General features: G+C 70.9%; 104 protein-coding genes and 7 pseudogenes (1 of these 111 only partly in view). 62 read left to right on the forward strand and 49 right to left on the reverse strand.

Going from position 1 to position 113,085, the window contains the following annotated elements:
- Together IG99_RS24750 and IG99_RS24755 are read left to right on the forward strand one after the other, a co-directional pair.
- Positions 1–483: pseudogene (locus tag IG99_RS24750) on the forward strand (transposase); the annotation flags it as partial.
- A 39-nt stretch (positions 484–522) separates the two neighbouring features.
- The gene (locus IG99_RS24755) at positions 523–738 is read left to right on the forward strand and encodes a Rid family hydrolase (RefSeq protein ID WP_234311943.1); all 216 of its coding nucleotides are present in this window, start codon (positions 523–525) and stop codon (positions 736–738) included.
- A 36-nt stretch (positions 739–774) separates the two neighbouring features.
- Here IG99_RS24755 and IG99_RS24760 read toward each other — a convergent pair.
- A pseudogene (locus IG99_RS24760) lies at positions 775–1,170 on the reverse strand (transposase family protein); the annotation flags it as partial.
- Positions 1,167–1,316, reverse strand: a pseudogene (locus tag IG99_RS24765) (IS481 family transposase); the annotation flags it as partial. The pseudogenes IG99_RS24765 and IG99_RS24760, both read right to left, overlap by 4 nt.
- Positions 1,317–1,418: 102 nt before the next feature.
- Here IG99_RS24765 and IG99_RS24770 point away from each other — a divergent pair.
- From IG99_RS24770 to IG99_RS52025, 3 genes are all read left to right on the forward strand, one after another.
- Entirely contained in the window at positions 1,419–2,429 is a 1,011-nt protein-coding gene (locus IG99_RS24770) for an aminoglycoside phosphotransferase family protein (protein ID WP_078947885.1), read from the forward strand.
- A gap of 77 nt (positions 2,430–2,506) precedes the next feature.
- Positions 2,507–3,019: a DinB family protein gene (locus tag IG99_RS24775; RefSeq protein WP_037677304.1), complete on the forward strand. Its 513-nt coding sequence runs from the start codon at positions 2,507–2,509 to the stop codon at positions 3,017–3,019.
- Positions 3,020–3,322: 303 nt separating this feature from the next.
- A complete protein-coding gene (locus tag IG99_RS52025) occupies positions 3,323–3,547 on the forward strand; it encodes a hypothetical protein (RefSeq protein ID WP_394298046.1) in 225 nt (74 codons plus the stop codon).
- Between the two features lie 16 nt (positions 3,548–3,563).
- Here the strand turns inward: IG99_RS52025 and IG99_RS24785 are convergent, their stop codons facing one another.
- Positions 3,564–3,785 (reverse strand): hypothetical protein, encoded by a 222-nt coding sequence (locus tag IG99_RS24785; protein ID WP_037677306.1) that lies wholly within the window; start codon positions 3,783–3,785, stop codon positions 3,564–3,566.
- Between the two features lie 156 nt (positions 3,786–3,941).
- Between IG99_RS24785 and IG99_RS24790 the strand changes: the two are divergent.
- Positions 3,942–4,279 (forward strand): annotated as a pseudogene (locus tag IG99_RS24790) (transposase); the annotation flags it as partial.
- Between the two features lie 200 nt (positions 4,280–4,479).
- Here the strand turns inward: IG99_RS24790 and IG99_RS24795 are convergent.
- Positions 4,480–5,658 carry a Cmx/CmrA family chloramphenicol efflux MFS transporter gene (locus tag IG99_RS24795; RefSeq protein ID WP_037677308.1) on the reverse strand — a complete coding sequence of 393 codons (1,179 nt, stop codon included), beginning with the start codon at positions 5,656–5,658 and terminating at the stop codon, positions 4,480–4,482.
- 275 nt (positions 5,659–5,933) lie between these two features.
- Entirely contained in the window at positions 5,934–6,554 is a 621-nt protein-coding gene (locus tag IG99_RS24800; RefSeq protein ID WP_037677309.1) for a TetR/AcrR family transcriptional regulator, read from the reverse strand.
- Positions 6,555–6,590: 36 nt separating this feature from the next.
- Here IG99_RS24800 and IG99_RS24805 point away from each other — a divergent pair, with 36 nt between their 5' ends.
- Complete coding sequence (locus tag IG99_RS24805) at positions 6,591–7,385, forward strand: alpha/beta fold hydrolase (RefSeq protein ID WP_037677311.1); 795 nt, start codon at positions 6,591–6,593, stop codon at positions 7,383–7,385.
- 1 nt (position 7,386) lies between these two features.
- A pseudogene (locus tag IG99_RS50465) lies at positions 7,387–7,502 on the forward strand (helix-turn-helix domain-containing protein); the annotation flags it as partial.
- Positions 7,503–7,595: 93 nt separating this feature from the next.
- On the opposite strand, the gene IG99_RS24810 reads toward IG99_RS50465, so the two are convergent.
- From IG99_RS24810 to IG99_RS50470, 3 genes and pseudogenes are all read right to left on the reverse strand, one after another.
- Entirely contained in the window at positions 7,596–8,411 is an 816-nt protein-coding gene (locus IG99_RS24810; RefSeq protein ID WP_324606139.1) for an Lrp/AsnC family transcriptional regulator, read from the reverse strand.
- Positions 8,392–8,652 carry an AsnC family protein gene (locus IG99_RS51695; protein WP_324606140.1) on the reverse strand — a complete coding sequence of 87 codons (261 nt, stop codon included), beginning with the start codon at positions 8,650–8,652 and terminating at the stop codon, positions 8,392–8,394. The genes IG99_RS24810 and IG99_RS51695 overlap by 20 nt, the downstream gene beginning before the upstream one ends.
- A gap of 143 nt (positions 8,653–8,795) precedes the next feature.
- A pseudogene (locus tag IG99_RS50470) lies at positions 8,796–9,051 on the reverse strand (carboxypeptidase regulatory-like domain-containing protein); the annotation flags it as partial.
- Positions 9,052–9,349: 298 nt separating this feature from the next.
- Here IG99_RS50470 and IG99_RS50475 point away from each other — a divergent pair.
- From IG99_RS50475 to IG99_RS24830, 5 genes and pseudogenes are all read left to right on the forward strand, one after another.
- Positions 9,350–9,478 carry a WCX domain-containing protein gene (locus IG99_RS50475; RefSeq protein WP_234311944.1) on the forward strand — a complete coding sequence of 43 codons (129 nt, stop codon included), beginning with the start codon at positions 9,350–9,352 and terminating at the stop codon, positions 9,476–9,478.
- Positions 9,479–9,807: 329 nt separating this feature from the next.
- Positions 9,808–10,224, forward strand: a complete 417-nt coding sequence (locus IG99_RS24820) for a pyridoxamine 5'-phosphate oxidase family protein (RefSeq protein ID WP_037677313.1) — start codon at positions 9,808–9,810, stop codon at positions 10,222–10,224.
- Positions 10,225–10,374: 150 nt separating this feature from the next.
- Positions 10,375–10,491 (forward strand): annotated as a pseudogene (locus IG99_RS50480) (DUF5995 family protein); the annotation flags it as partial.
- A 40-nt stretch (positions 10,492–10,531) separates the two neighbouring features.
- Positions 10,532–11,581, forward strand: coding sequence for an NADP-dependent oxidoreductase (locus IG99_RS24825; protein WP_078947886.1), 1,050 nt, complete (start codon positions 10,532–10,534; stop codon positions 11,579–11,581).
- 29 nt (positions 11,582–11,610) lie between these two features.
- On the forward strand, positions 11,611–12,003 hold the full coding sequence (locus IG99_RS24830; RefSeq protein WP_037677315.1) for a MerR family transcriptional regulator: 393 nt from the start codon (positions 11,611–11,613) through the stop codon (positions 12,001–12,003).
- A 76-nt stretch (positions 12,004–12,079) separates the two neighbouring features.
- Here IG99_RS24830 and IG99_RS24835 read toward each other — a convergent pair whose 3' ends face one another.
- The 3 genes from IG99_RS24835 to IG99_RS24845 all read right to left on the reverse strand — a co-directional run bounded on the left by IG99_RS24835 (position 12,080) and on the right by IG99_RS24845 (position 14,449).
- Positions 12,080–13,006: an alpha/beta hydrolase fold domain-containing protein gene (locus IG99_RS24835; protein WP_037677318.1), complete on the reverse strand. Its 927-nt coding sequence runs from the start codon at positions 13,004–13,006 to the stop codon at positions 12,080–12,082.
- Positions 12,955–13,335: a hypothetical protein gene (locus tag IG99_RS50485; RefSeq protein WP_037677320.1), complete on the reverse strand. Its 381-nt coding sequence runs from the start codon at positions 13,333–13,335 to the stop codon at positions 12,955–12,957. The genes IG99_RS24835 and IG99_RS50485 overlap by 52 nt, the downstream gene beginning before the upstream one ends.
- Before the next feature lie 214 nt (positions 13,336–13,549).
- Positions 13,550–14,449, reverse strand: coding sequence for a LysR family transcriptional regulator (locus IG99_RS24845; RefSeq protein WP_037677322.1), 900 nt, complete (start codon positions 14,447–14,449; stop codon positions 13,550–13,552).
- A 157-nt stretch (positions 14,450–14,606) separates the two neighbouring features.
- Between IG99_RS24845 and IG99_RS24850 the strand changes: the two genes are divergently transcribed.
- Both IG99_RS24850 and dctA read left to right on the forward strand, forming a co-directional pair.
- The gene (locus IG99_RS24850; protein ID WP_037677325.1) at positions 14,607–15,725 is read left to right on the forward strand and encodes a PrpF domain-containing protein; all 1,119 of its coding nucleotides are present in this window, start codon (positions 14,607–14,609) and stop codon (positions 15,723–15,725) included.
- Positions 15,722–17,236: a C4-dicarboxylate transporter DctA gene (gene dctA / locus IG99_RS24855; RefSeq protein WP_078947887.1), complete on the forward strand. Its 1,515-nt coding sequence runs from the start codon at positions 15,722–15,724 to the stop codon at positions 17,234–17,236. Before IG99_RS24850 ends, dctA begins: the two co-directional genes overlap by 4 nt.
- Positions 17,237–17,313: 77 nt before the next feature.
- Here dctA and IG99_RS24860 read toward each other — a convergent pair whose 3' ends face one another.
- Positions 17,314–17,658: an ArsR/SmtB family transcription factor gene (locus IG99_RS24860; RefSeq protein WP_037677326.1), complete on the reverse strand. Its 345-nt coding sequence runs from the start codon at positions 17,656–17,658 to the stop codon at positions 17,314–17,316.
- Positions 17,659–17,806: 148 nt separating this feature from the next.
- Here IG99_RS24860 and IG99_RS24865 point away from each other — a divergent pair, with 148 nt between their 5' ends.
- Positions 17,807–18,784 carry a quinone oxidoreductase family protein gene (locus IG99_RS24865; protein ID WP_037677328.1) on the forward strand — a complete coding sequence of 326 codons (978 nt, stop codon included), beginning with the start codon at positions 17,807–17,809 and terminating at the stop codon, positions 18,782–18,784.
- 119 nt (positions 18,785–18,903) lie between these two features.
- Here IG99_RS24865 and IG99_RS24870 read toward each other — a convergent pair whose 3' ends face one another.
- Complete coding sequence (locus IG99_RS24870) at positions 18,904–19,980, reverse strand: threonine aldolase family protein (RefSeq protein ID WP_037677330.1); 1,077 nt, start codon at positions 19,978–19,980, stop codon at positions 18,904–18,906.
- Positions 19,977–20,666: a TetR/AcrR family transcriptional regulator gene (locus tag IG99_RS24875; RefSeq protein ID WP_051865852.1), complete on the reverse strand. Its 690-nt coding sequence runs from the start codon at positions 20,664–20,666 to the stop codon at positions 19,977–19,979. Before IG99_RS24875 ends, IG99_RS24870 begins: the two co-directional genes overlap by 4 nt.
- A 150-nt stretch (positions 20,667–20,816) precedes the next feature.
- Between IG99_RS24875 and IG99_RS24880 the strand changes: the two genes are divergently transcribed.
- Positions 20,817–21,011 (forward strand): antitoxin, encoded by a 195-nt coding sequence (locus IG99_RS24880; protein ID WP_037677333.1) that lies wholly within the window; start codon positions 20,817–20,819, stop codon positions 21,009–21,011.
- 263 nt (positions 21,012–21,274) lie between these two features.
- Here IG99_RS24880 and IG99_RS24885 read toward each other — a convergent pair whose 3' ends face one another.
- A complete protein-coding gene (locus IG99_RS24885) occupies positions 21,275–22,264 on the reverse strand; it encodes an aldo/keto reductase (RefSeq protein WP_037677334.1) in 990 nt (329 codons plus the stop codon).
- 354 nt (positions 22,265–22,618) lie between these two features.
- On the opposite strand from IG99_RS24885, the gene IG99_RS24890 reads away from it, so the two are divergent.
- The 10 genes from IG99_RS24890 to IG99_RS24935 all read left to right on the forward strand — a co-directional run bounded on the left by IG99_RS24890 (position 22,619) and on the right by IG99_RS24935 (position 34,383).
- The gene (locus IG99_RS24890) at positions 22,619–24,328 is read left to right on the forward strand and encodes a thiamine pyrophosphate-binding protein (protein ID WP_037677336.1); all 1,710 of its coding nucleotides are present in this window, start codon (positions 22,619–22,621) and stop codon (positions 24,326–24,328) included.
- A gap of 2 nt (positions 24,329–24,330) precedes the next feature.
- Positions 24,331–25,554 carry a CaiB/BaiF CoA transferase family protein gene (locus IG99_RS24895; protein WP_051865853.1) on the forward strand — a complete coding sequence of 408 codons (1,224 nt, stop codon included), beginning with the start codon at positions 24,331–24,333 and terminating at the stop codon, positions 25,552–25,554.
- Positions 25,555–26,433 (forward strand): cyclase family protein, encoded by an 879-nt coding sequence (locus IG99_RS24900; RefSeq protein ID WP_037677338.1) that lies wholly within the window; start codon positions 25,555–25,557, stop codon positions 26,431–26,433.
- Between the two features lie 27 nt (positions 26,434–26,460).
- A complete protein-coding gene (locus IG99_RS24905; RefSeq protein ID WP_037677340.1) occupies positions 26,461–27,654 on the forward strand; it encodes a sugar ABC transporter substrate-binding protein in 1,194 nt (397 codons plus the stop codon).
- Positions 27,655–27,660: 6 nt separating this feature from the next.
- Positions 27,661–29,229, forward strand: coding sequence for an ATP-binding cassette domain-containing protein (locus IG99_RS24910; RefSeq protein WP_037677342.1), 1,569 nt, complete (start codon positions 27,661–27,663; stop codon positions 29,227–29,229).
- On the forward strand, positions 29,229–30,245 hold the full coding sequence (locus IG99_RS24915; RefSeq protein ID WP_051865855.1) for an ABC transporter permease: 1,017 nt from the start codon (positions 29,229–29,231) through the stop codon (positions 30,243–30,245). Before IG99_RS24910 ends, IG99_RS24915 begins: the two co-directional genes overlap by 1 nt.
- 100 nt (positions 30,246–30,345) lie before the next feature.
- Positions 30,346–31,119, forward strand: coding sequence for a cyclase family protein (locus IG99_RS24920; RefSeq protein ID WP_051865856.1), 774 nt, complete (start codon positions 30,346–30,348; stop codon positions 31,117–31,119).
- Positions 31,119–32,168: a hotdog family protein gene (locus IG99_RS24925; protein ID WP_199815589.1), complete on the forward strand. Its 1,050-nt coding sequence runs from the start codon at positions 31,119–31,121 to the stop codon at positions 32,166–32,168. Before IG99_RS24920 ends, IG99_RS24925 begins: the two co-directional genes overlap by 1 nt.
- 46 nt (positions 32,169–32,214) lie before the next feature.
- Positions 32,215–32,928: a GntR family transcriptional regulator gene (locus tag IG99_RS24930; RefSeq protein WP_037677343.1), complete on the forward strand. Its 714-nt coding sequence runs from the start codon at positions 32,215–32,217 to the stop codon at positions 32,926–32,928.
- A gap of 6 nt (positions 32,929–32,934) precedes the next feature.
- Positions 32,935–34,383 carry a xylulokinase gene (locus IG99_RS24935; RefSeq protein WP_037677345.1) on the forward strand — a complete coding sequence of 483 codons (1,449 nt, stop codon included), beginning with the start codon at positions 32,935–32,937 and terminating at the stop codon, positions 34,381–34,383.
- A 45-nt stretch (positions 34,384–34,428) separates the two neighbouring features.
- On the opposite strand, the gene IG99_RS24940 is transcribed toward IG99_RS24935, so the two are convergent.
- The 3 genes from IG99_RS24940 to IG99_RS24950 all read right to left on the reverse strand — a co-directional run bounded on the left by IG99_RS24940 (position 34,429) and on the right by IG99_RS24950 (position 39,138).
- The gene (locus tag IG99_RS24940; RefSeq protein ID WP_037677346.1) at positions 34,429–35,391 is read right to left on the reverse strand and encodes an acyl-CoA--6-aminopenicillanic acid acyltransferase; all 963 of its coding nucleotides are present in this window, start codon (positions 35,389–35,391) and stop codon (positions 34,429–34,431) included.
- A 232-nt stretch (positions 35,392–35,623) separates the two neighbouring features.
- Complete coding sequence (locus IG99_RS24945; RefSeq protein WP_078947888.1) at positions 35,624–37,870, reverse strand: RICIN domain-containing protein; 2,247 nt, start codon at positions 37,868–37,870, stop codon at positions 35,624–35,626.
- Positions 37,871–38,451: 581 nt separating this feature from the next.
- Positions 38,452–39,138 (reverse strand): hypothetical protein, encoded by a 687-nt coding sequence (locus tag IG99_RS24950; RefSeq protein ID WP_107056019.1) that lies wholly within the window; start codon positions 39,136–39,138, stop codon positions 38,452–38,454.
- A gap of 247 nt (positions 39,139–39,385) precedes the next feature.
- Here IG99_RS24950 and IG99_RS24955 point away from each other — a divergent pair, with 247 nt between their 5' ends.
- On the forward strand, positions 39,386–40,015 hold the full coding sequence (locus tag IG99_RS24955; RefSeq protein ID WP_037677492.1) for an HAD family hydrolase: 630 nt from the start codon (positions 39,386–39,388) through the stop codon (positions 40,013–40,015).
- A gap of 27 nt (positions 40,016–40,042) precedes the next feature.
- Here IG99_RS24955 and IG99_RS24960 read toward each other — a convergent pair whose 3' ends face one another.
- From IG99_RS24960 to IG99_RS24985, 6 genes are all read right to left on the reverse strand, one after another.
- Positions 40,043–40,744 carry a TetR/AcrR family transcriptional regulator gene (locus tag IG99_RS24960; RefSeq protein WP_037677348.1) on the reverse strand — a complete coding sequence of 234 codons (702 nt, stop codon included), beginning with the start codon at positions 40,742–40,744 and terminating at the stop codon, positions 40,043–40,045.
- Positions 40,745–40,818: 74 nt separating this feature from the next.
- Positions 40,819–42,507: an allophanate hydrolase gene (locus IG99_RS24965; protein WP_037677349.1), complete on the reverse strand. Its 1,689-nt coding sequence runs from the start codon at positions 42,505–42,507 to the stop codon at positions 40,819–40,821.
- A 5-nt stretch (positions 42,508–42,512) separates the two neighbouring features.
- Positions 42,513–46,109: an urea carboxylase gene (uca, locus tag IG99_RS24970; RefSeq protein WP_037677353.1), complete on the reverse strand. Its 3,597-nt coding sequence runs from the start codon at positions 46,107–46,109 to the stop codon at positions 42,513–42,515.
- Positions 46,106–46,930 (reverse strand): urea amidolyase associated protein UAAP2, encoded by an 825-nt coding sequence (locus IG99_RS24975; protein WP_078947890.1) that lies wholly within the window; start codon positions 46,928–46,930, stop codon positions 46,106–46,108. The genes uca and IG99_RS24975 overlap by 4 nt, the downstream gene beginning before the upstream one ends.
- 1 nt (position 46,931) lies before the next feature.
- Positions 46,932–47,873 (reverse strand): urea amidolyase associated protein UAAP1, encoded by a 942-nt coding sequence (locus tag IG99_RS24980; protein ID WP_037677355.1) that lies wholly within the window; start codon positions 47,871–47,873, stop codon positions 46,932–46,934.
- 76 nt (positions 47,874–47,949) lie between these two features.
- Positions 47,950–49,545, reverse strand: a complete 1,596-nt coding sequence (locus IG99_RS24985; protein ID WP_037677356.1) for an amino acid permease — start codon at positions 49,543–49,545, stop codon at positions 47,950–47,952.
- 576 nt (positions 49,546–50,121) lie between these two features.
- Here IG99_RS24985 and IG99_RS24990 point away from each other — a divergent pair.
- From IG99_RS24990 to IG99_RS25000, 3 genes are all read left to right on the forward strand, one after another.
- A complete protein-coding gene (locus IG99_RS24990) occupies positions 50,122–50,727 on the forward strand; it encodes a SigE family RNA polymerase sigma factor (RefSeq protein ID WP_078947891.1) in 606 nt (201 codons plus the stop codon).
- Positions 50,720–51,418 carry a hypothetical protein gene (locus IG99_RS44270; protein WP_051865858.1) on the forward strand — a complete coding sequence of 233 codons (699 nt, stop codon included), beginning with the start codon at positions 50,720–50,722 and terminating at the stop codon, positions 51,416–51,418. The genes IG99_RS24990 and IG99_RS44270 overlap by 8 nt, the downstream gene beginning before the upstream one ends.
- Before the next feature lie 150 nt (positions 51,419–51,568).
- The gene (locus tag IG99_RS25000) at positions 51,569–52,402 is read left to right on the forward strand and encodes a ribonuclease BN (protein ID WP_394298047.1); all 834 of its coding nucleotides are present in this window, start codon (positions 51,569–51,571) and stop codon (positions 52,400–52,402) included.
- A gap of 152 nt (positions 52,403–52,554) precedes the next feature.
- Here the strand turns inward: IG99_RS25000 and IG99_RS45820 are convergent, their stop codons facing one another.
- Genes IG99_RS45820 through IG99_RS25015 form a run of 4 tightly spaced genes read right to left on the reverse strand, consistent with a single transcriptional unit; the run spans position 52,555 to position 54,916 of the window.
- Entirely contained in the window at positions 52,555–52,794 is a 240-nt protein-coding gene (locus tag IG99_RS45820) for a methyltransferase domain-containing protein (protein ID WP_199815590.1), read from the reverse strand.
- Positions 52,795–52,800: 6 nt separating this feature from the next.
- Entirely contained in the window at positions 52,801–53,268 is a 468-nt protein-coding gene (locus IG99_RS25005; RefSeq protein WP_051865859.1) for a DUF1648 domain-containing protein, read from the reverse strand.
- A 44-nt stretch (positions 53,269–53,312) separates the two neighbouring features.
- Positions 53,313–54,401, reverse strand: a complete 1,089-nt coding sequence (locus IG99_RS25010; RefSeq protein ID WP_037677358.1) for a serine hydrolase domain-containing protein — start codon at positions 54,399–54,401, stop codon at positions 53,313–53,315.
- Positions 54,398–54,916, reverse strand: coding sequence for an ArsR/SmtB family transcription factor (locus IG99_RS25015; protein ID WP_037677359.1), 519 nt, complete (start codon positions 54,914–54,916; stop codon positions 54,398–54,400). Before IG99_RS25015 ends, IG99_RS25010 begins: the two co-directional genes overlap by 4 nt.
- A gap of 501 nt (positions 54,917–55,417) precedes the next feature.
- On the opposite strand from IG99_RS25015, the gene IG99_RS25020 reads away from it, so the two are divergent.
- On the forward strand, positions 55,418–56,659 hold the full coding sequence (locus tag IG99_RS25020; RefSeq protein WP_234311946.1) for a globin domain-containing protein: 1,242 nt from the start codon (positions 55,418–55,420) through the stop codon (positions 56,657–56,659).
- Between the two features lie 35 nt (positions 56,660–56,694).
- Positions 56,695–57,312, forward strand: a complete 618-nt coding sequence (locus tag IG99_RS25025) for a pyridoxamine 5'-phosphate oxidase family protein (protein ID WP_037677360.1) — start codon at positions 56,695–56,697, stop codon at positions 57,310–57,312.
- Between the two features lie 99 nt (positions 57,313–57,411).
- Here IG99_RS25025 and tpg read toward each other — a convergent pair whose 3' ends face one another.
- The 3 genes from tpg to IG99_RS25040 all read right to left on the reverse strand — a co-directional run bounded on the left by tpg (position 57,412) and on the right by IG99_RS25040 (position 61,412).
- Complete coding sequence (gene tpg, locus IG99_RS25030) at positions 57,412–57,969, reverse strand: telomere-protecting terminal protein Tpg (RefSeq protein WP_037677362.1); 558 nt, start codon at positions 57,967–57,969, stop codon at positions 57,412–57,414.
- A gap of 6 nt (positions 57,970–57,975) precedes the next feature.
- Positions 57,976–60,279 (reverse strand): telomere-associated protein Tap, encoded by a 2,304-nt coding sequence (tap, locus tag IG99_RS25035; protein WP_037677364.1) that lies wholly within the window; start codon positions 60,277–60,279, stop codon positions 57,976–57,978.
- Between the two features lie 173 nt (positions 60,280–60,452).
- Positions 60,453–61,412 carry a GNAT family N-acetyltransferase gene (locus tag IG99_RS25040; protein WP_037677365.1) on the reverse strand — a complete coding sequence of 320 codons (960 nt, stop codon included), beginning with the start codon at positions 61,410–61,412 and terminating at the stop codon, positions 60,453–60,455.
- A gap of 64 nt (positions 61,413–61,476) precedes the next feature.
- Here IG99_RS25040 and IG99_RS25045 point away from each other — a divergent pair, with 64 nt between their 5' ends.
- Together IG99_RS25045 and IG99_RS25050 are read left to right on the forward strand one after the other, a co-directional pair.
- Entirely contained in the window at positions 61,477–62,103 is a 627-nt protein-coding gene (locus IG99_RS25045; RefSeq protein WP_037677366.1) for a TetR/AcrR family transcriptional regulator, read from the forward strand.
- A gap of 110 nt (positions 62,104–62,213) precedes the next feature.
- Positions 62,214–62,744, forward strand: a complete 531-nt coding sequence (locus IG99_RS25050; protein ID WP_051865861.1) for a hypothetical protein — start codon at positions 62,214–62,216, stop codon at positions 62,742–62,744.
- Here the strand turns inward: IG99_RS25050 and IG99_RS47800 are convergent.
- Positions 62,723–63,895: an FAD-dependent oxidoreductase gene (locus tag IG99_RS47800; RefSeq protein WP_051865864.1), complete on the reverse strand. Its 1,173-nt coding sequence runs from the start codon at positions 63,893–63,895 to the stop codon at positions 62,723–62,725. The genes IG99_RS25050 and IG99_RS47800 overlap by 22 nt on opposite strands.
- Positions 63,892–65,916 (reverse strand): LodA/GoxA family CTQ-dependent oxidase, encoded by a 2,025-nt coding sequence (locus tag IG99_RS47805; RefSeq protein WP_037677368.1) that lies wholly within the window; start codon positions 65,914–65,916, stop codon positions 63,892–63,894. The genes IG99_RS47800 and IG99_RS47805 overlap by 4 nt, the downstream gene beginning before the upstream one ends.
- A gap of 237 nt (positions 65,917–66,153) precedes the next feature.
- Between IG99_RS47805 and IG99_RS25065 the strand changes: the two genes are divergently transcribed.
- The 3 genes from IG99_RS25065 (at position 66,154) to IG99_RS25075 (ending at position 68,141) form a co-directional block, all read left to right on the forward strand.
- Positions 66,154–66,915 carry a carbonic anhydrase gene (locus IG99_RS25065; RefSeq protein ID WP_037677370.1) on the forward strand — a complete coding sequence of 254 codons (762 nt, stop codon included), beginning with the start codon at positions 66,154–66,156 and terminating at the stop codon, positions 66,913–66,915.
- A 129-nt stretch (positions 66,916–67,044) separates the two neighbouring features.
- Positions 67,045–67,575 (forward strand): hypothetical protein, encoded by a 531-nt coding sequence (locus tag IG99_RS25070; protein WP_037677372.1) that lies wholly within the window; start codon positions 67,045–67,047, stop codon positions 67,573–67,575.
- 26 nt (positions 67,576–67,601) lie between these two features.
- Positions 67,602–68,141, forward strand: coding sequence for a CbrC family protein (locus IG99_RS25075; RefSeq protein WP_037677506.1), 540 nt, complete (start codon positions 67,602–67,604; stop codon positions 68,139–68,141).
- 18 nt (positions 68,142–68,159) lie between these two features.
- Here the strand turns inward: IG99_RS25075 and IG99_RS25080 are convergent, their stop codons facing one another.
- Positions 68,160–71,405, reverse strand: coding sequence for an AfsR/SARP family transcriptional regulator (locus IG99_RS25080; RefSeq protein WP_037677375.1), 3,246 nt, complete (start codon positions 71,403–71,405; stop codon positions 68,160–68,162).
- 307 nt (positions 71,406–71,712) lie between these two features.
- Here IG99_RS25080 and IG99_RS25085 point away from each other — a divergent pair, with 307 nt between their 5' ends.
- From IG99_RS25085 to IG99_RS25110, 6 genes are all read left to right on the forward strand, one after another.
- Complete coding sequence (locus IG99_RS25085) at positions 71,713–72,111, forward strand: hypothetical protein (protein ID WP_037677377.1); 399 nt, start codon at positions 71,713–71,715, stop codon at positions 72,109–72,111.
- Between the two features lie 148 nt (positions 72,112–72,259).
- Positions 72,260–72,919: a M15 family metallopeptidase gene (locus tag IG99_RS25090; protein WP_037677507.1), complete on the forward strand. Its 660-nt coding sequence runs from the start codon at positions 72,260–72,262 to the stop codon at positions 72,917–72,919.
- Between the two features lie 125 nt (positions 72,920–73,044).
- A complete protein-coding gene (locus IG99_RS25095) occupies positions 73,045–73,776 on the forward strand; it encodes an RNA polymerase sigma factor (protein WP_234311947.1) in 732 nt (243 codons plus the stop codon).
- A 62-nt stretch (positions 73,777–73,838) separates the two neighbouring features.
- Positions 73,839–74,714, forward strand: a complete 876-nt coding sequence (locus IG99_RS25100) for a C40 family peptidase (RefSeq protein ID WP_051865867.1) — start codon at positions 73,839–73,841, stop codon at positions 74,712–74,714.
- A 67-nt stretch (positions 74,715–74,781) separates the two neighbouring features.
- A complete protein-coding gene (locus IG99_RS44275) occupies positions 74,782–75,555 on the forward strand; it encodes a M23 family metallopeptidase (protein ID WP_063768331.1) in 774 nt (257 codons plus the stop codon).
- Positions 75,549–75,956: a hypothetical protein gene (locus IG99_RS25110; protein ID WP_037677378.1), complete on the forward strand. Its 408-nt coding sequence runs from the start codon at positions 75,549–75,551 to the stop codon at positions 75,954–75,956. Before IG99_RS44275 ends, IG99_RS25110 begins: the two co-directional genes overlap by 7 nt.
- Before the next feature lie 65 nt (positions 75,957–76,021).
- Here the strand turns inward: IG99_RS25110 and IG99_RS25115 are convergent, their stop codons facing one another.
- Positions 76,022–76,405: a hypothetical protein gene (locus IG99_RS25115; RefSeq protein ID WP_037677381.1), complete on the reverse strand. Its 384-nt coding sequence runs from the start codon at positions 76,403–76,405 to the stop codon at positions 76,022–76,024.
- A gap of 218 nt (positions 76,406–76,623) precedes the next feature.
- Here IG99_RS25115 and IG99_RS25120 point away from each other — a divergent pair, with 218 nt between their 5' ends.
- Positions 76,624–77,850: a hypothetical protein gene (locus tag IG99_RS25120; protein WP_234311948.1), complete on the forward strand. Its 1,227-nt coding sequence runs from the start codon at positions 76,624–76,626 to the stop codon at positions 77,848–77,850.
- Between the two features lie 82 nt (positions 77,851–77,932).
- On the opposite strand, the gene IG99_RS25125 is transcribed toward IG99_RS25120, so the two are convergent.
- Positions 77,933–79,423: an RICIN domain-containing protein gene (locus IG99_RS25125; RefSeq protein WP_037677383.1), complete on the reverse strand. Its 1,491-nt coding sequence runs from the start codon at positions 79,421–79,423 to the stop codon at positions 77,933–77,935.
- Positions 79,424–79,877: 454 nt separating this feature from the next.
- Here IG99_RS25125 and IG99_RS25130 point away from each other — a divergent pair, with 454 nt between their 5' ends.
- Positions 79,878–80,318 carry an ATP-binding protein gene (locus tag IG99_RS25130; RefSeq protein ID WP_037677384.1) on the forward strand — a complete coding sequence of 147 codons (441 nt, stop codon included), beginning with the start codon at positions 79,878–79,880 and terminating at the stop codon, positions 80,316–80,318.
- A 38-nt stretch (positions 80,319–80,356) separates the two neighbouring features.
- Here the strand turns inward: IG99_RS25130 and IG99_RS25135 are convergent, their stop codons facing one another.
- Positions 80,357–80,653 carry an ANTAR domain-containing protein gene (locus tag IG99_RS25135; RefSeq protein ID WP_037677387.1) on the reverse strand — a complete coding sequence of 99 codons (297 nt, stop codon included), beginning with the start codon at positions 80,651–80,653 and terminating at the stop codon, positions 80,357–80,359.
- 288 nt (positions 80,654–80,941) lie between these two features.
- On the opposite strand from IG99_RS25135, the gene IG99_RS25140 reads away from it, so the two are divergent.
- Positions 80,942–81,898, forward strand: coding sequence for a helix-turn-helix transcriptional regulator (locus IG99_RS25140; RefSeq protein WP_037677389.1), 957 nt, complete (start codon positions 80,942–80,944; stop codon positions 81,896–81,898).
- Positions 81,899–81,907: 9 nt separating this feature from the next.
- Here IG99_RS25140 and IG99_RS25145 read toward each other — a convergent pair whose 3' ends face one another.
- The 3 genes from IG99_RS25145 to IG99_RS25155 are packed head-to-tail and all read right to left on the reverse strand — an operon-like array spanning position 81,908 to position 84,851.
- The gene (locus IG99_RS25145; RefSeq protein ID WP_037677391.1) at positions 81,908–82,978 is read right to left on the reverse strand and encodes a M14 family metallopeptidase; all 1,071 of its coding nucleotides are present in this window, start codon (positions 82,976–82,978) and stop codon (positions 81,908–81,910) included.
- A gap of 2 nt (positions 82,979–82,980) precedes the next feature.
- On the reverse strand, positions 82,981–83,304 hold the full coding sequence (locus IG99_RS25150; protein ID WP_037677393.1) for a hypothetical protein: 324 nt from the start codon (positions 83,302–83,304) through the stop codon (positions 82,981–82,983).
- Entirely contained in the window at positions 83,304–84,851 is a 1,548-nt protein-coding gene (locus tag IG99_RS25155) for a S8 family serine peptidase (protein ID WP_037677394.1), read from the reverse strand. The genes IG99_RS25150 and IG99_RS25155 overlap by 1 nt, the downstream gene beginning before the upstream one ends.
- A gap of 332 nt (positions 84,852–85,183) precedes the next feature.
- On the opposite strand from IG99_RS25155, the gene IG99_RS25160 reads away from it, so the two are divergent.
- The 4 genes from IG99_RS25160 to IG99_RS25175 all read left to right on the forward strand — a co-directional run bounded on the left by IG99_RS25160 (position 85,184) and on the right by IG99_RS25175 (position 90,892).
- Positions 85,184–86,890, forward strand: a complete 1,707-nt coding sequence (locus IG99_RS25160) for an NAD-dependent malic enzyme (RefSeq protein WP_037677396.1) — start codon at positions 85,184–85,186, stop codon at positions 86,888–86,890.
- Between the two features lie 129 nt (positions 86,891–87,019).
- Positions 87,020–88,063, forward strand: coding sequence for an AEC family transporter (locus IG99_RS25165; RefSeq protein WP_037677398.1), 1,044 nt, complete (start codon positions 87,020–87,022; stop codon positions 88,061–88,063).
- A 155-nt stretch (positions 88,064–88,218) separates the two neighbouring features.
- Entirely contained in the window at positions 88,219–89,937 is a 1,719-nt protein-coding gene (locus IG99_RS25170; protein ID WP_037677401.1) for an FUSC family protein, read from the forward strand.
- A 52-nt stretch (positions 89,938–89,989) separates the two neighbouring features.
- Positions 89,990–90,892 (forward strand): LysR family transcriptional regulator, encoded by a 903-nt coding sequence (locus IG99_RS25175; RefSeq protein ID WP_037677404.1) that lies wholly within the window; start codon positions 89,990–89,992, stop codon positions 90,890–90,892.
- A 57-nt stretch (positions 90,893–90,949) separates the two neighbouring features.
- Here IG99_RS25175 and IG99_RS25180 read toward each other — a convergent pair whose 3' ends face one another.
- Positions 90,950–91,222 carry a DUF6355 family natural product biosynthesis protein gene (locus tag IG99_RS25180; RefSeq protein ID WP_199815594.1) on the reverse strand — a complete coding sequence of 91 codons (273 nt, stop codon included), beginning with the start codon at positions 91,220–91,222 and terminating at the stop codon, positions 90,950–90,952.
- Between the two features lie 240 nt (positions 91,223–91,462).
- Here IG99_RS25180 and IG99_RS25185 point away from each other — a divergent pair, with 240 nt between their 5' ends.
- The 3 genes from IG99_RS25185 to efeB all read left to right on the forward strand — a co-directional run bounded on the left by IG99_RS25185 (position 91,463) and on the right by efeB (position 96,077).
- Positions 91,463–92,428 carry an alpha/beta fold hydrolase gene (locus IG99_RS25185; RefSeq protein WP_037677409.1) on the forward strand — a complete coding sequence of 322 codons (966 nt, stop codon included), beginning with the start codon at positions 91,463–91,465 and terminating at the stop codon, positions 92,426–92,428.
- 253 nt (positions 92,429–92,681) lie between these two features.
- A complete protein-coding gene (gene efeU / locus IG99_RS25190) occupies positions 92,682–94,721 on the forward strand; it encodes an iron uptake transporter permease EfeU (RefSeq protein WP_037677412.1) in 2,040 nt (679 codons plus the stop codon).
- A gap of 66 nt (positions 94,722–94,787) precedes the next feature.
- Positions 94,788–96,077 (forward strand): iron uptake transporter deferrochelatase/peroxidase subunit, encoded by a 1,290-nt coding sequence (efeB, locus tag IG99_RS25195; RefSeq protein ID WP_037677414.1) that lies wholly within the window; start codon positions 94,788–94,790, stop codon positions 96,075–96,077.
- On the opposite strand, the gene IG99_RS48865 is transcribed toward efeB, so the two are convergent.
- Entirely contained in the window at positions 96,008–96,511 is a 504-nt protein-coding gene (locus IG99_RS48865) for a hypothetical protein (protein WP_158973236.1), read from the reverse strand. The genes efeB and IG99_RS48865 overlap by 70 nt on opposite strands.
- Positions 96,512–96,661: 150 nt before the next feature.
- Between IG99_RS48865 and IG99_RS25200 the strand changes: the two genes are divergently transcribed.
- The 3 genes from IG99_RS25200 to IG99_RS25210 all read left to right on the forward strand — a co-directional run bounded on the left by IG99_RS25200 (position 96,662) and on the right by IG99_RS25210 (position 101,570).
- Positions 96,662–97,537 carry a 3-hydroxybutyryl-CoA dehydrogenase gene (locus IG99_RS25200; RefSeq protein WP_037677416.1) on the forward strand — a complete coding sequence of 292 codons (876 nt, stop codon included), beginning with the start codon at positions 96,662–96,664 and terminating at the stop codon, positions 97,535–97,537.
- 173 nt (positions 97,538–97,710) lie between these two features.
- Positions 97,711–100,872, forward strand: coding sequence for a glycoside hydrolase (locus tag IG99_RS25205; protein ID WP_037677512.1), 3,162 nt, complete (start codon positions 97,711–97,713; stop codon positions 100,870–100,872).
- 185 nt (positions 100,873–101,057) lie between these two features.
- Positions 101,058–101,570, forward strand: a complete 513-nt coding sequence (locus IG99_RS25210) for a MarR family winged helix-turn-helix transcriptional regulator (RefSeq protein ID WP_037677513.1) — start codon at positions 101,058–101,060, stop codon at positions 101,568–101,570.
- Here IG99_RS25210 and IG99_RS25215 read toward each other — a convergent pair.
- From IG99_RS25215 to IG99_RS25240, 6 genes are all read right to left on the reverse strand, one after another.
- Entirely contained in the window at positions 101,519–103,297 is a 1,779-nt protein-coding gene (locus tag IG99_RS25215; protein ID WP_051865869.1) for a PP2C family protein-serine/threonine phosphatase, read from the reverse strand. The two genes, IG99_RS25210 and IG99_RS25215, sit on opposite strands and share 52 nt — an antisense overlap.
- On the reverse strand, positions 103,281–104,363 hold the full coding sequence (locus IG99_RS25220) for an ATP-binding SpoIIE family protein phosphatase (RefSeq protein WP_037677419.1): 1,083 nt from the start codon (positions 104,361–104,363) through the stop codon (positions 103,281–103,283). Before IG99_RS25220 ends, IG99_RS25215 begins: the two co-directional genes overlap by 17 nt.
- A complete protein-coding gene (locus IG99_RS25225) occupies positions 104,360–104,806 on the reverse strand; it encodes an anti-sigma regulatory factor (protein WP_037677421.1) in 447 nt (148 codons plus the stop codon). The genes IG99_RS25220 and IG99_RS25225 overlap by 4 nt, the downstream gene beginning before the upstream one ends.
- Positions 104,806–105,222, reverse strand: coding sequence for an STAS domain-containing protein (locus tag IG99_RS25230; protein ID WP_037677423.1), 417 nt, complete (start codon positions 105,220–105,222; stop codon positions 104,806–104,808). The genes IG99_RS25225 and IG99_RS25230 overlap by 1 nt, the downstream gene beginning before the upstream one ends.
- Positions 105,219–106,112: an STAS domain-containing protein gene (locus IG99_RS25235; protein ID WP_037677424.1), complete on the reverse strand. Its 894-nt coding sequence runs from the start codon at positions 106,110–106,112 to the stop codon at positions 105,219–105,221. Before IG99_RS25235 ends, IG99_RS25230 begins: the two co-directional genes overlap by 4 nt.
- A 206-nt stretch (positions 106,113–106,318) precedes the next feature.
- The gene (locus IG99_RS25240) at positions 106,319–107,485 is read right to left on the reverse strand and encodes a PP2C family protein-serine/threonine phosphatase (protein WP_037677426.1); all 1,167 of its coding nucleotides are present in this window, start codon (positions 107,483–107,485) and stop codon (positions 106,319–106,321) included.
- Positions 107,486–107,631: 146 nt separating this feature from the next.
- On the opposite strand from IG99_RS25240, the gene IG99_RS25245 reads away from it, so the two are divergent.
- On the forward strand, positions 107,632–108,117 hold the full coding sequence (locus IG99_RS25245; protein WP_199815592.1) for a MarR family winged helix-turn-helix transcriptional regulator: 486 nt from the start codon (positions 107,632–107,634) through the stop codon (positions 108,115–108,117).
- A gap of 294 nt (positions 108,118–108,411) precedes the next feature.
- Here the strand turns inward: IG99_RS25245 and IG99_RS25250 are convergent, their stop codons facing one another.
- A complete protein-coding gene (locus IG99_RS25250; protein ID WP_037677430.1) occupies positions 108,412–110,436 on the reverse strand; it encodes a M36 family metallopeptidase in 2,025 nt (674 codons plus the stop codon).
- A 368-nt stretch (positions 110,437–110,804) separates the two neighbouring features.
- Here IG99_RS25250 and IG99_RS25255 point away from each other — a divergent pair, with 368 nt between their 5' ends.
- The 4 genes in view from IG99_RS25255 to IG99_RS25270 are tightly spaced (at most 10 nt apart) and all read left to right on the forward strand, a layout consistent with a single transcriptional unit that may run on beyond the window.
- Complete coding sequence (locus IG99_RS25255) at positions 110,805–110,993, forward strand: hypothetical protein (RefSeq protein WP_037677433.1); 189 nt, start codon at positions 110,805–110,807, stop codon at positions 110,991–110,993.
- Positions 110,994–111,003: 10 nt separating this feature from the next.
- Positions 111,004–111,699, forward strand: a complete 696-nt coding sequence (locus IG99_RS25260; protein WP_037677435.1) for a hypothetical protein — start codon at positions 111,004–111,006, stop codon at positions 111,697–111,699.
- On the forward strand, positions 111,696–112,727 hold the full coding sequence (locus IG99_RS25265) for a DUF6895 family protein (RefSeq protein WP_234311949.1): 1,032 nt from the start codon (positions 111,696–111,698) through the stop codon (positions 112,725–112,727). The genes IG99_RS25260 and IG99_RS25265 overlap by 4 nt, the downstream gene beginning before the upstream one ends.
- Positions 112,724–113,085: the start of a DUF6895 family protein gene (locus IG99_RS25270; RefSeq protein ID WP_037677437.1), read on the forward strand. Its footprint extends 562 nt past the window's final position; 362 of the gene's 924 nt are visible here — the first part of the coding sequence; it begins with the start codon at positions 112,724–112,726; its stop codon lies off the right edge, out of view. Before IG99_RS25265 ends, IG99_RS25270 begins: the two co-directional genes overlap by 4 nt.

The following is a 113,085-nucleotide window of genomic DNA, read 5'->3' on the forward strand; positions in this document are numbered from 1 at the left end:
GACATCACCGAGCACGCAACCGGCGAGGGCACGTTGTACCTGTGTGCCGTCAAGGACGTGTAATCGGGCCGCATCGTGGGCTATTCCATCGACGCCCGGGTGAAATCCAGCCTCGCGGTGAGAGCCCTTGAATCCGCGGTGGCCCGTCGCGGCCAGGTCGCCGAATGCATTGTTCATTCCGGTCGAGGGTCGCAGTTCCGCTCACGGACGTTCGTGTCCGTTCTCGCACGTCACGACCTGGTCGGCTCCATGGGCCGGGTCGGTGCGGCCGGCGACAACGCGGCCATGGAGAGCTTCTTCGCGCTGCTGCAGAAGAACGTCCTCGACCGCCGTACCTGGGCCACCCGCCAGGAACTGCGGATCGCGATCGTCACCTGGATCGAGCGCACCTACCACCGACGCCGGCGTCAGAGACGCCTGGCCCGATTGACCCCCGTCGAGTACGAGACCATCATGACCCCGGCCGCAGCCCTGGCTGCATAAACCCCGCTGTCACCCAACCCTGCAGCAGTCCCGGACCTGGTGCTGAGGCAGTTCGGGGCCGAGCGTAGCCAGACAGTGGAGACCACGGTGCTGGTGAGGAACCTGCGGGAGAACTTCGACACGACAGCACGCCTCCACGCCGAGTACTTCGGGGAGCACAGGCCCGCCAGCACGGTCATGGGCATTTCCGACTTGGCACTGCCGGACCAACTCGTGGAGATTGGCGCGCTCGTGCGTCTCGACGTGAAGCCATAGGCAGGAGGCCGGCCTGATTTCCTTCACTGAGCGTTTTCAGGGTTGTCTCTCCAGGGTGAGGACGGCTTTGGTGATGACGGTCATGCGGTCCAGGCTGATGCGGGCTCTGCGGAAGATCTGCCAGGACTTCAGCCGTGCCATGCCACGTCCGACCGGTGCTCTCGGCGCGGCCAGGGCCCGGTTGACGGTGCGCTGGGCGAGGGTGGGTTCACCGCCCGGTGGGCGTTTGAGTCCGGTGGTGACCCAGGGGCCGGCGCCCTGGTAGGCGCTGTCGGCGAGAATCCGGACGCCTTGGCGTTCGCAGCTCCGGATGACGCGGTGGGTGCGGACTGCGGTGGCATCGTGGGTGCGGCCCGGCAGTGCGGGCGAGATCCACAGCACTTCACCGGCGGAACCGGTGACGACCTGGATGTTCACGCCGTGGCGACGATGCCATGGGCGGCGAAGAACGCGCGGGTGCGGCTGAAGAACGCCACGGTGGTGGCGGCCTTCTCGTCGGGGAGGTGCTCGGTATGGGTCGGACGAGAGAACCCGTCAATGGCGGAGTGCAGGTAGACATATCCGTCCTTGGCACCGGCGGTCTTCGCGCGCTGGGCGGTCCTAACGACCTCGTGCACGGTTGGCCGTGGCTCGGCGCCCGGTCAGGTCGGTGCAGGTGCTGGTGCTGGTCTAATACCCGGATGGAGAACATCCCGGATGCAAAAGTCTCACTCTCCGACCCATGGCTTGCGTACTTCGCCGACCGCGGACACACAGGTGTCCGCCGGATCGGTGGCGGTGTCGAGGGCGTCGTTTACGGGCTGGGCCAGGGCCGGGCGGCCAAGGTGTGGAGTGGTCGGCCGCCAGCCGATTTCGATCTGACCCGCCAGGTATACGCGGACATTGCGCGGCACCCGCTGCCGTTCTCCACCCCGCAGATCGTCGACGTGGAGGAGCACGAGGGCGTCCTGGTGACGTACGAGCGTGAGCTGCCCGGAGACCCGATGCGGGTCGGCTCCGCCCGCGCGGACTATGGGCGCGAACTGCCCACCCAGCACAACGACGCGCTCCTTACCGTTCTGCGTGGCCTGGCGTCCGTGCCCGGCACCGACGCCATGCGTCAGTTGACCGTCCAGGGTGACGACCGTCCGCTGTGGCGGGATCACGACTGCTTCCGCGACGCACTCGCGGCCCTGGTCGCCCGGGCGGCAGCCCGGCACGGTGCCGCCCTGGCGGCCTACGTGTCGGACTTCGACGCGGGGGTTGCACGCACCCAGAAGGCACTGCGCTCGCTCCCCGACGCCCCGGTGACAGCGATCCATGGCGACCTCGTCCCGCCCAACATCCATGTCGACGCGGCCGGCCGGCCCGTCGCCGTGCTCGACTTCGGCTTTTACACGACCGCAGGCGACCCGGCCTTCGAGGCCGCCGTCACCGCTGCCATCTGGGACATGTACGGGCCGCACGCCGAGGAGCACACCGCGGAACTCACCCGGCTCTTCGCCCACGAGCTCAGCTATGCGCCAGCGGCCCTCACTGCCTATCAGGCCGCGTACGCCCTTACCACCTACGACCTCTTCGGCCTGGACGACCGCGACGGGCACTTCCGGTGGTGCGCAGAACAGCTCCGCCGCAACGCTGTGTTCAACACTGAAATGGGCGTCCGTCACAACGACTCGTTGATGGCAGCGACAAGCATGGTCGCCTCGTAGCGGACCGCCAGCTTGTCGCTTCGCCCTGTAGTGAGGCCCGCCTGTCGACGGCTTCGGACACTGGCAATAATCAACCGATGAGTGCCATCGATCGCCCTATGCCGCCCCTGAACGCCGACGAGCGCACGACGCTGGAAAGCTGGCTCGACTTTCACCGCACCACACTGGCCATGAAGTGCGAGGGGCTGGACGATGAGCAGGCCGCCGAGGCGTCCGTGCCGCCGTCCGCCTTCACACTGACCGGCCTGGTCCAGCACATGGCGGAGGTGGAGCGGAATTGGTTCCGCCGCGTGTTCGCCGGAGAACAGGCTCCGCCCATCTACGACCCGCAGGCCGACCCGGATGCCCCCGACGGTGGTTTCGATGTGGCTGAGGGCGCCACCCTGAGCGACGCCCTCGCCACCTGGCACACGGAGATCGCCCGCGCCCGTGAGAACTGCGCCGAGCGTGCTCTGACCGATACGGGTCGCTTCATGGAGCAGGACGTCAGCCTTCGCTGGATCTACGTCCACATGATCGAGGAGTACGCCCGCCACAACGGCCACGCCGATTTGGTCCGGGAACGCATCGATGGCACTACCGGCGTGTAGCGCCGGCCCAGGCAGTGTTAACCCTGTCGACGACGGCGCGTAGGCGCTGGTCGTCGGCATGGCGGTTTCGCCACACCTAGCTCCATCTGAGCGCAGACGGGCACTGCCGCCCCTTGTTTCTGATCGTCACACCAGGTCAGCGGGCGGGACTGCACCCAGTTCCAACCGGTTCTGGAGAAGATCCGAGTCCCGAAACCCGGGCCGGGCAGGCCCCGTAGAACGCCCAACAGCGTCGCCGCCGACAACGCCTACAGCAGCCGACCCTGCTGTGAGTACCTGTGGCAACGGGGAAATCGGCACACCATGCCGGAGAAGACAGACAGCCAGGCCGCCCGTCTACGCAAAGGCTCACGCGGCGGACAGCCACCGGGCTTCGACGAAGAGCGGTACAAGAAGCGCAACACCGTTGAACGGGCCATCAATCGGCTGAAGCAGCACCGGGCCGTGGCTACTCGCTACGACAAGCGACGCAATGTCTACCTCGGCACCGCCAGCGTCGCGGCACTGGTGATCTGGCTCCGCTCGTGAGCGTCAGGATCAGTCCTCATTCGTCTTCCGGCAGGTGAAAGTAGACGGTGCCCGACCGCCAAGGGCCGTGCTCGGTCGTCTCTGACTCGATCACCACGTGCTGGATCTCCGCCGGGCCCAACGCCTCGATGGCGTCTGCCTGCCGTCGCAAGAGGGCCGGAACGCTGTCGCAGCCGGGGCCAGCCGGGTTGGCCTGCGAGAAATGGCGCACGGTCCAATGCGCCGGAGTATCAATCACGGACTCATCGTAAGACCTGCCAGCACCTGGTCAGCAGCTAACTTCTGACTGGGTACGTCAGGTCGCGGAGCAGTCGAGACTGTGATCGACCGGACAATTCCTCATAGTGCTTCGTTACGTTGGGTGATTACGGTTGATCGTGGGCAGCTTCCTGGAGTGAGGTTGGGGGAAGTGGAGCGGCTCCGGGGCGAGTTGGCGGGGTTCGTTGCCGATGTGTTCGGGTCGTTGCCGCTCCGGGATCAGCGGCGGTGGGGCGAGTGTTATCTGCGGGCCTGATGCTCGACGGCCGGCGCAAGTCGATCCAGCCGATGGCCGAGCGGCTGCCGGACGGGAACATGCAGGCCCTGAAGCAGTTCGTGAACCAGTCGCCGTGGGACCCGTTACCGGTCAGGCGGCGGATCGCCGAGCGGTTGAGCGAGGCGATCCGCCCTGAGGTGTGGGTGATCGACGACGTGTCGTTCCCCAAGTGCGGCAAGGCGTCGGTCGGGCTGGCCCGTCCGGGTCGGTGAGGAGTGCGGAACGCTGGAGCGGTCCCGCAGCCCAGCCTCGCCGTGGGGGTCGTACCGGGTTCTTCCACTTGGACAGGCAGGCGCGGGAGACGCCAGCCTCGGCGGCCACGTGCGCGATGGGCGGCTGCGCCAGCGCTCGCCGAGCTTTTGGCGTCCCTCGATGTTCAAGGGGGCGTTCGCAAGCGTCACTGGAGCACCTCGGTGCTTTGGCCAGCCGCGATCACAGTGCGGAGGGGGAAGGCGATGAGCAGCGCGACAGCGACCATGAGCCCGCTTGCCCACAGTGGCCCGAGGTTCCCGGCTGCGGTGCTGAGGGTGGTCGCGGCGGCGAGGGGTCCGACGGTGGCGCCGACGTTGAGTGCCGCGGTCGCATACGAGCCGGCCATGGTGGGGGCTCGCGCCGCCTCGTAGAGAACCCGCGTGATCAGCGTACTGCCCAGCGCGAACGACAGCGCGCCTTGAAAGAACACAAGGGCAAGCAGCGCGACCGGCTCGTCGGCCAGCATGGCCAGGGCTGGCCATCCGATGAGCAGCAGCGGACCACCGACCGCGAGGACCAGGGCGGGGCGCTGGTCGGACAGCCGCCCGGCGACGGTGACGCCGACGAAGGAACCGGCACCGAAGAGCACCAGAGCGACAGAGATCCACACCTCGGTCAGCCCGGCGGTGCCGGTCACAACGGGGGCGAGGAAGGTGAAGCTTGCGAAGGTTGCCGAGTTCACCAGCGCACCGAGCAGCATGACCAGCATCAACCGGGGACGTTTGAGCTGGGCGAGTTCCGTTCGCAAGGTTGGCCCGCCAGTCGCCTCTTCCTTCACACGTCCCGCTGGGATCCCCTTCAGGATGCCGAGAGCTGCGGGCAGGCAGAGAGCGGCGACAGCCCAGAACGTGGCCCGCCAGCCGAGCAACGTGCCGAGTACCGACCCACAAGGGACACCGGCGATCGTGGCCACCGTCGTGCCTGACAGCAGCACGGCCAGCGCACGTCCCTTCTTGTCGGGCGAGACCAGCGTGGCGGCAGCCGTCAGAGCGACGGCAAGGAACCCTGCGTTCGCGAGTGCGGCGACGGCCCGGGTAGCGAACAGGACCGGGAAGCTCGTGGTGATGGCACCCACGGCGTGAGCTGCCGCGAAAGCGAGAATGAACCCGAGAAGGCTGGAGCGCCTGGGCCAGTTGCGGGCAAGCGCGGCCACAAGGGGAGCACCGACGATCATGCCGATCGCGAAGGCCGGGGTGAGCATGCCTGCTGTCCCGACCGTGAGGTCGAGATCCGAGGCGATGTCCGGCAAGAGGCCGGCGAGCATGAACTCCGAGGTGCCCATGGCGAAGACCGCCATGGCGAGCAGGTACAGCGGGTAAGGCATCGAGTGGCTCCGAGGTGTGGAGAAGCACGAGAAGGTCATCTCGTCACCGCGGCCAGCCCCAATGGCACACTCGTCGCACCGCAGAACGCGGCGCGAGGCAGGGCTACGAGGTCAGTGATTCAGGGGGCTGACGGCGTGACCGAAAAGCCCCCACCTTGTCTGACTCAGGACTCGACATGGCCCGCACGCTACCCGACCAATACCCATCGAGGCACCTCGGTTTCACCGGCGTGGCCTGTGCCACCAACGTCATGTCCCGCAACAACTGTCGCGGTTCAGGACGTTGTTGACGCGAGTTGTCGGCAGATCAGCTTGTGGGCAAGCCGCGCTGCATCGATCAGGTCCTCGCGAGCCGCGCCGAGGTTGGATCGCGCGGACAGTCCGTGCCAGACCGATTGGACGAACCCGGTCAAGGCGGCTGCGTTGGTCCCGGCGGCCAGTTGCCCGTCCTGGATCGCTCGCTCGATGCGTGCGAGGAGGATCTGATCGTTCGAGCCGTGCAGTTCGGCGAAGTAGGCATGGGTGTCGAGCGTGCTCGTGCTGTCGGTCATCACCGCGCTGCTGATGAGGCATCCGGGATGCGCGTCACTGGGCTGGGTGAACTCGTGGACAGAGTCGGTAAGGATGCGTTCGATGACGGTCCGGATGTCCTTCTCAGACACAGCCTGCCGGTAGATCTCGCGGTACCGCTCCGCATAGGTCCGCACCGTTTCCTCGAACAGTCCGGCCTTGCTGCCGAAGGCGGCGTAGAGGCTGGAGGTGGAGAGCCCGAGGGCCGCGGTCAGGGCGCGGGTCGAGGTGCCGGAGTAGCCCCGTCGCCAGAAGAGGCGGGCGGCTTCAAGGATCGCGCGGTCGCGGTCGAAGGCTCGTGGTCGTCCCCGGGTGCGTTCGGTCACGCTTGCATTATAGAGCGTTTGCTCCATAATTGCTTTATGGAGCAAACGATCCAGAAGAGGTTGTCGGTCGGCGGGGGTAGTTGGATCACGGTCGATGTGTACGGGGAGCCGGATGCTCCGGGCCTCGTCGTCGTCCCGGGCGTGATGAGCGATGCGCACACGTGGCGCCACGTCGCGGGCGCCATCGATGCCTGGCCTTCGGTGGTGGTCGTGAACCGCCGAGGCCGCGCTCCCTCGGGGCCGCTGACTGACACGTACTCGCTGCGAACAGAGGTCGAGGACCTCGGCGCGGTCCTTGACGAGTTCGGCACGAGGGCGCTTTTCGGCTGGAGCTACGGCGGCTTGATCGCGTTGCTGTCCGCCAACAAGCGTCCGATACGGCAGGTGATCGCCTATGAGCCGGTGATGCGACCGTTCGGCCGTCACGCACTGCCGGGCCTGAAGGTCGCAGAGGAGGCTGCGGACTGGGACCGCTGCGTCGAGATGGTCAATCGGCAGATCTCCGGTTTCTCCGCGGCGCATGTCGAGGACCTTCGAGCCGACCCTCACGGTTGGGCAGTCCTGCGCCGCTTGAGCGGACCGGTGCGCGCGGAGCTCGGCGCACTGAACGCGGCGGTGCCTCCAGATGTGATGGCGGGACGGGCAGGTCGAGTCGACCTGATCATCGGTCAGTGCAATCGCGGAGCGGCCCCCTACGGAACGTCGTTCGACGACATCCGGCAGCGCGTTGCTCACGCCGACGTCCATGAACTCGCCGACCAAGGCCACCTGGGCCACATCCAGGCGCCCGCAGAGCTCGGCCAGCTTCTCAACACCCTTGCCACCATCTGATGAGATGGGCATCTCCCGCGCCTGCGGTCGAAGTGGGTCAACCGATACCGCCGTCACGGCGAACTCGGCCTCCACGACCGTTCCTCCGCGCCACGTCACCAGCCCAGCGCAACTCCCCATGACGGAGCGCGCAGATCGCATACCTCCGTCGTACCCCAAGTGGTCAGCTCGACTGGCAACCGCCGGCTCCGAATCCCACGTCAGTCGTAGTCAGCGGGCAGGTTCGTAGGTGAGTTGTTTGACCTCTCGCAGGGTGAGGGTGGTTTCGATGGTGCGGACTCCGTCCAGGGCTCCGATCTTGTCGCTGAGGTAGGCGTACAGGTCGCCGGTGCTGGGGTGGAGGGTGGCGGCGACGATGTTGGCCTGGCCGGTGATGGCCGCGGCGAAGCGCACCTCGGGATGGGTGGCGAGGGTGTGCCCGCCGTCGGCGAGGGCAGACGGGGCGACGGTGAGCCAGAGCATGGCGACGACGTCGTGGCCCAGGCGCTCGTGGTTGAACTGCACGTCCAGGTAGAGGACTCCGGTGGAACGCAGGCGGTCCAGGCGTCGTCTGAACGCCGGTTCCGGCAGGTTCGTGCTCGCCTGCAGTTCGGTGAGCGGGGCGCGTCCGTCACGGCTGAGGACGGCGAGCAGCGCTTCGTCGGCGTCGTCCAGGACGACGGGAGCGGTGGCCGGTTCAATGGCCGGCGGGCTGAGGGTGGTCTGCTCCTCGGGGCTGAGGGCGTTGATCTTGCTGAGCCAGCCGAGCGGTCCCCCGTAGAAGTGGTGCAGGAGGCAGTGGGCGCTGACCGAGGTGACACGAGGGGTGCGCTGGAGGCGGTTGAGGAGGAGTTCGTCCCTGGCCTGCCGGGTGCGGGGCTTCATCGCGCACATCACTTCGGTACCGCCGGAGATCACGCTGACGTAGGCGGTGTCCGGGCGCCGGGCGAGCGCGCCCGCCATCTGTTCGGCGGCGTCGGGCGTGCAGCGCAGGCGCAGGAGCCAGGTGCTGCGGCCCAGTCGGCTTTCATCGGTGATGCCGAGCACCCGCAACTGCACCGTCGTGCGCAGCCGGCGGAAGCGGCGGGCGGTCGGACACGCCCAGGACGTCCGCGATCCGGTTGAACGGGGCCCGACCGTCCAGCTGCAACGCCTGCAGCAGCTTCAGATCGAGTGCGTCGGGCACCTGCGAGTGCACGGTTGTGTCTGCGTTCGAGGCGGATGTCAGTGACATGATCCGACCACGGGGGCCGGACGGTCCCCCGTCGTCGTCGGCTGTCCCGGCCATCGGTGTGGGCCCCGACCCGGAAGGGCCCGGGCCTCACCGGGCGCGCTCCCGTCCCCACGGATGGCGCCCGGTACCGGATCAGGCCACCCATGCCCGGTGGGCCGGGACCCGCTAAGTGTCCGAGCGGTCGGCGGGACCGCGATTCAGTTGCCGGGATGAGCCAGCTCCATGTGGACGTCGCCCGGAGCCCGGCCGTCCACGGTGATCGTGGTGGCCACGGGCGGATACCCGACGGCGATCACGGAGTAGCTTCCGGCGTCCAGATCGGTGAAGGCGTAGGCACCGTCGCGGCCCGGTGGTCGTGGTGCCCACCACGTTGCCGGCCGCGTCCACCAGCGTCACCCGTGCATCGGCCAGGGCTTGGTGGCCGGCGCCCGCTCGCACGACACCCCCCAGCCGACCACGACGGCGACCCCCGCCTCTTCCGCACCGACCGCGCCCTGTCCGTCGCCGTCCTCGACCAGCCCGCCCGGCGCCGCGCCGGACTGGAACTGACCGACGTGTGGCAGACCCTGCGCCGCCGCATCGATGACATCCCCGCCCCCTCGCCATCACCGCCCGCGTCCGCAACGAGATCCTGGCCAGGTTCCTCCGCATCCACGAAGCCGACCTCGCGCCCCCCATCCCGGCCGAGCCGCCCGCCTAACCCGAAGGCGAGCCGGGCTGGACGAAGGTCGAACTACGCTTCCGCTCCCTGGTGGCCGCCGAGGTACTCCTCGCCTTCGGCCCCGACGCCGAAGTCCTCACCCCCCAAGACCTCCGCCAGGCGCTGGCCCGCAGAGCCGCCGCAACCGCCGCTCTCTACACCCCCCGCCAGGACACCTGACAAGACAGCCGAGGCACGCGGACGCCCGCCACCTCTATCTGACCAGCACGGCACGCATTCGATCGCATCGAGGCAGCAGCCGCCTTCACCGACACCCCACCGGACGACCGTTGTACGGGGGGACCGGACTCTGGCGTCCAGCCCAGTGGTTGTGACGTGGCCCAGGGGTTGGTCTGCGCCGGGCCCCTTGAGGAAGCTTGCCCTCTTCTCCGGGGCTCGGGGCGTCTGGGGCTCGGGGCGCATGGGGCTTTGGTCGTAGGTCGCAGGTCGGTGGTGAAGTGATCGGCGGCCAACAGAAGATTGGGGATGTGAAATCTTCTGCTTTTGATGTGGATGGCTTCCTGCGGCAGCCGCTCACCGCTCGTATCGCGACGAGCGGGCCGACGGTGCGTCCTGTCTGGTTCCTTTGGGAAGAGGGAGCCTTCTGGACCTTGACCGGCCCATGGGCCCGGTTGTTCGACCGTGTGAAGGGTGACCCGAACGTCGCCCTCGTGGTGGACGAGTGCGATCTCACGACGGGGTGCGTCCGGCAGGTGATCGCTCGGGGCCAGGCTGAGCTCGTACCCTTTGATGTGCCGAGGGGGCGGCGCAAGCTTGCCCGCTATTTGGGTGGGGACGAGGCCTTGTGGGACGAGCGTTTCGTGCACTACCTGCATGATGATCCGGGCGAACGAGGCACGAGGTGGCTGCGTTTGGTGCCTGCCTCGCTCACCGCGACTGATCTCAGTTACTCCGTGGCGCCGTGATGGTGTGCTGTGGCCAGGCGGTAGGACTCGGTTCCGGTCTCCAGACCGACGACCCGTCCGCACTCGGCGGGCAAACGCGCTTCGACGACAGCGAATGCCCCGTCGCCCGGTCGGTTAACGCGATCGGCGACTGATGGTGCGCGGCCAGTCACCGTCGTCCAGCGCCTGCTGTTCGGCGTGAACGCGCACATCAACCTCGACCTGGCCATCGCCGCCCCCGCGCGAACCAGCCCGGGCGAGGCCATCCACGAGCGTCCGGCCGGGTGAGTTGACCTTCACGTATGGGGCAATGTCTAGCGTCAGCGGCATGACTCAAGTCGCCAGAAGCACCACGCAGCCCGCGTTCCCCCGTCTGCCTCGCACGGGTCTGGAGGTCCGGCTCGCCGCACGTCCCGTCGGGCTGCCCCACCCGGACGACTTCGAGGTCGTCGAGGTCGGCGTGCCCGGCCCCTCGGTGGGCCAGGTGGTGGTCCGGAACCTGTTCATGTCGCTCGATCCCGGCATGCTCACCCTGGTCAGGGGCGACGCGCGACTGCCCATGAGACCCTACGAGGTGGGAGAGGTGATGTACGGGGACGCCGTCGGCGAGGTGGTCGCCTCGTCGGACCCGGCGGTCAGGGAGGGTGAGTTGGTGGTTCATCGGCTCGGCTGGCGGGAGTACGCCGTGGCCGAGACGAGTGCGTTCCGCCGCGTGGACAAGGCGGCGTACCCGAGCCCCTCCATGCACCTCGGCTTCGGCCTGGTGGCCTACGTCGGACTCATGGAAGCGGCGGAACTGCGGCCCGGCGACACCGTCTTCGTCTCGAGCGCGGCCGGGGCCACGGGGAGCATGGCGGGACAGATCGCCCGGCTCAAGGGAGCCGGCCGGGTGATCGGCAGTGCCGGCTCCCCCGACAAGGTCGCCCACCTCACCGGGAAACTCGGGTTCGACGCGGCCTTCGACCATCACGACGGCCCGGTGCTCGACCGGCTGCGCGAAGCGGCACCGGACGGCATCGACATCTACTTCGACAACGTGGGAGGCGAACAACTGCGCGCCGCCATCGAGGTCATGAACGTACATGGCCGTATCGCGGTCTGCGGAGCGCTGGGCCGGCAGAGCACCGGCCGTCCGGACGAGGGCCCGGGGGACCTCCTGAACGTCCTCGGCAAACGCCTGACCATCCGCGGCTTCACCCTGTGGGACCACCTGGACCGCGCTGCGGAATTCGGCGGGCAGTTCCGCGACTGGCTGAGCGACGGCTCCCTCGTCTACGACGAAACGGTGATCGACGGCCTGCGGAGCGCGCCCGGGGCGCTCCTCGATCTCGTCCGTGGCAGGTTCACCGGGAAGACCGTAGTACGGGTCGGGAGTTGACTCCCAAGCATCGAACAGGAGGCAGTCACGTGTTGATCGGCGAGCTCGCCGCACGGACCGGGTCCACCACCCGAGCCCTGCGCTACTACGAGGAGCAGGGCCTGTTGGAGTCCGGGCGGACAGCCTCGGGCTACCGCGTCTACGGTCCGAACGCGGAGACGCGGGTCCGCAACGTCCGCGACCTGCTGGCCTCCGGGTTCACCATCGAGAACGTCAAGTCCTTCGTGCGCTACCTCGACACCGACCTTCCCGAGGTGTTCGCGTACTCGCCCGCGTGCTCCGACGGCTACCTCGTCGGCGCGCAACGGGTGGCCGAACTGGCAGAGAAGATCGCGGCTCTGACACGCCTGCACGACATCCTGGTCCACCGGATGCCGTGGCTGGCGACGCCCGATGACGCCTCACGGAAGGAGGCCGCCTGACGGCTGTCTTCCCCACGGCTCTCGAACCCGACAGCTCCAACGCGGCCCCGCAGGTCATCCGCCGGTCATCCGCCGGTCATCCGCCAAGCATGGCCGAGAAAAAGTCGAGCGAACGGTCGACCTCCTTCAGGGCCGGGCTCCTGTTCAGGTGGCCATGGGGCATGCCCGCGGAGAGGTACGTCCGGACCGGCACCTCGGACTCCTCCAGCTGCCGGGCAAGCAGATCACCGGAGGGCCGCAGATCGTCGTACTCGGAGAGGACGATGCCCGTCGTCGGCAGGCCCTCGAGCTTCGCCGCCCCGGGCATCGCGGCCGGGGGAAGGTCGGTCAGACGGCCCACGTAGTTGCGGACCATGTGCTCGATGCCCGCCGTGGTGAACCGCAGGAGCGCCGGCAGGTCCCGCATCCCGGCCGCCGTATCGTCGTCCAGGGCCGGGGTCGGGAAGTGGACGAAGGGGTAGGCGAGCAGCAGGGTGTCCGGGCGGGGTTCGTCCTGGTCGCGGAGGCGGATCGCCGTGGAGAGGGCGAGGGCGGCGCCCGCGCTGGCGCCCCCGAGTGCCATCGGACCGGACACCGGCCGCCCCTCCCTCACCAACCAGAGCCACGCCGCGTGCGCGTCGTCGACGGGTATCGGGTGGCGGACGCCGTCCACGGCCAGGCGGTAGTCGACGGAGACCACCAACGCCTGTGCTCGGGCGGCGAGTTCGGCGGACACGACATGCGCTTCCGGCATGTCGGTGTCGCCGCCCATGAAGCCACCGCCGTGCAGCCACAGCAGTGCGCGGCGGGGTTCGTCGCGCGGGGTGTAGAGCCGGACGGGGACCGCGCCATGGGGGCCGGGGACGGTGCGGTCCTCGATGGAGACGTCCGGCATGCGCCACTCGCCGGGGTCACGGAAGTACTCGGTCAAGCGTGCCATGGCCTCCGGGTCGTTCTGGGCGTCCTCCCAGCTCAGGCCTTCGAGAAGGTGCAACTTCTCGGCGAGGAAGGGATCGAGTGGCATGGATGCTCCCCAGAGGCGTCAGTAGACGAAAATCCAGCACGTACAAGTATTCCCCGCGCGTCCGAACCGCCTGACGAGGTCAGCATCCGGGTGAACGTCTCGGCGATCGCCGCGATGTTCACCGTGGGATCGTGCGTCCACTGGATCTGCAGGCCGTCCAGCACCGCCGGCAGCGTCCTGGCGAAGTGGTCCTTGTCGCGGTGGACGCAGGCGCCACGGAGCATGACGGTCTCGCCGTTGAGGCGCAGGCCGTGCCGGGGGTCGAGTTGCAGGGCGCGGATACCGAAGGTGACCTGATCCCCGTCCCCGTCCCCGTCCCCCAGGCCCACATGGCAGTCGTAGAGCGTCGGCGCCTCGGGGCTCCACGGGGCCCGGGGACGGCACGTAGAGGCGCTGCCCGGACCGTCGCCGGCTCACCGGGCGGCACCGTCACCCTGGAGACGTCGCTCGCGAAGACGGTCCCGGCGGCGTCCCGTATCTCCGTGACGCGGGGAGCGTACGGGCTTCGATCGAGTCGTTGGCCACCTCCGTCACGAAGCACTACTAGTGATCGCCGGCGCTGTCACGCAGGAAGCCCGCGAACGCATGGGCGGCGGGGGTGAGGACGTGGTCGCTCATGCGGACGAGGAGGATGCGGCGTACCGGTGCGGGAGGTTGCAGCGGCAGGACGCTGACGCCGGCTCGGATGCCCTCCAGGGCCAGGGTGGGTGCGAGGGCGACACCGATTCCTGCGGCGACCATGGCCTGGGCCTCCTGGTAGTCGTGGGCCTCGTAGGCGACCTGCGGCTCGAAGCCGGCCGAGCGGCAGCTGCGGGCGAGGGCTTCGGCCACCGGGTGGTTCTCGGCGCGGGTGATCCAGGGATCGTTCGCGAAGTCGGCGAGGGAGGCCGAGCGGCGGCCGGCCAGGGGGTGGGCCTCGCCGACCAGGAGGGCCGGCGGGTCGTCGGCGAGTGCGGTGACGACGATGTCCTCGCGGTCGATGCGGTTCCAGTCGTAGTCCCACATCAGGGACATCTCGATTTCCCGGTTCTCCAGCATCGCCCACAGCCCCGCGATGCGGGCGCTGCGCACCGTCAGCCGTACGTCGGAATGCGCCTCCCGGAAGGCGATCACGGCCCGAGGAAGGAGAGAGGCACCGACAGTGGGGAACGTGCCGACCCGCAGGGTGCCCGCGCGCAGTCCCGCGAAGTCGGCCAACTCGTTCTCAGCGGCCTTCAGTTCGCGCCCGATCCGCTCTCCGCGCTCGGCCAGCGCGCGCCCCGCGTCGGTGAGTGTGACGCCCCGCGCATGGCGCTCCAACAGGGGCTGACCGGCCTCCGCCTCCAAGCGGCTGACCTGCTGGGACACCGCGGACGGCGTGTAGTTGAGGGCCCGTGCGGTGGCGGTCACGGAGCTCCGGCGGGCGACCTCGGTGAAGAGCAGAATGCGCCGGACGTCGAGCATCGCGCCACCTCCAGCGTCAATCCCAGTGTCAGTTCCAGCGTTAATTTCAGCTTAAGGCCCGTGCATATTTCCGAGATTGTACTTCACGCTCTTCGAGCCCACTGTGGATCGCATCCCCGCACGGAAGTGCCGTCGGGGCTTCCACGAGGAGTCTGTTGTGTTGCGTCTGCAGGGCGAGATGATCCGCGGGGGTACCAGCAAGTGCTGGATCTTCGACCACCACGACGTGGTGGCGACCGGCGTGGATCCCGACACCCTGCTGCTCGCCGCCTACAACGCCGCCGACCCCCGCCAGATCGACGGCGTCGGCGGCGCCTCCTCCACCACCTCGAAGGCCGCGATCGTCCGGACGTCCACCGCGCCCGGCATCGACGTCGAGTACGCCTTCGCACAGGTCGGTATCGGTGACGAGCGCGTGGAATGGACCAGCAATTGCGGCAACTGCGCCACGGCCGTCGCCCTGTACGCCGTCCACCACGGCCTGGTGCCGGTCGCGTCGGAGTCCACCACGGTGCGGATGCTCAACGTCAACACCGGGGCCCGCCTCACCGGCACCATCCCGACCCCGGGGCATACGGCACCTGACGAGGGCAGGGCCGCAGTGCCGGGCACCGCCGCGCTCGGGGTGCCGGTCCTGCTCGGCTTCGAAGACCCGGCGGGCTCGACCACGGGGCTCGCCCTGCCGACGGGCCGCGCCCTGGACACCCTGACGGGGCCCGCCGGTCAGGTCGAGGCGTCCCTGGTCGACGCCGGTGCCCCTGCCGCGCTGTTCGAGGCGAAGGCCTTCGGTCTGCAAGGCACCGAACCCCTGGCCGAGTTCGCCGCGGCCGTACCCGCTCTCACCGTGCTGCGCCGTCAGGCCGCCCTGGCCATGGGCCTGTCCAAGGAGAGCGATCCGGTCGGCCACGCCGTCCCGAAGGTCGGCGTCGTCGCCCGCCCCGCCGCCTACCGCACCACCGACGACATCCCGGTCGGACAGGACGAGTACGACCTGGCCGTCCGCATGGTGTCGATGCACGCCCCGCACCCGGCGATCGGTCTCACCTCCGCCGTCGCGCTGGCCACGGCAGCCGCCATCCCCGGCACCCTCGCCCACCGCGTCGCCCGGCAGACCGCCGACGGCACGCTCCGTCTGGGCACCCCGGCCGGTGTCATCACCGCCCGGGCCGTCCCCGCCGCGGACGACGCGTCCCCCACGGTGCTGCTGCACCGCGCCGCCCGCCGTATCGCCCGAGCCGAACTCCTCGTTCCCGTCCTGGAAGGACGCCCCGCATGAGCCGCAACGTCGCCGCCCCGGGTACCGTCACCGCTCCACCCGGCCGCCTACGCCGACTGCTGTCCCTGCTGTACGTCCAGTGCCTGGTCGGCGTCCTCGCCGGCGCCGCCGTCGGCTGGCTCTGGCCGTCCTTCGGAGCCGACTTGAAGCCCTTGGGCGACGGCTTCATCGCGCTGGTCCGCATGATGATCGCGCCGGTCATCTTCTGTACCGTCGTGCACGGCATCGCCTCCATGGGCAACGCGCGCGCCGTCGGCCGGGTCAGCCTCAAGGCGCTGATCTACTTCGAGGTGCTGACCACCGTCGCCATGGTGATCGGCCTGGTCGTCGTCAACATCGTCAAGCCCGGCAGCGGACTGCACGTCGACCCGTCCACCCTTTCCGCCGAGGGCTTGCCGCCGGAGGCGACCCAGAGCCACGAGAGCGTCACCGCGTTCGTCCTCTCCATGATTCCGGACACCCTGCCGAGCGCGCTGACCGGCCACGAGATCCTGCCGGTGCTTCTCATCTCGGTTCTGTTCGGCTTCGGCCTGAACGCCGCGGGCGAGGCGGGCGCGGGGATCACCGAAGGCGTCGAGAAGCTGTCCAAGGTCCTCTTCACGCTCATCCGTTGGATCATGCGACTGGCCCCCATGGGCGCCTTCGGCTCGATGGCCTTCACCATCGGCAACTACGGTCTGGACACCCTGCGTCACCTGTTCCTGCTGGTCGGCTCCTTCTGGCTCACCGCCCTGTTCTTCGTCCTGGTCGTCCTCGGTACAGTCATGCGCGTCAACGGCCTGCGTCTGCTGCCCTTCCTCCGCTACATCAAGGAAGAGCTGCTGATCGTCCTGGGCACCTCGTCCAGCGAGCCGGTGCTGCCACGCATGATGGCCAAGCTGCAGCACGCGGGCGCCTCCAAGCCCGTTGTCGGCATCACGCTGCCCGCCGGGTACTCCTTCAACCTCGACGGCACCGCGATCTACCTGACCATGGGCTCGGTCTTCCTCGCCCAGGCCCTCGGTATCGACCTCAGCCTCACCCAGCAACTGTCGATGCTCGCCGTCATGCTGCTCACCTCCAAGGGCGCCGCCGGGGTCACCGGCTCCGGCTTCATCGCCCTGGCCGCCACCCTCAGCGCCGTTCCACACGTGCCCGTCGCCGCGCTGGCGCTCATCTTCGGCATCGACCGCTTCATGTCCGAGGCCCGCGCCCTGACCAGCGTGGTCGGCAACGGCGTCGCCACGCTGGCGGTGGCCAAGTGGGAGGGCCAACTCGACGAGGAGCGTGCCAGGGCCGTCCTGCGGGGTGAGATCCCGTACACCTCGGCATTCGCGGCCGACCGCACCTCGGGCCCGCGGACCGGTCCCGCGCACGGCGTGAAGCACGAGGGGGTTGAAGAGGTCGAGGAAGTCGAAGAGACCAAGGGAGTCGTGGAGACCGAGGGAGTCGTGGAGACCGAGGGAGTCGTGGAACCCGGCGTGGAGGCAGTGGCCGAACCGGACCGTGCCCCGGTGCCCACCGCAGGCTGACCCAGCCCGCACCCCGCGGCCGGTTCGGAGCCCGCACCCCGGACCGGCCCCTTCTCGCGATCAGAGCACCCGGCGCGTCAGTCAGTGCCGTCGGCGCGGAGGACCAGGTCGAGCAGACCCGGGAAGCGCGCGTCGAACTCCTCGCGGCGCAGGCGGTTGACCCGCTTGGGTCCCTCGTCGCGCTGCTCGACCAGGCCTGCGCCGCGCAGCACCGAGAAGTGGTGACTCTTGGCGGCTTTCCCGACGCGCACGTCGAAGCTGCCGCAGCTGCGGGTCCAGTCAGGAGAGCCCGCGAGCTCGCGGACGAGCTGGACGCGGACGGGGTCGGCGAGCGCGGACAGCGCGGTGAGGACGGACACGTCCTCGGGATGGGTGTGGACCGGCGCCGCCCGATGACTGCCGCCCTCGACCTGGTTCGACATGTCCTCCCCCTTGTCGTGCGTATCACTGCCGCGATGCCACGAATTCAAAGCGGGCGCTTGCACAGTGTTCGATGAATATCTTACAGTCCCAGTGTTCGCTTTTCATTGAACACTCGTCCGAGCAGCCGTCGAAGGGTGCGTTCCGCCCATGCGTGCAATCGAGTTCCAGGAGTACGGCGCCCCCGAGGTGCTGAAGATCGTGCAGGCCGACACCCCCGAGCCGGGGTCGGGCCAGGTGAGCATCGACGCCGCCTACGTGGGCGTGAACTTCGCCGACCTCAAGGCCCGCGCCGACGGCTACCGCGTGGGGTCGCTGCCGTTCCGCCCGGGCCTGGAGGTCTCCGGACGAGTCCGGGCCGTCGGCGACGGCGTCGAGGGGCTGTATCCGGGGCAGGAGGTCGCGGCACTCGTCAACAGTGGCGCCTACGCGGAGGTCGTGGTCGCCGACATCGCCACCGTCTTCCCCCTCCCCCAGGGCCTGGACCTGCGGACCGCGGCCACGCTCCCCACCGTGGTGCCGACCGCGCACGCCCTTCTCCACGAGGTGGGACGGCTGCGAGCCGGAGAGAGCGTTCTGGTGCACGGCGCCGCTGGCGGCATCGGCACGGTCGCCGGGCAGCTGGCCCGGGCGGCGGGCGCCGGCGCGGTGTACGGCGTGGTCTCGTCCGCGGCCAAGGCCGACCACGCCCTCAAGCACGGCTACGACGAGGTGTTCACCACCGACACCTTCCTCGACGACGTCCGCCGCGCCACCGACGGCAGTGGTGTCGACCTGGTCCTCGACCCGGTCGGTGGCGACACTCTCCGCCGCGGCCTCGACGCCCTCGCCGTCTTCGGACGCCTGGTCTCCTTCGGGAACGCGAGCGGCGAAGAGCCGTGGCAGGTCGGGCAGCCCCAGCTCTACGCGCAGGGCCGTTCGGTCGGGGGCTTCTCCATCCTGACCCTCGCACAGACGGCCCCCAAGGCGCTGCGGGCACTCGCCGAGCGAGCCTTCCGTACGGTCGCCGACGGCACCGTCAGCCTCCCGATCACCGCGGAGTTCCCGCTGGTGGAGGCGGCCGAGGCCCACCGGCTGATGGGCGGGCGCAGGTCGACGGGCAAGTTGCTGCTGAGGGTGGCCGACTGAGGGGCCCCCAGCACCTGCCGGGACCGTCGTAGTCCTCGACGATGCGTGCGCTGAATCCGAGGCGGCGGTGGAAGACGATCGAGCCGGTGTCCGGACGGCCCGCGCGATCGCCATGTCCGTCAGGAGGCCAGGCGGGTGGCGGCCTGGACCAGGTCGTCCACGTCCTGTTCTGTGGTGGCGAAGGACGTCACGAAGCGGACGACGCCGGGCTCCCAGCGGTCGTGGTAGAAGGCGTAGCCCTCGGCCAGCAGGCCTTCGGTGATCTCCTGGGGCAGGCGGCAGAAGAGGATGTTGGCGTCGGCGGCGCCGAGCAGACCCACCCCGGGTATCGCCTTCAGGCCCTCCTGGAGGCGGGCGGCCATGGCGTTGGCGCGGGCCGCGTTGCGCAGCCACAGACCGTCGCTGAGGTAGGCGTCCAACTGGGCCGCCTGGAAGCGCATTTTGGACGTGAGCTGGCCGGCGCGCTTGGCGCGGAAGGCGAGTTCGGCGGTGAGCGAGCGGTCGAAGACGACGATCGCGTCGGCGGTCATCGTGCCGTTCTTGGTGGCTCCGAAGGACAGCAGGTCGACGCTGGCCCGCCAGGTCAGCTCGGCGGGAGTGCAGCCGAGGGAGGCCACGGCTCCGGCGAAACGCGCGCCGTCCATGTGCAGACGCAGGCCCGCCTCGGCGGCGATCGACCCGAGAGTGCGGATCTCGTCGAGCGTGTAGACGGATCCGGTCTCGGTGGCCTGGGTGAAGCTCACCACGGAGGGCTCGACGCTGTGCACGTCCCCGGCCTTGTGGCGTGCGGCGGCCCGCAGCTCCTCCGGGTCGATCTTGGCGTCGTCCCCGCCGAGCGGCACCAGCTTCGCGCCCGCCGTGTAGAACTCGGGGGCGCCGCACTCGTCGTTGTTGATGTGACTGTCGCGGTGGCACAGCACGCTGCCCCAGGGCGGGGTCAGCGCGGCGAGGCTCAGGGCGTTCGCGGCGGTGCCGGTGGAGACCAGCAGGACGTCGACGTCACGCTCGAACATCTCGCTCAGTCGGCGCCTGACCGTCGCCGTGCCGTCGTCCGCTCCGTAGGGCGGGGCCGGGCCGGAGACCGCCCGGGTCACCGCTTCGGTGATCTCCGGCGAGGTACCGGCGGTGTTGTCGCTGCTGAAGACGCGTGATGCGGGGACGGGGATGGGGGCGGGGGCGGGGGCGGGGGTGCTCATGGTCGGCGGTCCTTGTCGGTCTTGGACGGGTTGTTCCGGTCGTTCTTCCCTGCCGGCGCCGCCGCGTGGATGAGCTGGCGCAGCGCGCCGTGGTAGACCTCGTGGTCGGTGACGGCGGGCACGATCGCGGCCAGGTTGCCGCTCAGCACCGGGAACTCCTCCGGGTCTAGTGCGGCCAGCGCGGTCCGTGTGGCCGCCTGGGCGGCCCTGGCGTCGCGGTGGTCGACGAAGCCGGCGCTGCCGAGGGTGAGCAGGTACATCCGCCGGTACGCGGTGATCGCCTCCTCGGGAGTCAGTCCGGCCGTGAGGCTGTGGGCGAGCTGCGGCTCGACCAGGCGGGCCAGCAGGTGAGGGCCGAGCCAGGGACGCGTCCCGCGCAGGGCGAGCAGTCCCGGATGTGCCACCAGCAGCCGGTAGAGCGCGGTGAACCGGGTTTCCGTGGCCGTGGCCCAGTCGGCGTCCGGTTCGGTTTCGGGCAGTTGGGAGGCCAGGTGGTCGACGCACAGGTCCAGTAGTCCGGCCAGGTCCGTGCAGCGGCGCTGGAGCGAAGCGAGGGAGATCTCCAGTCGCGACGCCAGCGCCCGGAACGTCAGAGCTTCGGGGCCGCCCTCGTCGATCAGGAGCAGGGCGGCGTCGGCGATCCGGTCCGGGGTCGCGCGGTCCAGTGAAGGAGAGTGCCGAGGCATGCGAGTCAGCGTACGGTACAACGTATCGCATGTCCAGGTGAGCCCCATTCGGGCACATTCGACAGACGTCGAGCTGCGTGGGGGTGAGGGGCGGGGCAAGGAGGGTACCTGCGGCTGAGTACGACGCACGCGCGATCGCGGGAGGTAGCCATGGGCAAGCTCGGAGATATGGCGAACAAGGTAAAGGAGATGGCGAAGGGCCACCCGGACCAGGCCGACAAGGCTGTTGCGGCCGCCGAGCGGATGGTCGATGAGCGGACGGGCAACAGGTACGACGCCCAGACCGACAAGGGCGCCGACGCCGTGCGCCGCTCCTACGGAAGCGACGGCACGACGGAACGCTGACCCCCACATCGGCATACTGGCCCCCGGTGCAACACGCCGGGGGCCAGTATGCCGAGGGTGGGTTTCTCGATCCGCGGGCGTGTTCGGTAGCGGTCTGTTCTCAAGGCCGTCCACACGACCGACTCAGGGGCAGGCCGTGCCCGAAAGGGGCCAGGCCGACCGTGCCGTTCCACAACACGGCCGGCAGGCACTCCTCAACGCCGATACCCCCGAACTCCCGGTCGTACGGGTTTGCCTCGTGCGGCGCCTGTGCGCACACAGCGCTAGCGATTGACAGCCCGCATCCCCGCCTCGTCATACCGCTCCCCCGCCGCCTCGGGCAGCTCCGCGTCGATGCGGGCCAGGTCGTCCTCGGTCAGCGCGATGTCGACCGCGCCGGCATTCTGTTCCAGGTAGGTGCGGCGCTTGGTGCCCGGGATCGGCACGAGGTCCTCGCCCTGGGCCAGCACCCAGGCGATGGCCAGCTGGGCCGGGGTCACCTCCTTCTCGGCAGCGATCTCCTTCACCTTCGCCGCCAGGCGCAGGTTCGCCTCCAGGTTGGCGTCCTGGAAGCGCGGGTTCTCGCGGCGCCAGTCGTTCGTGTCCAGCTCGTCCGGCGAGGTGAACCGCCCGGCGAGGAAACCGCGGCCGAGCGGCGAGTACGGAACGAAACCGATGCCCAGCTCCCGGCATGCGGGCAGCACCTCGGCCTCGACGTCCCGTGACCACAACGAGTACTCGCTCTGCACTGCGGTGATCGGGTGCACGGCGTGGGCGCGCCGGATCGTCTCCGCGCTCGCCTCGCTCAGCCCGATGTACCGCACCTTGCCCTCGGCGACCAGCTCGCCCAGCGCGCCAACCGTCTCCTCGATGGGCACGTCCGGGTCGACCCGGTGCTGGTAGTACAGGTCGATGTGGTCGGTCCCCAGACGCTTCAGGGAGCCGCCGACCGAACTGCGCACGTGCTCGGCCGAGCCGTCCTGCGGGCCGACCGTCGTGATGTCACCGGGTACGGCGTGGTCCATCCGGTAGTTGAACTTCGTCGCGACCACGTACTCGTCGCGACGCCCCCGGATCGCCTCGCCGACGAGCGACTCGTTGGTGAGCGGCCCGTACATCTGCGCGGTGTCGAGGAAGTTCATTCCCAGGTCGAGGGCTCGCTGGATGGTCGCGATCCCCTCTTCCTGATCGGCGGATCCGTAGAAGGCGGACATGCCCATGCACCCCAGGCCGATGGCCGATACCTGGAGGTCCCGCAGACTGCGCTTCTGCATGCCGAGTCCCTGCCTTTCCCTGCAACTCGTTCGTCGTTCGGACGGCACGAAGCCCCTCATCCACCTGACGACGGATTCCACCGCCCGGCATCCCGTGAGGAACACCGGGCGACACGAGCTTCGTACGCCACGCTGACTGCGACGCTACGACCTTGAGCGCACTCCAGCGCAAGTCGCCCCACACCGGCTCCTTGCACGGCAGCGCGGCGGGCACCGTCAGCCCCCCCGCCGATCCTCGACCGGGCGCCTGAACAAGATTTTTCCAGACATCCATGTTTTGAAGCAGGACAAGAGGAAACATCTAGACATCTAGATTATTTAGGACATAACGGGCACAAAGTGAAGGTGGCGGGCATGTCTCGGTCAGTGACCGGCGGAGAGCTGGTCGTGCGGATGCTGGAGTCCTTGGGCATCCGGAAGATCTTCGGAGTGCCCGGTGGTCAGACGCTCGCCATCACGGACGCGGTGCTCGCCTCTCCGGTGATCGAGTTCATCACCGCGCGCCATGAGAACGCCGCAGCCGTCATGGCGGACGCGTACGGCCGGCTGACCGGGACTCCGGGCGTCTGCCTGGCGACGACCGGGCCGGGGGCCACCAACCTGCTCACCGGGATCGGCGGGGCGATCCGGGACTCCAGCCCGGTGCTCGTTCTGACCTGCAACAACGCGGGTGAGAACATCCACCGGGACGACGCGCAGAACGCCGACCACGTCGAGCTCTTCCGCCCGCTGACCAAATACAGCCGCCTGGTCGCCCATCCCGGCGCGCTGCGCCAGGCCGTGGAAGAGGCGTATCTGAACGCGATGTCCGGCAACCCCGGGCCGGCCCATCTGGACTTCGCCCGCGACACCATCGAGGGGTCCGTGTCCGACGCGGACGCCCGCGTGCCCGCGGCGGAACACCCGATGTGCCGGTGGGTCGTCCAGCGTCCTCGCGCCGACGTCCGCGCGTTGGCCGATGTCGCCGCACGGCTCGAACAGGCCGAGCGGCCGGTGCTGTGGCTGGGCAATGGCTGCAACCGTTCCGGCGCGGGCGAGGCCGCTCTGGCGCTGGCCGAGTCACTGCGCATACCGGTGATCACGACGTTCAACGGCATCGGCACCGTGCCGACCACACATCCCCTCGTCTTCGGAGCCTTGAGCCGGATGGGCACCCGGCTCTCCAGCCGGGTCATGGCGGACGCGGACCTGGTGCTGGCCGTGGGCAACAGCCTCAACGCCGTCTCGACCAGCCGGTGGCGAATGGATCTGCCGCATGTGATCCAGATCGACGTCGATCCGGCCATGCTGGGCCGTTACTACGGCCGTAGGACGACCGGGGTCGTTGCGGACGCCCGGGCCACGCTGGAGGAACTGCGCGGTCTGCTGGCCGAGCGTGCCGACGCGCTCTCGGCGCGCCGCTCCTCCTGGATCACCGAGCTGCAGCGGGCCGAGGAACTGTGGTGGCAGGAACCGGACGGCACGGAAGCGGCCGTCGGAACGGACGGCCCGTCACCCGCCGAGGTCGTACGGCGGCTGCGCACCGCCGCTCCCGACGAGACGCTGCTCATCCCGGACGCGGGGAACCCGGGGGTGTGGTCGTACTTGTGGCAGATCCGGCGGCCGGGCACCTACATCAAGCCGGTGGGCTTCGGGAACATGGGCTTCGCCGTCCCCGCCGCCGTCGCCGCCGCGGTGGCCGACCCCGAGCGCCCCGTGCTGGCCCTGGTGGGGGACGGTTCACTCGGCATGAGTCTGGCCGAGCTCGAGACGCTGGCGCGGGTCGGTGGCCCGGTCGCGGTCGTCGTGCTCGACGACGCCGGCTACGGCAACATCCGCCAGGAACAGATCGTCCACTACGACGGCCGGACCATCGGCGTGGACTTCGGGCCGTCCGACTACGCCCGCGTCGCCCGTGGCATGGGCCTGCCGGCCGAGCGGACCACCAGCCTGGACGAGCTCTCCAAGCGGGTCGGGGAAACCCTCGAAGGGTTCTCGCCCGCTCTCTTCGACGTCCCCATCGACCCGAGCGTGAACGCCTGGACCTATCCCGCCTTCCGCCCCTACGAACCGGAGGAGGGCTGATCATGACCGATGCCGCCGCACCCGCCGCACCCGCCGCCGACACCCTCGGAGCGCTGGACGGCATTCGTGTACTGGACCTGTCGCGGTTCATCGCCGGCCCGCTGTGCTGCCAGATCCTCGGCGACATGGGCGCCGAGGTGATCAAGGTGGAGCGGCCCAGCGGCGAGGACGCCCGCAAGCACGCGCCGTTCCACCGGCGGCACAGCGTCTACACGATGGTCTACAACCGCAACAAGTACGGAGCCACGCTCGACACCCGGCGCCCCGAGGCCCGGGCGCTGCTGGAGGACCTCGTACGACGCAGCGACATCGTGGTCGAGAACTACCGCCCCGGGACGATGGAGGCGATGGGCCTGCCCTACCAGCGGCTGGCGGAGATCCGTCCCGGGATCATCCTGGTCTCGATCTCCGGCTTCGGACAGACCGGCCCCCTCGCGCGGCGCGCCCTCTTCGACGCCGTCGCCCAGGCGACGTCCGGGCTGATGAGCCTCACCGGTCCGCCGGACGGCGAGCCCACCCTGACGGGCACGTACATCGCCGACCACATCGCCGGATTCCACGGCGCCATGGGCGCGATGCTCGCCCTGCTCCACCGGGAGCGCACGGGAGAGGGCCAGCACGTCGACGTGGCCTCCCTGGACGCGCTGTTCGCCTCCCTGGGCACCCGGCCCAGCGCCTACGCCATGCTGGGTCAGCATCCGCGGCGCAACGGTTCACGCGATCTGCTCACCGGCCCGGCCAACGTCTTCCCCTCCGCCGACGGCTACGTCTACATCCACGCCGGGACAGATCCGCTCTTCCCTCGGCTGTGCCGGGCGATCGGGCGCCAGGACCTGGCCGAGGACGAGAGGTTCTCCTCGGTTCCGGGCCGTATGGCGAACATCGAGGAGTTGGAGGACGCCGTCGCCGCCTGGACCAAGAGCCGTCCCTGCGACGAGATCGCGCACGTCCTGGAGGCGGCCGGAATCCCGTTCGGGAAGGTCAGCGAGATCCCCGACGTCGTCGAATCGGAGCAGATCAAGGCGCGGGACATGATGCTCGACGTCGAGCATCCCGTCCTGGGCGCGCTGCGTCTGCCCGGCATCCCCATCAAGATGAACGCCTCTCCCGGTGCGGTGCGCAAGGCACCGCCGCTGGTGGGCGAGGACAACGACCACGTCTACGGGCGGCTGCTGGGCCGTTCCCCGGAGGAGATCGCCCGCCTGAAGTCGCTGGGGGTGATCTGAGTGAACGTACCGGCGCACCGTCCCACCGACCTGCGTCTGGATCCCTCCGCCCTGGCCCTGGCGGGTGCGGGCCGGGTGTTCGACCTGTCCTCGGGGTGGTGGCCCGGGATGCCGCTGGCCCCCGGTCATCCGCCGTTCCAGGTCCTGACCTTCAGGACGCCGGCGGGCGAACGCGCCCAGGGATCTCGGGGAGACCTGGAGTGGCTCGGGGACAACGCCTCCCGGTTCGGCTTCGTCTCCGAGATCCTCTCCTTCTGCGCCCACTCCGGCACGCACATCGACGCCCTGGCGCACATCACGTCGGGCGAGAACGACGAATGGTACGGCGGCTACTCCGCGCACGAGCATCTCGGCGACTACGGCCCCCTCACGCACGACGCGTCGACACTGCCGCCCCTGATGCGCAGGGGAGTCCTCGTGGACGCGCCCGGTGCGCTGGGGCACGAGACGCTCAAACCGCACCAGCCCGTCGGCGCCGATCTGATCTCCCTGGCCCTGGCGCGGCAGGACGTGAACCTCGGTGAGGGCGACGTCGTCCTGCTGCGCACCGGAACCATGAGGCACTGGCCGGACGTCGAGGCGATGAGCGCGGTCCAGGGAGCCGGGCTCGATCTGGAGGGGGCGCGTCTGCTGGCCCAGTACCGGCCGGCCGCCGTCGGCAGCGACACCGCCGCCGTCGAGGTCCATCCCTCCGGCGTCGACGGCGAGCCCCAGCCGGTGCACCGCCTGCTGATCCGCGACCTCGGTGTCCCGCTACTGGAGTGGGTCTACCTGGAGGAACTCGCCGCCGCGGCGGTCCACGAGTTCCTGCTGATCTGCCTTCCTCTCCCCATCACCGGGGCGACCGGCTCGCCCGTGCGGCCCGTCGCCGTCGCCTGATCCGCCCTGTCCGTCGTAGGAGAAAACATGTACACAACACGCGGACGCCGCCTCCACCGCTCCCTCCTCGCTCTTCCCGTCGCCGCGGTTCTCGCCGTGGGTACCGCCTGCGCCGGTGCCGGTTCCGACGCCCACAACGCCTCCCATGGCGGTTCCGACGCGCAGAACGCAGCCGCCGTCCGTGGTCTGCCCGACGACCAGTGGGACGACCTGCATCGCTCGGCGACCACCGAATCACCGCAGAAATACGAGGGCCCGACCACACCGGTCACCGCCCCCGAGAACGTGAAGGTCGCCGCCATCACCTGCCTGAGCATCCTCAGCGGCTGCGTATCGCCCGCCACGGGTGCCGAGCAGGCGGCGAAGGCGCTCGGCTGGCAGGTCAGGGTCTTCGACGGCGGTGGTACGCCGGACAAGCAGAACGCCCAGATGCTCAACGCCCTTTCCTGGGGCGCCGACATCATCCTCAACATCGCCATCGACCCGAACGCTGTGCAGGACGGACTGAGGGCGGCACAGCGGGCGAACGTGCCGGTGGGTGCCGGATCCAACGGTCTCGACTCGCCCAACCCGACCATCAAGCCGACCGGCAACAACCTCGGTTACGCCTTCGACGTGGCCCCCGACTACGCCGCCCTCGGGCAGAAGGCCGCGGACTGGGTGCAGGCCGACTCCAAGGGCAAGGCCAACATCGTCGTCTACTCCGACAAGGAGTTCCCGTCCGTGCTGGCCCTGCAGAAGGGCCTGCTGGCCGGGCTGGACAAGTGCAAGGACTGCACGGTGCAACCGCTGCGGTACTTCACCGGCAACCAGGTGGCCCAGGTGCTGCCGCAGTCGGTCGTCAGCTACCTGCGTTCGAACCCTGACGTGGACTACGTGTTCATCCCGTACGACCCGGCGGCGGCAGCGGTCGTGCCGGCGATCGCCCAGGCCGGCCTGGGCGACAAGGTCCGCCTGATCAGCGTGCTCGGCAGCCAGGAGAACCTGAACTTCGTGCGCAAGGGGCAGGTCCAGGTCGCCGACGCCGCCTACGACAACCTGTACATGGGCTACGCCATGCTCGACCAGACCGCCCGGCTGCTGTCCAAGAAGCCGCTGGCCGACCCGCGCGGCGAGAACCTGCCCTACGTCGTGCTGGACGAGACCAACGTGCCCGAGGCCGGCTCCGACTGGCACGCCTCCTTCGACTACCCCGCCACGTTCGACGGGCTGTGGAAGTGAGGTCCGATGACTGCTGCCCTGTACGGCGTCACCAAGCGGTTCGGGACGTTCGCGGCACTGCGTGAGGTCTCCCTGACCGTCGAGGACGGCGAGATCCACGCCCTGCTGGGGGCCAACGGCAGCGGCAAGTCCACGCTGGTGCGCACCATGACGGGGGTGTACGTACCCGACGACGGGCAGATCCTGATCGACGAACGGGACGTCACCGCCGGATGGAGCCCGGCCGCCGCCGCGGCGGCCGGGGTGCGGGTGGTCCACCAGGAGGCCCCGCTGGTGGACCGGCTGTCGATCGCCGAGAACGTGGCGCTGTTCGCCGGTTATCCGCGCGGGACGCTCGGGCGGATCGCCTGGCGCAGGCTCCGCACCGACACGCAACGGCTGCTCGACGACCTGTCGATCGAACGGCGCAGCCGAGAGCTGGCCGGGCGCCTCACCGGTGCCGAACGGGCGATGCTCACCGTCGAACTCGCCGTACGCACCGCGGGCGAGAACCTGCGGCTGCTGGTCCTGGACGAGGCCACGGCGGCGCTGCCGGAGGCCGAGGCGACGCCGTTCCTCCGGCACGTCCGCGGTATCGCCGACCGCGGCCTGCCGGTCCTGGCCGTCACCCACCGGCTGGCCGAACTCGCGTACGCCGACCGGGTCAGCGTCCTGGACGCCGGCCAACTGGTGATCGAGGGGCCGGTGAGCAAGGTGGAGCGCTCCGAGATCGTACGGGTCATGCGGGGCACCGCCCCCGCGTCCCGTACGGCTGCGGCGACGAGCGGCGGGGCACAGGCGGAATCCGGACGGCACGCGACCGGGATCACCGCGCTGTGGGAGCGCGCGGCCGGCGGCCGCGACGGCGCTCCGCCGACGCAGTCGGCGGCCGGCCCGGTGCTGCGGGTGCGGGACCTGCGCGGGCACGACGTCGAAGGACTCGACCTGGACGTCGCGCCCGGCGAGGTCGTCGGTGTCATCGGTGTGCGCGGCAGCGGCCTCGAGGAGTTGCCGCGCCTGCTCACCGGGGCCGAACAGCGCCGCGGCGGCGCCATCGAAGTCGCCGGACAGCGTCTGCCCGGCGCGCTGCCGCCGCGGGTGGCCATCCACCACGGACTGGTGCTTCTGCCCGCGGACAGGCTCCGCGAGGGCGGCTTCCACACCCTGCCCGTCACCGAGAACGTGATCCTGCCCGAGGCACGCAGGTTCTGGCACCGGCGGGCCCAGATGCGCACGGCGATCCGGCGGGTCATCTCCTACCTCGACGTGCGGCCCACCGACCCGGCCACCGTCTTCGGCCGCCTCTCCGGCGGCAACCAGCAGAAGGTCATTCTGGGCCGGCTCCTGCGCATGCGTCCACGCGTCCTCGTCCTCGCCGACCCCACCTACGGCGTCGACCCGGCCGCTCGCGAGGTGATGTTCGACGCCATCCGCGACGCCGGAGCCAGCGGGGTGGCCGTCCTGCTGACCTCCACCGAACCCGAGCAGATGGCGGGCCTGTGCGACCGGGTCCTGGTGCTGCGCCAGGGGCGCGTCACCGAGGAGATCTCCGCTCGTGCCATGACTGCCGAGAACCTCATGACGAAGGCGATGTGATGAGCGACAAGACCGTGTCCCACCTCGACGCACCGGCGTCGGCCCGCTCCGCGCGGGAACGATTTTCCCCCGGCCGGATGCTCTCCTGGGTGAGCGGTTACGAGACCCTGGTGCTCCTCGCCCTGCTCATCGTTGCCTTCACCCTCGCCTCCGACCGGTTCCTGACAGCCGACAACCTTCAGAACGTGGCGCTCGTACAGGCCGTCACGGCGACCATGACCCTGGCCGTCCTGATGCCCCTGATCATCGGTGAGTTCGACCTGTCCGTCGGATATCTCATCGGTTTCCTGGTGATGCTCGAAGCCGTCGTGGCCCAGCACACCAGTAATCCGGTGCTCGTCATGGCCGCGGGTCCGGTCGTCGGTCTGCTCGTCGGCCTGGCCAACGGGATGCTGACGGTCTACTTCAAGATCAGTTCGTTCATCGCCACTCTCGGTGTCGGCATCCTGCTCAGCGGCGCCACGCAGGGAATCAGCAATGGCAAGGTCATCTTCGAGAACATCCCGTCCTCGCTGACCTCCTTGGCGGCCGACGACTTCCTGGGTCTGTCGCTGGCGGTGTGGCTGACCCTCCTGCTCGCCGTCATCCTCTTCTACGTACTGGAGCACACCCCGCAGGGCCGCTTCTGGTACGCCATCGGCGGCTCCGAGCGCGTGGCCTACCTCGCAGGCGTCCGGACCAACCGCATGCGGATGACCGCGTTCGCCGCCTCCGGGCTGATCGTGGGCATCGCGTCCAACTTCGCCCTCGCTCAAGCGGGATCGGCGAACCCCGGTTACGGTCCCGAACTGCTGCTGCCCGCCTATGCCGCGGCGTTCCTCGGCGTGGCCACCTACCGGCCCGGTTACTACAACGTCCTGGGCGCCCTGGTCGCGATCATCCTGCTGGCCATCGGATTCAACGGACTGAGCCTGCTGGGCGTGCCGTTCTGGGTGCAGCCCATCTTCAACGGAAGCGTGCTGATCATCGCCGTCCTGGTCGCGCGTCAGGAGACCCGCCAGGTGCGGACCGGATGACACGGCCGAGTGCCCGCGCCCTCGTTGGGCGCCCGGGCACCGGCCCACCCACTCAGCGTCCGACGTACGACGAACGACGTACCTCGACAAGGAGGACGGGATGCGGACACCGACGACGGGGCGGACACCGACGACGGGGCGGACCCCGACGACCGCCCGGGCACTGGATGAGCTGCTCGCCGGCGCCCGCCTGGTGGACCTCAGCCGCACCCTGGAAGAGGGCATGCCCACCTACCCCACGCACGCCAAGTACTTCCAGAACCGATGGCTGGCCATGGGTGACGTCGCCCGCATGAACCAACTCGTGCTCGGTGAGCACACCGGCACCCACGTCGACAGCCCCTGCCACTTCCCCGTCCGGGGACCGCACGCCGACATGAGCGTCGACGAGCTCCCGCTCACCGCGCTCACCGGCCGCTGTGCGACCGTCACGGTGGATCCGCCGCCCGCACCCGACGAGATGGTCGGACCCCGGACCCTGCTCGACTGGGAGGAACGCCACGGCTCGCTGCGCTCCGGGGACGTGGTGCTGATGAATTTCCAGTGGGCACACACCCGTTGGGGCCTGCACGAGGCGGGCTTCGCCCATCTGGACGGCTGGCCGGGCATCGCGCGCGAGACGGCGGAGCTGCTGCGGGAGCGGACCGTGCGGGCGGTGGGGACCGACTGCGTCAGCCTCGACAGCGGCGACGGCGGCCGTGGCGAACTGCCGGCGCACTACGTCCTGTTGTCCGCGGGCGTGCTCATCATCGAAAACCTGGCCAACCTCGACCGGCTGCCACCGTTGTGCTTCTTCCTGGCGTTCCCGCTGCGCATCGCGCACGGCACCGGCTCCCCACTGCGCGCGGTGGCCGTCGTGGACGGAGGACAGTGATGACCGTGCACCGGACGGCGGTCCTCGGCCGCAACCTCACCGACCCCTCCCGCGCCGCCCACGAGAAGGATCTCGAAGCGGGCCTGAAGCCGCCGGTGTTCGACAGCATCGTCGTTCCCGAGGAGTTCGGCCCGGTCGATCTGCTGGTGGACGACCTGAAGGTCAAGCGGTTCGCCTTCACCCAGGACGACCACGGCGACTGGTACCTGCGCGCCGGGCCCGACGGCCCGCGCATCGGCCACGCCGGACTGCTCGCCAACGATCTGCTGCAACTGTTCACCCTGAGGTTCGCCGCCAGTCAGGTGGTGGGGCTGCACACGGAGGAGGAGCTCTGGTTCGACCGGCCCGTCCTGGTGGGACAGCGGGTACGGCTGGCCGGCCGCTACGTGGACAAGTACGAGCGCCGGGGGCAGGGCTACGTCGTCATGGAGGCCGACGCCCGGGACGAGGACGGACGCACCCTGGTCCGTCACCGGGGAGTGGAGATCATGCGGACCACGCCGGGAGAGGTGGCCGGGCGGGGCTCGGCGGGCCGTGCTCCCGGCCGCCGTGTCAGCGACGCGTACGACACCTCCCTGCCGCTCGCGGAGAGTCTGGGCGGCGGGGCGGTGCCCGGGATGGGCCTTGCGCCGCTGTCCAAGGAGATCACGTTCGAGCAGATGGCCGTGTTCTCCCGGACCGGCGAGTTCGTCACCAACATCCACAACAACCTCGCCGCCGCGCGCGCCGGAGGCCTTGCGGTACCGATCGTCCAGGGGCAGCAACTCGTCTGTCACCTCGCCGAGTTGCTCACCCGCGCCTTCGGAGCCGAGTGGTTCATCACTGGATGGCTGCGGGTGAAGTTCCTGCGTCCGGTGAGCGCCTTCGACCGCATCGAAGCCGCCGGCGCGGTGCGTGACGTGGAGCGTGCCGGCTCCCGGACGGGCGTCGGTCTGGATGTGTGGGTGCGCCGCGGCGACGAGAGCCTGGCCGCCGTCGGCTGGGCCCATGGCGAGGTGTCAACCGACCGGCCCGTGCATGGCATTCTGCCCTCCAAAGGATTCTCATAGCCGATACATCCGACATATCTGACACACCCGATGAAGGAGGCACTGTATGGCGCGACTGCCCATGTACGAGGTGATCTACCGCGATCTCGACCAGCAGATCTCCCGCGGCACCCTCAGGCCGGGTGACCGGCTGCCGTCCGAGGGAGAGATCGCGGAGCACTACGGCGTGAGCAGGATGACGGTACGTCAGGCGGTGGGCCGGCTCACCGACGAACGGCGACTGCTCCGCCGTCGTGGCGCCGGCACCTTCGTGGCCGACCATCACGCCACCTACCGCAAGGTCCACACCCTCGGGCCCTTCCATGAGGACATCGGTCGCGGGGACACCGCCATCGCCACCCGTGTCCACGTCCAGCAGGTCGCCGAGCCACCCGAGCACGTCAGCGACCGGCTCGGCATCAAACCCCGGCAGAAGGTCATCCGGCTGCTGCGGGTGCGCGACGTGGACGGCCGGCCGGCCGCCATCCAGGATTCCTGGATCCCCTACGGGCTCGCTCCCGCGCTCGCCCAGGAGGAGTTGCTGGGCGGTTCCCTGTACCGGACCCTCGTGGATCACTTCGGCATCAGTCTGACGTGGGCCGAGCAGGAGGTGTCGGCGGCCGCGGCCAGCGCCGAGCAGGCCGCGCTGCTCCAGGTGCAGCCGGGGACCCCGCTGATCACCATCACGCGGCTCACCCACAGCGACGGGACGGGGCCGGTGGAGTTCGCGCGGAGCTGGACCCGTCCCGAATACCCCCTGTTCATCAGGCTTGAGAGGTGACGCACGATGGCGGGCGACGATGTCGTGTGTGCCGTCGACGTCGGCACCTCGGCCATCCGAGCCGCCTTGGTGACTGCGGGCGGACAACGGCTGCTGGAGGCCCGTCGGGAGCGGAGTCCTGACGAAGGCACCGAGACCTTCGACGCCGAGCACCTGTGGGACGGGCTCCGGCAGGTGCTGCGCCGGCTCTCGGTCGACGCACCGCACGCACGCCTGCGCTGTCTCGCCATCGCGGGACATGTGGGCCAGGTCCTGGTCGACGAGCGGAGCCGCCCACTCGGCATGGCCGGCGGATGGGCCGACTCCCGCGGTGTCCGCGAGGTCGCGGACGAGTGGCCCGACCCGGCCACCGCCCTTCGCGTGGCCGGCCGTCCCGCCGTGACGGGCGGTGCGGTGCCCCTGCTGCACTGGATGAGGGAGCGGGAGCCCACCCTGCACGAGCGGACCAGGTGGGTCCTCGCCCCCAAGGACTTCCTGGTGCTGCGTCTCACTGGCGAGGCCGCCACCGACGTGACCAGTGCGGCGTACACGCTCGGCAGTGACGTCACCCGTCGGGCCTGGGACCCCGCGCTGCTCGCCCTCGGGGGAAAGGGCCCGCGACACTTCCCTCCGCAGCACGCCGCGACCGACGTCGTCGGTGCCGTCACCCCGGCCGCCGCCGGCATGACCGGCCTCCCTCCCGGCCTGCCGGTGGCCGCCGGCGGACCCGACGGCACGGTCGGCGCCGCCGCCGTGGTGGGCTGCGCGGCCGGCACCGTCGTGGACGTGGCCGGCACGACCGACGTCCTGACGCGCGTGATCACCTCCCCCGACGAACGTCCCGCGGCGGCGGTGCTCAACCCCTACCTCGTACCGGACCTGTGGACCTGCGGCGGTGCGACCGGGATGACGGGCGGAGCGCTGGCCCACTGGACGCGTCTGCTGAGCCTCGGCGATCCCGCCGACGCTCTGCGAAAGCTGGAGCCGACGCTCCGCGACATCCCGCCGGGCAGCGAAGGACTGTCCATGTCGCCCCTGCTCACGGGCAGCCGCTTCCCCGGCTGGAACCCGGACGAGCGGGGCAAGCTCTGGGGCCTGGACGAACACCACTCCCCCGTCCATGTCCTGCACGCCGTCCAGGAAGCGGCCTCCTACGTGGTACGCCAAGCCGTGGACACCCTCATCGACGACGACGCCCCCGACACCCCCGTCGTACTGACCGGCGGACCGTCACGCTCACCGGCACTGGCCCAACTGCGCGCCGACGTACTGGGCCGGCCCATACACGTCAGCACCGAAGCGGACGCCACCCTGCATGGCGCGGCCCTGCTGGCACTGGTCGCCGAGGGACTGGAGAGCAGCCTCTCGGCAGCCCAGGCGCACATGACACCCCGGGTGCACGTGTACACTCCCCGGACCTCGATCGCGACCCGCTACGACCAGCTCTACGAGCAGTGGCTGCGGGCGAAGGACTGAACGGGTTCGGTGGCTGAACCCGCGGTAGAGCAGTGCATTGCCGGCTCAAGGCCGGACGGAGTTCTCCGTTGCTTGGCCGATGGTCACGGTGCGGGAGCCCGGAGCGAAGTCGTCGAAGGACTGTTCCCAGGACTCGCAAGGCCAGTAGTAGGTCACACGGCCCTCGGCGGGCCGGTAATGGGCGGTGTACACGGTTCCCAGCCCCTCGTCGTATGCGGATTGATACAGCGGCGGCTTCAGCAGCGCCGCCACGTCCGTGCCGGCTGCGCGGATGGCGCTCAATCGCTCCTGGGTCCGGGAGAACTGCTCCTGCTCGTCAGGCACCGGCATGTGCTGATGGTTGGCAGCGCAGGCGTCCGGGGCCTCGGTCAGTGAGATGTCCGGCCCCACGAACACGGTCAGTGCCTGCTCGGGATCGACGAGGGTGACGTTCTGCGGGATCGCGATCGGTATGGACTTCAGCTTGCCGACTGCCTCGTCAACGGTGTCGCACGTCTCCAGCAGGTAGCGCAGGACGATGAGGATGGCGAAGCCCGGGCCGTGGACGAATCGCCCACCGAAGGTGAGTGAGACCGCGAGCCCGGCGTCGTTCATCCCGTCCAGCAAGCCCCACGCGGCATCCTGCATTCCGATCACCGGTCGGAGGAAGTGGGAGGAGACAATGGTGCCCTCGCAGTCATCGGGGCTGAAGTCGTAGTTGCGCAGCAGGGTGCCCCTGCCGCCGATCTGGGTGCAGCCCGAGAAGAACGGTCGCAGGGTCGCGAGGGTGAGGAATGTCTTCCCTCCGGGCCGGTCGAGCTGACCGGCGAGGCGGTCGAGCACTGGCACCAGCTCCGGCATGTGCGCCTCGAACAGCCTCCGAGCGCGGTCCGCGCCCTCCACGGTCCGGCTCTCCTCGGTCATCCACCGCTCCGCGAGCGGCCACAGAGCCTGTGTATGGGTGGCCCATCGCCCGTCACTTCCGTCGCCGACCTCGATGGCGCGGAAGGTCTTCTGTTGTTGGCTCATGGCTGCCGCTCCCTTGCGGATGTCGGGCGAAGGTGATGGCAACTTAGCTAATTTCGCAGGCAATTCACCACATCACGCATGACGCGGCCGTCTCTGCACGCGGTCCGGCGGACGGCTGTGCCGGGTACCGACGAGCAACGCCATACGTCCTGGCCGCTCACCTGGTCCTATGGTGTGGGGACGCCGGTGCCGCCCGGCTCTGCCGAGCCGGGCGGCACGTCACGGGGTCAGGCTAGAAGTGCCACTGCTGGTTGCGGCCGCCGTCGCAGGTCCACAGGTCGACGAGGACGCCGTTGGTCTTGTTGAAGCCGGGGTCGTCGAGGCACAGCCCCGAAGCCTGGTTCACGATCACGTAGTTGCCTCCGTTGACCGGGATGAAGGACCAGTTCTGGTTCGTGACGCCGTTGCAGGCCCACAGGTCGGCCGTCGATCCGTTGGCGGTGCCGGACTGGTAGTCGTCCAGGCAGGTGCCCGAGTTGACGTTCTTGAGCGTGTACTGGCCGTTGCCGACGCTGGTGACGGTGAATTGCTGCAGCGTGCTGCCGGTGCACGACCACAGGTCCACGCTCGCGCCGTTGGCCTTGTTGCCGTTGTAGTCGTCCAGGCACGTGCCGGTGTTGACGTTGGTCAGGCTGCGCGCGTTGCCGGCGATGGCGCCGCCGCCTGCGGCCACGAGCTGCCATTCCTGGGAGCCGTTGGTCGTGGCGGTCTGCAGGGTCAGGTTCGCGCCGGCCGAGGCGCCGGTCAGGTACAGGCTCGTGTTGCCCGTGGACCGGAACTGGACGTTGCCGTTCGCGAGCTGGACCATGGTCCACAGGGCTGTGCCGGTGTTGTCGACCCACTGGCCGATCTGCGCGCCCGCGACCGGGTTGTTGCCCCAGATCTCCGCGGCCCGGCCGCCCGACTCGTTGAGCAGGGTGACGCCGTTCGACTTGGTGGTGATGTGCCAGTACTGGGTCTCGGCGTTGGACGCCGAACCGGCGTTCTCGAGGCGGACGTCGGGGGTGTCGCTGTTGCCGATGTTCGCGTCGGTGGTGTTGTTGTGGGTGCCGATGACCTGGCCGGTCAGCTTGTTGACGATCTGGTAGAGGGGGCCCTGCGAGTGACCGAAGTCGATGTCGGCGTTGATGATCGTCGAGGTGCCCTGGTTCGCCAGGATCACGACGCGGCCGGTGGTGGAGTCGTAGGTGAGGTTGCGGCTGTAGGCGCCGGGGACGGTGGTCTGGTACTGGGTCCAGGTTCCGGTGCTCTTTCCGGTCGAGTTCATCCAGACGCTGCCGCTTCCGGCGGCGTTGTAGAGCAGGCGGCCGTCGGGCAGGCGGATGATGACGGGGCTGCCGCCCTGCGCCGCGGCGCCGGAGCCGGCGGTGACGGGGAGGGTCGAGACTCCGGTCCCGCTGGTGCCGCCCACGGAGTAGAAGTGCAGCGGGTCGGCAGCCAGCTTGTAGCGGACGTTGTCGCCGCCGCCCCAGTACTCGTAGGTCAGCATCCATTTGCCGTCGGAGGTCTGAACGACGTTGGCCATGCCCGGCCGTCCGCCGCCGATCTCCGTCTTGGTGCCGCCCATGTTGACGGTCGTCCCCGTCACGTCCACCACGGGGCTGCTCCAGCCCGAGCTGGACCCGTTCCAGGTCCGGTGGGCGAGGATCTGCCCTTGCGAGTCCGTGGCCGTGCTGTTGGCGGGATCCGTGGTCAGCGCGCCGGTGCCGCTGTCGTACGCCGTGAAGTCGTTCTCGTCGGAGTAGTACGCCACGAGCTGGCCGTTGTAGACCATCAGGTACGGCTCCCAGACCGGGTCGACCTGGCGGTTGGTGTTGGCGTTCGAGATGTTGGTGCCGAGGTTGCCCGCGCTGCCTCCCTGCCAGCCGCCGCCGGTGATGATGTTGACGAAGCTCCACGTGGTGCCCTGGTCGGTGCTGGCGTAGAGCGCGATCGCCATGTCCTTGCGGTCGCCGTCACCGGTGGGCGTCCAGTTGGGGTCGGCCGCCTTGTGCTCGAGGTAGTAGTAGTCGTCGCCGGACACCACCGCGGCCATGACCAGCGTGCCTGCCGACAGCGAGCCGACGGACTGGGGCAGGACGTACAGGTAGGGGTTTGTCCAGGCGCTGGTGTACTTCGCGTACTGCGGGTCGCTCGAAAGGTAGGCGGGGGCCTGGACCTGCGAGACCAGCTGCCAGCTGGTGCCGTCGTCGCTGCTGCGGTAGACCGGCAGCGTTTCACCGGCCGCCGACCCGGACGAAGGGACCGTCGCCTGCTCGAACGAGGCGACCAGCTGTCCGTTCGTCAGCTGCGCTGCCTTCGGGTAGATGGCGCAGTTTCCCCGGCCCTTCAGGCACGCCTGGCCCGAGGGCAGCTGGTAGATGGTCCCAGGAGTGGGGGAATACGCGCCGGCCGGCGGCGCCGCCAGGAGCGACACGATGACGGCACAGACGCCGGCCAGCGCCGCACCGAATTTTCTCAGTCTGCTTCTTGCTTGCATTCTCGTCCTGCTCACGGTTGGGCCGAGGCCTGGCGGACCGCGCGATCGCGGTCTGCGGGGGCACCGGTGCTCGCGTCGTCGCATGGGCGGGTTCGGCCGGGAGGTGGGGCCGCCGTCGTCCGGACGGCCCTTCGCCACCAGACGGTGGCGAAGTCGTTCGACCTCATCTGTGGGTGGGGAGGTCGGAACACGAGGTCCGGTGTTCGTACTGGAGTGGCGGGTGCGGTTCTCGCGGTTCTCGCGGTCTTCGCGTTCTTTCGGGGCTTTGCGTCTCGCGGTTCCGGATCGCGCTGCGATGGGGTATGACCGCGCAGTCATGTCTACGCAGTCAGAGGAAGGCCGTCAAGGGTTTCGACACGGTTCGTCGTGCGGCCCCTTCCCCGGCGTTCAGGGCGTTCGGGCCCGGGGGCACCCGGGTGCCGGCGCGTAACGCATCCTTGAGGACCGATCAGAAGTTGCTGCCCTTCCGGTCTTGAGGAGTCCGGTGCGGCTCCTGCACCGACCGAGGTGCGTCGAACGGGAGTCTCGATCGGGTGTTGGCAGCCGGCCGCGAGCAGGAGAACCGATCGCGGCCGTGGTCCTCAGGGGGTGAACTCCTCGTCCAGACGGTCGATCGTCCCGTCGGCGCCCAAGTGGTACTGGAACACCAGTCCGCTGTTCGGATTGGCTTCCAGCCAGTCGAGGAAGTCCTGGACACCGATGTGCTGGTTCTCGGTGCTCTCCACAATGGGGTTGGTAACGGTGACGTAGGCCGCCTGGTCCATGGGAATGTACGTCTCCTTGCCCACCGTCTCGAAGGGTGCGCCGTCGGAGTCCGCGGGGGCGCAGCCCCAGTTGCCGTGTTTGACGATGAGACTCAGGGAGCCCCCTTCGGGGGTGTAGCGGTAGACCGCCACCTCGTCGGGCGAGATGGGCATCTTGTGGTCGCAGCCGTCGTCACCGTCCGTGCCGCCGGAGGCGGTCGGCTGGACCGGCGCCGGTGCCGACGAGACCGGCTGCGGGGCTGAGGGATACGGCGATCCGCCGCCGCCCGTGTCCGTGGTGGGCTTGCCCGCGGGCTTGGCATCGGCCGTCGGGGAGCCGGTCCCAGCGCCGCTGCCACTCGGCTTTGCCGTCGCGGTCTTCCCGCCGGCTGGGGCTGTCGTCGAAGTTCCGTCTCCGTTGCAGGCAGTGAGCACCACCGCGAGGGCGGCAGCGGAGGCGCTGATCACAGCCGTACGGAGAACGGTGCCGGGTCTGTGCCGGTCGGACTTCATGGAGGTTGCCACGGTGATCCTGTCTGCGAGTGGAAAGGGCGGGTGACTGTCGCAGGCACAAACGATTTCTGGCCAATCTGCGGTTGCCGGGAACACTGGGTCGTTGCCGGGTCGTGACACAGGAAGTGGTCGAGCAGCTGACGCTTCGACCGGTTCATCGGCCTTCAGAGGCCCACGAGCCGTCGTGCAGGCGGGGAGGAATTCCGCGAACAAGCAGTGGCATCCTTGGCCTGTGGTGTCATCCGATCATGTGGGCGCCGTGTTCTTCGATGTCGACGGCACCCTCGTCCCAGGTACGAGTTCGTCGGTCTTTCTGGCGGGCTTCCTTGGCCATCGGGACGAGTTGGCCAAGGCCGAGGACGCCTACGCCTCTGGTGCCCTGGACAATCGGCAGGTCTCCGAGCTGGATGCCGCGGGTTGGGCGGGGGTTCCCGAAGACCAGGTCTGTGGCTGGCTCGACGGGCTTCCCTTGGTCTCGGGCATCACAGAGACCGTGCTCTGGTGCCGGCAGAACGGGTTGGTGCCCGTGCTGGCAACCCTCGCCTGGTCGCCGGTCGGCAGCTACCTGACTGACCGCTTCGGCTTCCACACGTTCAGCGGACCTCGGCTGGAAACCACCGACGGCCACTTCACGGGCCGGGTCGCCCGTCACTTCGACGAGTACGACAAACGAGATGTCGCCCTCGCCCAGGCGCGAGAACTGGCGCTGGCTCCCCATTCGTGCGGGGCCGTCGGTGACAGCCGCTCGGACCTGCCGCTGTTCGCATCCGTCGGCTTGAGCGTGGCGTTCAACGCCTCAGCGGGAGCGCGCGAGGCGGCCACCGCCGCGGTGGACGACGACGATCTGCAAAGCGTGCTTCCCTTTTTGAGCCGACTGGTGGCTCAATGAGGGGCCACACCGCTCCGGCGCAGCCCGTCAATCGTTGGGGTCGATGCTCGCCAAGCGGTTGAGCAGGGTGCGTGCCTCCTCGCGGGCGGCGGTCACCGCCGGTTCGGTGAGTCCGCACAGTCTCAGGCACGAGGACGCGATGGTGTCGGTGTCGGCTGCTTCGGGTGCACGGGAACGCCGTATCTGGATGACGACCTCGACCAGCTGGATGAGCAGCTCGCCTAGCCGTTCGGCGGGAAGGCCGCGGGCCACGCCCTCGGTCGCTGCCAGGGTGCCGAGAGTGCCGTAACTGTGCAGCAGCCGGCCGCGCTCCTGACGGAAGGTGTCGAGCGGTTCGGCCTGCACTTCGGGCAGCAGATACAGCGTGCCGATGTTGTACGGAGTGCTGGACAACGTACTCACGTCCATCGCCGCCATCGCGTAGAGAGCGGCGGCCGCGCTCGTCTGCTCGGGCGCCAGCGCCTGGATCCGGTCCATCATCTCCAGGCTCGGCCGTACCGACGTGGCCAGCAGCTCGGCGAGGATGTCGTCCTTGGTGGCGAAGTGGTAGTAGAGCGAGGCCTGTCTGATGCCCACGCGTTCGGCGATCATCCTGGTGCTGGTGGCGGCGATCCCGCGTTCGACGAAGAGCGCCCCGGCGGCGTCGAGGATCTGTTCCCGGGCCGAGGTGCCGGGCTCGGACGGCGGTGTGTGCCGTGGTCTGCCTTGGCGGGGACGCGTCGTCGTCATCCCCCCATCCTGTCACCCGGGCGGCGGGCACCCGACCGCACCGGGCGCCAGGGTGTCCGCTCGGCCGTCTCCTGTCACCGGGATGCCAGATAGGTTCGCCAGCCGCCGAAGCGGGTGATGTCGGGGGCGCCCTCGATGGCGTACGGCTCCGCCAGGAAGCCTTTGACCTGTCGCCCGTCGGCCAGTTCCACGGTGCCGATGGTCATCGGTGCGGGAACGGCGGCGGTGAAGGTCGCGAATCCCGCGGCCGGCAGCCGCCAGATTTCGCCTTCGATGCCTGTTGCCCCGTCGCCGCCGGTTTCCTCACCGCCGCCCGGCCCGGCCTGGGCGGCCGTCCTGACCAGGCCCGGCTTGGGTGGTTCGGTGGCCAGGGCGTGCAGCCGGTAACCGCAGGCGGTGCGTGCCGGGCCCACCAGAGCGCCGCCCGCCTGCACCAGTTGGGCGTTGAGCGGTTGGCCGGTGAGGTGGGCACCGACCACGAAGAGGTCGAGACCGGGGTTGGCGAGGCGCTCGGCCAGGACGGCCAGGGCGCGGTCGGAGAACGCCGGCCCGGTGAACATCACGCCGAACGGCAGGCCGTCCACGAACCCGGCGGGGACGGCGAGCGAGGCGCAGTCCAGGAGGTTGGCGAAGTTGGTGAAGCGTCCCATGCGGGCGTTGGCGCCGACCGGGTCGGCCGCCACCTCCTCCAGGGTGGGGTGCCAGGTGGTGGTCGGCGTGAGGAGTGCGGCGCAGCCGTCGAGCAACGCGCGTCCGGCAGCGCCGAGGGCGGCGAGCCGGGCGGTGTCGGAGGCCCAGTCGGCGGCGGTCCTGTCCCGGCCCGCCAGCACGATGGAGGCGACGGTCGGGTCGAGGTCGGCGCCGATCTGGTCACGGTGCTTTTCCAGGTGCCCGCCCACGGCCGCGTACCGCTCGGCGACGAACGCGCCGCCGTACAGGAGTTCGGCGGCCTGGAGCAGCGGGGTGATGTCGGTTTCGATGATCTCGACGCCCGTGCTCGCCAGGCGGGCGACCGCCGTGTCGAAGGCGGTGCGCCAGCCGTCGGCCATGCCGTCCAGGTGCTGCGGTCCGGGGACGGCGACCCTGGGGCGTGCGGGTGGCGGTGGAAGCCGGGTGCCGGTACGGGAGAGCGGGTCGGCGGGGTCGGGGCCCTCGATGATCTCCGCCGCGGCGCGGGCCAGGCGCAGGTCGCGGGCGAAGACGGTGACGCAGTCGAGGGTGTAGCAGGCGGGGACCACCCCGGTCACCGGCACCAGGCCCTTGGTGGGCTTGACCCCGACGATGCCGTTGAGGGCGGCGGGCACCCGCCCGGAGCCGGCCGTGTCCGTGCCGAGTGCGATGTCGGCCATGCCCAGGGCCACCGCGACGGCGGAGCCGGAGGAGGAGCCGCCGGAGATGCGGGCCGGGTCCCAGGCGTTGCGGACCGCGCCGTAGGGGCTGCGGGTGCCGACCAGGCCGGTGGCGAACTGGTCCAGGTTGGTCTTGCCGAGCACCACGGCGCCGGCCGCACGCAGCCGTGCCACCGCGGGCGCGTCGGCCTCGGGTCGGTAGCCGTACGTCGGCGCACCCGCGGTCGTCGGCAGGCCGGCGACGTCGATGTTGTCCTTGACGGCTGCCACCAGGCCGGCGAGCGGCAGCGACGGGTCGATCCCGGCCGCTTCGGCGAGCACCTCGTCGCGGGGCCTCAGGTGGATCCAGATCTCCGGCCGGTCGGCCGACCGGATGCGGTCGTAGGCGGCCTCGACGCGTTCGACCGGTGTCATGGCGCTCATGACCGCACCGCCGCGAGGATCTGGCCGGGGGCCACCTGTTCACCGGGTTTGACGTAGATCTCCAGCAGTGTCCCAGCGGCGGGCGCGCTCACCTTGGACTCCATCTTCATCGCCTCCAGCCAGAGGATCGGGTCGCCCGCGGCGACAGCGGCGCCCGGCTCGGCGACGGTCTGCCAGACGGTCGCGGTGAACGGCGCGGTGACGGCGACCGCGCCGTCCGGGACGGTGACGGCGGCGGGGTCGGCAGCCGGGTGCTGCGGTTCGTCGTGCCGGTCGAACTCGCCGGCCGCCCGCCAGCGTTCCTTCTCCGCCTCGAAGGCGGTGCTCTGCCGCTGCCGGAAGGCGGCGATCGAGTCGGCCTCGGCGGTCAGGAAGGCGTTGTGGTCGGCGATCGAGAAGGTCCCCTCCTCGGTGTCGAAGACGCCGCGCCCCGCGTCGGTCTCGGCACGCAGTTCGAGCAGTTCCTCCGCCGTGACGGGGTACCACTCGATGCGGTCGAAGAAGCGCAGCGCCCAGGGGGACTCCTGGAAGAGGCCGCCTTTGCGGAAGCGGTTCCAGATCTGCACCGTACGGCCGACGAACTGGTAGCCGCCGGGGCCCTCCATGCCGTAGACGCACAGGTAGGCGCCGCCGATGCCGACGGAGTTCTCCGCGGTCCAGGTGCGGGCCGGGTTGTACTTGGTGGTGACCAGGCGATGCCGTGGGTCGAGCGGGGTGGCGACGGGGGCGCCCAGATAGACGTCCCCGAGGCCGAGCACGAGGTAGGAGGCGTCGAACACGGTGCGGTAGACGTCGTCGGCGGTCTCGAGACCGTTGACGCGGCGGATGAACTCGATGTTCCACGGGCACCACGGGGCGTCCTCGCGCACCCCGGCCATGTACCGCTCGATGGCCAGCCGGGTCGCCGGGTCGTCCCAGCTCAGCGGCAACCGCACCCTGCGGGAGGGCACCACGAGCTCGCTGGTCGGCGGTACCTCCTCCTCCAGCTCACGCAGGAGGGCGGTCACGTCACGGGCCTTCAGCCGACGTGCGTCGGTCTGGACTTGCAGCGAGCGGATGCCGGGGGTGATGTCGATGATCCCGTCGGGCGCGTGTGCGGCGAGGGTCTCCTGGAGGGCGTGGACCCGCATCCGCAGGCCGAGGTCGAGCACCATCGGGCCGTACTCGACGAGGACGTTGTCGTCGCCGTCGCGGCGGTAGGTGACAGCGGGCCGTTCCCGCGTGGCCTCCAGGCGGCCCAGTACGCCGTCGTCACCGTCTCCGCCGCTGCTGATCAGCGCGGGTGAGGCGCGACGGGCGTCGAGGGCGGCCGCCTCGGCCTCCCTGACGGGTACGAACCGGACGGTGTCGCCGGGGCGGAGCTGGCCGAGCTTCCACAGCTCGCCGCTGGCCACCACCGCGGGGCAGACGAATCCGCCGAGGGACGGCCCGTCGGGTCCCAGGACGATCGGCGTGTCGCCGGTGAAGTCCAGCGCGCCGACCGCGTAGGGCGTGTCGTGGATGTTCGAGGGATGCAGGCCGGCCTCGCCGCCGTCCTGGCGGGCCCACTGCGGTCTGGGTCCCATGAGGCGGATGCCGGTGCGGGCGGAGTTGTGGTGCACCTTGTAGTCGGTGGCGTAGAGGGTGTCGATGTCCTCGCGGGTGAAGAACTCCGGTGCCGCGTGCGGCCCTTCGGTGACACCGATCCGCCAGTGCGAGGTGATCGCGGGACGGCGCTCGACCGGGGTCGGTCCGCCGCCGGCGGTCACGCAGGCTCCGGGGCGCAGCACGTCTCCGGCAAGCAGTGCCCGGCCGCCGTGCCCGCCGAAGCCACCGAGGGTGAAGGTCGAGGCGCTGCCCAGGTACGCGGGTACGTCGATGCCGCCCCGGACGGCCACATAGGTGCGCAGGCCGGGGCCTGTTGATGTGCCCAGGGCCAGGGTGGCGCCGGCCGGGACCGGCAGCGGCTCCCACAGGTCGGCTTCGGCGCCGTCGACGGTGACCGGCACGGGGGCGCCGGTGACGGCGACGACGGTGGCGGCCGAGAAGCGCAGGGTCAGCCCGCCCGCGGTGACTTCTAGTGCGGGTGCCTCGGCCGGGTTGCCGACGGCCAGGTTGGCCTCGGCGAAGGAGACCGGGTCGAAGGGTCCGCTCGGCGGCACGCCGACGTGCCAGTGGCCGAGCCTGCCCGGGAGGTCCTGGACGGTGGTCATCGCGCCCGGCGCCAGGACGTCCATGCGCGGCTCGGGGTCGGCGGTGGTGGCGAGCGTGCTGGTGTGGTGTGCGGCCCGGCGCACCTCGTCCCGCGTGGTCAGCGAGCGCAGCAGGCCCACGTTGGTGACGATGCCGTCGATCCGGCTGGCGGCCAGGGCGTCGCCGAGCACGTCGAACGCGGTGTCGCGGGTGGCGCCGCGCGCGATCACCTTGGCGAGCAGGGGGTCGTAGTACGGCGAGATCTCCAGGCCGGTCTCCACGTAGCCGTCGACGCGGACGCCGGGCATCTCGTCGCTGCCCTGGCCGGGGAAGACCGCCCTGGTGATCAGGCCGGAGGACGGCTGCGCGTTCTTGTCGGGGTCCTCGGCGTAGACCCGGGCCTCCACGGCGTGTCCGGTGGGCGTCCACGCGCGCTCGAACACCGCGTCGTCGACCCGGCCGTCGCGGGCCAGGGTGAGCATGAGGGCGACGAGGTCGACGCCGTACGCCTCCTCGGTCACCGGGTGCTCGACCTGCAGGCGGGTGTTGACCTCCAGGAAGGCGGCCTCCTCGCGCACCGGGTCGTAGACGAACTCCACGGTCCCCGCGCCGCGGTAGCCGACCGAGGCGAGCAGCCGGCGTGAGGAGTCGTGCAGGGTGGTGCGGACACGGTCGGGCAGGGCCGGGGCGGGGGCCTCCTCGATCACCTTCTGGTTGCGGCGCTGCAGCGAGCAGTCACGGTCGCCGATGACCGCGATCCGGCCGGTGCCGTCGCCGAAGACCTGCACTTCGACGTGGCGGGCCGGGCGTACGAGGCGTTCCAGGAACACGCCGGCCGAGGCGAAGTTGGACTCGGCGAGCGCCGCGACCCGGGCGAAGGCCTCGCGGACTTCGTCTGCGGTGGCGCACGCCTGCATGCCGATGCCGCCGCCACCGCCGGTGGCCTTGACCATCACGGGAAGGCCGATCGACTCGGCTGCGGTGACGGCCTCCTCGGCGCATCCGAGCAGCTCCGTCCCGGCCAGCAGCGGAACTCCGGCCGCCTTGGCCAGGGCCCGGGCGGTGTGCTTCTCACCGAAGGCGGTGATCTGTTCGGCGGTGGGGCCCGCGAAGCGCAGGCCGGCCTTCTCGACGGCACGGGCGAAGGCGGTGTTCTCGGAGAGGAAGCCGTAGCCCGGGTGGACGATACCGGCGCCATGGGCGAGTGCGGCTTCGATGATCGCGTCACCGCGCAGGTACGAATCGCGGGCGGGAGCCGGGCCGAGGCGGACCGCGTGATCGGCCTCGCGGACGTGCGGGGCGGCCCGGTCGGCGTCGGAGAAGACGGCGACGGTTTCCAGGCCCATGCTCCGGGCGGTGCGGATGACGCGGCGGGCTATCTCCCCGCGGTTGGCGACGAGGACAGCGGTGGGGCGGGTCACGCGGCGCCTCCCGAGGCGGGGGCGGACGGCGGGATTTGTGCCGCGCGGGTTGGCGAGCCGGCGACGTGGTCGGGGTCGGGGTCGGGGTTGACGACGATCATCCGCAGTGGGGTCGGGTTGAAGTCGTTGCACGGGTTGTTCATCTGCGGGCAGTTCGACACCAGCACCAGGACGTCCGTCTCGGCACGCACCGCGACCCGACGACCGGGCGCCGACATGCCGTCCACGATGCCCAGCGCCCCGTCCGCCTCGACGGGCACGTTCATGAACCAGTTGAGGTTGGAGACGATGTCCCGGGCTCCGAGGCCGTGGCGGGACGCCTCGGCGAGGAAGTTCTCCCGGCAGCCGTGATGGAACATCACATGGTGGCCGTAGCGCAGGGTGTTGGACTCCTTGCCGCAGGCGCCGCCGATGGTGTCCTGGCGGTCGATCTCGTTGCCCACGACGGTCATCAGTGGACGGCCCTCGTTGCTGCGCAGCACGGTGCCGGTGCGCACGTAGGCGTTGCCCTGCCAGGCCAGGGTGTCGGGGACGCTGTAGCGCTCCTCGGGGTCGTCGGCGTTGTAGAGCAGGCAGTCGGCGGACTGGTTGCCGCCGACGTCGACGATGGTCAGGACGTTTCCCTTCTTGACCACGCCCGACCAGGGCGCGTTGGGTGCGACTTTCTCGTCCAGGATCACGGTGCCCTCGGCCAGGCTCGCTCCCCAGTCCAGGGTGGAACTTTCCGCGTGGACCGCGCCGACGGGGACGGTGGAGGCGACCGTGCCGCCCGAGGCGGTCGGATGGTTGGTCACGGTGTGGCCGGTTTGGGTGATCGCCATGTCACAGCCCCCGGGCTTCGCAGTGGTCGACGGTGTTGAGGTACGCCCGGTGCAGTTCGGGGGTGGCGGTGAACCGCGGCTCGTCAGGGCCGGTCGGGTCGCCCCGCCAGGCGTGCACCCGCAGCGGCCCGACGACGTAGTCCGGGCGTGGGTCCAGCGGGTGGGCGACGTTGGCGAGAAGGACCAGCAGGGGCATCTCCGCGACCAGTTCGACGTACGTGCCCGCTCCCGCGCTGCCCTTCCAGGCCAGGGTGCCGTCCGCCTCGACGTGCACGCCCTGGAAGAAGGAGACACTCGGTGGCAGGTCGCGCCGGGTCAGTCCGTGCTTGGCGGCCGCCTTGAGGAAGAGTCCGCGGCCGGAGGGGGACGGTCCGTGAGGGCGGGTGTCACCGTACTTGCGCGCGTTCCAGGCGTCCGTGGTGGTGCCGCAGAAGGCATCGTGCCGGCCCGAGGAGTCACCGGTGACCACGGCCAGGATCCGGCCGTCGCCGGACAGCAGCGGGTGGTTCTCGCCCAGATAGGCCCGCCACGGGATCTTCTGGGTGTCGGCGACGTTGAGCCGCTCGACCGGTTGCAGGGCGTTGAAGAGCAGCAGGTGGGCGCAGGCGTCACCCGTGGGATCGTCGAAGCGCAGCCGGGTGCCGCGGGCGAGCACTTTGTGGGTGTAGCCGCCGGGGGCCACCGTCTCCGCCCACACCAGCGCGGCCGGATCCACCCCCGGCGGACAGTAAGGGCTGGTGGACGCCGGAAGGTACGGCATCCACTCGCCGACCTGCCCGTGCTGGGCGCGGGCGTCGTCCCGGGCGCTGTGGACGCTGTCGGTCAGGTGCAGATCACGGGCGCGGGCGGGGGGCTGGTCTGTCGGGTGGTGGTCTGTCGGGTGGTGGTCGGCGGGGTGCTGGTCGTGCGGCTCGGTGGCCGTCGACTCTTCGGCCCTGGTCATGGATGTCCCGTAACCCCTTCGTAGGTGTGGTGTCGGGTCCCGTCTCCTGCGCTGGGTGCGCGGTTGATGCCGTGCGTCACGCGGGCTCGGCGACGGCTTCGACGGGCGGCTCGATGTGCGTGTGGGGTACGTGCCTCAGCTCGATCCGGCGGTGCAGCGCCCGGGCCAGGAAGTAGGCGGCACCGGCGGCGAGGCTGAGCCCGATGAACAGCAAGGCGCTCCACCGCAGCCACCACGTGCCGCCCGTGAGGTCGTAGATCTCCGGACGGGGCCACAGCAGGTTGACCGTCATGGCGACCTGGTAGAGCACGGCGAGTGCCGTGACCGGTGTGCCCCAGCGGCCCAGTGAGAACAGCGGCCGGCCCGACTCGTCGACACCGGCAGGCAGTCGGCCGGTGCGCCGGTGCCGGATCCGGGTGATCAGGAGGGGCAGGGTCACCCCGAGATAGGCCAGGTACAGCATGGCGATGCACAGGCTGGAGAGGGCGGTGAAGATCGCCGCCTGGTGGAGATTGACCAGGAGCGCGACCGCGGCTCCCACGCCCACCACGATCGACGTGATGACCGGCGTACCGGTGCGGGGCGAGACCTTGCCGAGGTACCGGTGACACGGCAGGGCACCCTCGCGTGCCATGGAGTACATCATCCGTGCGCCGGACGTCTGGACCGCGAGCGTGCAGGCGAACACCGCGACCGCGACGCAGCACAGCAGCAGCCTTCCCAGGACCCCTCCGAGCCGGTCCGTGAGGACCCAGGAAAGACCGCCGGCCGCCAGCTTCCCGTCGGTCAGGCTCCTTGCCGCCATCAGCCCTGACACGATCAGCAGGGCTCCGCCGACACCTGAGGTGATCAGCGCACGGAGAATGGTCCGGGGAGTGGTCCGGCGTGGGCTGTGGGTCTCCTCCGCCAGTTCGCCCGCCGAGTCGAAGCCGACCATCACGTATGCCGCCATCAACGAAGACGCCAGGAAGGCCCCGAAGTAGCCGCCGCCACCGGCCCAGCCGGTGGTGTGGTTCACCACCTGCGGGCCTCGCTCGGGCAGGAAGAACAGCACCAGCACCAGTGCGATCACGCCGACGATCTCCACCGCGACGCCGACACTGGTCGCGGCAGCCATCTGGCGGATGCCGAGGATGTTCACCACCGTGGTGACCACCAGCAGCAGACAGCCCAGCAGGACCGCATTGTGCGCACCGGACGGTGAGAGGACCGACGGATCAGCGCCCGGTCCTCCGACCATCTGGAAGCCGGACCAGATGCCCGGCAGCACCACCTGCGCGGCGATGGCGGCCGCCGCCACGGTGAGAACCTGACCGATGATCATGACCCAGCCGACGAACCAGCCCACCGTGGTTCCGGCCAGCCGGCTCGACCACTGGTAGATCGCACCGGAAATGGGCCAGCGCGCGGCGAGTTCGGCGAAGCACAGAGCCACCAGCAGCTGCCCCGCGAACACCAGCGGCCACGTCCAGAAGAACGCCGCTCCGCCGAGACCGAAGCCGAGGCCGAACAACTGAAAGACAGTGGTCAGGATCGACACGAACGAGAAGCCCGCGGCGAATGAGGCGAAACCCCCCACGCCGCGGCGTAGTTCCTGCTGGTAGCCGACAGGAGCCGAATCGATGGCGATGCCATCGGCATGGCTTGACGCGGTGAACTGGGACTCTCTCATCACCGCACCTCCGAATCCATAGAGGTATACCTGTCGATCGACAGGTATTGCGATAGTGAGGCGGACCGGTCTCACCGCTGGGTCACGGCCGTAAACATCGTGTATCCGACGCCTCACACCCCCACGCTCGGCGGCATCGTGCGCCTGGCGGGCATCTCCTCGTCGGTCACGTCGGCACTGGTGAACACCGCCGTATCACTGCGGCATCAGGGCATGGCAATGCTCTGGACGTCCGTACGTGAGGCGGCCAGGTAGCCGACGAAGCCGAGGATGGCCACCGTCCAGGAGAGGGTGACCGGTCCGAGGCCCAGGCCAAGGCCGCCGCGGCGGTGGGCGACGGCCGGGGCTGCGAGCGCGGCGGCGCACAGGACACCGGAGCCGAGGTAGCCGAGTCCGAGCGTGGCCGTCTGTGAGTGAGGTGATCATTGGACAGGGGGGCACGATGCCATGGGGTGCTCGCGTTGCCGGAGGCTTGTCCAGGCCCTGGCGTGGCTGCAGTGGTGCAACCTCCCACCCTTCTCGAGCGTGACAAGGCGGTGAGGGCACGACCCTCAGCCCAGTGATGTGGAGGGGGCAATGCGCGACCCACGCGTCTTCGACGATTTCTACGCCGGCCATGTGCGCCGGCTGACCAGCCATATGTACGCGATGACAGGCAGCCTCGCCGAGGCCGAGGACCTGGTGCAGGAGGCCTTCGCCCGCGCCTGGCAGAACTGGGAGAAGGTATCCGGCTACGCGGACCCGGAGGCCTGGGTGCGTTCGGTGGCCTGCCGTATCCGGGTGAGTGTCTGGCGCAAGGCGGTCAACCGGCTCACGGCCCACCGCCGCCACGGCATACCCGACGAGGCGCCCGGTGTCAGTCCTGACTATGTCGCGGTCGTCGCGGCCTTGCGGCGCATCCCCTACGAGCAACGGCGGGCGATCGTGCTGCATCACCTGGTCGGCTTGTCCGTCGAGGAGACCGCACGGGAAACCGATGCCGCGCCGGGAACGGTCAAGGCCCGGCTGTCGCGCGGACGCCGAGCGATGGCGTCGTACCTGTCCGACGGCGCGGGCGACAGCCCGGCCGAGGCCACCCCGTCCATCGGGATGCGGTCGTCCCTCACGGCCCCCGGCATCCCTCCCGCTGTCGCCACCGACGTCCTCGGCCACACCGACCAGGAGGTGCACCACCATGACTGAGGAATTCGAGGCCGTCCTCAGAGGAGGGTCCGAGGAACTCGCCGCACGGACCACCGCCCGGCCCGTCGCGGCCGTCCGGGCTCGCGGCGACAAGCTACGGCGCCGCCACCGCATGGCCACCGCCACACTGGCCGTCGCCCTGGTCGCCGCGGTGGGCGGCGGTGCCGTGGCCATCACGGGCCCTTCCCGCCAGGGCTCCCCGTCCGAGGGGGCCGTGGACCTCGCCACACCGCCCACGTCCACGGCCCCACCGACCGTGACTCCCGGCTCTCCCAGCGCCGCACCGTATGCAACGAACGCACCGTCGCCGCCCTCGTCGAACCCTTCACTGTCGTGCCGTTCGCTGGTGGTCCCACAGGAGGTGAAGGATGCCGTGACCCAGGCCTATCGGCGATCGCAGCCGACACTGGTGCACATCGCCCCGGTCAAGGGCACCTTCTACTACGGCCAGTGCGACGGCGCCTTCTACGCGGGAGCCACCTTCACAGCCACCGCGGGCGCCACCGAGAACGAGTTGGTCCAGCTTCAGGACGAGGGGGCCACGGAGAAGTACTTCACCAAGGCCCAGGACAGCGCCTGGACCTATGTGGCCGGTGACGGTTTCCCGCGCGATCCCAGGGGCTGCGCCGCCATCCCCGAGATCCCGGCACAGCTGGCCGGGCTCTGGGACGACTGCCTTGCCCGGCCCTGAGCCACCCACGGGGTGAGCCGGCTCCACGGAGGTTTCGTCCCCGGCCGGCCCGGGAACCGCTGAACGTCGTCCCAGTCGAAGAGCGCCGGGCGGGCAGTGGCTCCGGCGCGGGAGTGGCAGGCGCGCTCCGCGCCGGGAAGCGAGGGACGCGTGACGGACGCCTCTGGCGTTCCCCCGGAACCGCGACCGCCCCGCCACGGACTGCGTGCCCGATGGCAGGACTCCCTCGCCGCACAGCTGTGGCGGCACGGGTCCGAGCTGGAACTGCTGCACCGAGCCATGGGCTTCTCGGCGCTGGGGCTGGTCACACTGGTTCCGCTACTGATCGTCGTGGCAGCGGCGCTCCCTTTCAAGGAGCGGGGCTTCGCCCTGTGGGTGATCGACGGGATGAGTCTGTCGGGGCGCCCAGCCGAGGCGGTGCGCGAGCTGTTCGCCGCGCCGAGCAAGGTGCTGAGCACGACCAGCGTCCTGAGCGGCCTGCTGGTCGCCTTGTTCGGCGTCACCTTCGCCGCGAGTGTGCAGAACGGCTACGAGAGGATCTGGGAGGTGCCCTCGGGACCCTGGCACCACGTATGGCGCCGCGTGGTGTGGCTCGCGGCGCTGACGGGCTATCTGTACTCCGAGACGCAGAGCGGTGCGGCGTTGCGGGGCGGGATGACGCACTCCATCCTGCGTATCGCCCTCACCTCGCTGTTCGGGGTGTTGTTCTTCTGGTGGGGGCAGCACTTCCTGCTCGGCGAACGGGTGCGCTGGGGTGCGCTGCTGCCCGGGGCGGTCGCCACGATGGCGGGCCTCGGCGGGCTGCGCTGGTTCTCCGACCAGGTGTTCTCACCACTGATCGTGACCAACGCGGTCACGTACGGGACCGTCGGCACCATGCTCGTCGTGCAGTCCTGGCTCATCGGTGTGGGATTCGTGGTCCTCGGCGGGCCACTCCTTGGCCGTCATGTACAAGACGCCTGGCAACGGCGGGGCGACGCCTGACCCAGGGCGGCCGCCCGCCGCTGTCACCGCCGCCATCACCCCGCGCCCGCCTCACCGGCCGAGAGCCTCGTCAGTACCGCAGGGCGAACCCGTCGTCGAAGGGAAGCTCCACCCGCTCATGGGCGAAGTAGGCGCCACCGAAGTAGGTCCAGTCACTGGTGGGGTGGGTGGAGACCAGGAGAGTTCCGTCTGGCCGCAGAACACGCCGTAGTTCGGCGAGCAGTTGGCCGCGCGGCCCGCCGCAGTGTCTCGCTCCCCTCTACGCCGACCACCCGCCCCGCCCCTCTCCGCAGCAGCTCGTCGGCGTAGTGACCCGCCCCGCACCCCAGATCCAACACCCGCAGCCCGCTCACATCACCGTCTGCCCATCGCACCGTGATAGGCACTGTCACCGGTCGTCAAGGCATCCTCGCAGAGGCGCCGGGCCCCGGCCTGGCGCTCGTCAGCCACCACGTCAGCGCTCCGGTGGCCACGCCCGCGAGCAGCAGCACGGCCACGTGCCACACCGGCAGTTGCGCCTCCGCCGGGTCCTGGACGTCCCTGTTGACCAGGACGGTGAGGACCAGCGGACAGCCGAGCGTGACGGCCGTGCCGACGCCGACCGCGGTGGTCAGCCTCGACCCCGAGCTCTCCTTGGTGACCATGGCCAGGACCGAGAACAACAGCCCGAGACCAACGAGCAGGCCACTGCCGACCCACAGCGCGGCAGTCCGGCCCGTGAAGCCGTCGGCCCCGCCCTCCTCCGAGAAGTGGGTGGCCATCCGACCGGGCAGCCGGTCGTAGCTCGCCAGAAAGACACCGACGTAGACCACGACGGCGATGCCGAACGGAACGGCCGTCAGGGCACATCTGCGGACGGCGGGCATTCAACTCCCCCTCAACTCAGTGTTCTTCATGAAACAGAACAATCTCAGGCCTTGGTGAGTTCCCTGAGGAGGGCGAAGGTCAGTGCGTCGACCGGGCGGGGGGCGTCGGCGGACTCCTCGCTGTAGGTGTTCACCATCATGACCACCGCCGTCATGCTCTGCCTGCTGAACGCCGCGCAGGTGCTGAATCCGCCGGTGCCGCCGTTGTGCCAGGTGATGGTCCGGCCGTCGGTCGACGTGCTGAGGTGCCAGCCGAGGCCGAGCCGCAGGTTCTTGTCGGCGGTGAAGTGAGGGCGCTGGGTCAGTTCGATCGCAGCCCGCAGCGGTGAGCGCTCCGGGTGCAGCTGTGCGCCGAGAAAGCGGAGCATGTCGTCGGCGGTGCTGTAGACGGAGGTGCCCGCGGCGGAGAGGACATGGTCGTGCCAGTCGGGGACGGGCTCCCCTTCGAGGTGTCCGACGACCTTGCGGGAGGCCATGTCCGGTCTCAGGGTCGTCGTCGTGTCGGGCAGGCGCAGCGGTGCCGTCACCCTCCGCCGGAGCATGGCGTCCACGTCGTCGAAGGCCAGTGCCTGGCCGAGGAGTCCGAACCCGAGGTTCGAGTAGCGGTAGGCGCTGCCGGGCTCGGCCTCCAGGGGCGTCTCGGCCAGACCGGCGGCCAGGTCGTCCAGTGTGTAGTGCGCGTACGGGTCGTAGGGGTCGGCTTTCGCCAGGAGGTTCGCGGGCAGCGAGGGCAGACCCGAGGTGTGGGTCGCCAGGTCGGCCAGGGTGATCTGCCGGGAACCCTTGCGCGGGATGGGGAAGGCCGGAGGCAGCACGAGCGGCGAATCGAGGCGGGCCGTGCCCGCGCACACGGCGCGCGCGAGGGCCGTGGCGGTGAGGGTCTTGCCGATCGAGCCGAGTTGGAACACCGTCCTGCCGCCCGGTGCGGGGCCGTCCTGGGACGCGCCTGCGACGTATCGCTGTGCGCCGTGGATCACCCCGCACACCACGCTCGGGCTGTCGGCGGCCAGCGCACGGTCCAGGTGGCCGCGTACCCGCGCGGGCAGGTCGTTCTCGGCCGCCGTGGCGTTCCGGGGTAACAGCGAGGCGCCGCCACCGGCTGCCGCCACGCTCAGGAACTTGCGTCGCTTCATGTACTGCTCCTTGTCGTCGGGTTCGGTGCCGGTACCACCGCGGACAACAGCACCAGGAGCGGGACCACTCGTCCCGCGGGCACCCGGTAGTGCCCACGCCCCTCGGCCTGGAGCCAGCCGGCGGCGGTGAGCTGTTTGAGGTGGTGGTACAGCTGTCCGGTGGTGTTCAGTCCGGCTGTCTCCTGCAACTCGGTCGCGGACCGGGACCCTCGCAGCACCGCGCGCAGCAGGGTGAGCCGCACCGGGTGCCCCAGAGCGGCGTACGCCGCGGCGTGGTCCGCCCAGTCCGCTTCGAGCAGTTCCTCCGCCACCGCGCCCTGCTGCCACTCGTAATGCTCGCCCGTGGGCAGGTCGAGTGCGCCGGTGAAGAGGACCTGTCCGTCGCCGGTGAGCCGTCGGCGCAGCCCCTCAAGGGCCCAGAACACATCGCCGCGGGCCGGGTTCTGTCCCGACTCCAGCCGCGAAACGCGTTCTTCGAGCGCGGCGACTCGGTCCAGGACGGAGTCATCAACCATGAACCTGACCTTACGTTATTCCGGAATAACAGAACAACTGTCGGTCGAGGGTCGCCGACCGCACGCACCTGTTTCGGCCAACAGATCGGGGCGTCGGACCGGTGGTGTTTCGCGCCATGGTCCGGGCTTCCGAGGCTCGGCGTTCGCCGTGGCGTTGGTGGAGGAGTACTGTTCGGCAGAGCTCGCCGGGGGTGCGGGCTGCGAGGGCTCGGCCGGCGGAGGACCCCGGCGGCCGACGCGATCGCAGGACGGATAGCTACTTTTGAGTCACCCATGTGGTCATGTAGCGTCCGGAATTGTTCGATCTGTTTCGACGCTGCCGCCCCGATGAGGACTCATGCTCGCCGATGTCGATGCCCCGATCGCCGCTGTTCTGAGACGAAGACTTTCCGACGCCTGCGCCCGTCGTACGGTTCGCAGACGTGGCACCGCCAGCGGTGCCGCTCCATGGTCCGCCGGCGAGGGACGCCGCCGGGCAGCGGACGGGGGAGCGCCAGTCCGTTGAGATTCCGTATCAACCGCTCGGGCGATCCGGTCGTCCAGCCGTCCACAGAGGACTCGGTGCCTGCCCCGGTGACGCCCGCCGTCGAGCCCAAGATCGTCGAGGCGCCCCTGTCGGTCCACGAGCAGGACCTCATACGCGCCTCCGTGTCCGTGGTCGAGCCGTTCGCCGCAGACATGACGGTTTATTTCTACGCGATTCTCTTCGCCCGCCACCCCGAGGTCCGTCATCTGTTCCCGCCGGGAATGGACACCCAGCGCGGCCGTCTGCTGCGCGCGCTGCTGCGTATCGTGGACCTGGTCGACGACCCCGAGGGTCTGGTGCGCTTCTGTGGTCATCTCGGGCGCGATCACCGCAAATTCGGCACGCTCCGCGCGCACTTCCCGGCCGTGGGCGAGTGCCTTCTCGCTTCCCTGGCCCGCTACGCCGGTCCCGCGTGGACCGCGGACATCGCCGCCGCCTGGGCCAAGGCGTACGGCGTGGTCGCCGACGTCATGATCAGTGCTGCCGAGCAGGACGAGGTGCTCCGGCCCGCCGTGTGGCCCGCCACGGTCGTACACCGTGTCCCGCGTGGACACGGCATCGCCGAGATCACCGTGCACCCCCACATGCCCTACGAGTACGCCGCCGGACAGTACGCAAGCGTCGAGACCCCCTGGTGGCCGAAGCTGTGGCGCTACTACTCCCCCGCCAACGCGCCCCGCGAGGACGGCACTCTCACCTTTCACGTGCGCGCGGTGCCCGACGGTCGTGTCAGCGGCGCGCTGGTGCACCGGGCCGCGGTGGGCGACGTGATCCGGCTCGGGCCGCCGTTGGGAGACATGGTGTTGGACGCGGCCGACTACAGCGACCTGCTGTGCGTGGCCGGCGGTACCGGTCTCGCGCCGATCCGCGCGCTCGTCGAGGAGGTGGCCCGTCGCGGCGAGCGCTACCGGGTCGATGTGTTCCTCGGCGCACGAACCGGCGCCGAGCTGTACGGCATCGACGACATGCTGCGGATGGCCCAGCGGCACCACTGGCTGACCATCAGGGGGGCCATCTCCCAGGAGCGCACGCCCGGGGTCGGCGGATCCCTGCCGGAGGTTCTGGCCGAGTACGGGCCGTGGTTCCAGCACGACGCCTACCTCAGCGGCCCGGCTTCGATGGTCCGCGCCGCCAGTGAAACGCTCACGTTGGGCGGCACCCCGCCCGACCGCATCCATCACGACCCGTTCGAGACGCCTGTCCTGTCCCTTCCCTGAGCCAAGCGCTTGCCCGTCCTGCCAGGAGAACGCCCGTGACACTCCCCCCGCCGTCCTTCGGATCAGCCGGCGAACACCGCCTGCAACAGCAACTGGGCACCGCCGAACGTGCCGGCCGGTTCTACGACCAACAGGTACGGCCCTGCCTCACACCCGCCATGCGGGACTTCATCGACCGTCAGACGATGGTCTTCCTGGCCACCGCCGACTCACGCGGCGAATGCGACGCCAGCTTCCGCGCCGGGCCACCGGGATTCGTCCACGTGATCGACGACCACACGCTCGCCTACCCCGAGTTCCGCGGGAACGGTGTCCTCGCCAGTGCCGGGAACATGTCGGAGAACCCGCATCTCGGCATGCTCTTCGTGGATTTCACGCACCATCACGTGGGCCTGCACGTCAACGGCGCGGCCCAGCTCTGCACCGACGCGGGACTGCGCTCCGTCCATCCCGGCCTGCCCACCGATGTCGCGCCCGGGCGGGACCCCGAGATGTGGGTCCGGGTGAGCGTCGAGGAGGCCTACATCCACTGCTCCAAGTACATACCCCACCTGGAGCCGGCCCCCCGCTCCACCGGCCAGGACCCCGCACGCCCCAAGGACGCGAACTATTTCACCGGCCCTGAGACGGCGTCGGCCGAGCCCCGCGCCTGACGAGGGGCATGCCGGCCGCGAAGAGTGCAGCCGGGGCGACGAGTGACGGGGTGTCCAGGCCCCGTACGACTCGTTCCCGGCCGCTTTCGCGGGCCTCGTCTACAGGGAGATGTCGATCTGGTCGACGTCGGTGAACTCCACGCTCAGGCCGTGGGCGCGGGTGTTGTCGGCGCGGAAGTACATCTCGGCCAGGCCCTCGGCCGCGATGTCCTGCAGTTGCTGTTCCGTCGCGCCGGCGTCGCGGGCGGTGAACAGGCGGTCCGCCCAATGCGGCGGCAGGGCCTGGGTGATGTCGCGGATGCGGGCGTCGTCGGTCGTTCCGGGGGCCGCGGTGAATCCGAAGCGGGCCCGGGTGGAGACGACCAGGCCGTCGGTGCTCACGGCCTGCTTCTTCGCCTTCGCGCGGACCTGCGGCTGCCAACGGCGCTTCACCTCGCGCTCCATGCGCGCCCGCAGGTCCTGCCGGGGCCGCTTGAGCGTGCCCACGACGTAGCGCTCCACAGTGCGCTGGGACACACCGAGGATCTCGGCGACGGCCCTTGTGGTCTTGAGTTGCTTGACCAGGTACTTCATCTGCGCCTGGGCGCTCTTGGGGACGGGGCGGGTGAACGCCCCCTCCAGCGCGCGGTCCAGGCCGTCCCCGATCGTGTCCGCCATCGTCGGCTACTCCCCTTCCCCGGCGCTCCGGTCGGTCTTGATGAGGTTGGAGAGGTTGAACACGCCGCCGTGCTCCTCGAACTGCGCCTCCGCCCACAGTACGGTCCGGGTTCCCTGGTGCTTGACCATCCCGGGGCTCACTCCGAGCCGGAAGGTGCCGGGCACGGGCTTGCCTTCGGCCGTGTACGGCAGGACGTCGAGCGGGGAGGGGCCGGTGGAGGGGTAGACGATGGCGTCGGTGCCGATCGCGACGGGGTAGAGGTCGGCCGCGGCGGCGGCCTTCATCAGCTTGCGGTGGATCCCGACCCGTACGTTCGACAGGACGGCGGCCCGGATGTCGGGGCGCCAGGTCTTCCGGGAGAGCGCCGGCCATGGCTCGTAGTACGGGACCTGGCCTCGGTTGCGCTGCCTGAGCTTGCCGATGCCGCCCTTCGCGGTGGCCTTGATCGCCTTCACCAGCAGCGCCATCGTCGGGTCGGTGTCGTCGGCGCGCGCCATCGCGTCCAGGAATTCCCGGCCGCCCATGGACGTGGTGACGCCGAGGTCTGCCATCGTCGCCACGTACGCGTCGCGCAGCCGCTTGTACCAGGGGTCCAGGTAGCGGCCGGTCCGGGTACGCACCCACGCCTCGATCGGCGCGACCTCGAAGCCCAGCTCCCGCGCGTACGCCACGGTCGGCGTCGCGTACCAGGCCGGCCCCGCCGGGCGGTCGCCGGCCGGCGTGAACGGGCTCGGCAGCCGGTCGGCGTCGACGGTTCGCCCGTTGATCTCCACTCGGGACAGGTCCACATGGCTCAGGTCGACCAGCCACGATCCCGGCAGTGCCGGGTCGAACGCCGGGCTGTTCGTCAGGTGGGTGGGACCGTTCAGGCCGACGGTGAGCCCGTTGGCGGCCGCCGCGAACGCCATGTTGACGTCGACGGCGACCAGGTACGGCTTCATGCACTCCTCGTCGGTCAGCTCCCGGCACCAGTCGTACGGCTCCTCCATCAGCATCTCCGCAGGGGTGCGCAGGTGGTGCCGGGCGAACGTGCCCTCGAGGATCGGGTGCTCGTCCGGGACCTCGCACGGCACCGCGTCGTAGACCTGCGTCAGTGCGTCCGCGTTGAGCGCCTGCTTGAACGCACCGGTGGCCTCGTCCTTTTCCGCGCGAGTGGGCGGCCGCAACGCGGTCATCAGCTCCAGGCCGGTGGTCGACGCGGTGCCGCGCGGCGTGATCACCCGCTCCGCGTACGTGCCCAGGTACCGGGCGAGGTCCGCGGGGTGCATGGCCGGGATCCTCGGGTCGTCCTTGTCGTCCCACTCCCGTGCGTCCAGCGCGTTCCACGACGGCATGCACAACTGCACACAGCGGCGCCTGGAGCCCTCGGGTTCGCGGTAGACACGCGCCCACGGCCCGAACCCGAGCTGGGTGAGCTGAAGTTCGGCCTTCTTGATCTGCTTGACCACCTTGTGGCTGTCCTTGAGCCGGCCCGCCCGCCGCTCCTCGTCCGACAGGGTGGTGGGCAGGCCGTAGCGCTCCAGCGCGGCGGGGGTGAGGACCAGGACGGGGTCGGCGTCGTTGCCGTTGCGGTGCAGCCGGGCCTGCCCGAGCCTCGCCTCGGACAGCGTCCATTCGATCAGGGAGGGGATGCTCTTGGCGGGCACGTCCAGGACGAGGCCGCCGACGCAGTACGCCAGCGCGTGGTCGCCGTCGAAGTCGACGACGGCGAGCGGGCCGTTCTCGAAGCGGGGGTCGACGGCGGGCGACGATGCGGCAGGCTTGTCGACCGCCTTCTTCGCCGCCTGCCTCACCGTCCGCTGGGGAGCGGTCGGCGCCGACGGGGCCCGCACGGCGGGCGTGGCCGGCACGGCGGGCGTGGCCGGCACGGCGGGCGTGGCCGGCACGGCGGGCGTGGCCGGCACGGCGGGCGTGGCCGGCACGGCGGGCGTGGCGGTGGTCGGCTTCGGCACGGTGGGCTCGGCGGTCGCCCCGTTCTCGGTGGCCGCTTCACCCTGGGAGACCGGCTCGTCCTCGGAGGCCGGATCGTCCTCGGAGGCCGGCTTCTCCTCAGCGGCCGGGAAACGCGCGGCCAGCCCTTCGAGCAGGCGGGCGTACGCGGTGCGCTGTGGCGGTCGCGGCTCGTTCTTGCCGGACTCCCAACTCGCCACCGTCTCCCGGCGGGTTCCGAGCGCGCCGGCGATGTCGGTCTGCGTCAGATCGGCGGCCTCGCGCAGTCGCCTGCGCTCGGCGGGCGGCGGCAAATCGTTCTGGTCGACCCGACCCAACAGCGCGTCGACCGCGCTGAGCAGCTCGTTCTCCGTGGGCACCCGGCTCACCTCCGTCCTCACCCTATCCCGAGGGGCACGTCCGATCGCTCACTGAATCGCTTGATGAAGCGCTCATGCGAGTTCCCATGAGGTCGCCCGGCCCATCGCGCCCGAGGATGTCGCCGCCCATGCCGCCGGGACGCCTCCCGCAGGGCCACCCAGCCCTGTCGGCCCTACGCGTCGTCCCAGGCCATCGAACTCATCCGCCAGCCGGCCGGCGTGCGCACGAACTGGATCGTCTTGTGGCCCGAGCCCTCGAACCACTCCCCCTCCAGGCAACCGGACTTGCGGTACTCGCTGAACCGGTGCGCGATCGAGCCGAAGACCTCGGTGCGGTGGGAGACCTCCCATTCGGAGAACTCCGTGAGCGTGCCGTCGGTGAGGATCTTCTCGCGGGGTTCGATGAACGCGTCGAGGTCGTGGACCACGGGGTCCGCACCGAGGTTCTTGATGATCATGCCCTGTGGGATGAACACCTCTCGGATGATCTCCACCTTCGGCCGGCTGCCTCCCGTATTGGTGAACGCGCCGAAGAAGGCCCCTGTCAGGCGGTCCAGTTCGGCCCGGGTCTCGCACTCGGGGGCGTCCCGCTCGGGTGACCACTCGTCGTCGAGGACGGACCAGACCTCGCTGTCGTGGCGGACGCCCCGGTACGGGTAGCGGCGGCGCAGTACGCCGTCACGGGTCATCCCGAGCCGGCGCGCGACCTCCGCGCTGCGGATGTTGCCCGCGGCGACCCACCACTCGACGCGGCTCATCCCGCGTTCCTCGAAGGCCCAGGTGATCAGGGCCCGGCAGGCCCGGGTCACCAGGCCCCGGCCCTCCCCCGCCGCCTCCAGCCAGCAGCCGATCTCGCACACGCCGGAGGCTCCGTCGAAGCGGGTGAACATGACGCCGCCGACCAGTGTGCCGTCCAGCCAGATCCCGTAGACGCGCGCGGAGTCCTTGGCCTGGTCGTCGGCGTAGCGCTGGAGGACGGCCTTGGCGGAGGCGAGGTCGGTGCTGCGGCTCGCCCAGGGTATCCAGGGGTCGACATGGGGGCGGGCGCGGTCGATGTGGGCGAGGAACTCCTCGGCGTGCCAGGGCTCCAGTGGGCGGAGTTGGGCGTTGTCGCCGAGCGGCAGTGCGAACACGGATACCTCGATCCCTGGGGTGGCGGGCGGTACGTAACAAGCGTTCGGTATGTAAGGTAGCAGCATGCCGCCCGCTCCCGGAGACCGTGACGCCCGCCGCGAGGACGTGTCCGAGGCGGTGTGGCTGGCGCTCGCCGAGAAGGGGTTCGGCGGGCTGACGCTGCGCGCGGTCGCCTCCGCGATGGGCGTGTCGACCGGGATGCTCATGCACTACTTCCCGACCAAGCGGGCCCTGATCGCCCATGCCTTGGACCTGCTGGAGAAGCGCACCGCGGAGCGTCCCCGGCGCGAGCGTCCTGCCGAAGGCCTCGCCACCGTGCGCGCCATGCTGCTGGACATCCTGCCGCTGACCCCGGACGACACCGCCCGCAACCGGATCTGGGTCAGCTCCTGGGACCTGGCCCTCGCCGACGACGGGCTGGCCTCGGACCAGGCCGGCCGATACACCCGGCTGCGCTCGACGATCCGTCCGCACCTCGAAGCCGCGCGCGGTCTGGGTGAGCTTCCCGCCGGCGCCGATCCGGAGCGACTCGCGGCGGGCGCCGTGGCGTTCGTGCACGGACTGGTCGTGCAGGCGCTCTTCGACCCCGGCCGGTTCCCGGAGGACGTACAGGTCTCCATGGTCGACGACTTCCTCGCCTCGATCTCGGCGGCCCGTGGCCCCGCCGGGGCACCGCGTACAACCCTTTGAGCGATCCGCGTGTCTCATCTGGCGTCCGAAAGGTTCCGGGGGATCCGGAATCAGCGATTCGGGCGAAGTGTCTCGACGACCATCGACGACCAGCAGGGGGAACCACACACATGCGTTACCTGAAGACCGCCGTAGCCACGCTCACCTGTGCCTTCGCGCTCGCCCCGGCGGGCATCGCGTCCGCCGGGACCGGGCCGGCTCCGGCTCCGGGCGCCCGTACCGCGCCGTCGGCCGTGTCCACCGCGCCGTCCCCGGCGGGGAATCCGGCGAGCGCGCGGGCGCAGGCCGCCGGGGTGTGCGCGGACGCGTACCAGATCGGCACCACGGGGTACATCAAGCGCGGCGGCGCGACCATCGCGTCCGTCAAGCAGTTCTACTCGCCGTCCTGCGCCAGGAACTACGGCTACGTCTGGGTCTGGGACAGCTTCCGCGCCACGGCGGGCGACTACGACGTGACGGCCGCCGTCTACAGCGGCTCGCAGGACGAGGTCCTGGGCAAGCGCTCCTGGACCAACACCACCGTCCAGGAGTTCTGGTCGGCGGGCACGAACACCGTCTCGGAGTGCACGGCCGGGACGGGCTCCGTGCGCAAGGCCGGTGACCCCGCACCGGTGGCGGGCTACTCCAGCACGCGCTGCTGAGATCCGGCCGACGGCGGCGGCAGGGTGCGGGGACCGTCTCCCGTACCTGGCGCCGCCGTCGCTCGTCTGCGCCACCAGAAAGGGCGGTCGGGCCAGCGGGTTTCCCGGGCGTGGGCGGTCCGGTGGGCGTGCTGGTAGGCGGCTCGGGCCGTGGCGATGTCGGCGGTGTAGTCGTCGAGAGCGCCCGGGGCGCCGCGCAGGTGGGCGTGGACCGCCCGGCCCGCACCGAGCCCGGTGCAGAGGGCGGTGAGGATGCCCTGGGAGGACAGCGGGTCGAAGGCGACGGCGGCGTCTCCCGACGCGACCCAGCCGTCCCCGTGGACGCGGTCCAGGTGAGCGCTGTGCGCGGGCGCGCGGCGGGGCGGCCCCAGGGTGCCGACTCCGTGGGGGCGGGCGGTTCGCGCCACATGGCGGGTGGCGAGGAGGCGGTTGCGGAAGTCCGCGGGGGTGAACAGGTCGGGGTCGGTGAAGTAGGCGACGAGGCGTCGGCGCGAGGGCAGCAGGGTGGTGTACCACCAGCCGTCGGGCGCTGATTCGACCAAGGAGTGACCGTCGGTGGCGCCGGGAAGCGGGTCGAGGGTGAGGTGATGGGCGGTCAGCCGGTCCTCGACCTGTCTGCGGGCTCCGGCGGCGACGGCGATCGCGGCACGTCGGCCGGTGGCGTCCACGATCCAGTGGCAGGTGACGGTGCGCGGTGCGGCGCGGGCGGTGCGTAGGGTGAGGCGCCAGGTGCCGTCGTGGTGGCGCTCGGGGCGGCGTACGGCGGTGTGTTCGGCCACGTCCGCTCCCGCCGCGCGGGCCGCGGCGCGCAGGGCACGGTCGAACAGCGGGCGGTCCAGGTGCCAGCCGTGGCCGTAGGGGTCACGGATGAAGTCGACGGTGTGCAGAGCGGTGGAGCCCCAGGCGGAGTGGGTGCCGTGGCACGGCAGGTGTCCCGTGGTCAGCGCCGTGTCGGCGACGTGGAGGTCGCTCAGGAGCAGGCGCGCGACCGGTACGAGGGCCTCGCCGGTCTTGGGCGGGCCGGTCGCGGAGTCGGCGAGGAGGACCGTACGGCCCGCCGCGATCAGGGTGAGGGCGGCGGCGCAGCCGGCGGGGCCGCCGCCGGCGACCACGACGTCGTAGTGGTCGCGCGGCGGTCCGGCGCGGGTCACGGGGCTTCGCGGAACGGGTCGAGCTTCTCCAGGTAGCCGGCGGCGATCGCGTCCTCGTCGTGGCCGGTGGCGCGCATAGCCTCGCCGATGGCCTGGGTCACCAGGGCGGCCTCGACCTGTTCGGCCGGCAGGTCTCCGCTCCAGGTGCCGGCCTCCGCGGCGAGCTGGGGGCTGGCCGCCTGGGGGACCTGGACGTTGACGAGGTTGGCGTGGTCGGGCGCCCCGCGCAGTCGTTCGCCGGGGACGGACTCCACCTGGATGAGCTCCGGGAACCTGCCGTCCCCGACCGTGTATTGGTGGGTCTCCACGATGCCGAGGTCGGGCCAGTCGTCGATCATCTGACGGCGCTGCTTGACGGCGTCGGAGCCGGTCAGGCCGCGCAGCCACACGGCACGTCGCTCGAAGGCGCGCTCTCTGTCCTCCGGGCCGGCGGCGGGGTCGTTGACGATGTCGAAGTCGGAGCGCTTCAGTACGTGGTTGGGGACCTGGGCCGGCCAGAAGGTGGGCAGGTAGGGGCTGTAGCGCGGGCCCAGACCGCTGAGCACCTGGTAGCCGGAGCGGCAGCTGGCGGCGTCGCACTGCCACGGGGCGGCCATCCAGCGGGTGAGGTCTCCCGGGCCCTGCGCGTACAGCGGGCCGTCCTTGGACTTGACCTGCTGGTCGGTGAGGACGTCGCCGTAGTCTCGTTCGGGGTTGTCCGGTGCGCGGTGCAGGATGCGGAAGGGCTCGGCGTACATGGTCTTGTTCCGTACGGGCCAGGTGACCTCGCAGCCGGGGTGGAAGGCGTCCGCCGCGCAGTTCTCCAGTGCGGCCCGGTCGAGCAGGGCCGGTTGCTCGTGGACGGGCGCCTGGTCGACGTCCTCGTGGTGTTCGTGGAGCGGGCCGGGCTGGAAGCTTCCCTCGGCCCATCGGGCGAGGAGTCGGTCCTGGGTCGGGGAGAGCATGATCTGCTGCCGCACCGAGGTGCCCTTTCCGCCGACCATCGCGTCGCCGTAGAGCCAGGGCCACGGCAGCGGTGAGCATCCGTCCCGGTCCCAGTCGCGCATCTGGACGTAGATCTGGCGGCGCAGTTCCTGGCTGCCGGCGCCCGGGTCGGCGAGGCGGGCGCGCAGCGCGGGGTCGAGGAAGTCGTGCGGGCCCTGCCGGCCGAACTGGGTGGCGAAGCCGTGGTTGGTCCACTGCAGGCCGCAGAACCTGCTGAGGATCGGCTCGATGTGGTCGGCGTAGGAGACGACGTCCTCGCCCGGCAGCGTGCCCTCGGTGGTGAACACGTCCCGGAGGACGTCGTAGAGGGTGCGGACGGTCTTCACCCCGGGTGCGTAGTGCGGTGGGCCCACCACGACCCAGGCCGGTGTCGCCGTCCTGGTCTGTCCGCCGATGGTGACCTCCGCGGTGACGGGGCCGTCGGAGACGTCGTCGTACCAGGTGTCGTTGTTGGTGACGCCGGTGATCGGTTTCTCGGGGATGGCGTAGGAGGCCGACTTGCCGTTGCCGCCGGTGACGAGGAGGCGGCCGGTGGGCTCGGTGGAGATGCCGCCGAGCGGGACCTTGCGGCCCATGATCGTGCCGGTGTCGAAGGTGCCCACGTCGTGCAGGGAGGCGCGGACGGTGCGGATGCCGGGGTCGATGACGAGTTTCCGGCGCTCGGCGCCGATGACGCCGGCGTTGCGCCTTCCTCGCTGTTGCGGCGTGAGGGAAGCCGCCTCGGGGATGTCGAGCGCAATGTGGAAGCGGTACCAGGCGGCCTTCTTGTTGGCCAGGTGCACCGACCAGCGGATCTCGCTCACGCCGTCCTCGCCGAGCTTCAGCTCCCGGACCACCTCGCCCGCCTGGTTGTAGCCGTAGACCCGGAAGCGGGCCGCCTGCTTGACGACCGCCCCGGACGCGTCCTTGTAGGAACCGGGGGGCAGCGGTTTCTGGTGAGGTGATTCGGGGCCGATGAACGGCGCCGCGGAGCTGTTCCCGACCCGGGCGACGCCGATCGCCGGATGGATCTTCACCTGCACGATCTGCTGGTCCATGAGGCGCCTTTCACTCGGCTGCGGCCCGAGGTGAACATAGGCACGGCGGTGGGAGGCGGGTGCAGTCGTCGGGCGCCATCGGGCGGCACGTATTCACACCATCGGGCCAGGTGCGGCTGCCGGGTGTTTCAGCCGCGGGCGGCGGTCCGGCACCACGGTCAAGGAAGAGGCAGGAGCGAGCCAAGAAAGAGCCAACGGCCCGTCAGGGATTCGCGACTCGGACATACGTTCCTCTCCGTGAATTCCGACGTCGCCCCCCACAGATCCGTCGGCCCCGAGCCGACCGCATCCACCGCCACGCCCCGGCGAGCCCTCCTGCGGGCCGGTCTCACCGGGGGCGCGGCCCTCGGTGCCGGTGTCGCCCTCGGCGCGGCTCCCGCCTCCGCCGCCGTCCCCGGCGTGCCGCGGCACCGGCCCGGCACCCCACAGGAGGCCCTGCGCGAGCTCGCGGCGGGCAATCGGCGCTGGCGCACCTTCAGGGAACGGCATCCGGACGAGACGCCCGCCGTCCGGCGGAGCCTGACGTCCGGCCAGCATCCCTTCGCCGTGATCCTCGGGTGCGTGGACTCCCGTGTTCCGCCGGAGCTCGTCTTCGACCAGGGGCTCGGTGATCTTCTCACCGTGCGCAGCGCCGGTGAGGTCCTGGACGAGGCCGTCATCGGCAGCGTCGCCTACGGGGTGCTGGAGCTCGGGATACCGCTGATCCTGGTGCTGGGGCACCAGTCGTGCGGTGCCGTGCGGGCGGCGGTCGAGGCGGACGCGTCCGGGGGACGGCTGCCCGCCCACATCCAGTACCTGGCCGATCAGATACGGCCCGCCATCGACCGTACGAAGGAGGGTGACGCCCGTATCGACGCGACGATCGACGCCAACGTACGGGCCGTCCGCTCCCGGCTCGCCGCGGAGCCCGACCTCGCGGCGAAGGTGGAGAGCGGGCAGCTCGTCATCGCCGGGGCGCGTTACGAGCTGGCCGGTCAGCTCGTCCACTCCGTCGACTGACGTCCCGTCGGACCCGGCGCGCGGGCTATTCCGGTCCGCGCGCCTTGGCTTCTCGAACGCCCGCCGCCGGTGACCCGGGTGGTCGGCCAGGCGCCGCCGCTGTCGGTGCCGGCCGTTAGAGTGCCGACCATGTCGCTGATCAGCTCCATTCGCAGGCACGCCGACGCCGCCGCCTTCCTCGCCTGGCCGGGCGACTTCGAACTGGACCGGAGCGATCACGTCGAGGAGGTGCACCTCGCGTCGGGAGCCGCGCTGGAAGGGTTCGCGGGTGACGGGGCCGGGGGCACCTTCTTCTTCTGCGGCGAGGGCGGCGAGGAACGCCCCGTCCTGTACGCGGACTCCGAGGGGGGCGCGGCGCTCGTCGCCGTCGGACTGCCCGAACTCCTGCGGCTGCTGCTGACGGCGCCCTGGTGGCGCGACCTTCGGGACTTCACGGTACCGGAGAGCCGGGAACTCGCCGCGGAATACCTCGAGGACATGCCCGATCTGGCGGACCGGCGGGACCGGGCGGCCGCGGCGCTCGGCCTGGAACTGGGCGACGAGGCGGCTGTGCTGGCGCGGGTGCGGGAGGTCGCCAAGGGGATCGGCAAGGACTACGTGCTCGTCTTCACGCCGGAGAACACAGCCTATGAGCCTCTGATCGCGGACCCGTCGTCGTGACCGAGGCTCGCTCGACGGAGGCCCTCGTGACGAAGTCCCTCCCGGCGTTTCCCTACCACCCCCACCCGGTGGCGACCGGTTCCGTGGTGGCTGCCGACGGGGTGCTGTGCGTGTGTTGCGGGACGGTGCGCGGATATGTGTACGCGGGGCCGGTGTACGCCGTGGCGGAGCCCGAGGGGCGGTTGTGCCCGTGGTGCATCGCCGACGGGAGTGCCGCGGCACGGTACGGGGCGCACTTCTGCGCGGGCGCGGTGGGCGACGACGCGCCCAGGGAGGTGCTGCTGGCCATCGCCGAGCGCACGCCGGGGTTCTCCGCGTGGCAGGACCCGCAGTGGCTGCTGCACTGTGGCGACGGCGCCGCCTTCCTGGGCCGCGTCGGGGCCGCCGAACTCGCCGACCGTCCGGACGCGGTGGAGGCGATGCGGCGGGAGATCACCGGCTGGGGATGGCCGACGGAGCGGACCGAGCACTACCTCGGTTCCCTGGACAAGGACGGCCAGCCGACGGCCTACCTCTTCCGCTGCCGGGTGTGCTCGGCGCATCTCGCCACCTCCGACTTCACATGACCGGCCGTGGCGGTGGGCTCATGCGGCTTCCACGGCCTCGCGGCTGCCGAGTTCGCGGAAGATGTGCTGGGCCTGCTGCCGCAGTTCCAGTCCCGTGGCTGTGTCGCCGCCGGCCAGTTCGGCCGAGCCCAGGTCCTTGAGGGTGCGGGCCCGCCACAGGGGCAGGTCCAGCTTGTCCCACAGCGCGAGGGCCTGGCGCAGCGTGTCGGTCGCCGACCGCCAGTCGGACGCGGCGAGATGCCATTCGCCGAGGGTCCGCAGGACGAGGGCCTCCCCGAACAGGTCCTGGCGCTCGCGGGTGATCTCCAGGCACTGGTCCAGGCGCCTCCGGGCCTCGGTCATGCGGCCCTGGCGGAACTCGACCTTGGCGAGGGACTGGTTGGCGTACATGACGCCGAAGGCGTCGCCCGTCTCCTCGAAGATGCCGAGGGACTGACGCAGCAGGGCCCGCGCGCTCGGCAGGTCGCCGCGCGCCCGGTGGCACAGGCCGAGGGAGCGCAGGGCCAGGGCTTCGCCGTGCCGGTCGCGTGCGGTCACGTACAGCCGGTGGGACCGGGTCAGGGCGTCCCACGCCTCGTCGTGGCGGCCCTGGTCCCGGTACACGCAGCCGATGCCGTACAGGACGTGGGCGGTGGCGGCGGTGTCCTCCGGCTCGCGGTACTGCTCGAGCGCCGAGGTCAGCAGGGTCAACGCCTCGCTGAAGCGGGCCTGTTCGCGGCGTACGGCGCCCATGCCGGCCAGGGCGTCCGCGCGTCCGCGGCGTACGGCTCTGTCCTCGAAGAGGCGGAGTGCCGCCGCGAAGAAGGCGTGCGCCTCGTCGAAACGGTCCTGTTCCAGGCGGAGTTGGCCGAGCCCGTTGAGCAGCCAGGCCTCGCCCTCGACGTCACCGCCGCGACGTACGGCCTCCAGGGCCACGTCGTGGGAGCGGGACCAGGCGTCGAACTGGTTGTAGAGCGCGGCGGAGGCGGCCATGAGGGCGGCGGCCAGTTCGCGGGCGGCGTCGAGCATCCCGTGCTCCGCGCAGTGGGTGACCGCGGCGAGCAGGCACCGCTGTTCGGCCGCGAACCACGCGGTCGGGTCGTCGATGAGGTGGGTCGACTCGTCGTCGGGGCATCCCGCGCCGGTTGTCGGTCTCGGCCCGTCTGTCGGCCTCGGCCCGTCTGTCGGCCTCGGCCCGTCTGTCGGTCTCGGCCCGTCCGGCAGTCGTGCCGGTTCGTCCGACGGCTGTTTCGGCTCGTTCGTCGCTGTGGGTGAGAAGAGTCTGGAGGCGCCGCCCGGACCGCGGGCGGCGGCACTGCGGGACATGGTCAGCCAGCGGTCCATCAGCCGCAGTATCGCTGCCTCCCTGTCGTGGCGGTCCTCGTCGGCCAGGCAGCGTTCGCGGGCGTACTCGCGGGCCAGGTCGTGGATGCGGTAGCGGGTTCTGCCCGTCTCGTCGGTGCGTACGACCTCCACGAAGTGGCAGTCGACGAGCTGTTCGACGGCGTCCTCCGCGTCGTCGACGGTCACGTCGAGGAGGGGCGCGGCGACCCACGCGGCGAAGTCGGGCAGGTCCATCAGCGCCAGGCGCCGCAGGGCGCGCTGCTCCGGGGCGTCGAGGTCGGCGTAGCCGAGTCCGAGGCTGGCGCGCACCTCCAGGTCCCCGGCCTGGAGTTCGTCCAGGCGGCGGCGTTCGTCGCGGAGCCGTGCCGCCAGGCGGGACGGGGTCCAGTGGGGGCGGGCCGCGAGGCGGGCGCCGGCGATGCGGACGGCGAGGGGGAGGCGTCCGCACAGCGCGACGATCTCGGCGGCCTGGCCGGGTTCCGTGGTGGGCCGGGCCGGGCCCGCCACCCGGGCCAGCAGGTCGAGGGCCTCCGCCTCGGAGGGAACGCCCAGGTCGAGGTGGGCGGCGCCTTCCAGTGCGACGAGTCGGCGGCGGCCGGTGATGAGCACCGCGGAGCCGCCGCCCGGCGGCAGCAGGGGGCGCAGCAGCGCCTCGCTGACGGCGTTGTCGAGGATGAGCAGGACCCTGCGGCGCGCGATGTGGGTGCGGTAGAGCCCGAGGAGGTCCTCCTCATCGCGAGCCGGGGTGTCGGAGTCGACGCCGAGGGCGCGCAGCAGCCGGGCGAGGGCGTCGGCGGTGCGCACGGGTTCGGTGTCCGAGGCCCGCAGGTCGACGAAGAGCTGTCCGTCGGGGAAGAGCTCGGCGGTGCGGTGGCCCACGTGCACGGCCAGGGCGGTCTTGCCGGTGCCCGACCGGCCGGAGATCACGCCGATGGGCGGTGCGGTGCGCCGCGGGTCCCGTACCTGTTCGAGAAGAGCGGTCGCCCAGGCGATCTGCTCGTCACGTCCGACGAAGTCGGCGACATCGGGCGGGAGTTGGGTGGGCGCCGGGCGGGCCGGGCCGTCGTACGGCGGCCCGGGGAGGCGCTGGTGCGGGAGTTGGGGGTCCTCGTCGGCCGCGCGCGCGGGCGGCTCGGCGGTGGTGGGAGTCGCCGTCGGGGGTGTGGGCGCGCGGCGGACCGGGGGCGCTCCGAGCACGTCGGTGTCCGCACGGAGCAGGGCCTGGTGCAGGCCGCGCAGTTCCTGGCCGGGGTCGATGCCGAGCTCGGTACGCAGGAGGCGGCGGCCTTCCTCGTAGCAGCGCAGCGCGTCGGCCACGCGGCCGGTGCGGAACAGCGCGGTCATCAGCTGACCGCGCGGGCGTTCGCGCAGGGGGTGGGCGGCGACGTGGGCGACGAGTTCGGCGACCAGGTCCGCGCGTCGGTCCAGGGCCAGTTCGGCCGCGAAGCGGTACTCCTGTGCCTCCAGGCGGAGTTCCGCCAGACGCATGGCCTCGACGCGGGCGAAGGACTGGCCGAGGCCTTCGAGGGCGTCCTGTCCGCGCCACAGCCGGGTGGCCGCCCGGAGGGTTTCGACGGCTTCCTCGGCCCGCCCGTCGCGTGCCGCGACGCGGCCGGCCGCGCAGGCGGCCTCGAAGCGGCGGGCGTCGACGGCGGAGGCCGGCAGTTCCGCGAGGTAGCCCGGGGAGCGGGTGCGGATGGCCTCGGCGCCCTCCGTGCCGACGAGCGCGCGGCGCAGTCCGGAGACGTGCGTGGCGACGAGGGCCCGTGCGGTGGCGGGGGGTTCTTCCTCCCAGACCAGATCGACAAGGCGCTCGGCCGACAGCACCTCGCCGAGATGCACGACGAGGGCGGCGAGTATGGCCGTCGGTTTGGCCCCGTTCAGCGGAATTCGACGTCCGCCGCTCGACACTTCGACCGGCCCCAGAAGGCGAACGTCCACCGTGTCCCCCGATTCACGTTCTCGCAAGTCAGGGACAACATACCGGCGCCCACCGACAGGCATGCCTCTTACCGGTCCGCCCTTTTTCACGGCGGGACCGGTGTGGCCGACGAGTGGCCGGAATTCGATGGGTGTCCGGTGAGGTTTCCTCTCAATCCGACGAAAGCACTGTCCGAGTTCCTCCCTGGGACGGAAACGGTCAGCTCCTCGTATGAGCCGCCGGGAACGAGATGTGGGGCGCACGCATACGACCGACGTGGCGGGGCCGTCAACGGGGTGTATCGACGACACCCAACCGGAGGAATCCATGATCGGCTCCATCAGCAGGCGAAGCACCCGGCTGCGCCGTACCGCGGTCGCCGCGACGGCGGCGTGCGGCGCCGCCCTCTCCCTGGTCGCCGCCGCGCCGGCCCCGCAGGCGGCGGCCACGACCACCGTCTACGTCTGGGCCACCGGCGTCAACATGCGGGCGTGCAACTCACTCACCTGCCCGCCGTACAGCGGGGTGAAGGTCAGCCGGATGAACGTCAAGGCGTACTGCCAGAACAAGGGCGACACCGTCAGGGACGGGCAGTACGTCAACGACTACTGGGTCCAGGTGGACGCCGGTGGGCCGCGCGGCTGGATCAGTGCGGTATATGTCAGCGGTGGCGTCAACTGGGGTCCCATTCCCGGTGTTTCCGAGAACTTCGAGGACTGCTTCTGACGCGGTCCGCTCCAAGGCATTCGTGTGCCCGCTCTGCAGGGGCGCTGCGCCTCGTCCTATAGGCACCGCATCGTGCTCCAGAGGCGCTGCATCCCCGCCTACAGAGGATCTGCATCGTTCCTGCAGAGCTCACCGACACGCTGTGAGCGTGACGGACATCATTCTGCTTTCGGATCACCGAGTCGCCTCGACCCGCGTCGTCGAGATCGGCGAAGCCCTGGTCGACGTCAGGGAGTCCGCCGCGTTGCGGGTCGACGCGCGCAAGGCCGACGCCGACGGTTCGTACGCCCATCTGCGGGCCGGTGTTCTGCGCCGCCTTCTGCTGGCCCAGGACGCGCTGCCCCGAGGGGTGCGCCTGCTGATGGTGGAGGGGTACCGGCCGCCGGCACTGCAGCGCCGGTACTTCGACGCGTACGCGGACACCCTGCGCGCGGACCGTCCCGGCGCCTCGCCGGAGCAGATACGCGAGTGGGCCAGCGCCTACATCTCGCCTCCCGAGGTCGCCCCGCACGTCTGCGGTGGCGCCGTGGACCTGACGCTGTGCACCGAGGACGGGGCGGAACTCCCCCTCGGCACCGAGGTCAACGCCACGCCCGAGGAGAGCGAGGGCGGCTGCCGCACCGCCGCGATCAACATCGACGCCGAGGCGCGCGCCAACCGGGCGGTGCTGGGCCGGGCGATGACGGCCGCGGGCTTCGTCAACTACCCGACCGAGTGGTGGCACTGGTCGTACGGCGACCGGTACTGGGCCCTGCTCACCGACGCGCCGGCGGCCCTGTACGCGCCCGCCGGCCGCACGCGCCCGTAGTACGGCGCGCCGACGGCCGACTGCCGGGCCATGGGGCAGCGGACCACGACCACCGCGCCGCATGACTGACCGCATGCCGGACCACATGCCTGACCGCACGCCGAGACAGACCCCGGGGGAACACCGTGGAGAACACCTGCATCTCGACGACGATGACCAAGTCGTCCGCCTTCTCCAGCACGGTCGTCACCACGACGACCACGACGATCACGACCACTAACACCGCCACGACCACCGCGACCACTACCACCGCGACCACCCCGACCGCTGCCGTCCCACGCGGCGAGCCGTTCGCCGCCCGGTTCGACGGGGGCGTCGCCGACCACATGACCGCGGCCGAGTTCGACGAGGCGTTCACCGCGGTGATGCCGAGGCTGCGGCGCCGGCTGCTGGCCCTGACCGGCAATCCGCACGACGCGGACGACCTGGTGCAGGAGACGTACCTGAGACTCTCCCGCCGGGCCCGGGCCCGCACCCTGGCGCGTCAGCAGCAACCGTACGCGTACACCTGCGCGGCGGCGCTGAACCTGCTGCGCGACCTGTGGCGGCATCCCTCACGCCAGGAACGCTGCACGGACCGGCTGCCCGAGCAGGGCTGGGACGGCGGCTTCGCGATCCGGGAGGCGGAGGCGGTGGCGACCGCGCTGTTGCGCGGGCTGTCCGTCAAGGAGGCGGCCGCCGTGATCCTGGTCGATCTCGAGGGGCTGACCCACGACATGGCGGGTGAGCGGCTCGGCGCGCACCGCGGCACCGTGCAGCGCAACCGCATGCGCGGCCTCGCCAAGATGCGCGCCGCACTCGGCGCATACGAACCGGCCATCGCCCCCGTCTCCACGGTGAAGGCCGAACGCCCTTGACCACCTCGGCCCGCTCACTCGCACATCCGCTCACCGCGCGCACCGAACCAGGGGGACCCCACATGCGCCGCACGCACCGCACACTGGCGGTGGCAGGAGGACTGCTGCTCGCCACCACCTTGAGCCTCACCGGTACGGCGATGGCCGCCTCGTCGCCGCTCACCTCGAAGACCGCGGCCCCCGCCGACTGCCGGCCCCTGGCGGGCGCTCCCGCTCAGGCGCAGGCGATCGTGAACGCCGCCTGTTCGCAGATCGGGGTGCCGTACTCCTGGGGTGGCGGCTCGATCCACGGACCGACGTACGGTCAGGACTACCCCGGTGGCGGCCCCGGCGCCCACGACAGCCAGGTGAAGGGCTTCGACTGTTCGCACCTGGTGCAGTACGCGGCCTGGCAGGGAGCGGGGATCGCGCTGCCCGAGGGGTCGTGGAACCAGGCCCAGTGGAGCGGCGCGACGGCCCGCTTCTCCCGCGACCAGGGGCTCGCTCCTCTGCAGCCGGGCGATCTGCTGCTGTGGGCGTCGAACCCGAACAACCTCAACAGCGTCCACCACATCGCCATCTACCTCGGCGACGGCAAGATGATCGAGGCCCGGGAGTCCGGGACGCTCGTCATGGTCAGCGACGTGCGTCTGAACGGCCAGTACGCGGGCGCCCTGCGCATCGCCGGCACCGAGCAGCCGCCGACGGGCACGAAGCGGTTCATGACGTGGGGCACCAACGTGAGTCTGCGGCAGGAGCCCGGCACCGGGAAGCCTCCCGTGACCCGGCTGCCCGGCCCCACCGCGGTGGACGTGCAGTGCCAGGTGCACGCGGAGACCGTCACCGCCGAGGGCTACACCAACGACGCCTGGTCCTACCTGCCGAAGTACAAGGCCTGGATCTCGAACATCTACATCGACGATCCGGCGGCCTGGCTGCCCGGGGTCCCCACCTGCTGATCCGCGGCGCCGCCCACCCCCGCCACCCACCCCGCCCAACCCTTCACTGCACGGAGGACAACTCGCCATGCGCGTGTTCAACCGGACCAAGTCCCTCGGAACGCTCGTCGCCACGGTCGCCGCGATGGGGCTGATCCCGCTCACGGCCGGCGCGGCCGACGCCGCTCCGCCGGCCAAGCCCGCCGAAGCCGGGTCCTGCCCGGCCGCCGGAACGGTGACCCAGTGGTGGCACTCCGGCCACGACGGCGTCGACATCGCCAACAACCGCGGTACGCCGATCTACTCCACGGGGGCGGGCACCGTCATCGCCTCCGGTCCCGCCAGCGGCTACGGCCAGTGGATCCGCATCAAGCACGACGACGGCACGGTGACCGAGTACGGCCACATGTACGAGCGGCTCGTCTCCGTGAACCAGCGGGTGACCAGCGGTCAGCTGATCGCGCGCATGGGCTCCGAGGGCGACTCCTCCGGCAACCACCTGCACTTCGAGGCACACAGCTCGACGTCCAGCACTCGGGGCATGGACCCCGTCCCCTACCTGTCGGCGCGCGGTGTGAGCCTGCCGTGCACCCCGGGCGGCGGCGGGACGCCGGGCACCAACTTCAGCACGTGGGGCACGTCGGTGCGGGTGCGGGCCGACGCGCGGCTGAACGCGGCGGTGGTGCGCACCCTCACCGGGCCGACCCCGGTCCACGTGGAGTGCCAGAAGCACGGCGACCTGGTCAACGCCGAGGGCTACAGCAACGACGCCTGGGCATACATCCCGGCGCTCGGCGGCTACATCAGCAACATCTACATCGACGACCCCGCCGCCTGGCTGCCGGGGGTGCGTGAATGCTGACCGGCGCCCTCGCCGGTACGAGGGGTGTCGCGGCGGCCGCTCTGGCCGCCGCGCTGCTCCTCTCCCCCGGCCTCACCTCGTCCGCGCGGGCCGCCGACTCGGCGCCCTGCACTCCCGACCACGACTACCCCGGAACGTTCCGCTGCCCGATCTGGGGCTCGGACGTCAATCTGCGCTCCGCGCCGAACGCCCAGGCCCCGGTCATCGCGACCTCACCCGACAGCGGGTTCCTCAGGGTGCTGTGCCAGGTCAAGGGCGGCCGTGCGACCTACGGCTCCTACTGGCACACCTGGTGGGTCAAGACACCGGCGGCGGGGATGGCCCCTTCCGCGTACATGAGCGAGATCTTCCTCGTCGGAGGCGGCGACGACGAGCCGGACTCGGGTCTGCCGACCTGCTGAGACGGCGGCGCCGCGCAACGAAGCGGGGCCCCTGGGATTCCAGGGGCCCCCGCCGGTGTGCTCGTTCAGCACTGCCGCGCCGAAGGGGAGGGATCCACGCCGACGTTGACGTTGCCGCCCCAGACCCAGACGTTGCGGTACGGCCCGTTGACGAGTTCTCCGTCGTGGACGGTGCCCTGGTACCAGACGTCCGTGCTGTAGCCGCCGGCGGTGACCGGCTGGCCGTGCACGTAGCAGACGCCGTCCAGGTAGTAACGGTTTCTGGTGGGGCCGGTGTTGAGGATCGGCGCGTTACGGGTGTCGGGCGTCGAGCGGACGTTGCTGTTGGGTTGCAGCGAGACGTAGAACTCAGCGGCGCCGGCCTGGGCGGTGCCGGTGGAGGCGAACAGGGACAGCACGGCGCCCGCGGCGAGGCCTGCGGCGGCGAGACGGGTGCGGCGGAGGTGCATGGGCGCTCCATGGGGTGTCGGGAGTCGGGCCGGGCCCAGGGACGGGGCCGGTCGTGCCGGCCGCTCGGGGCCCCCGCCCGTCTGACGGGCGCGAGTGGTCCGTCGTATGAGAGTCCCGGTACCCGGAGCCTCCCGGCCCCGTTCTCATACGGCGTGGGCCGTGACGCCGTCCAGGCGGTGGTGCGAGTGACGCACCCGAGTCGGACACGAGGATGACGATGACGACTTCACGCAGCGATTCAGGATGGGCCCGGGTACGGGCGGCCCGTCGTCGGGTGGCGCGGGCGGGGCTGCCGGCCGTCGCCCTCGTGGCGACGCTCCTGTGCGCCGCCGCCACCGCCACGGCCGCACCGGGCACCGCCCCGTCGCCGTCGCCGCCCGCGTCGGCCCGGGCCGACGTGCCGGCCGGGGTGACGGCGGGCATCGCGGTCTTCGACCGGCAGACCGGCACGTTCACCGAGCAGCTCAACAGTGCGGGGCAGTTCAGGTCGGCCTCCGTGGTCAAGCTGCTGATCGCCCTCGACGTGCTCTGGAGCCGCGGCCCCGACGCCCTGTCGGCGACGGACCGGTCCCGGATCGACAGCATGCTGCGCGGCAGCGACGACGCGGCCGCGAGCACGTTCTGGGCGAACAACGGCGGGGGTGCGATCGTCGACCGGATGGTCGCGCGGCTCGGTCTGACGGACACCGCGCGGCCGCCGTCGACGCACCCCGGCCATTGGGGTTACACCGCCATGTCGGCCCGCGACACGGTGAAGATCTACCGCTATCTGCTGGACTCCGCTCCCCCGGCCGTACGCGACTACGTCCTCGGCGACCTGCGCCGGTCCACCCGCTGCGCCACCGACGGCTACGACCAGCACTTCGGCATCGCCGGCTCCTTCGACCGGCCGTGGGCCGTCAAGCAGGGCTGGTCGGGCTTCAGTTCGGGCGGTTGTACGGCGGCCACCGCCACGGCGGCCACCGCCACGGCGGCCGAGGCCGCGACCGGAGCGGAGACGCGGACGGGCGCGGCCGTCGACGCCGTGGACCTGTCGCGTCCGGCGCTGCACACCACGGGCGTGGTGGGCGGGGGCGACCGTTCCGTCGTGGCCGTCATGACCCTGCACCCGAGCGGCACGTCCTACGGCAAGGCGTACTCCGACCTGGGGCGGCTGACCCGTTCGCTGAACGTCCCCGGCGCCTCGCGGCCGGCCGGCACCTGGATCGGCACCTGGGGAAGCGGGGTCCGGGTCCGTACCCAGGCGACCACCACGTCCGGCGCGGTCACCGCACTGCCCGCAGGCGTCGAGGTCCTGGTCGCCTGCCAGAAACGCGGCCAGCAGGTCAGCGTGCCGCCCTACGTCAACGACTGGTGGGCCTACCTGCCCCAGCACGGGGGCTACATGAGCAACCTCTATCTCAGCGTGCCGGAGAACCAGGTGCCGGGCGTGCCGGTCTGCTGACGCGGCGGACGGTGCGGCGCCCCGGCCCGCCCGCCGATGAGGCGAGCGGGCCGGGGCTGTGTGGGCCCTTGACCGACGTCGGTCAGGAGATGTTCCACTGCTGGCTGGTCGCTCCGGTGCCCGTTTCCTGGACGACTGCCGCGCCCTGGGTGGTGGAGGCGCCCGTGACACCGATGGTCAGGCCGCTGCCGACGCCGGTGAGCAGGTAGGTGCTACCGGTGTAGCTGCCGACCAGGTCAAGGAACCACTGCTGGTTGGTGCCGCCGTTGCAGGTCCACTGCTGGAGCTGCACTCCGGTGCTGGTCGACTGGTCGGGGACGTCCAGGCACAGGCTGCTCTTCACGCTCTTCAGCGTGTAGACGTTGTCGGCCACCTTCGTGAGGGTCCACTGCTGGTTGGCACCGCCGTTGGACGGCCACTGGATGATCTTGGCGCCGGTCGACGTGGAACCGCTCGCCACGTCCATCAGCATCGAACTGTTGCCGTTCTTCAGGGTGCGGACGCCTTCCGCCGGGAGACCACTGCCGGCCGTCCAGGTGCCGGCGGCGGTGTCGAGGGACCAGGTGGGGTACTGGCCGAGGTTCACCGTCGTGCCACGGATGGTCAGCGGCAGCCAGATCAGCTTCGAGGCGCCCAGGTTGGAGGTGTCCCAGCGGTCACCGGCGTAGATGTAGGTGGTGCCGGAGGTGCCCTGGACGGTGATGATGTTCGCCGTCTGGCTGCCGTAGGTGTGGGTGCCCGGGGCGGCGAAGTTGCGGAAGGCCGACCAAGGGCCGCTCAGTGAGGTGGCGGTGGCGTAGATGTTGTCGTTCAGGCTCCAGCCGGTGAGGTGGGAGCCGAAGACGTAGTAGGTGCCGTTGACCTTCACCATGGCGGGTGCCTCGACGCTGTTGCTGCCGCTGCTGCCCAGGGTCGTCACCAGGCTGTCGACGGAGAGGTAGTCGGCGGACAGCTTGTAGACGCGCAGGCCGTTGTTGCGGTCCTCGCTCATCAGGTAGGCGGTGCCGTCGGTGTCCTGGAAGAGGCCGAGGTCACGGCTGAGGTTGCCCATCGGGCGGAAGCTGCCCCGGTAGGTGTACGGGCCGCAGGGGGTGCTGCTGGTCGCCACACCGACCTTGGCGTCGGAGTAGTTGGTGCTGTCGATGTGCATGTACATCACGTACGTGCTGGTCGACGCGTTGTAGATGACCTTGGGCCGTTCCACGACCCGGCTGGGGCCCAGGTCGCCACTGCTCTGCCTGCTCAGGGCCTGGCCCTGGAGGCTCCAGTTGGCGAGGTCGGTCGAGGTGTAGCAGGGGATGTCCTGGAACGAGGTGTCCGCCGACGTCTCGCCGGTCTTGTCCTCGCCGAAGCCGTACCAGGTGTTGCCCACCTTGATGATGCCCAGCCCGTGCAGCTGGAGGGGGTTGCCGTTCGTGTCGGTCCGTGCGGCGCCGGTGGTGAACGTGGCCGAGGCCGCGTGTGCTTCGGTCACCGGCAGCAGGAGTGCCGCCAGGCCCCCGAGGAGCGTAAGGAGTGCGGCGGCGGCTCTGCGCCACCGGTCGGCAGGTCTGGGTGGGGCGTCCTTGCCCATGGGGGTTTCCTCTCCTGAAGCTCCTCCGAGCGATTCGAGGGTCAATGAGAGGGGCAGCCCTGCGGGGGAGTCAATAATCGCGATCGATTTTGTTGATCCTTGACCGGGGAAACCCGTGGGCTTCTGTAGCTTCCTGGTGGCATTTGTTGAAACGGGGCGTGGGCCGCATGAGCCGCAAGTCACCTGACATCAGGGGGAGTTCAGAGTTCGACGCCCCGCTCCGCGACCCGGGGACTGCCGGCACACGCGCGCTCACGCTCGGGCCCGTTCGCCACGCACACCGAGGCGCTCCACTGCGTACACTTTCGTCACGCACTGTAATGTATCGGCCACCGGATGAGGGTGGCGCGCGAACGCCCGTTCGTCGCGTCGATGGGGAGAAATTGGGCATGCCTTCGCGCAGATCGGGAAACCGGTACAAGCCTCCAGTTCATCGGAAGGAAAGAAGAGCCACATGCCCGCCGAACGCGACCCCACAGAGCGGGAAGCCGGCCTATTGAACACCCTGAGCGTTGAGCGAACCTGGCATTTCGGCGGGGAGCTGAGCGACGTGGCACAGGCCAGGGACGACGCGGCCGCCTTCCTCCAGAACCTGGAACGCCTGCAGGCACCGCACGCGCCGGACGCGCCCGACGACGTGCTGCTGGTGGTCACCGAGCTGGCCTCCAACGCGTTCACCTTCGCGCCGGGACCGTTCACGCTGCGGCTACGGGCTGTGGCCGACACGGTACAGATCGCTGTCGAGGACACCAACCCGACGCCGCCCGAACCACGCCGGTTCGACCTCGACGGACGCGGCGGCATCGGGTGGCACCTGATCAACGCCCTCGCCGAGCAGACCATCACCGAGCCGGGCGAGCAGGGCAAGACGGTGCACGTCTTCGTGCGCTGGTAGTTCCTCGCATCACCTCGCGCGGTGGCGGGGTCCGGATCTCACTGCGTCCGCGCGCGCTGCAGGGCGGCGGTCAGGGCGTGGTGGATCTCGTCGGGCAGCCAGCCGCAGTGGGTGCCCTGCACCACGTATTCCGCGACTTCACGCAGCTTGGTGTTGGTGTGCTGGGAGATCTCCCGCAGGACGTCCCAGCCCTGCTCCGGCCGCAGCCGCCCCACGGCGATGACGACGCCGATCGCCTGGTCGATCACCGCGTGCGACGCGAGGGCCTGACGCAGCTGGCCGACCTCCTCCTGCAGGGCGCTGATTCGCTCGACCAGCTCCTCCTGCCCGGACATGGCCAACCGTCCTACCCCTCTGTCCAGCGTCCGCGAACCGACATCCGCGGCGGGACACACCCCACGGCGGCGACTCGTCCAAGCCTGCGGGGCGAAAGGCCGCGGCGCTACACGGAAAACGAACAAGACGGCCACCTCCTGTCCACGAAACGAATGTCCGACCGGGTCCCGGGTAGGCGAGCCGGGCGGAACACTCCGCAGTCGCCTCTCCGCGTATCGCGGCAGCGAGACGTGACGCCATGCCGGGCACCCTGTAGCGCCGCGTGACTCACCGGACGGGGACCGTCAATGCACACGCTTCACTTCGAGAGCGACGACCTGGAAAGGGCCGAGGAGTTCCTCAGCCGGGCCTACGCCAGAATGAGCATCGGCAGCGACAGCCCGGACGTCGGCAGAGTGACGATCACCAGAACCACGATGCCGTCGGTCAGCGTCGACGAGCTCGACCTGGGCTTCGAGATGAGCTACTCGGTCTCTCCCCTGGGAAAGATCTGCCTGTGCCTCGTCCATGACGGCACCATCCGGGACCACGCCTACAGCGGGGTCGAGGACGCCTTCGGTCCCGGCGACGTCGTGTCCTTCGCCCCGCCGGACCGGCCGTACTCGGGCCGGATCTGCAACGCACGGTACAACATCACCATGCTGGACACCGGCCTGCTCACCCAGGTCGCCTCCACCGCGCCCGGCCGCTCCCCCGAGCCGGTCCGCCTGACCGGGCACCGGCCCCACTCCCCCGCCGCGGCGCGCCGGCTGCGGGAGTCCATCGGCTACGTACGCGACCACGTCCTGGCGGACCCCGAGCTCGCGAAGCTGCCCCTGATCGCCTCCACCGCGGCCCAGCACCTGGTCGCGAGTGTGCTGGCCGCCTTTCCCAATACCGCCCTCGACGAGCCCACCGCGACCGACCGCAACGACTCCCACTCCGCGACGCTGCGCCTGGCGCTCGCGTACATCGAGGACCACGCCGCGGAACCGATCACCGTCGCCGACATCGCCGCGGCGGCCCATGTGAGCGTGCGTGCCTTGCAGTACGCCTTCCGGCGCCATCTGGACACCACACCGCTGGCCCATCTGCGCAGGGTGCGGTTGTCCCACGCCCACCAGGACCTGCTCGCGGCCGACCCGCTCACCACCACCGTCACCGACGTCGCCGCCCGCTGGGGGTTCTTCCACGCCGGCCGCTTCGCCGCCGTCTACCGGGACGCTTACGGCCGGCCGCCGCTCCAGACCCTGGGCACCGGATGAGAAGCTCGTTCAGGTGTGCGGGGCCTCGACCGCGAGGGCCAGCAGACCCGCCGAGACCTCCCGGATGACCTCCTCCGCCTCGCCGAACGGCGGCTGGAAGGCCGTACCGCACTCGATCGTGAAGCCGAGCACCTTCGTGGCGGCCGGGTCGGTGAAGTGCCGGCTGTAGGCGTAGTCGTCGCTCGCTCCCGACGTGGGGTAGAGGCCGTACGCCGCCTCAGCCGCGTACTCGACGCCCCGCACCGCCCGGACCGCGTCGCTCATCCGCTCGGCCAGGCCGACGGCGATCTTCAGGTCCTGCTCGGGGATGAACTCGCCGATGCCGTCGTCCTTGCGTCCGCGCACACCGTCGAGGGCGGGGTTGCGGAAGTTGTCGCCCGGGGTGGTGGTCTGGTTCTGGTCGGAGCCCCAACTGTGCAGGATCACCGGGCCCGAGCTGTGCACGTCGACCATCCACCGGATGCGCGGGGGGTGCTTGAGCGCCCACACCACGTTCCGTGTCTCGGGCTCCGACTCGACGCCCGGCCCCCGGTAGGTCTCCGGGTCGCAGGGGTCGGCCGACGTGCGGACCTTGGAGTCCGGCGCGAACTTCTTGGTGAACTCCCAGAGGAAGTCGAAGTTGCGGTTCAGGTCCACGCCCGCGCACGTCGGGCCGGTGTGCCCGGCGGGGGCGGGCCGGCGGTTCTTGCGCCACATGGGGGAGGCGGCCTGGCTGAACGCCCGGCCGTCGGGGTTGACGCAGGGGAAGACGTACAGACTGAGGCCCTCCACGACCCGGGCGACCTCGGCCGCCGTGAACGACGACGAGCCGTAGCCGAGCCCGGTGCCCCGGTCGTGCGCCTCCAGCAGGTCCGCCGCCAGCGAGATCAGCGCGTCGGGCGGCACCCACTCCCGGGCGTGCACGCCGCCCAGCAGCAGGATCCCGTCCGTCTCGTCCGCCGGGCGGGTACCGACCCGCAGCAGGCTCGTGGTGCGGCCCTCGTGAGTGGGGTGGGGCGGAGTGAGGAGCTCCGTCGCCCCGGGATACGCACCGTGCAGGCTGGTAATCGCCGATTCGATTTCGGCCACGTTGAGATACATGGTCACTCCTTGCGGCCGAGACCGTGCGGGACGGCGCCCCGGGCGGCGAACCGGTCGCCCCCGCCGACCTCCTGCGTACGGGCCTGCCAGTTCTCCGTGATGTTCTCGACGTCGGTGATGTTCACCCGGGACGCCGCTCGGGTGCCTCGGGCCCGGTCGAGCCGGTCCTGGGGGAAGTACAGGTCCAGCTCGACCCCACCGTCCCGGCTGCCGCGCGGTACGGCGCGGCAGCCGAGGCCGGGCTCGGTCTCTTGGATGAACTCGCGCAGTGCGTCGGTGTCCTCGGCGACGACACGGCAGCGGTACACGGCCGGTTCCTCGGACATCACGGCGTCCCGTCGGCGCGTGCCACGGCCTTGGCGGCGTTCACCCGGCCGAAGCCGTAGTCGTCGTTGTGGCCCTGGGCGTCGTAGACCACCCCGGGCCCGCCGATCTTGTCGGCCGTCCGGTGCATGATCTCGCGCAGTTCGTCGCGGGTGAGGCCGGGGTTCACCGACAGCGCCAGGGCGGCGCATCCGGCCGCGCAGGGTGCGGCGAAGCTGGTGCCGGTGGCGGTGCCGTAGCCGCCGCCGGAACGGGTGCTGAAGACGTCGACGCCAGGGGCGATGAGCTCGACCTCGGGGCCGCGTGCCGCGTTGTCCTCCAGGTCACGGTTGTCCGACCGCACCACGGCGATGACATCGGGGTGGGAGACGATCTCGTCCTTCAGGATGTCGACGTTGCGGCCGTTGCTCGCCGCCCAGAAGATGGGCAGTCCCTTGCCCTCCCGGCCTCTGGTCGCGGCGAACTCGAGCGCGCGTTCCAGGACGGACTGCAGTTCCCACTCCGCGTCGTTGGGTCCGAGGCTGCTGACGAGGATGTCCGCCCCGTTCGCGGGGTCGCCCTCGGGCAGCTCCCTCGACGGGTCGGCCGTGTACGACACGGCGCGGGCCAGTGTCACCTGGGTGCCGACCTGGTCCGGCAGGCACGCCACCAGCATCAGCTCGCTCTCGGGGGCCGCTCCGACCCCGCCCTTTCCGTTGCCGAGCCGGGCCCCGGCCATGCCGGCGCAGAAGGTGCCGTGGTCGCTGTCGGGCATCCCGACGGTTTCCTGCGTGAAGGTGGTGCCCACCACGCCGTCGCTGTAGAAGCCGGACAGCGGGCTCACTCCGTCGGCGAGGTCCTCGTGCGTGGTGTCGAAGCCGTTGTCGATGACGGCGACCCGCATGCCGTCGCCGAAGGTGCGGTCCCACGCCGGTTCGACGTGGACGTCGGCGCCCGGAGTGCCGCCGTGTCCCCCGCTGTTGTGCCACTGCCACTGCTCGGTGAAGCGGGGGTCGGTGGGGCTGAACCGGGTGGGGACGTGCTCGACGAACGACGGTTCGGCGAAGACGAAGCGGTCGTTGTCGTGCAGTTCGACGGAGGCCGCGAGGGCGTCCTGAGCGGTCCGCGCCCGCACCTCGTACAGGTTGTCCGCGAACGTGAGCCTGTTGATGACCTCCAGGCCGGCCGACTCCAGTTCGTGTTCGGCCTCCTTCTGGCTGAGCGTCGGTTGCAGTTGAACGCTCAACACGTCGGTCGCGATGCCGATGCGGCCGCTGGGCCGTCGGATGACCTTGCCGTTGGCCTGCGCGCCGGAGACCTCCTCGCCGGCGGCGAACGCCTCCCGGGTCTGCCGGCTCGGTTTGACGAAGACCCACCGTGCGCGTTCGAAGGCCTCGGTGGTCTCGTCGTCGACTCCGGCGTCCCGGATCTCGCCGCGGGCGCTCGCGCCGAGCTGCTCCCGTGTGTCGGTGAGTCCGGCCGCGGCGTCCTCGTCGATCCTGACCGCGACGACATCGTCGAGCTCTTCGGCCTCAACGAGATTGCCACGCTGGTAGTACTGACGTGCCATCGCACTCGCCTCTTCTCAATGGCGCGCGGGTGCTCCGGCCGGCGATGTCACGGTCCCAGAGCCCACGGCCTGAGGAACGAACCCCCTTCACTTCCAGTCTGCTCGCGCTCCCGTGACCAGGCAACTCCAGGTCAAACGTGGTGATGGGCCCTGCGGCGTTCGTCACAGCGGCCCGATCGGCATGCGGTCGTCCTACCGGCGTAAGCGCACGTCAGAGGCCCGAATAACCAGAGATTATGCATGACGTGAGTTTCAGGCATTGGACGCATGTGTTCCTGTCGCGGAGGCTGGTTGACGTCCCCCCGCCCCCAACGTTCAGGAGGAGCAGTTTCATGGGCACCGAGTGGAACGCCGTCGACGGTCGCATCCGGACCACCGCGCGGGGGCACACCGTGCTGAACAACCCGCGTCTGAACCGGGGCACCGCCTTCACCCGGCAGGAGCGACAGGACCTGGACCTGGTGGGCCTGGTGCCGCCGCAGGTGCTGACCCAGGACCAGCAGGCCGCCCGTGCGTACACGCAGTTCTGCTCCCAGCCCAACGACCTGGCCAAGAACGTCTATCTGACGGCTCTGCGCGACCGCAACGAGGTGCTCTTCTACCGGCTGCTCGGCGACCACCTCGCGGAGATGCTGCCGATCGTCTACACCCCCACCGTCGGTACCGCCATCGAGCGCTACAGCTACGAGTACCGCCGCCCGCGCGGGGTGTACCTCTCGGTCGACGCGCCCGAGGACATCGCACCCGCCCTGCGCGCGTCGGGGCTCGGCGCCGACGACGTCGACCTGATCGTCGCGACCGACGGCGAGGCCATCCTCGGCATCGGCGACTGGGGCGTGGGCGGCATCGACATCGCGGTGGGCAAGCTGGCCGTCTACACCGCCGCCGCGGGCGTCGACCCGGCCCGCACCCTCGCGGTGATGCTCGACGTCGGCACCAACCGGCAGGAACTGCTGGACGATCCGCTCTACCTGGGCAACCGGCATCCGCGCGTGGACCGGGAGACCTACGACGACTTCGTCGACGCGTACGTCACCGCCGCCACCGAGCTGTTCCCGGACGCCCTGCTGCACTGGGAGGACTTCGGACCGGCCAACGCCCGCCGCATCCTGGACCGTTACCGCGACAAGGTCTTCACCTTCAACGACGACATCCAGGGCACCGGCGCGGTCAACCTGGCCGCCGTGCTCTCCGGCGTGCGCGCCAGCGGGGTCCCGCTGCGCGAGCACCGTGTCGTCGTCTTCGGCGCGGGTACCGCCGGCATCGGGATCGCCGACCAGCTCCGGGACGCGATGGTCGCCGACGGGCTGACCCGGCAGGAGGCCACCGAGCGGTTCTGGGCCGTCGACCGGAACGGTCTGCTCACCGACGACCAGCAGGAACTGCGCGATTTCCAGACGCACTACGCCCGCCGCGCCGGCGACGTCGCCGACTGGCGGCGCGACGACTCCCTCGGCGGCATCCCGCTGGCGGAGGTCGTCGATCGGGTGCGCCCGACCGTGCTGATCGGCGCCTCGGGACAGGGCGGCGCCTTCTCCGAGGACATCGTCCGCGCGATGGCCGCGCACACCGACCGCCCGATCGTCCTGCCCCTGTCCAACCCCACCCGGCTGGCCGAGGCCGTCCCCGCCGACCTGCTCGCCTGGACCGACGGGCGGGCCCTGATCGCCACCGGCAGCCCCTTCGCCCCGGTCGAGTTCGACGGGGTCACCCACCACATCGGGCAGGCCAACAACGCTCTGGTCTTCCCCGGTCTGGGACTGGGCGCCGTCGTCGCGCGGGCCACGCGTGTCACCGACGGCATGCTCGTCGCCGCGGCCCGCGCCGTCGCCGAGGAGACCGACCCCGCCGCGCCGGGCGCCGCGGTGCTGCCCCGGATCGACCGGCTGCGCGAGACCTCCACGGCGGTCGCGGTGGCGGTGGCCCGTGCGGCCGCCGAGGACGGCGTCGCCCGGGAATCCGTCGACGACGACGTGGTCGAGGATCGCGCGCGTGCGGCGATGTGGCAGCCGGAGTACCGGCCGATCGAGGCCGTCTGAACGCAGTCCTCCTCCCCCGCCATCTGATCCGTACGACTCAACGACCGTAGCGCTGCGGCGCTCTGACGGACCGTCCACTGGCCCCCACGGTCGGTCGAGCCACCCCCACTTCGAAGGATTGACGCAGCCATGTCTTTCGCCGACATCTTCACCGTCGTGGTGCCGGTCTTCCTCATCATCGCGGTCGGATACGGCACCGGCCGCCGTGCGCTCTTCGACGCCGGCGGAGCGCACACCCTGCGCGAGCTGACCATGCAACTCGCGCTGCCCGCGGCACTTTTGCTGAGTATCTGGCAGACCCCTCGGGACGTGCTGGTGGACCAGCTGCCACTGGTGGGCCTGCTGGCGTTCGGGTTCCTCGGGGTGTACGCCGTGGTGTTCGGCGTACTGCGCCTCGCCGCGCGGCGCTCGCTGCGGCGGTCGGCCCTGTTCGCCCTGGCGTGTGTGCAGCCGCAGTACGCCTTCATGGGCACCTCGATTCTCGGTGGGCTGTTCGGCGCCGCGGAGGCGGCCGTGCCGATCGCGGTCGCGGGCATCCTGGTGAACGTGGTCCTGGACCCGGTCGTGCTGATCCTGCTCGGTCTGCCGGAACGCCGTGCGGCCGCCCCGGCCTCCGCCGAGGTACGGGCGCCGGCCCTGGCGACCGTCGGCGGTGGCGCGGAGGCGCCCTCCGTGGTCACGGCCGCGACGAACGTGCCCGCGGAGCATCGGCCGTCCGTGCTGAGCACCGTCGGACACGCGCTGCGCGAGCCGTTCTGCTGGGGTCCCGTCCTGGGCCTGGTGCTGTCCGTCGCCGGGGTGGGCCTGCCGAAGGTCGCCGACGCCTCGCTGTCCCTGCTGTCCGGGGCCTCCTCGGCCGCGGCCCTGCTCTACGTCGGCGTCTCGGTGGCCCGCATCGGCCGCCCGAGGCTGACCCCGGGGGTGTGGGCGGTCTCCCTCACCAGCGTCGTCGTCCTGCCCCTGCTCGTCTACGGTGCCGGCCTGGCCGTGGCCTCCGCGGCGGACGCCGCCCAGGCGGCGCTGATCGTGGCCTTCCCCGTCTCCCCCGTCCCGCTGATGTTCGCCGCCCGCCACGGCGACCCGGACGACGTGGGGACCATCGGCTCCGCCGTCGTGCTGAGCCTGGCCCTCTCCTTCGTCACCCTCCCGCTGCTCATCGGCCTGGTCGGCTGAGCACCCCCGGCGAGGAAGCTCCCACCCCTTGGAAGACCCGTGCGCCTGCTGGGACGATCCGCCCCAGCGGGCGCACGGGCATCCCCCTCCCCTCGCCACCGGCAACAGGCGCCCCGGAGGCGAACCGAGCCCTCAAAGAGAAAGGACGCGGCCGCATGACACCAGCAGACGCGCGACCGGACCGTCCCTCCCGCACGCCCCGCCTGCCCTGGCGGCGCCTCCCGCTCGCCGCGGCGGCGCGGGGCGCGGTCGCCCTCGCACTGCCGTTGCTCGTGGGGCAGCTCACGGGATGGGTGGTGCCGTCCGTGATCGCGGCGATCGGTGCCCTGTGGGGCGTGAGCCAGGACGGCTCCGACCCCTACCGGGTGCGGGTACGGCGGCTGGGCTGGACCGGCGTGTCCAGTGCGCTCGGTCTGCTCGCCGGTGAACTCGCCCTGCGCAGCGGGCAGCCGGTGGCGGTGGCGGGGTGCCTGGTGGCGGCCGCGCTGGTCGCCGGGACGGTCGGTCTGCGCGGGCGGATCGCGTCCGTCGGGGGCATGCACCTGCTGCTGGGCGTCACGATCGGCACCGGTATCCCGGTGCCGGGGCCGTGGTGGCTGCCGCCACTCGAACTGCTCGCCGGCGTCGCCCTCGTCCTCGTGCTGTCCGCTGCCCCGTGGCTGTGGCGCCGGCACCACGTGGAGCGGGCCGCCGTGCTCGCCGTCTACCGGAGCGCCGCCGACGCGCTGGCCACGGCCGGGTCCGAGGGCGCGGAGGAGGCGCGGCTGCGCATGACGCTCGCCCTCAACCACGCCCACGAGGTGATGGCCGGCCACCTGACCGCACCGGGCCGGCGGCCACGGCAGCCGGAAGTCCGCGAGCTGGCCCGGGCGTTCCATGTCGCCGTGCGGCTGGGCGAGGCGGTGACGGCGCTGGTGTGGGAGGCCCGTCCGCTGCCGTCCGAGGTGACCGGCGTACCGCTGCACCTGGCCGAGCGGCTGCTGCCGGAGCGTGGCGCGGCACCCGCCGCTCCCCTGCCGGCCATGCCCGCCCCGGAGGCCGGCTCGCCGGGCGGGCGGGCGCTGGCCGAGGTGTGGGCGGCTGTCGACGAGGAGCCCGACGGCGACGAGCCGGCCCTGCGGCTGCCCGCGCACTCGTGGCCCGGGCGGGCTGCCCGGCTGCGCTACACCACACTGCTGACGGCCTGTGTGCTCGCCGCCCACCTGCTCGCCGAGGCGCTGCACGGTCCCCGCGGCTACTGGCTGCCGATGACGGTCGCCTTCGTCTACAAGCCCGACTTCGGGCCGGTGTTCACACGGGCCCTGCACCGCTGCGTCGGCACGGTCGTCGGGGTGGCCGCGATCGGGGCGGTGGCCTGGCTGACCACCGGCACGTACACCGTCATCGCCGTGGTGGCCGTCTTCGGCGCCCTGATGGCGGTCGGCGTGCGCCACCACTACGCGCTCGCCACGCTGGGCCTGACCGCGGTCGTCTTCGTCCTGCTCGATCTCCTCGGCGACGACCGGCCCCTGCACGGCACACGCATCCTCGACACGGCCCTGGCGTCGGTGCTGGTCCTGATCGCGCACTTCGCGGTGTGGCCCGACTCCGCGGCGAGCCGGGCGGAGGCCCAGACGGAGGCCGCCGTGGCCGCCGCCCGCCGCTACCGCGACCTCGCACCGGAGGCCGGTCCGATCCGGCGGCAGGCGCTGCGCCGTGCCGCGTACCACCAACTCGCCGACGCCCGCCGTACCGTCGCCCACGCCCGGGGCGAACCGGGCCGCCCCCGCAGGCCGCTGCCCGACTGGGAGGACGCGATCACGGCGGCGGAGCGGCTGTGCGACCTGGTGACGGCCCAGGCGGTGGCGGGCACGGCGGTGGCCGCTCGGCCGTAGTCCGGGGCAGGGGTCGCGCGGCGTCCGACGGGCGTGGGGGGAGAATGCCCGCATGGATCTCCAGGTACTGCGCTCCTTCCAGGCCGTGGCCGAGGGAACCACGGTGACCGACGCCGCGGCGGACGCCCGCATCACGCAGCCGGCCCTGTCGCGGGCCCTGAACCGGCTGGAGGAGGAGGTCGGCGCGGAGCTCTTCCAGCGTGTCGGGCGCGTGCTGCGGCTCACCCCGGCCGGACGAATCTTCAAGGAGCACGTCGACGCCGTGCTCGACAGTTACGACCGGGGCCGGCGGGCTGTGGCCGAGGTGGTCGATCCCGACGCGGGCGTGGTGTCGCTGGCGTTTCTGCACACCCTGGGCACCTGGCTGGTGCCGAGGCTCGTCACGGACTTCCGGCGCAAGCACCCCAAGGCCCGGTTCGAGTTGCACCAGGACGGTGAGATCGGGTTGTCCCGGCATCTCCTCGACGCCACCGCCGACCTGATCATCACCAGCAGCGAGCCGGACGACCCGCTGATCACCTGGCGGCGGCTGCTGGTGGAGCCGCTGTGGCTGGCCGTCCCGACCCGGCACCGGCTGGGCCGGCGTCGCCGGGTGCGCCTGGCCGAGGTGGCCGAGGAGCGGTTCATCCTGCTCAAGCCCGGCTACGGGCTGCGCAGTATCACCGAGGCGCTGTGCCACGAGGCAGGATTCACACCGCTCGTCGGCTTCGAGGGCGAGGAGGTGGAGACGCTGCGCGGGCTGGTCGCCGCCGGTCTCGGGGTCTCCCTGATCCCGTCGTCGCCCGACACCGCGGCGACGGCGGCCTCCGACTTCCCGATCCGCTACCTGGAGATCACCGATGTGCGCGGCGCCCGGGACATCGGCATCGCCTGGCTGAGCTCCCGCGGTCTGCCGCCGGTCGCCAGGCGCTTCCTCGACCGGGCCCTGGAGTCGGCCGCAGCGCCCGCGCCCTGACACGCGGCGGGCCCCGGACGGCATGAGGTGTCCGGGGCCCGCCGTCGTGAGGGTGGGTCAGCAGGTACGGCCGACGTAGTGGGCCCCCTGGATCTTGGCGGCCGAGCCCAGCCAGCTGGTGCCGGGGCCCACACAGCGCTCGTAGTCGGATCCCCAGGCGACCTCGACCTTGATGACGATCCGTGAGCCGTCGGACGTGCAGTGGTTGTAGTAGGCGTCGGAACTGGTTTCGTAGAAGCCGCAGGGGTCGGCCGCGGCGGGGCTCGCGGCGGCCGTCATCGCGACCAGTGAGCCGAGCACGAGGGCGGCGGAACCGAGGGCGCTGGTCACCGTACGACGTACACGCAAGAGAAGACTCCTTGACCAGGGGTGGGTTGGCGTACTGCCCCAGAATCGCCGGTCCGGCCTGGGGAGTTGGGCGTTCGGCGGCCTCGTTCACCCGGGGAATCGATTTGCCGCTGCGCCGACCAGTTGATTCGGTGCCGTTTTGTCATACGGGTGCGCAAGGCCCGTGCCCGGCGGGGAACATGCGGGCGCGGTCGAAGATCACGACGTGTATACGCTATTGCAATGATTGAACACCGAATGATTGATGTGAACGGGATCCGGCTGCACATCGCGGAGGAGGGCGAAGGACCCCTGGTCGTCCTGCTGCACGGCTTCCCGGAGTCCTGGCACTCCTGGCGTCACCAGTTCGGCCCACTGGCCGAGGCGGGCTTCCGGGTCGTCGCCCCCGACCAGCGGGGGTACGGGCGCAGCGATCACCCCGAGGACGTGTCGGCGTACAGCATCCTGCACCTCGTCGGCGACGTCGTCGGGCTGATCCACGCGCTGGGCGAGGAGCAGGCGTACGTCGTCGGGCACGACTGGGGCGCGCCGGTCGCCTGGCACACCGCACTGCTGCGGCCGGACCTGGTGCTCGGGGTGGCCGGCCTGAGCGTGCCGCCGCCCTTCCGGGGGACGGAACCTCCGCTGGCGACCATGGACGAGAGGTTCGGCGGCCGTTTCTACTGGAACTACTTCGACCGGCCGGGCGTGGCCGACGCGGAGTTCGCACAGGACACGCGTACCACCCTGCGGAAGTTCTTCCACTCGGCGTCCGGCGACGCACCGGACGCCGGCCAGGGCAAGCAGCCGCTGGTCGAGCCGGGCCAGGGCTGGCTCACGACCATGCCGGATCCGGAGGTGCTGCCGGAGTGGTTCACCGAGGAGGACCTCGACGCCCTCACCGAGAGCTTCTCGGAGGGGTTCACCGGGGCGCTCAACTGGTACCGCAACATCGATCGCAACTGGGAACTCACGGCCCCCTGGCACGGTGCCGTCGTCAGCCCGCCCGCCCTGTACGTCTACGGCGACCTCGACCTCGTCCCGGCCTTCCCCGGCACACCCGAACTCATCGCCGCCCTGCCCGGCCTGATGCCGAACCTGCGCCGCAAGCCGATCCGGCTGGAGGGCTGCGGGCACTGGACGCAGCAGGAGCGCCCCGACGAGGTGAACGCGGCCCTTCTCGACTTCCTCACGGAGCTCAGGGGCTGAGCGGGGCGACTGCGGGCCTCGCCCTTGCGTGAATCCGGTATGCCCCGATACGGGCATGCCCGATCGGGTTCTCACCCGACTCTTAACACGCCCTCAACTCGGCTGCGCCACAGGCGATCTGACCGTACATCAGGTGTATTCCGCGCCGCTTTCCACTCGGAGCACCTTCATCACGGATGGTTAGGTTTGCCTACACTAAGCCCGCCTTGGCCGGGGTTCGGCCGTGCGGTGGTGTGTCCGAGAGGAGTTCCCGGTGTGGGACAACGCGCTCCCGAGCTTCCTGATCGGCCTGCGGGAGGGACTGGAGGCCGGTCTGGTCGTGTCGGTCCTGGTGGCCACCCTGGTCAGGTCCGGCCATCGCGAGCGATTGCCGCACGTGTGGACCGGGGTGCTCGCCGCGGTGGGCGTTTCGATGGGGTTCGGAGCGGTGCTGACGTTCACGGCGTCCGGTCTGTCCGGGCAGGCGCAGGAGGCGTTCGGCGGGCTGCTCAGCGTGGTCGCGGTCGCCTTCGTCACCGCGATGGTGTTCTGGATGCGGCGCTCCGCGCGGAGTTTCTCCGGTGAGCTGAGGGAGAAGGTGACCGCCGCGCTGGGCATGGGGACGGGCGTCCTGATCATGACCTCGTTCCTCGCCGTCGGACGCGAGGGGTTGGAGACCGCGCTGTTCCTCTGGACGACGGCGCGGGCGGCGGGCGAGTCCGCCGGTCCGCTCGTCGGCGCCGGTGCGGGACTGCTGCTGGCCACCGTCGTGTGCTGGGGGCTGTACCGGCGGGTGCTGCACCTCAACCTGACCCGGTTCTTCACCGTCACCGGCGCCGCCCTCGTCGTGATCGCGGCCGGGGTGCTGGGGTACGGGGTGCGCGACCTCCAGGAGGGCGGCGCACTGCCGGGCGCCACGACGTACGCCTTCGACCTGTCGTCCCGGATCGACCCCGGCTCCTGGTACGCCACTCTGGTCAGCGGCACGCTGAACGTGACACCGCAGATGACCTGGCTTCAGGTGGTGGCCCACGGCGGCTATCTCGCCATCGTGACGGCGCTGTTCGTCCGGGGGGTGCGGGGCGTGGACGCGCCCGGTGCCGCGCCCCGCGCGACGACGGCGACTCCGGCCGCCACCGCGCCCGCCGGGCGGCGCGTGCCGCGGTGGGTGGTGCCCGTGGCCGCGCTCGCCGTTCCCGCGCTGCTCGCGGGGGTACTGGTGGCCGTCGGTGACGCGAGGCCAGCCCCCGCGGGCACCATCGCGGTGTCGACGGCGGACTGCGGCGAGGGTTTCCGCGCGCCACGGCCGGGACGCCGGTCCTTCGAGGTGCGCAACACGGGCCGGGGCACGGTCGAGGCCTATCTGATCGATCCGGTCTCCGCGGCGGTCTACGGGGAGGTCGAGGGCGTCGCGCCCGGCACCACCCGCACCTTGATCGCCACGATCGGCAGCGGCAGTTACGCCTGGCGCTGCGTTCCGACCAGCGGCAAGGCCGTCACCTCAGCCGCCGTCCGCGTCTCGGGCGGCGGTACCAAGAGGGCCGTACTGCCGGTGGCGCAGAAGGACCTGGCCGCACCCCTCGCCTCCTACCGCGCCTACGTCGAGAAGGGACTGTCGGGCCTGCTGACCAGGACCCGGACCCTCCAGCACGACATCGAGGACGGCCGGCTCGACCGGGCTCGCGCGGACTGGCTGCCCGCCCACGAGGCGTACGCCGCGCTCGGCGCCGCCTACGGGACGTTCGGGGACTTCGACGCGAGGATCAACGGGACGACGGCCGGGCTGCCCCTCGGGGTGAAGGACGCCGGTTTCACCGGTTTCCACCGCGTCGAGTACGGGCTGTGGCACGGCGAGTCCGCCGCCTCCCTGACCCGGCCGGCCCGGCGGCTCACCTCCGACGTCGCCGCCCTGGGCAAGGACTTCCCCCACCAGGACTTCGACCCGGGCGACCTGCCCTTGCGCACCCACGAGATCCTGGAGGCCACCCTCCAGCAGGAGTTGACCGGTGCCACCGACTACGGCAGCGGCACCACCCTGGCGACCGCGGAGGCCAACCTCCAGGGCACCCGGGTCCTGCTCGGTCTGCTGCGCCCGCTGATCGACCGGCGTGATCCCGGGCTCCTCACGGACGTGGACGGCTGGATGGCGCGCACGGACCGTCTCGTGCTCTCCGCCCGCCACGGTGACGGGAGTTGGACGCCGGTCGACCGTCTGCCCGCCACCACTCGACGGCAGCTCGACGGCGCCATGGGCCAGTTGTTGGAGGAACTCGCCCCCATCCCGGACCTGTTGGAGATCCGCCGGGCGGCATGAGTGCCGAACGGAGGGCGCCCCGAGCCCCAGCTGACTCCTACCACCCCATGAGGAAGGACCCACCCGATGCCGACCCAGCAGCCGGGCCCCGCAGCAGGTCAGGAGGGCGCCCGTCCCGCCGGCCGCCGTACGTTCGTCAGGGCCGCCCTCGGTGTCGGGGCGGCCGGGGCGGCGCTCACCGGAGCCGGGCTCGCGGGGGCGGAGCTCTCCGGCGGACGGGCCGCGGCGGCGGACGGCGGCACGGCGGACGGTCGGGCGGTCCCCTTCCACGGCGTCCACCAGGCCGGGATCACCACACCGGCGCCGCCCGCCGCGGCCTTCGTCTCCTTCGACGTGATCGCCGACGGCCGCGAGGAACTCGCCGACCTGCTGCGCACGCTGACCGCGCGTGCCCGGTTCCTGACCGCCGGCGGCGTCCCCAACGACCTCGGCGTGGGCGCCCCGCCGTCGGACAGCGGCATCCTCGGCCCGGACGTCCCGGCCGACAGCCTCACCGTCACCGTGGGGCTCGGCGCCTCGGTGTTCGACGACCGTTACGGTCTCGCCCCCGCCAAGCCGCGGCACCTCAAGCCGATGCGCACCTTCCCCAACGACGACCTGGACGCGGCCGAGTGCCACGGCGACCTCTCCCTGCAGCTCTGCGCGGGCCACTCCGACACGGTGCTGCACGCGCTGCGTGACATCGCGCGTCACACCAGGGGTGCCATGCAGATCAGATGGCGCGTCGACGGCTTCCAGAACCCGTCCCGCCCGACGGGCGCTCAGCGCAACCTCCTCGGTTTCAAGGACGGCATCGCCAACCCCGACACGTCGTCGGCCCGCGAGATGGACCGGCTGGTGTGGGTGACCGGCGCCGAGGGCGAGCCGTCCTGGGCCGCGGGCGGCAGCTACCAGGTGCTTCGCGTGATCCGGATGCGGGTGGAGTTCTGGGACCGGGTGTCGCTGACCGAGCAGGAGAAGATGATCGGCCGGCGCCGCGACACCGGCGCCCCGCTCGACGGCGCCCTGGAGACCGACACGCCCCACTACGCGAAGGACCCGCACGGCGACGCGATCCCGCTCGACGCCCACATCCGCCTGGCCAACCCGCGCACCGCCGGCACGGACGCGTCACGCATCCTGCGGCGCGGCTACAACTACGACCGGGGCGTCGACAAGGCCGGCAACCTCGACATGGGGCTGGCGTTCTGCTCCTACCAGCAGGACGTGGTCCGTCAGTTCGAGGCGACCCAGGAACGCCTCATCGACGAGCCGCTGGTCGACTACATCACGCCCACCGGAGGCGGCTACTTCTTCGCCCTCCCCGGCGTCCGCGACCGCTCCGACTGGCTGGGCCGCTCCCTGCTGAAGGGCTGACGGGCGGGAACGGGCTGCACGGCTGGTCGGTGGTCTCCGGGGTCGGTTCCTGCGGCCACGGCGAGCCGGAAAGCGCCGTCGGTGTCGCGGAGACGGACGAGGCCGCCGAGCGCCCCCATGCCCGCCGGCGCCTGCTGGACGGCGAGGGTGAGGGCCTCCTGCGCCGACAGGTCGTGGCCCTGTGCCTCCAGCAGGGCCATGCGGGTTGCCGCGGACGCTTCGGTGGGGGTGGGACCTGCGTCGTCCGCCATCATGTCGCCCATCCGCGGCCGGGGACCGGCGATGCCGGCCCGGACGGCTGCTCGGACGTCGCGTTCATCGCCTCGCTCCAGCTCATGTCGCGCTGTCCGGGCGGACGCGCCGACACCGGGTTCCGCCGACCCGCCCTCGTCATGGACGGCCGGCCGCGTCCAGGCCAGGGCCGTCGATGGCACGGGCCTGTCGGGCAGGGGCGCGGTCCATGCCGGGACGACGCATCTTTGTGCGCGAACGACGTTCCTTCGCCGCAGGTCAGAGCGGGTGCGTCGGAACTACGCTCGCGGTTGGGGCGGTCCTGTGGGGGCCGCCGCCGAAGGGAGGGGCACATGGGTGCCATCACACGCGTGGGGAACGTCGGCGCCGGGCAGATGGGCCGGGGCATCGCCGAGGTCTGTGCCCGTGCCGGGCTGTCGGTGACGTTGTGCGACACGACCGAGGACCGGGCGCAGGCCGGTCTGATCGGGGTGGCGGACTCGCTGCTGAGGGCGGAGAAGAAGGGCACGCTCACCGCCGAGGAGCGCGCGCACGCCCTGGCGGGCATCACGGTCGGCGCCGATCTGTCCCGCCTCGCCCGAGCGGATCTGGTCGTCGCGGCCGCCGTCGAGGACGAGCGGGCCAAGACGGCGCTGTTCCGGCAGCTTGACGAGGTGGTCGTCGGCCCGGACGCCGTGGTGGCCAGCAACACGTCCTCGCTCCCCATCGCCCGCCTCGCCGCCGCGACCCGGCGCCCCGAAGCGGTGCTCGGCCTGCACTTCTTCAACCCAGTACCGGTCATGCCGCTCGTCGAGGTGGTCCCGTCCCTGCACACCTCGCAGACAACGGAGCGGCGTGTGCGCGCCTTCGCGGGCGAGGTCCTGGGCAAGCGGACGATCGTCGCACAGGACCGCGCGGGTTTCGTGGTGAACTCCCTGCTGGTGCCCTATCTTCTGGCGGCGGTGCGGATGGTCGCCTCGGGCACGGCGACGGCGGAGGACGTCGACGAGGGGATGACGGCCGGCTGCGCCCACCCCATGGGTCCGTTGCGCCTCGCCGACCTCATCGGTCTCGACACCGTGGCGGCGATCGGGGACGCCTTGTACGAGGAGTACAAGGAGCCGCTGTACGCGCCGCCGCCCCTGCTGCGCCGCATGGTCGAGTCGGGGCTGCTGGGCCGGAAGTCCGGTCGGGGTTTCTTCAACTACGCGGCTCAAGCGAGGGGTTGACGGAGGGCGAGGGATCGGCCCAGCCCTGCGCGCTGTCTTGACGTGTCCATTTTCGTCGTCAAGCATGCCTTGAGCTCGATTGCTTCTGGTCGATTCTGTTCGCCTTCGGTTCTCGTCTCCGGGTCGTGGAAGGAAGTGCCTTGTCCCACCGACATCGCTTCGTCCGAGCGTTGATGCCCACCGTTCCCCTGATGCTGGGCGCGGGTCTGATCGTTCCCCCCGCCGTGGCCGCCACGGCCGCGGACCCGCCGCCGCAGAGCGCGGTCACCGTACGGATCGATCCGTCGTACCGACAGCAGCAGTTCGAGGGATGGGGCACGAGCCTCGTCTGGTTCGCCAACGCCACCGGCGGCTACCCGGACCCCATCCGAAGACGGCTCGTGGACATGCTGTTCGGTGACGACGGGCTCGCCCTGAACATCGCGCGCTACAACATCGGCGGCGGCAACGCGCCGGACGTCCGCAAGGACTACATGAAAGCCGGCGCCACCATGGACGGCTTCTGGAAGGCCCCCGCCGGAACGACCCGGCAGGACATGGACTGGTGGGACCCGGACAACCCCGACCACTGGGACTGGAACGCCGACGCGGGCCAGCGCTGGTGGGTGGACCAGATCAAGAAGAAGGTCACGGACTGGGAGGCGTTCAGCAACTCGCCGCCGTGGTTCCAGACGGTCAGCGGCTACGTATCGGGCGGGTTCGACGCCTCCACGGACCAGATCCGCGCGGACCGGGTCGACGACTTCGCCACGTATCTGGTGCGCGTGACCGACCGGCTGGAGAAGGCGCACAACATCAAGTTCGACACCATCGACCCGCTCAACGAGCCCAACACCCCGTACTGGGGTACGCAGATCGGTGCGGACGGCCGACCGACGGGCGGCCGTCAGGAAGGCGCGCACGCCGGTCCGGAACTCCAGCAGAAGGTGGTGCTCGCCCTCGACAAGGCGCTCGACGGCGCGAAGACCCACGCCCGGGTCTCCGCGATGGACGAGACCAACCCCGGCACCTTCACCCAGAACTGGAACGCCTACGGCGCCCCGGCGCGAGCGGCCGTCGAGCAGCTCAACGTGCACACCTACGGCACGAGCATGCGCACCAGCGCGCGTGACATCGCCAAGGGCGCGGACAAGAAGCTGTGGATGAGCGAGGTCGAGGGCACCTGGGGCACGGGCACCGACTTCACCAGCATGGAACCGGGTCTGGGGATCGCCACCCGGATGGTCGACGACATGCGGGAACTGGAGCCGTCCGCCTGGGTGTTCTGGCAGCCCGTGGAGGACTCCATTCCGCAGGCGGCGGCCGGCAAGAACTGGGGCAGCATCCACGTCCCGTTCAACTGCACCGCCGCGGACACCCTGGAGACCTGCCCGATCCGGGCCAACTCCAAGTTCCACACCATCAGGAACTTCACCCACTACATCCGCCCCGGCGATCACTTCGTCAAGACCGACGACCCCTCCAGCGTCGCCGCGGTACGCAAGTCCGGCCGTGCGGCGAGCGTGGTACACGTGAACAGCGGCACCTCCGCGCGCTCCGTGACCCTCGATCTGTCGCGCTTCGGCAAGGTCGCGCGAGGTGCCACGGTCACCCCCGTGGTGACGAGCGCCGACGGTGCCCTGGTACGAGGGACCCCCGTCCCCGTGACCGATCGCTCGGCGACCCTCACCGTGCCCGCGAAGTCGGTGACGACCTTCGTGGTCGACGGCGTCAGCGGCGTCGCCGGGGACGCGGCCCTGGTGCGGCCCGGCCATGTCTACCGGCTCCAGGGCGCGCAGAGCGGGAAGTCCCTCGCCCCCTCCGAGGACGGCAGCGGTGTCGTCATCCGCACGACCGACGCCGGCAGCGCGCGGCAGCTGTGGTCGGTCCGCAAGCTGACTCGCGGCAACGACAACCGCGAGCGGTACGCCCTCACCGGCGCCACCACCGGCAAGCGGCTCGCGGTGCGCGACGACCAGGCCGTCCTGGAGGATCCGGACGGCGGCCGTCCCGACGAGGCGGCGCAGTGGGTCATGTCGACGACCGGCGACGGCACCTGGACGTTCGTCAACGCCGCCACCGGCCGCCTCATCGACGTCACCGGCCAGTCCTCGGCGGACGGCGCCAAGGTGTCGACGTACACCCCGACCTCGGCGGGCAACCAGCGCTGGAGCGTGACCGACGAGACGGTCCTGCGTACCGGTGCGGTCGAGGCGTTCACCGTCCCCGGTCTGCCGCCGAAGCTGCCACAGGCGGTAACGCCGGTGTTCCGGGACGGCGCCCGCGGCTCGCTCCCCGTCACCTGGACCCTTCCGCCGGACCGCGCGTGGCGCGATCCCGGGACGGTCCGTGTGAAGGGCCGGGCGACGGACGCCCTGGGGCATCGGATCCCCGCACAAGCGGTCGTCACGGTCGACACGATCGCCTCGACACTGCCGGGGCGGGCCAAGACGTACGTGGGCGGGACGCCGGACCTTCCGGCCGCGGTCACCGGGATCGGCCGACGCGGCGGCAGGGCCGACCTGCCGGTGACCTGGTCGGCGGCTCCTGACGGGGCGTTCGACACGACGGGCGTGGTGACGTTGCGCGGTGTGGCGCACGTCGTGGACGGCACCGCCGTCGACGCGACAGTGCGGGTGCAGGTGACCGAGCCGGCGCAGACCAACGTCGCGCCCGAGCGGGACGTCTCGGTCGACGCCACGTTCACCGAGAACGGGTATTCGGCGGAGCGCCTGCGCAACGGCGACCCGTCCGAGAAGGCCTGGTCCAACTGGAAGCCGGGGAACACCAAGAACCCCTCCGACACCATCACCTTCACCCTGCCGACGTCACGCGACCTCGACCGGATCGTGGCGCACTTCTACCGCGACGGGAGTCCGGCCTCCTTCCCCGCGAGCCTGAAGGCACAGGTGCGGGCGACCGACGGCAGCTGGGTCGACGCGAGCGACACCGTGGAGGTGGGCACGGAGGGGACGCCCGTCGTCGACGTACCCCTGACGGCGCGAGGGGCGACGAACGGCGTCCGGCTCGTGATGACCGCACGTCAGGGCGGCTACATCACCATGGGTGAGATCGAGGTGTACGCCAGGACCCCCGGTGAGTCCTCGGACGCGGCCGCGGCGTCACTCGAGGTGGCCGGGGTGCCGGTCCCGTCCTTCGACCCCGAGACCACCGCCTACCGGGTCGTCACCGGTGACCCGCGCCGCGACACGGTCACCGTTACGGCGCGCGACCCCTATGCGACGGTCGCGGTCGACCGGACGACGGAGGGGCGCAAAACCGTGGCCGTGGTGTCCGTGACCAGCGAGGACGGCGCGCAGACCCGGAAGTACCGGATCCAACTCGCGCGCCGCTGAGGTCCGCTCGGCAAGGGGCTGCCCCGCCCGGGCGGCTCCTCCCCCGGGCGTCACCGCTCCCGGGGTGGTCGGGACCTTCCGATTTTGTACACACCGTGGGTCGCTTGCTCGTGGGCTCATCGGGTACAGCGATGGAATGAAGGAGACGTTCCCAGCCCCTGGAGTTTGCTGAAAGTGATGTGTTCGTGACTCGTCTCGGTGATCCCGGTGACGACCGGGTGAGGGGTTCGGGCGACGGCCCGGAGGCCGTCGCCGTGGATATCGCGGATGCCGTGGAGAGCCTGACGAACCTGTGGTCGCTGGCCGCCCAGCAGGCGACCCTGCGGTTGTCCCTGCACCAGTTGGGGGCGCTGCGCGCGGTGGAGTCGTCGCCGGGCCTGAATCTGACGGCCCTGGCCGAGCGGTTGGAGACCGGGCTGCCCACCGCCAGCCGGCTGTGCGACCGGCTGGAGGCGGCGGGTCTGCTGGAGCGCACGCTGCATCCCGAGCGGCGTCGCGAGGTACGCCTGGCCCTCACCCCGCACGGCCGCAACGTGCTCGGCGAAATCGCCGAGCGGCGCACGCAGGCGCTGGCGACGGCGCTGGCGGCGCTGGGGCCCGCCGAACGGGCGGCGCTGCGGCGCGGTCTGCGGGCGTTCGTCGCGGCTCAGGACGCCGGCACGCCACCGCCCGCCACGGGTGGTGGTGACATGGAGTGAGCGACCCCGGCCGGTTCGGGCACGGGGGTGGTGTGGCACAGCAGCAGGCAGACGTCGTCGTCCCGTTCTGAGCCGTGGAGCATGGGCGTGAGCAGGGACTCGGCGGAGGCGTCCAGATCCTGCTCCAGCTCCGCCGTGCCGAACCCGGCGAGGGTGCGGGCGAGTCGGTCGATCCCTGGGTCGATGCCCTCGGCCCGCCGCTCGACGAGGCCGTCGGTGTAGAGGGCGACGGTCGAGCCGGCCGGGAGGCGGAGGGCGTGGTCGTCGTAGGTGTACGGGACGGGAACTCCCAGCATGATGCCGGGCTTGGCGTCCAGGACCCGCACCGTGCCGTCCGGGGACCGCACGACCAGGGGCGGGTGCCCGGCGGCGGCCCACACGATCTCGGGGTCACCGGGCCGGAAGCGCACGATGACGGCGGTCGCGTACAGGTCGGGCTGCTGGTGGCAGAGCATGTGGTGCAGCCGGGTCAGGATCCGGCCGGGGCTGTCCCCTTCGACGGCGTACGCCCTCAGCGCGGTGCGCAGTTGGCCCATCATGACGGCCGCGCGCAGCCCGTGCCCCGTGACGTCCCCTATGACGGCGAGCAGGCTTCCGTCGGGCTGTTCGAAGGCGTCGTACCAGTCACCGCCGATGTTGAGGCCGCGGGTGGCGGGCAGGTAGCGGGCGGCCAGGAGCAGGCCCTGCGCGGTGGGCAGGTCGGTGAGCTGGGCGCGCTGGAGGGCTTCGGCGGTGTCCCGGTGCTGTTCGTAGCGGCGGGCGTTGTCGAGGGCGATGGCGGTGCGGCGGGCGAGTTCGATCAGCATGACGCAGGCGTCGGGATCGAACTGGGGGCCGGGCGCGGTCAGGGTGAGGACGCCCATCATCCGGTGGGCGGTGAGCGGGATGCACAGCAGCGGTCGCGCCGGGGACAGGACCGAGGCGGGCAGGTCGTCGACGCCTGGCAGGTCGCCGGGGTGGTCGGCGGCGTGCTGGGGGCGTCCGGTGCGGGCGGCGGTCACGGTGGCGGCCGGGCGGCCGCCATTTCCCGAGGTGGGCTCGTCGTCGAAGAGCCAGACGTCGACGTGGTCGGCGTACTCGGGGACGAGGAGCTCAGGGAGCCGGCGCAGGATGGTCTCGCGGTCGAGCGAGGCGGTGACGGCGGCGCTGGCGTTGGCGAGGAAGGTCAGCAGGCGCCGGGCGTTCTCGGCCTGGGCGCGGGCGGCCCGTTCGGCGTCGAGCAGTTCGCGCTGGGCCAGGGCCGCGGCGTCGAGTTCGGCGTGCAGCGCCAGGACGCCCTGGTTGGTCTGGTGCAGTTCGTCGCGGTGGAGCCGGAGCAGTCCCTCCGTCTCGTCCAGCTTGTCCAGTACGGCCGCGGTGTCCTCGTCGGCGGCCAGGACGCCGTCGGCGAGCTCCGTGCGGTCCCCTCCGGCGGTGGTCGGTGTCAGGGGCCGGGGGAAGGCGAGCGTGAACTCCCGGGGTGCCGTGCGCCGCTGGTGGCCGATCGGCCGCAGGGTGACGTTCAGCTGCCCGTGGGTGTTCACGGCGGGCTCTTCGGCGGTGAGGGTCAGTTCCCAGGCGCCGCCGTGGTCGAGACAGCGCCGCAGCCCGGCGGTGAGGGCGGTGAGGAAGCGGGCGCGTTCGAGCACCGGCGCGTCGGCGTCGGCCGTGAGCCGGGCGACGGTCGTCCGGGCCAGGGCCGCGTCGGCGGCCGAGCTGATCTTCCAGGTGTCAAGTGCGGCGGTCATGAGCACGGGTCCGGCGGTCGGGGGCGAGTACGGCCACGCTGGTGTCGTCGCGCAGGGGCCGGGCGGCGCTGCTTGCGTCCCGCAGGACGGCCGCGGCCACCACGGCGGGCGCGTGGGTGAGGAGGTCCGGTTCGTCGGGGGGCGTCCAGCGGCTGGGCAGCCCGTCGCTGTGCAGCACGAGCAGGGTGTCCGCTCGCCACGGCAGCTGCGTCACATGCACGGTGGCCGGGAAGTGCGCCCCGACGATCCCGGGGCGGGAGACGAGCGAACGCCAGCCGCCGTCGCCGTGCAGCCGCGCCCCGATGTTGCCGACCCCGGAGAAACAGAGCTGTTCGGCCGACATGTCGACCTGGGCCACGGCGACGGCCGCGCCCCGGGTGGGCCGCAGCGCGGTGTGCAGTCGGCGCAGGATGTCGGCGGGCGGCAGGTGTGCGGCACGGTGCAGCTCCCGCACGGCGGTGTCGGAGGCATGGGCGGCCTTGGCGCCGTGGCCGAGGCCGTCGGCGAGCATGAGGGTGACGAGGCTGTCGTAGCGCACCCAGCTCCAGCCGTCACCGGAGTACTCGTCCCGGGCGAGGGGGAGGTTGGCGCCGCCCGCCCGCGGGCCGTCCTGGTGGCGGTGGCGTGCCTGGGACCGGGCCGGTGGTTCGTGGTCGACGCGGGCCACCGCGACGGTCCCCCGGCCCCGGACACTGTGCAGGTCGAAGTCGTTCGCTATGCGCCGGCAGGTGCCCAGGCCCGCGCCGAGGGAGCCGTCGACGGTGCTGTGGCCGTCGCTCAGGGCCGCGGCGACGTCGGCGATTCCCGGGCCGTGGTCGAGGGAGAGGATCTGCACCGACGACCGGCGGGGGCCGGTGCCGGAGGCCGGGCCGTCGACGAGGTCGATCACGACCCGGCCGCCGTAGGCGTGTTTGACGAGGTTGGTCGCCAACTCGGTGCCCACCAGGGTGGCGACGTCCGCGCGGGACGGGTCGAGGCGGGCCCGGGCGCAGGCCGCCTCGACCGCCACGCGCACGTCGCGGACCCGCGTGGGGTCGTGCACCGGGATGTCCCACACACGGCTCATCGCGGCTCCTGGCGGGAGGCGGGCACCACGCCTGCCCAGGCGACGACGGTGACCGTGGTGCCCCGGCCGGGCTCGGTGTCGACGGCGAACTCCTGGACGAGCCGCTTGGCGCCGCTCAGTCCCAGGCCGAGGCCGCCGCCGGAGGTGTAGCCGTCGGTCATCGCCAGGTCGAGGTCGCGGATGCCGGGGCCGTCGTCGGTGAAGGACAGCCGCAGCCCGCGCCGTGGCCCGTGGCGCAGGGGGGTGATGTCCACCTGTCCACCGCCTCCGTGGACGAGGGTGTTGCGGGCCAGTTCGCTGGCCGCGGTGACCAGTTTGGTCTGCTGCACGAGGCTGAACCCGAGTTCGGCCGCGGCCTGTCGCACCTCCTGCCGGACCCACGCCAGATCGGCGTCGCTGCCGATCGGAAGGCTGGCCGTGGCGGCGGGGCGGGAGGCCGTCATCAAAGACCTCCCTCGGTGACGGTTGGGGCGGTCGGGGTGGTCGGGGCGGAGTCCTTGAGGAGTTCCAGCGCGCGCTCGACGTCCAGGGCGGTGACCAGTCCGGGCAGAGTGAGACCCAGTTCGACCAGGGTGATCGCCACGGCGGGCCGCATGCCGGCCAGCACGGTCCGCGCGGCCAGCAGGTCGGCGACGGAGGCGATTTCGGCGAGGACGCGGCCCAGGAACGAGTCGACGATCTCCACGCCGGAGATGTCGATCACCAGTCCGGTGACCCCGCTCTGCGCGATGCGCTCGGTGATGTCCTGTTGCAGTTGCTCGGCCATCCCGTCGTGCAACTCGCCCTGCAGGGTGACCAGCAGGACGTCCCCCAGCGTCAGGACCGGGACGGGGGTGCTTGAACCGAAGGGAGTGCTCACCGCAGGCCCGCACCCGTCGCCGGGCGGGGCGACACCTCGATGCCCTGCTGGCCGAGCGCGTACGCCAGGGCGTCGGACAGCGATGACCGTGTCAGTACGGAACTGAGGTCGATGCCGAGCTGGACGATGGTCTGCGCGATGGCGGGACGGATGCCGGAGACGATGCACTCGGCCCCCATGAGCCGGGCCGCGGCCACCGTCTTCATCAGGTGCTGGGCGACGAGCGAGTCGACCGTGGGCACTCCGGTGATGTCGAGGATGGCGTACCGGGCCCGTTCGGCGACGATCGCGTCCAGCAGGCTCTCCATCACCACCTGGCTGCGCGCGCTGTCGAGGGTGCCGATCAGCGGTACCGCGACGGTGCCCTCCCACAACTTGATGACCGGGGTGGCCACTTCGAGGAGTTGCTGCTGCTGCCGCTCGATCATCTCCTGTCCGGCGCTGAGTGTCGTCTCCATCACCACCAGGCGCAGGGTGCCCATCAGCAGGGTCAGCTCCAGCACGGCCTCCTGCGCCGCGGCCCCGAACGGGTCGGCGTACTCGGCGCGCAGCACCTCGGTGACCGTCGCGCGCAGTCCGGCGACCTCGTCGGAGATCTGGGAGGGGCTGGAGCCGGTGCGGGCGCGGGAGTCCGCCATCCCTCCCAACTGTTCGCGCACCAGGTCGAATCCGGGCGCGGAGACGTCCTCGGGTCGTCCGACGGCGGACACGTCGATCAGGGCGTCCACCACGGCCTTGCAGGCCTCCACCGCTTCGTCGCGGGAGACGGTGAAGACCGTGCGGAACAACGCCGCGTCCGCCCAGCGCTGGGCGATCTGCTCCCGGCGCCGCTCGAGGAAGGCGGCCACCTGCTGTTCCGTCGGCTCGTGGGCCGTGTCCTGTTCCGGCACCTGTTCCGTCTCCCTCCGCACTTGCCTACTTGCCACTTGCTGCGTGTTGCTCTTCTGTGTTCCTGAGGCCCAGCGTTCGACGGAACCTCAGGTAATTGTTGCCGTATGACAAACATTAACGCTCCGGCTCCGGGGCGAACAACACGTGATCGTCACCCCTGGTGAGACTTTTGCGAACGCCCCGGAGCAGGCTCGCGCGATGGTCGTCAAGGTTGACGCCCGTGCCAGTCGAGGCACAGCGTCAAGGCGTCGTCGTTCTGGACGGATCGGCCCCGGTGACCGGCGAGTTCCCGCAGGATGGCTCGCGGAACCTCGGCGGCGGGCAGCAGGCGGGTGGATGTGATCGCCCGCGCCAGGGCCTCGTCGCCGTAGGCCTCGCCGCCGGGGGAGGCGACCGAGTAGACGCCGTCGCTGACGAAGACGAGCCGGTCGCCGGACTCGGCCTGGAACTCCTGCACCGCGTAGTCGGTCTCCTCGAACATGCCCAACGGCAGCTGGGCCTCGAATGCGACGTGTTCCACCGTGCCGTGCCGCAGTCTCAACAGCTGCGGGGACCCGGCGTCCACCACCTGGGCCCGGCCCGTCGCGAGGTCGAAGTCGAGCATGAGGACGGAGAGATAGCACCGGCCGCGGTAGTGGGCGTAGATCGCCTGGTCGGCGAGGGCGGCCTGGTCGGCGAGGGGGATGCCCGCCCGGCGGGCGTTGCGCAGGGCGTTGATGGCGAGGTTCGTCAGCAGGGAGGCCTCTATGCCCTCCCCCATGCCGTTGGTCACATAGAGGGTGAGCCGGTCGGCCGTGGCCGACCAGTCGAAGTTGTCGCCGAAGATCGCGTACGCCGGCTCCAGCTGTGCGCCCAGTTCGAACTCGGGGCGGGTGCTGGAGCGGCCGGGCAGGAGTTGCCACTGCATCTCGGCGGCCAGCGTGAGCCGGTCCTTGCGGCGGGCCTGGAGGTAGACGTCGGTGTCGCGCTCGGCCACGAGCACCTCGTGGCCGAGGACCTCCGCGATCTCCGCCAGCTCGCCGACGCAGTCGCGCAGTTCACCCTCGGTGGGCAGGGTCACCGACAGCACGCCGAGCCGGTCGCCCCGCACGGTGACGGGCAGATGCGCGCGCACCCTTCCGTCCCGGAGGGGCTCCACGAACGGCTCCTGCGCGCCGAAGGCCCGGCCGGCCGGGCTGTTGTGCACGGACACCGGCTCCAGCGTGTGCGGCAGCACGGACACCGGCTGCAGCACCGTCAGACCGTAGTCGGCCATGTACAACTCGACGGAGTCCGCCGTGTACTGCTCGACCAGTACACGACGGACGGCGTCGAGCAACTCGTGGGGGGCCGCTGTACGCAGGGCGCGCTCAGCGGCGACGAATCTCTTCACGATGGGAGAAACACCAATCCTTCGCCGGACACCTACGGGCTCGCTCACAAAACAGAGCCTGTCGGCCGGACTCCCGGCCGTTCGGGCCATCTCGGTCGGGCTCGCGCGCCTAGTACGCTGGCGAGCGTCCCAGTGCCTGCGAGAGTGTGACAGTGACTACCTTCCGCCCCCGCCCGGAGCCAGACGAGGTCGCGCGTGTGACCTCCACCGCCGCGGAGCTGCTGGAAGTCCTGTGGGGCCGGGCCTCGACCGCGCCCGCGTCCGCGTCCCAGCTGCGCGTCCTGCTGATGCTGGAGCACCATGAGGGCGTCAACCTGCGCACCCTCGCCGCGTCGCTTGCCTCCACGCCCCCGTCGACCAGCCGACTGTGCGACCGGCTGCAAGCGGCGGGGTTCGTCGAGCGGGTGGTGAGCCCGAACGACAGGCGGGAGGTGCGCCTGTTCCTGAGCGGCCGGGGCCACACCTTCCTCGCCGACCTGCGCGAGCGCAGGGAGGCGGCGGTGCGGGCGGTGCTGGACCGGATGCCGGGAGCCAAGCGGACCGCGCTGTTGCAGGGCCTGGAGGCGTTCTGCGACGCGGCGGCGGCCCAGATACACGCCGACGACCTGGACTCGGGCAGCAGAACGGCCTGAGCGGTCCTTCGTCGCGCCGGGCCGGCGGGCACCTGTCGGTGTCGGCGGCCAGAGCACGGAGTGGCGTCCGTCCACCGGAACATACCTGCTCCTTCCCCGTGCACGTCCGTCACGGCTACTTTGTTGCCCCATGACCATAGTTGTCAAACGGCAACTGTCTTGTGAGCGACTGTTTCAGAAGCCGACTACCCCGAGTGGCCGCAACCCTGTATCGACTGTGGTGGACGTCTCGCCAGAGTGACGCGGACCGGTGACGAACAGAACAAAACGCCGAGACCCGCTCCCGGCGGACCCCTAGTCCTCGTGGCCCTCCGGGGGCAGCTGCGTACCGGCCCGGCAGCCGGTGAAGGACGCGTTGGGGCAGAAGGCGTCGAAGCCCATGCCGAAGCGGGCGAAGGCTCCCCAGGCGGCGGCGCGGGCGGCGCGGTACTCGTCCTCGGTGAGCCGGTTGCCCTCGAAGTCCCTCAGGGCGCGCAGGATCGCGTCGCGGGCGGTGAGGAAGGTCGGGTTCTTCGGGGTGAGCTTCAGTCCGTCGACGACGGCCTGCCAGGTGATCCGGTACCCCTCCTCCTTGCTGCCGAGGGCCGTGGCCATCCGGCGGGTCATCTCGATGAGAGCGGCGCTCCAGATCTCACCCACGTTGTGCATCTCCGTGTAGTCGAGATCGTCGGCGCGTTGCCCACGCCCGGTGCCGATGTCCCCGAACCCGCCCGGGTACTGCGCGTCGTACGGCCGCTGACGGATGCCGCGCGCGTTGTCGACCACCCAGTTGCCGATGACGGTGCGTTCCTCGTCCTGGGAACAGTTGCGGGTGGTGAGCGCGAAGAAGTCGGACCAGCCCTCGCCCATCGAGCGGGACTGGTTCTCGCGCAGCCCGTTGGCGTCGTGCAGGCCGCCGACGAGCCGGTTGGTCACACCGTGCGTGAACTCGTGGAAGACGACGTCGGCGTCGTTGGCCGTGTGGCGTCCGGTGCGGGGGACGAGCCCCATGTTCATCACCGCCGCCACGCCGTCGGCGCGGGTGGTCATGTTGGCGGTGCCCTCGACCGGCCCGGGATGGGCGAACGCCATGACCGGGTCGGCACCCCTGCCCAGGCCCGAGACGTTGGCGGTCTGGAAGTTGCCGTGTTCCTCGGTGAAGCCGAGGGTCACGAAGAAGTCGTGCATGTAGTTGCAGAAGAAGAAGATGTTCGTGACGAACTGCTCCGGCGTGTCGGGCTGCGGGGCGAACACCGCGTCGCCCCCGGCGGGGGGCCGCACCTCGAAGACCTGCTCGGTGCTCCCGTCGACGGCGCGCACGTTGTTGCCGACCGTCGCCACGTGCCCGTTCTCCTGGCTGGCCCAGGCGCTGGGGAACCCCGTCGACAGATCCGGCGGCGGCAGGGTCGGGTACTCGCTCAGCGGCAGCGGGAAGGGGACCTCGTCGAAGCCGCTCTCGGCCGGGTTGCGCCGGAAGACCCGTCCCGAGATGTGACCCGTCAGGTTCTGGAAGTACAGGATCTGGGGTGCCGCGGCGCCCTCGGCACGGTCGTCGGCCTCGACGAGCGCCTGGTACTGCACCGCCAGGTGCGCGCGGGAGAACTTGAACGCCCAGGCGAGCCGGACGACCGGCCCCAGGTTGAAGTACACCAGCCGGCCGGGGATCGCCTCGTCGAAGGGACCCTGCTCGAACGTCACCGGCTGGTCGTTGCGCGCCTGGTACGTGAGCCGGGTGAAGGCTGGGGGGACGTCCAGGGCGGGCAGTTCGTCGGCGCCGAACGGGCTCTCGACCGTGGCCGGCCGGGCGGCCTTCGCGGCGGCGACGGCCAGCGCCGTCTCGGCCGGCACCCGCGGCAGTGTGGGGACGTCGGCCGACACGCTCGCGGTGTCGCCGACGACCCGGTCCACCGTGCCGTCCTCGCGCAGCCACACCTTCGGGGCCATGCCCCACACCTCGATGCCGTTGAGGGTCTGCTGGAGACTGACCACGCGCATCCCCGAGCTGGTGACCGTCACCTTCGGATCGGCGACGAACTCGGCGGGTTCGCCGGCGGCGAAGCCGATGGCTCCGGCGACCGAGGAGAGGTACTCCTTGGCCCGGGCGATGTAGTCGCCGTCGGTGACGTCCGTGCCCACCCGGTCGGCGAGGGCGGCCGGCGCGCCCTCCACGCGCAGCTCGGTGAGATGTCCCGTGAAGCGGTTCAGCTTGTTGCTCTCGGCGATGAGGGTGTGGTTCACCGATTCCGCCACCCGGTCGGTCTCCTGGAGGAACGCGGCGGCGCCCTCGGACTCGGCCAGCCGGTCGTACTCGAGGTCGCGTTGGTCGATCAAGTGAGTCATGACGGATGCTCCTGCCGCGGGCCGGGCCCGTTGTCGGCGGTCGTTCGGGTTGCGGGCCCGCGAGCGTCAGGGCGGTCGCACCTACGACGGGGCCGTCCGCGCCCGCGCGCTGTCGACGTCGCCCGCGCCGGAACGTGCTGCCGAGCATGCCCTGTTGCCTGCCTCCGCACCTGGCCGTGCGAGCCGATCTCGACCCTTCCATGGTCCGTCCGGAGGCCGGGTGCCGCATCCCGGCGAATCTGTTGAACGTCCGATTTATTGAAAACATAACTTCTGGTAATTTTAGGAGTCTTGCATGTTTTTGTCCGATCTGGTGAACCCGGTTGTGGAGGTTGTCGAGCTACACCCGAAGTGAAGGAGATGGTGGTATGTCCTCCACCGAGCATGTGGTCGAAGAGCTCGCCCCCCTCGCGGACCTCGACATCGAGGCGGCACTCGACCCCGCCGAGCCCGACGGTGTCTACCGCGACAGCAGGGAATGCGCCGCCCTGGCGATCATCGCCGGAGGTGGGGCTGTGCTGCTCGCGCCGCCGACCCCCCGCCCGAAGAAGGGCTGAGGTACATCGAATGGAGCAGTCAGGCACTTCGCCCCTCTTGCTGGGCACGGTGCAGGACGTCGCTTCCGGCGTGGTCTCCGCCCTTCGGGGCGGAGACCACGCTCGAGTGGCGGACCTGGCGGCCGTGGACGGCGGTGCGCACAGCCTCGTCACCGCGGCCGTACGCGTGGTGGGAGCCGACCTGCTGCTGCCGGACGTCCTGCGCGGCACCCCGCCCGACGACGCCGAACTCGCCCTGTTCACCAAGGCCGTGCAGGCCTATCCGCCCCGCCGCGACACCAAACCCACCGTCGCCTGGAGCCACTGGGCCATGCGTCGGACGCTGCGGCGTCTTGACGCGCCCGCTCCCGGCCGGCCCGTCGGGGAGCCGGACGGCTCCTGGCTGATCGAGGCGGACTGGCAGTTCCTGACGCAGCAACTCGCGGTGCTGGCCGCACTCGCCCTGCCCACGCAGGACAGCACCGTCTTCCGCGTGGCCCGGAGCCGGCCGGTCGACGTGGCCCGGGGCTTCGTGCGGGCGGTACGCCGCAGGGACTGGCAGCAGGCGGCCGGAGCCGGACGCTGGCTGACCCTGCTGCCCGGTGTGCCGGACACCCTGGGGCTGGAGGCGGGGCTCGACTTCGTGGAGCTGATGGGCGGCGACGACCCCCGCGTCGCACTCCAAGTGGAGGCGGCACGCCGGATGCGGGCAGGAGCGTTCGTGTGACGGCGGCGTACGTCCAGGAGCTCAGGAAGGTGGAGGAAGCGGCCTTCACCTGGGTCGCGGCCCACCGCGACGACTTCGCCCTGGGCGACGACGCGCTGGCTGCCGAGGGCCATGTGAACGGCAGTTGGAAGCCTCTCGGGGAACTCGTCCGGGTGTGCGCGAGCGTCGCGCGCCGCACCGCACCCACCGAGCCGCTGCACGGATACGCGTGCGACCTGCTGGCCTACGCCTGGCGGCAGACCCGTCAGGGCGAGTTGTTCGTCCGGTTGCAGCGGTGCGAGCCGTTCGCCACGTATCCGCTGGAGGTCTACGCCGCCTTCGCCGCCGTTGGCATGCGGCACGCCGGCTACGAGGCCGCCGCCGCGACGGTGGCCCGTACCCGCGGCTGGCAGCTCACCGAACAGGTCCCGACCCGGCGGCTCGGCGTGCTCGACGCCGAGCGGCGCACCGGCATCCGCCCGCAGGACGAGACCTCGCCCGCGCTGGGACGCACCTGGCCGGCCGGGCTGCCGGAGCCGTGGACCTTCGAGCGGCCCTCCGGCTACGCGCTCACGCACGTGGTGTTCCACCTCACCGACTGGGGTCGCGACACGGACGGTGTGCCGACGGACCTCGCGGCCTATCTGACGGACTGGCTGCCGCCCTGGCTGGACACCTGCCTGGACGCCGGGATGTGGGACCTGAGCTGCGAACTGCTCGCTGTGGCGGCCAGTCTGCCCGACCCGCCCGAACCCGCCGCGCTGCGGGAGGCCTGGGCACGGATCTCGGCGGCACAGCAGGCCACGGGGGCGCTGCCCGAGGAGCGGGGGGCCGCGGACCAGGACGTCCGGCGTGACTTCACCCACTGCTACCACTCCACGCTGATGGCCGCGTTCGCGGCGGCGCTGACACTCCGCCGCCTCGACGGGGCAGGCGACGGTGAGGGAGACGGGCGGAGCACGGGACGGCAGCACACCAGGGGCACCCGGATGCGGTACGGCACACCGGACCTGCGGATGCCGTACGACGGACAAGGAGCACGCGGATGACCGACACCCGACTCATCCACACCGTCGGTGTCCACGCCCTGGAGTGGCTGTGGTCCCATCGCGACGGGTTCCGTCTGGAGCCGGATGCCGACCCCGAGGTGGGTCTCCTGGAGCGCTTCAAACCGGTCGGTGAACTGGCCCTGGTCTGCGAGGTGTTGTTCCGTGAGGGCGTGGCGGGGGCCCGGCAGGCCCAGCTGGCGCGGCAACTGATCGACCATGTGTGGCGGGAGACGCTGGACGGCGGCCGCATGCTGGTGCGCGGACAGCGCACCGAGCCGCTCTCCCCCATCCCGTTCGAGGTGTACCTGCCGTTCCGGGAACTGGGGTACGACCAGCCGGAGGTGGAGCGGGCCGCGCG

The organism is Streptomyces griseus subsp. griseus (genome assembly GCF_000720255.1).
Classification (GTDB): Bacteria; Actinomycetota; Actinomycetes; order Streptomycetales; family Streptomycetaceae; genus Streptomyces; species Streptomyces griseus_I.

Coding starts and splice junctions, on each gene's coding strand:
- IG99_RS51695 (WP_324606140.1), bottom strand. CDS start 8,652: ATGGCCGGGACAGCCGACGACGACGGGGGACCGTCCGGCCCCCGTGGT.
- IG99_RS24980 (WP_037677355.1), bottom strand. CDS start 47,873: ATGACCAGGGCCGAAGAGTCGACGGCCACCGAGCCGCACGACCAGCAC.
- IG99_RS52025 (WP_394298046.1), top strand. CDS start 3,323: ATGCCGGAGAAGACAGACAGCCAGGCCGCCCGTCTACGCAAAGGCTCA.
- IG99_RS24990 (WP_078947891.1), top strand. CDS start 50,122: ATGCGCGACCCACGCGTCTTCGACGATTTCTACGCCGGCCATGTGCGC.
- IG99_RS25200 (WP_037677416.1), top strand. CDS start 96,662: ATGGGTGCCATCACACGCGTGGGGAACGTCGGCGCCGGGCAGATGGGC.
- IG99_RS24880 (WP_037677333.1), top strand. CDS start 20,817: ATGGGCAAGCTCGGAGATATGGCGAACAAGGTAAAGGAGATGGCGAAG.
- IG99_RS24775 (WP_037677304.1), top strand. CDS start 2,507: ATGAGTGCCATCGATCGCCCTATGCCGCCCCTGAACGCCGACGAGCGC.
- IG99_RS24770 (WP_078947885.1), top strand. CDS start 1,419: ATGGAGAACATCCCGGATGCAAAAGTCTCACTCTCCGACCCATGGCTT.
- IG99_RS24930 (WP_037677343.1), top strand. CDS start 32,215: ATGGCGCGACTGCCCATGTACGAGGTGATCTACCGCGATCTCGACCAG.
- IG99_RS25115 (WP_037677381.1), bottom strand. CDS start 76,405: ATGCACCTCCGCCGCACCCGTCTCGCCGCCGCAGGCCTCGCCGCGGGC.
- IG99_RS25155 (WP_037677394.1), bottom strand. CDS start 84,851: ATGGCACGTCAGTACTACCAGCGTGGCAATCTCGTTGAGGCCGAAGAG.
- IG99_RS24905 (WP_037677340.1), top strand. CDS start 26,461: ATGTACACAACACGCGGACGCCGCCTCCACCGCTCCCTCCTCGCTCTT.
- IG99_RS25150 (WP_037677393.1), bottom strand. CDS start 83,304: ATGTCCGAGGAACCGGCCGTGTACCGCTGCCGTGTCGTCGCCGAGGAC.
- IG99_RS25165 (WP_037677398.1), top strand. CDS start 87,020: ATGTCTTTCGCCGACATCTTCACCGTCGTGGTGCCGGTCTTCCTCATC.
- IG99_RS25135 (WP_037677387.1), bottom strand. CDS start 80,653: ATGTCCGGGCAGGAGGAGCTGGTCGAGCGAATCAGCGCCCTGCAGGAG.
- IG99_RS24935 (WP_037677345.1), top strand. CDS start 32,935: ATGGCGGGCGACGATGTCGTGTGTGCCGTCGACGTCGGCACCTCGGCC.
- IG99_RS24870 (WP_037677330.1), bottom strand. CDS start 19,980: ATGAGCACCCCCGCCCCCGCCCCCGCCCCCATCCCCGTCCCCGCATCA.
- IG99_RS24960 (WP_037677348.1), bottom strand. CDS start 40,744: ATGACGACGACGCGTCCCCGCCAAGGCAGACCACGGCACACACCGCCG.
- IG99_RS24910 (WP_037677342.1), top strand. CDS start 27,661: ATGACTGCTGCCCTGTACGGCGTCACCAAGCGGTTCGGGACGTTCGCG.
- IG99_RS25130 (WP_037677384.1), top strand. CDS start 79,878: ATGCCCGCCGAACGCGACCCCACAGAGCGGGAAGCCGGCCTATTGAAC.
- IG99_RS24945 (WP_078947888.1), bottom strand. CDS start 37,870: ATGCAAGCAAGAAGCAGACTGAGAAAATTCGGTGCGGCGCTGGCCGGC.
- IG99_RS25260 (WP_037677435.1), top strand. CDS start 111,004: ATGGAGCAGTCAGGCACTTCGCCCCTCTTGCTGGGCACGGTGCAGGAC.
- IG99_RS24940 (WP_037677346.1), bottom strand. CDS start 35,391: ATGAGCCAACAACAGAAGACCTTCCGCGCCATCGAGGTCGGCGACGGA.
- IG99_RS44275 (WP_063768331.1), top strand. CDS start 74,782: ATGCGCGTGTTCAACCGGACCAAGTCCCTCGGAACGCTCGTCGCCACG.
- IG99_RS25045 (WP_037677366.1), top strand. CDS start 61,477: ATGCCGCCCGCTCCCGGAGACCGTGACGCCCGCCGCGAGGACGTGTCC.
- tpg (WP_037677362.1), bottom strand. CDS start 57,969: ATGGCGGACACGATCGGGGACGGCCTGGACCGCGCGCTGGAGGGGGCG.
- IG99_RS24895 (WP_051865853.1), top strand. CDS start 24,331: ATGACCGATGCCGCCGCACCCGCCGCACCCGCCGCCGACACCCTCGGA.
- IG99_RS25225 (WP_037677421.1), bottom strand. CDS start 104,806: ATGACGGCCTCCCGCCCCGCCGCCACGGCCAGCCTTCCGATCGGCAGC.
- IG99_RS47805 (WP_037677368.1), bottom strand. CDS start 65,916: ATGGACCAGCAGATCGTGCAGGTGAAGATCCATCCGGCGATCGGCGTC.
- IG99_RS25140 (WP_037677389.1), top strand. CDS start 80,942: ATGCACACGCTTCACTTCGAGAGCGACGACCTGGAAAGGGCCGAGGAG.
- IG99_RS25205 (WP_037677512.1), top strand. CDS start 97,711: ATGCCCACCGTTCCCCTGATGCTGGGCGCGGGTCTGATCGTTCCCCCC.
- IG99_RS24985 (WP_037677356.1), bottom strand. CDS start 49,545: ATGAGAGAGTCCCAGTTCACCGCGTCAAGCCATGCCGATGGCATCGCC.
- IG99_RS24915 (WP_051865855.1), top strand. CDS start 29,229: ATGAGCGACAAGACCGTGTCCCACCTCGACGCACCGGCGTCGGCCCGC.
- IG99_RS25170 (WP_037677401.1), top strand. CDS start 88,219: ATGACACCAGCAGACGCGCGACCGGACCGTCCCTCCCGCACGCCCCGC.
- IG99_RS25110 (WP_037677378.1), top strand. CDS start 75,549: ATGCTGACCGGCGCCCTCGCCGGTACGAGGGGTGTCGCGGCGGCCGCT.
- IG99_RS25100 (WP_051865867.1), top strand. CDS start 73,839: ATGCGCCGCACGCACCGCACACTGGCGGTGGCAGGAGGACTGCTGCTC.
- IG99_RS25125 (WP_037677383.1), bottom strand. CDS start 79,423: ATGGGCAAGGACGCCCCACCCAGACCTGCCGACCGGTGGCGCAGAGCC.
- IG99_RS25085 (WP_037677377.1), top strand. CDS start 71,713: ATGATCGGCTCCATCAGCAGGCGAAGCACCCGGCTGCGCCGTACCGCG.
- IG99_RS24890 (WP_037677336.1), top strand. CDS start 22,619: ATGTCTCGGTCAGTGACCGGCGGAGAGCTGGTCGTGCGGATGCTGGAG.
- IG99_RS24795 (WP_037677308.1), bottom strand. CDS start 5,658: ATGCCTTACCCGCTGTACCTGCTCGCCATGGCGGTCTTCGCCATGGGC.
- efeB (WP_037677414.1), top strand. CDS start 94,788: ATGCCGACCCAGCAGCCGGGCCCCGCAGCAGGTCAGGAGGGCGCCCGT.
- IG99_RS24875 (WP_051865852.1), bottom strand. CDS start 20,666: ATGCCTCGGCACTCTCCTTCACTGGACCGCGCGACCCCGGACCGGATC.
- IG99_RS25220 (WP_037677419.1), bottom strand. CDS start 104,363: ATGAGCCGTGTGTGGGACATCCCGGTGCACGACCCCACGCGGGTCCGC.
- IG99_RS24925 (WP_199815589.1), top strand. CDS start 31,119: ATGACCGTGCACCGGACGGCGGTCCTCGGCCGCAACCTCACCGACCCC.
- IG99_RS24805 (WP_037677311.1), top strand. CDS start 6,591: ATGGAGCAAACGATCCAGAAGAGGTTGTCGGTCGGCGGGGGTAGTTGG.
- IG99_RS24920 (WP_051865856.1), top strand. CDS start 30,346: ATGCGGACACCGACGACGGGGCGGACACCGACGACGGGGCGGACCCCG.
- IG99_RS25145 (WP_037677391.1), bottom strand. CDS start 82,978: ATGTATCTCAACGTGGCCGAAATCGAATCGGCGATTACCAGCCTGCAC.
- IG99_RS44270 (WP_051865858.1), top strand. CDS start 50,720: ATGACTGAGGAATTCGAGGCCGTCCTCAGAGGAGGGTCCGAGGAACTC.
- IG99_RS25185 (WP_037677409.1), top strand. CDS start 91,463: ATGATTGAACACCGAATGATTGATGTGAACGGGATCCGGCTGCACATC.
- IG99_RS25175 (WP_037677404.1), top strand. CDS start 89,990: ATGGATCTCCAGGTACTGCGCTCCTTCCAGGCCGTGGCCGAGGGAACC.
- IG99_RS25215 (WP_051865869.1), bottom strand. CDS start 103,297: ATGACCGCCGCACTTGACACCTGGAAGATCAGCTCGGCCGCCGACGCG.
- IG99_RS24965 (WP_037677349.1), bottom strand. CDS start 42,507: ATGACACCGGTCGAACGCGTCGAGGCCGCCTACGACCGCATCCGGTCG.
- IG99_RS24825 (WP_078947886.1), top strand. CDS start 10,532: ATGACTCAAGTCGCCAGAAGCACCACGCAGCCCGCGTTCCCCCGTCTG.
- IG99_RS25070 (WP_037677372.1), top strand. CDS start 67,045: ATGTCGCTGATCAGCTCCATTCGCAGGCACGCCGACGCCGCCGCCTTC.
- IG99_RS25050 (WP_051865861.1), top strand. CDS start 62,214: ATGCGTTACCTGAAGACCGCCGTAGCCACGCTCACCTGTGCCTTCGCG.
- IG99_RS24845 (WP_037677322.1), bottom strand. CDS start 14,449: ATGCTCGACGTCCGGCGCATTCTGCTCTTCACCGAGGTCGCCCGCCGG.
- IG99_RS25120 (WP_234311948.1), top strand. CDS start 76,624: ATGACGACTTCACGCAGCGATTCAGGATGGGCCCGGGTACGGGCGGCC.
- IG99_RS25015 (WP_037677359.1), bottom strand. CDS start 54,916: ATGGTTGATGACTCCGTCCTGGACCGAGTCGCCGCGCTCGAAGAACGC.
- IG99_RS24885 (WP_037677334.1), bottom strand. CDS start 22,264: ATGCAGAAGCGCAGTCTGCGGGACCTCCAGGTATCGGCCATCGGCCTG.
- IG99_RS25250 (WP_037677430.1), bottom strand. CDS start 110,436: ATGACTCACTTGATCGACCAACGCGACCTCGAGTACGACCGGCTGGCC.
- IG99_RS24865 (WP_037677328.1), top strand. CDS start 17,807: ATGCGTGCAATCGAGTTCCAGGAGTACGGCGCCCCCGAGGTGCTGAAG.
- IG99_RS24860 (WP_037677326.1), bottom strand. CDS start 17,658: ATGTCGAACCAGGTCGAGGGCGGCAGTCATCGGGCGGCGCCGGTCCAC.
- IG99_RS25255 (WP_037677433.1), top strand. CDS start 110,805: ATGTCCTCCACCGAGCATGTGGTCGAAGAGCTCGCCCCCCTCGCGGAC.
- IG99_RS24835 (WP_037677318.1), bottom strand. CDS start 13,006: ATGCCACTCGATCCCTTCCTCGCCGAGAAGTTGCACCTTCTCGAAGGC.
- IG99_RS25010 (WP_037677358.1), bottom strand. CDS start 54,401: ATGAAGCGACGCAAGTTCCTGAGCGTGGCGGCAGCCGGTGGCGGCGCC.
- IG99_RS24975 (WP_078947890.1), bottom strand. CDS start 46,930: ATGGCGATCACCCAAACCGGCCACACCGTGACCAACCATCCGACCGCC.
- IG99_RS25160 (WP_037677396.1), top strand. CDS start 85,184: ATGGGCACCGAGTGGAACGCCGTCGACGGTCGCATCCGGACCACCGCG.
- dctA (WP_078947887.1), top strand. CDS start 15,722: ATGAGCCGCAACGTCGCCGCCCCGGGTACCGTCACCGCTCCACCCGGC.
- IG99_RS25005 (WP_051865859.1), bottom strand. CDS start 53,268: ATGCCCGCCGTCCGCAGATGTGCCCTGACGGCCGTTCCGTTCGGCATC.